The sequence below is a fragment of the Aureisphaera galaxeae genome (assembly GCF_028561275.1).
In the GTDB taxonomy this organism is placed as follows: domain Bacteria; phylum Bacteroidota; class Bacteroidia; order Flavobacteriales; family Flavobacteriaceae; genus Aureisphaera; species Aureisphaera galaxeae.
The window spans coordinates 343706-459048 of sequence record NZ_JAQQTF010000004.1 but is presented as its reverse complement, the minus strand read 5'-3'; the positions used below and the strand labels follow the sequence as shown (position 1 = coordinate 459048).

The following is a 115343-nucleotide window of genomic DNA, read 5'->3' as shown; positions in this document are numbered from 1 at the left end:
GAACTATATGAAAAACTAGAGATTAGTGAACAAATTCAGCAAGACTACCGTATGGTAGACGCACAGCCTGATTATATTTATAATTAATCCTAACCCTAGATAATTACATCGACCAACTTTTTGTTTGTTTAATTTTTATGGCAAGTTAATCGAGAGAGGATAGTACAACCCCAAGTACTATCCTTTTTTTACAGGCGCATAGTGCTTTTTGTACTGGAAATAGGACAGTATGCTAAGCGTAGTAAAAATCGTTAGGATGTAGTATACAAAATTCGGCGTAACCGGCACATCTCCACTCGCATAGGAATGTAATCCCGTAAGATAGAAATTCACCCCAAAATAGGTCATCATAATGGAGGCATAGGAGAAGATGGCCATGACGTTAAACCACCATCTGCCGCGTAGCCCAGGGATTAATCGCATGTGAATAACAAAGGCGTATATCATGATACTAATGAGTGCCCAGGTTTCCTTAGGGTCCCAACCCCAATAACGACCCCAGCTTTCGTTAGCCCATTGTCCTCCTAAGAAGTTTCCTATGGTAAGCATTACCAATCCAACAGTAAGGGCCATTTCGGTAATGATGGTAATCTCTTTAATACTGAGGTCCATCCTTTTCTTATTCTTGGAATTGGTAAGCAGCATGAGCAATAGTGCCACAGCTCCTAGAATCATTCCCAACGTAAACGGCCCGTAGCTTGCCACAATCACTGCTACGTGGATCATAAGCCAATAGCTATCCAATACAGGTTGCAGATTGGCTATGGCAGGATCTAACCAGCTCATGTGCGCTACCCAAAGTAACATGGAAGCGACAAATGCGGTTGCCGATATGGTCAAATCACTTTTACGGCCAAAGGCCAGTCCGAAGAAAAGGGTCGCCCAACTTACATACAAAATACTTTCGTATGCATCACTCCAAGGGGCATGGCCACTAATGTACCATCGCATAATGAGCCCTGCCGTCATAAGCAGGAATAAGATCCAAATACAGACTTTGAAGAGCAGAATAAATCCTCTAAGTACTTTATTGTTCCCAAAAATTTGGAATATGATGAAGATGAACATAAATACCCCAAACATCATAAAATAATGATATAGTCTATTGAAAAGATCTATCTTATTGTAAAGTACTTCGGTCTTAACTTTCTTTTCGGAAAGTAGCACTTCACTTCCATGCTTTTTCTGAAAATTGGTAATACTCTCCAAGTATTCATCGGCTTTGGAATAATCACCATCGAAACGGGCCTTCTGAAGACTCTCAAAGTACAACGGAAGAATATTACGGGCATACAACGAATCCATGCCTGTGAATCGATATTCCTGAAGCTCTGGATAGGAAACCCATTTGTTGTTATCATCGCCCGGTACCGGGAATACTTTTAAAATGGTGCCGCTAAGTGCCTGATTCAATAGAAAGTATTTCTCGTACAGTTTTATAAAATCTTTTTCGAACTGGTTCGGATTGTTCTTAGAACTGGCTTCTTCCAAATAAGGTCCCAATTTATTATTGCCGCGCTCATCCAAAAGATCCAATAAGGAAGCTTTAGAAGCTTCTTTGGGTACTCCCAGAATCGTCTTAATACTGTCGTTACGCCAATCCAGTTTCAATACCGGGGTTTCTACCCAAACCCTATTCAATTCGGTCATGGAAAGAAACACTTGGTTAGCGTCCAAACCATTGTATTCGTCCTTTCCGCTAATTTTTCGGATTAATTCGCTGGCAAAAGTGTTTAACGGCTTCATCCGTCCATTATCCTGAATCACCAAGTTCCCAAACTTGGCCGCGTGTTCTTTAGACACAACATTGGCTTGTATAATGGAATCGATCTGCGCTGCCGTGACCCTTTTGTCCATATGTCCATCTTGGGCACTCATGGTGAAAGCAGAGAACAAGAAGGCGATCATGGCCAAACTCTTTTTCTTCTCCTTTACCTTGTCCAACATTTTTTTCAAATCCCCAAAGCGGGTTTTTCGGTCAAATAGAATAACCATAAGTCCTAAATACAACAAGAAGTAGCCTATATAGGTAGTCCAGGTACCCCAGAAATCTTTGTTTACCGAAAGTACAGTTCCCTTTTCATCCGGGCTAAAGGAAGCCTGAAAAAAGCGATACCCTTTATGATCCAACACGTGGTTCATATAAATATCGTAGTCGAAGAAATCCTGTTCACTATTATTAACCGTTACCTTACTCTTAAAGGCGGAATATACCTTCTCCGTTCCTGGTTGTTTATCGGCAATAAAGTCATTCAGCGTAATACTAAAAGGCAGCTCGTGCTTTTTCGATCCGTACGTTAAATAAACCATAAGCCCCCCTACTTCAATACCTCTAGGGTCTGGTGCTTGGAATTGACCTCCCAACAGATCAATTTCCTTGCTTTCTCCATTGGAAGACACCTCTAATACCAAAGCATCTACTCCCGTTTCATCTTTGGCTTTAACAGCCTTATAAACTCCCTTGCTCACAGGCTCTGGGAATACAAAGGCCATATCGGCCATTTGGTATAAGGATCTCAAATTGAGGGGTTGTACACTATCGGCCACCACTTCTCCTTGAAACTGATCGGCCATACGCATATAACTTCCTTCAAAAGGGGTATCTATGGTGTAATCCCCTGTTTCAGAAATGAAAACATTAATGGCTCCAGGAGTCTCCTTATTTACGGCAAACAGCACATTGTGAATGTTCACTACCTCTCCTACTTTCACCCAATGATCGTGTCGATTTCCATCACCCGCTTCTACAATCTTCAAGTATTCCTCTCCATCTTCGGAAGGAACCAATCCCTCTTCGGCGTTCGAAATAAAGTCCTTGTATTTGATGGTTACCGGCTGCTGATTGTAATCCGTATCAATGCGGAAATCATTATCCAGTCGTTCGCTCAAACGCAATATCTTGGGTTCAATCTGCCTCCGTTGCGGAACGCCATTAATTTTATAATCCCCATCGATAAAGACATTGAGGTAGGTCTTCTCGGACAGGAACGTACTTTCCGTAGCTCCCTCACGAATGAGCATACTACCTTCATAACCAATATAGCGCGTAATACCAGCACCAACGATGATAAGGATAAAGGATAAATGCAAGAGCAACGTGGCCCATTTTTCTTTTCTGTGCAATCTAAATCGGAAGATGTTCCCTACGAAATTGATCACGAAAATGATCATGATCGCCTCAAACCACCATGCATTGAAAATCCATTCCCTAGCATAATTGGAGGGCGGACGTTCGTAAGATGCATCCATAAAAGTCCCCACAGCCATAGCGGCAGCGAAAACGATAAATAAGACAGCGGTAAGACGAGTTGAGAAAAGGAAGGCTGCAAGTTTCTTTTGCATCTGAAATTTTTGTGCAAATTTACGGATTTGAGTTTATAATAACTACTACCCTGAGTGTTAAGAAGTATTAAGATTGCAAATTACGCTTTGTTCTAGCTTCAAATATCTTCAGGTGGATAAAAGTTCCCATGTTTCGAGCCCGATTCTTGGCAATTTGCGCCGTTTCTCCTTCAAACAATTCATCTACCGTCTGAAACCAAAGGTTCAACCATACTCCAAAGTGCATTTCGCTTATGGAATCGTCATGGGCTGCATCTACCTCCACATGGCGCTGCATGGGGTTTCCCTTGTACTTCTTTTCAAAAAACAAATTGGTCTGCCAAAAATCCGTCAGGCGTTCGTAATGTTCTTCCCAATCTTCGATTACCGAATTGAAAATAGGGCCTAACAAATCGTCTTCCTGTACCTTTCCGTAAAAGGTTCGTACCAACATTGAAATATCTTCCCTCGAGGTTATTTCTTTCATCACACCACTAAATTAATCATTATTAATAGGCTATTCAGTAACAAACTGGTCATTAGCAGCCAAAAACCAAAGGTTCTATTGGCTTGGGCTAAAATCGCGGCGTTATACCCCATACAGAGTACGGTACATATAGTGAGTTCCAAGCCGGCAACCCAAGTAGTTCCCTGATACAGAATATACATGGCGGCTATGGATCCTAAGCAACTTTGCAAGATAATAGTGAGCGGAATGTACATATAATAGTTGTGACTGTATTCCTTTTCTAATTTCGAGATGAGCGAGACAATCTTCATGATTTGCGTATTTTTGTGCAAAGTAATCGCACAACCCTTCCTCGATTTTATGAGTGAAATCATAAACCCCATTATTTCGGAAGATATACTCTCAAGCTACGGAGCCCAACTCCATTCTTTTGGGGATAAAGACCTGATTTTTTCGAGCAACACCGAAGCCCGAAACTATTATCAAATACAGCACGGAAGTATACGTATGTTCAACCTGCACGAGAATGGGAAGGAGTTTGTGCAAGGGGAGTTTTACGATGGCGAAAGTTTTGCAGAACCCCCATTGTTTGGGGATTTTCCCTATCCAGCATCGGCTGTAGCCACCAAAAAGAGTTCGATTTTTGTGTTGCCCAAGGATCGATTTCTACAATTGCTGAAGGACCATTTTGAGTTACAATTGCAATTCATGGGGCTGTTGTCGCGACGACTTAGCTACAAAGCGATGATCCTGAAAGAAATTTCCATCCATTCCCCCGAACATAGAATTCTAACCTTAGTAGATTTCATGAAAGCAAAATATGGAAATGATAACACCTACGAAGTGGATCTTACCCGCCAGCAAATAGCCAATCTTACTGGACTCAGGGTAGAAACCGTGATTCGCGCTTTCAAACAATTGGAATCGCAAGGGGAAATCGAAATCATCAACCGAAAAATCTATCGTTAAATCCTATTAAAACGCTAACTTCGCTTTATGACCTCTGTAGTTATTATCGGTTTTGGAAATGTAGGGCAGCACCTGTTTCAGGCTTTCGAAGAAGTAAGTGGTGCCAGTGTGGTTCAGGTATATTCCAGAAAGGAACAGCTCGATCTTGACGATACACCCATAACAAATTCATTACAAGACCTTACCGAGGCCGATCTTTATATTTTGGCCGTCCCAGACGATATCATTTCCGACTTTTCGGAACAACTGCCATTTTCCAATCGGTTGGTGGTGCATACGTCGGGCAGTGTTTCCATGGAAATGCTTTCGGAAGAAAACCGCAAAGGGATCTTTTATCCACTGCAAACATTTTCGAAAGACCATGAAGTAAACTTCAAGGAAATTCCTATTTGTTGTGAAGCAGTGTATGAGGAAGATTTAGAGCTCATCATGTCCTTGGGAGAGCTCATTTCGGATAAAGTAGTACAGATCGATTCTGAAAAAAGGACCCGACTGCATTTGGCGGCCGTTTTTGTGAACAATTTCACCAATCATCTGTATCATCTTTCCGATAGTTATTTGAAGAAGAATGACATTGATTTCGATCTCTTAAAACCTCTGATTAAAGAAACTGCCATAAAGGTACAGACCCTCTCCCCTTTTGAAGCCCAAACGGGTCCCGCCAAAAGAAAGGATAGAAAGACCATTAACAAGCATTTGGAGTTAATGGAAGATAGGGAGTATCGAAAATTATACAGATCACTTACCAAATCCATTTCAAAAACACATGGAAAAAAGCTATAAAGAGTATTTACAACATATTACCACATTCATTTTCGATGTAGATGGCGTATTGACAGATGGTTCCATCATCATCAATACCGAAGGGGAACTCTTCCGTAGTATGAATGTAAAGGATGGGTTTGCGCTTAAAACCGCGACGGACCATGATTATAACATCTGTATTATTAGCGGTGGCACCAACGAAGGAGTACGCAAGCGATTGGAAGGATTGGGAATAACCGATATTCATTTGGGTGCCAAGCAAAAGATTGAGTTGCTTACCAACTACTTTTCCGAAAACGGCATTAAACCCGAGAACGTTATCTATATGGGCGATGATATCCCCGATTTGGGTGCAATGAAGATGGTAGGGCTTCCTTGTTGTCCACAAGATGCGGTTCCAGAGATTAAAGCCATTTCCAAATACATTTCCCATAAAAAAGGAGGCCAAGGAGCCGTTCGCGATATCGTGGAGCAAGTGCTTAAGGTACAAGGGAAATGGATAAGCAACGGTAATGCCAGTGCCAATTACGACTAGATAATTGCTACATGCTTCCTTATATAAAACTTCTTAGACCCGTCAATTTATTGCTCATTGTACTGGTGCAATGTCTCATTAAATTTGCGCTATTCGATACATGGGGGGTCGAAACCACGCTTAACAACCTTCAATTTGCACTCTTAGTCATTATTACCATTATTATTGCTGGTGCGGGTAATGTGGTCAATGATATTTTTGATGAAGCTGTAGACCGAATCAACAAGCCCGAGAAAATGATCGTATGGCGACTCATTTCCGAAAAAACCGCTTATAACTACTATATTATTTTGAATGTCATTGGCGTTGGATTGGGATTTTATCTGGCCAATACCATAGACCACGCAGGATTAACGGCAATTTTTATTATCATTTCTGCCCTGCTATATATTTACGCCACCCACATTAAATCGATGCTTTTGGTGGGAAATGTACTTGTTTCCATTCTCGTAGCAATGAGTTTAATTGTGCTAATCCTATTCGACATCTACCCGGCCATAACGGACTCCGTTTCACCATTACAGGTCAAGGCTTCCAAAGTCATCCTTTTCTATGCGGGCTTCGCTTTCTTCATTAACCTTATGCGAGAAATCGTAAAGGATCTTCAAGATATTGACGGGGATAAAAACGGTGGCAGGAATTCCCTACCGATCGTTTTGGGACGGGCCCGAACGGTAAATGCGGTGTTTGCTATGGGTGTACTTGCCATGGTAAGCATCCTTTGGTTTACCTATATCCGTTTGTACAATGATATGTGGTTGTCGTTCTATTTTGTTTTTCTCATTGCTGCGCCGCTTTTATTTTTCTGTATCAAAGCTTGGAATGCCGAAAACAAAAAGGACTTCTCATTGCTATCGCTATTACTTAAAATCATCATGTTATTAGGGGTATGTTCCCTTCCCCTATTTGCAAAATACCTCATGTCCCTATGATTTTCGATACTACCCAAACCTATACCCTTGAAAACGATCGGGTCCTCCTTAGACCGCTTGGAACAGACGATATAGCACTTTTACTGCCGTTTTCAACGCAGGAGCCCGAATTATGGAACTATTCTCTGGTGTCGGGCTCGGGAGAGGAAAACTTTCGGAGCTATATGGATTTCGCCTTCGAGAAGTGGAAGATGGGTGACTCCTACCCTTTTATTGTATTCGATAAGAAAACCCAGCGTTATGCTGGGAGTACCCGTTTTTATGACATTCAACCGTATCATAAGACCCTTCAATTGGGATATACTTGGTATGGAAAGGAGTTTCAGGGAACGGGACTCAACAAACACTGTAAATACCTGATGCTGGAATTCGCTTTTGAAACCTTGAATGCCGAACGGGTAGAATTCCGGGCCGATGCCAACAATGCACGAAGTATTGCGGCTATGAAAAGTATTGGTTGCACGGTAGAGGGTATCTTGAGGAACAACTGCACCGCACCGGAGGGACGTAGGAGCAGTATTGTATTGAGCATCCTCAAAGAAGAATGGTACAACAACATAAAACAAGAACTACAAAACAAATTAACCTAGGCATTTATGCTAAGAGAAAAGTTGAAAGCGTATAGCGTGGTTCTGGCTTCTGGATCTCCCAGACGGCAGAACTTTTTTAAATTATTGGATGTAGACTTTACCATAGACGTTCGGGAAGTGGATGAAGTGTATCCAGAAACCCTTAAGGCTAGTGAAATCACCGATTATTTGGCCCAACTGAAGGCTTCGATATTTCAGGATATTGGGGAAAGAGATATTCTGGTAACCAGCGATACCATTGTTTGGAAAGATAACATAGCCATTGGTAAACCCAAGGATAAGGCGGATGCCAAACGGATGTTACGAGGGCTTAGTGGAGCGCCCCATGAGGTATATACCTCTGTTTGTTTTACGGGAAAGCACTTTCAAAAGACTGTAAACGATCGTACACAGGTATGGTTTAAGGAACTCACCGATGCCGAAATCGAGTATTATCTAGAAACCTGTCAACCCTACGACAAAGCAGGAAGTTATGGCATTCAGGATTGGCTGGGTTATATTGGAATCGAAAAGCTTGACGGTTGTTTTTTCAATGTCATGGGACTGCCCACTCGCCTTGTTTACAAAACGTTAATGGAGATTGCCGATAACGGCATATAGCGTACCTTTAGGAAAATATTCCGTTATGAAAAGTGCCGCCAAAATTTCCGTACTATTTTTATCGACCCTCCTTCTTTTTTCTTGTGGAGACACCCAGAAAGAAGATAATACATTAGCATTATCGAGTGTGGTTTCCACTTCCGAAAGTACCTCGGTTACCCCCAGAAACTTATCCCAAGAATTTAAGGACTATTGGTATGCAGGAAATGCAGAGATCACCTCTTACAAACTTTCCCAGGAGCGTTATGGGGAATTACGGGAAGGTACTTCGGTAAATATATTTGTAACCGAAGATTTTTTGCCCGAAGTACAGGTGAAAGCAGATCGCCCATCGTCAAACAACATCCCTGTTCTAAAACTGAATAACACCAAAAAATACTTGACTGGAATTTATCCTTATTCCGTGATGACGAGTTCATTCACCCCAGTTTCCGAACAGCGACATGCCCTGAAAATTTCCCATTCCATGCAGGAGTGGTGTGGTCATGTGTATGTGCAGCTGAATAATCGCGATGGATACGAATTACAGGGACATTCCTACTTTGAAGGTGAAGCAGATCAGAATAGAAAATTACCCGAAGTTTGGTTGGAAAACGAAATTTGGAATCGAATCCGTATCAATCCAACAGAGCTTCCTACGGGAACTTTTGAAATGATTCCTAGTTTGGAGTTTGGGCGAATGAGCCACAAAACATTGGCCCCTGCAGAAGTAAGTGGAACGTTATCGGAAAGTGATGGAATTTCTACGTATACCCTCGCCTATCCCAAATTAAACCGAGAGCTTTCCATTCAATTCAAAAGTGCATTCCCTTACACCATCGAAGGTTGGGAAGAAACCCACCCGAATGGATTAACCACTACGGCAAAAAAACTAAAGCAAATTAAATCGGCCTATTGGGGACAAAATTCAAATAAGTATGAGTTCTTAAGGGATTCCTTAGGACTATAACCTAGAAATAACAACGTATCGCAGCATTCGTAGTAATCCCTAATGAGGTTTGACGAAACTGTTGTGCTTGATCCACTTCGTCTACTCGGTAATAACGGTTAATCTCGTTGTTCTTGTCCAATAAATTCCAAACGGAAACCCCAAATTGCCATCGGGTCTTTTCAAATTTGAGATCGTACATGACCGAGGCATCCCAACGTAGATAATCTTCCAGTCGCTCAGTATTGGAAGCGGCGTAATTAATAGCCTCATTAACCACTTCATTTCCCATTATAGGCTCCGTTGTGGGTTTTCCCGTCCTCCAATTTATTCCCGTAGAAATCTCAAAATCCCTATAGGTATAACTGGCACCGCCATTCACCGCATGGGTAATGTCCAAGTTACTGGGGAAGGAATCCGCCTGTAAGTTCTCGAAGGTATAGGTGTTATCCATATACGAATAGCTCATCCAGAAATTAGCGTTTTTCAACCGTTTCCGAAATAAGAAATCCAATCCCACTACTTCATAGCTCCCTGCCGATTTAATAAACTCATATTGGTCTTGAAACCCTTGGCTCTGTGTTGTAATTCCATCCACCTGTTTGTAATATCCTTCGGCACTCAATAGCCAGCCTTTTCTCGAAAAGTTGAAGCCTAAGGCAGCTTGTTTACTTTCTAACACGGGAATATCCTTGTCATTTGCCAATTGCCAACGACGCTTTTCCACCCCCAAAAAGTCATTCTGGAAGTTGATGATTTGGGAAGCTACCTGATGTTTCATCTCCCCTAACAATTCCACACTGAAATACTCGGCAAACTTCTGTGTAAGTGTAAATCGAGGTTCGTACACGCTCTTTTCAAACTTATCCAAATAATTGTACCGAAAACCAATTTGCAGTCGGGTATTCTCATCTTTAGAACTGTAATCCCCTTGTGCAAATCCGCTATGCGAGCGCACTACCTCGGCAACAAGGGAACGAAACAAAGGAAGATCTACATCATCCAAGTTGGTAACCTTGGTCTCAATGATCTGATACCCCAAATGTCCGGTCCAGCGGTCATTCAAGGTATAGGTTCCTTTTAATCGGGCTCCTGTTTCGGATACTTTGTTTTCCTGCAGAAAACGCTGGTTGAGTAATAAATTGGCATTGATGGCCTGGAGCTTATAATCACTTTCATAAATCTGAAAGGTGGTGGTAAAATCATCATTCCATTGACGTTCATAAAACAACCCGCCAGCAAAATTGTTCTGACTTACACTACTACGTCGCGTGGCATCGATCCCAGAAATCACGGCATTTTCATCGAACGCCAATTGATTATCCATGAGAATGAAATTAAGTCGTAATCGATCCTTGTCGCTAATGCGATACAACCATCGCAGGGAAACATCGTAAAAGTCGAAGGTCTGATCTGTATTCACAACCGATTCCGCATTGTTCGATACCTCGGTGTTTTGGGAGATACGATCAAAATAGGCCTCATAGGTTGGAGTTTTCCACAAGTCGCTTATCGATTTACGCCCCGCTATTTGAAGGGATGACTTATTCCCCAAAGGCATATCCAGAAAACCACTCACATCAATTAAATTGGCTCCTAGATTTCCTTTCCATCGGGGGTTTACTTCTTCCTCCGTCTGCATGGCTATGGTCCCTGAAACCCCATCGGAATAGGCCGCTGGCGTTCCATTTTTACGCAAGGCAACCTTCTGGGTAATTTGAGGATTGAAAGCGGAAATAAGCCCAAAGAAATGCCCTGTTTTATACATTTTAATATCATCCCACAGAATGAGGTTCTGGTCGTGGGTTCCTCCACGGATGTTGATATTGGACACTGTTTCGTTGATACTTTGAATCCCCGGAAAAGACTGTACGGCCTGTAATACATCGGGTTCTATAAGACCGGGTAGTAAGCCGAACTTTTCTACATCGATCTGAAAATCTCCTGTATTTAACTTATCGATCCCATTCACCAAATAGTTGGAAAGAATAACTTGGGATAGCTGTTCTGTTTTGGGAATGAGATAAATGGCATCGCATGTATTTGTCTTGAAGTATTTATAATTCCGTTCTAAGGTCCTATACCCCAAATAACGAACGGTGACAGAAACACCCGAATGGCGTACTTCTATCTTGAAATAGCCATTTCCATCGGTGATAGTAGAAGCGCCTTCTATTTGAATGGTAGCTCCTTCCAGAGGTTCTAAGGTATCCTTATCCAAAATATAACCGCAAAGGGAAAGTTCGGCGTTTCGTTTAATGGAAACGAAATTGTTCTCAAGGACTTCGAAAACAAAGCCTGTCTGGTCTGCCAAAGAAGACACTGCCTGTTCCAAGGAAAGTTCGGCACTGGGAATTTCTACAAAGACATCGGCTACAGTACGTTCAGCATAATTGAAGGTACAATTATAGCGGTTTTCCAGTTGCGTCAATGCCTGCACCAATGGCTTGGCCTCTTGGGTCCAACCCCAAAAACATCCTGCCCACAATAAGAAAATTAAAACTAAGCCTGACTTGTTACTGTTCACTTTTTTCCAGCCTCACGGTGTTATTCGATTCGATGCTGTAGGTTAATTCTAACGGTTGCGTAATGGATTTTAGCGCATTCTCTAAATTATCATGCACAAATCCGCCGGTAAATTCAGGATTAAAATTGGGAACAGATATGACAACGGTCACATTGTATTGTCTTTCCAATTCTTCAACAACCTCACTAAAAGGAACAGCTTTAAAGCTACTTACATTTTTAGTCCATTGTGGAAGTTGGTAGGTAGTTTCAAAGAAGGTAGGGCTACCATTCAACAATCGGAAAGAATCACCAGCTGTAAGTTCTTTCATGGTTTCGCCAGCGCTTACACGTACGATCCCTTCATAACACTTTACTTCAAAGTAGTCGTCCCGTTGTTTTACATTAAACTCTGTACCCACAACGGTTACCGTTCCATCTTCGGTAAGTACGTCGAATACTTTTCCCTTGGCTACCTTAAAATAGGCTTCACCATTCAAGGAAACTTCACGTTTACGATCCCAACGGTTTTCACTATAACTTAAGGAAGAAAGCGCGTTGAGTACCACTTCAGAATTATCGGGTAATTGGATCGTGGTCTTTTCAGATGCCAATGTGCTCACCGTATTCAGATTGTTGAAGAAGAACAGAAAATAAATCCCGAGTCCAACCACCAACATAGCGGCTATACGCATAAAAGGAGTCATGAAGCGTACTTTGCCACTGGATTTTTTTGAAGGCAATCTCTTTTTAAAGGTTTCATAATCCGCTGGTTCCGAAAAATGAGAAGCTTTAAAGTGTTTGGCATTTTCAACAATGGCCGTATTGAGATCGAAATCGTCTAACGCCTCGAACGCCTTGCGTTCTTCGGGCGTGAGATCGTCTCTCAGCCATTTTTCTATGATGTAGTCTTTGTCCATAAAAATGCTTTTATTACCTATATAACAACCAAGCTCCCAAAACTCCTGAACTATTTTAATTTTATTCCCTTTAACTCGCTTTTCAGTTTGTTGAAAGCACTGTAAATACGGTATTCCACCACTTTTTGGGTTACTCCTAAAAGTTCGGCTATTTCGCTGTGCTTTTTTCCTTCAATCTTGTTTAAGGTAAAAGCTACACGTTGATCTTCTGTCAATTTGGAAAGTGCTGTTTCGTATTGTGCGAGGAATTCTTTTTGCCTTAGTACGTGTTCCGGATCCTCGCTTGTAAATTCCTTGGGTTTTAACTGTCTATGTCGTAGCACCACTTTTTGATGCTTTATTTCATTCAACATCATATTATTGGCTACAGTAAATAAAAAGGACTTTGCCGACTCCCAAGTCACCTTCGCACAATTCTCCCATAGTTTAATGAACGCCTCCTGTGCCTTATCGCTAGGGTTAAGCTGTTCTCCATATTTATAATATAGGAAATCGTGGACGTCTCTGGAGTACTTCTCATATACTTTAGAGAAGACGCTTTCGCGGCAAATGTCTTCGTTTAGGTTCTTAGCCAAGGGTCGTCGTGGTTGTTAGTTTTTTATGGGTGAAAGTTAGTAAATAAAAAAATCAAAAAAATTTTCAGGAGTTTTTATTATTGAGTTGTTTTAGTAGTAAATCTAGCAAAAATGACAATCTATACTCAAGCTATGAAATCAATTTTAAAAAAATCCTCCCTGCTATTTCTTTGCGCAGCATTACTATTTTCTTGTAGAAGCGAAGAAACGCAATTCGTACAAGAGGACTCCAATCAAGTACTAGGTGCCAATGCCAATGTAAAAACATTAATTCAGAACACTGTTACCAATGACGGTTCCTACGATAATATTATCGACGGAGGGAGCTGTTTCGATATTCAACTTCCAGTGACCGTAATTGCGAACGGAATTGAAGTTATTATTACTACCGAAAATGATGTGGACCAAGTAGAAGCCATTTTCGATGAGTTTCCAGACGATGTAGATACGCTGGAAATTAATTTCCCCATTACCATTATAGACGAGAATTACGATCCTACCATAATTAATAGCCAAGCCGAACTCAATGCAGCTGCTCTGCAGTGCGGACCGGACAATTCTCCCGATGACGATATCGAGTGTATCGATTTCCAATACCCCATTACTGCAAATATCTTCGACCAAAACAACGAGCAAGTAGATACTGTTGTGTTCAACAACGATGAAGAATTGTTCGATTTTGTAGATGATATTGACGAGGACCTCATTATTGTATTTCAATTCCCAATAACCGTAATCTTTTCTGACGGAAGTACACAAGCCATCAATGATTTTGAAGAACTGGAAAATGTGATTGAAGAAGCTGCCGATGACTGTGATGAAGACGATGATAACGATCCCGATGATGACGACTGCGAAGATTGTACCGTAGACGAATTAGAAGATTTCATTACAGGATGTGACGAATGGACGGTTGATAAATTGGAAAGAAATGACGAAGATCTAGAAGATCAGTATGTAGGATACGACTTCACCTTCAATGAAGATGGAACGATCACCGTAGTAAGTGGAAGCGACAGCTTCTCAGGAACATGGGAGGCCGAAGAGTCTGCTGACGAAATCATATTAGAATTGAACATTCCAAACCTACCCGACTTTAACGATGCTTGGATACTGCACGAACTAGAGGTGTATGGTGATGAGCATAAATTCGACCTTCGATTGGGCGATGATCGACTAAGGTTCGAAAGTGACTGTAACGAAGTAGGTGATGGACCTGATGATGGTGCACTGGTAGACGCCCTCACTACTGGAGACTGGTATATCACCTACTACTTCGACGATGAAGATGAAACTGCCGATTTTGCCGATTACGTATTCAATTTCGATGAAGATGGAACGGCCACTGCAGACAATGGAATCGATGTGACCGATGGTATCTGGACCACGGCCGAAGGAGACGAAACCGACCTTGAACTTGGATTGAATTTCGGCGACGGAATTCCATTGGACGAACTGGCCGAAGACTGGGATGTACTGGAAGTAACCATGGATATCATCCGCTTAAAAGATGTAAGTGGTGATGGTACAGACGATTTCCTGACCTTCGAAAGAGATCCCTTCGATGGCGGAGGTGGTGATTCGGATCTTGCCGATATCCTTTCCGATGGAATCTGGGAAGTAGCCTTGTATACAGATGATGGAAGCGATGAAACGATAGACTATGAAGGATATGATATCACTTTCGATATTGATGGAACTGTGACTGCCGATAATGGATCGAACACTAACAACGGTACTTGGGAAGCCCTTAACGCGGACAACACCTTGCTGTTAGACTTTGGAGCCGATTTCCCTTTCGATGAGTTTAACGACGACTGGGATGTACTATCGGTAAGCGATACCATGGTCGAACTACAAGATGTTAGCGGCGGTGGCGGTGGAACCGATGTATTAATACTAGAAAAACAATAAAACCTAATCTTTAATAACTATAGAAAGCCTAATCTAATTACTATGAAAACAAGATGGAGCGCCATACTATTACTAGGAATCTTTGTGGGATTGGCAACCTCATGCTCAAAAGAAGATTCTGCAGACACCAATAATCAGAATAACAATAACAGTAGCAGTGTAGACCAAGTGAAAAGCATTGCCCAAAGCGGCGACTGGCAAGTCACCTACTTCTGGGATACCGATTCTGATGAGACCAGTGATTTTAGTGGATACACCTTCCGTTTCCATAACGACGGAACGTTGACCGCCACCAGAGGAACGACCACCATGAACGGAACTTGGTCTGTCGTTGACGATGACAGCAACTCCTCAAGCGGGGATAGCGATAGTGACGATAGCACGGACGATGATGACTTCAACATTCATTTTCCAGTTCCGGACACGAACGACTTCGAAGACCTTAACGATGATTGGGACATCATTTCCATTACCAACAATAAAATCGAGCTAATTGATGTAAGTGGCGGCAATGGAGGAACCGATTACTTAACCTTCGAAAAAATTTAACCTCGACTTCTTTCTGCCCTAATACGAGAGGTTAAGTCTGACCCGCCTTGGTTCGGTGAATGCCAAGGCGGTTTTTTTAATGTTAAAGAAAACTAAAGCAGACTTCAGGGGTGTCAAATTTCAATATCTTTGAGACACAACTAAACCTTGAAAACAGTGGCTCAAAAAAAACTACGATCCCTCGTTTTACTTACACTTTTAGCGTCTTTCCAGCTATATGCCCAGCGACCTGAAAAGCTCAACGCATCCGAAATTTATCATAACCTTCAGAAACTAAATTTCGTAGGTTCTGCGCTCTATGTCGCAGCACATCCAGATGATGAAAATACGCGACTCATTTCCTATCTGTCCAATGATGTAAAAGCCCGTACCGCTTACCTCTCCCTTACCCGGGGTGATGGAGGGCAAAACTTGGTGGGGCCAGAAATTAGGGAGCTTCTTGGAGTGATACGAACCCAAGAGTTGCTACAAGCCCGAGCTACCGACGGGGGAACTCAATTGTTTACACGTGCCAACGATTTTGGCTATTCTAAACATCCCGATGAAACGCTGGCCATTTGGAACCGTAAAGAAGTAACCAGCGATGTGGTAAGAGCCATTAGAAAATGGAAGCCGGACATCATCATTAACCGTTTTAATCATAGAAATCCGGGGACTACCCATGGACATCATACGGCTTCGGCCATGTTGAGTTTTGAAACCTTCGACGTGGTTGGAGATGCGAGCCAATATCCAGAATCGGCCGAAATGTATGGCGCTTGGCAACCCAAGCGTTTGCTATTCAACACCTCCTGGTGGTTCTATGGCAGTAGGGAAAAGTTTGCCGAAGCAGACAAGACAAACCTTTTGGAAGTAGAAACAGGTAGCTATTATGCGGATTTGGGACTGTCTAACGGGGAGATCGCTTCCTTGAGCCGAAGTATGCATAAATCACAAGGATTTGGAAGTACGGGAAGACGTGGTGGTCAAATTGAATATTTAGAGTTTCTGAAAGGGGATTTCCCAAAGGACAAAACCAATGTATTTGATGGTATCGATACTTCTTGGTCTCGATTGGAAGGTGGTAAGGCCATTGGCGATATTCTCTACCAAGTGGAAAAGGACTTCGATTTCCGAAATCCAGCAGCCAGTGTTCCTCAACTTATGGAAGCCCATGAGCTCATTAAGAATTTAAAGGATACTCATTGGCGGGATATTAAAACGGCAGAGATCAAAGCACTGATCGAGCAATGTTTAGGATTGTACCTAGAAGCAGTGGCCGACCAACAAACGGTAGCCCCAAAAGGGAATGTAAAAGTGACGGTAGAAGCTATTAACCGTTCCAATGTTCCTGTGAGCCTGAATAGTGTGAGCTCTTCGGTAATTTCATTTCCAAGTCAGTTAGTAGCCACTCCCCTAACCAACAATAAGGGAGAAACCATGGAGAGTGTGGAAGGCACGTTCAATGTTGTTGAAACCAGTGCCCCATATTGGTTGCAACAGCAAGGAACGTTAGGCATGTATCGGGTGGATGAAAAGGAATTGATTGGAACTCCAGAGCAGGATTCGAATTTCCCCGTAACCTTCAATCTTACCATTGCAGGTAAGCAACTTCAGATTACGAAAAACATTATATACAAATTCAACGATCCTGTGAAGGGCGAAGTGTACCGCCCGTTCGAAGTACTTCCTCCTGTCACCTCTTCCATTCCAGAAAAAGTTTTGATTTTTTCTTCAGAAGATACCCGTGAAATTCCTGTTGAACTAAAAGCGGGAAGGGAAAATATCTCTGGTACGGTCACCCTTCAGCATCCAAAAGGATGGATTGTAGAGCCTGCGTCTCAAGGATATTCCTTAGGAAACAAGGGGGCTACACAAACACTGATTTTTAAAGTAACCCCACCCAAGGACAGAAGTGAAGGATACATTAAGCCTTTGGTTCAGATTGGGGACACCTTTCACACCAAAGAACTTATTACCATAGACTATGATCATATCCCGTATCAAAGCGTATTGATTCCTTCGCAAGCGAAAGTTGCTAGAATTCCCATCGAAAAAAGGGGAGAAAATATTGGATATATTAAGGGGGCTGGAGATGCCATTCCCGAAAGCTTAGAGCAAATTGGATATAAAGTAACCACAGTAGATCCTGCCACCATTTCTGAAGAATCCCTAGCAGGGTTCGATGCCGTTGTAGTAGGAATACGTGCCTACAATACGGTACCTGAATTGGAATTTAAACAAGACATCATTCACAATTATGTAGCGAATGGCGGAACCTTACTTATTCAATACAATACCAGTCGTAGGCTAGTGACCGATAAGTTGGCTCCCTTTCATTTAAAATTGTCCCGTGACCGTGTTACCGACGAATATTCTGAAGTTTCCATTCTGGAGCCCAAGCACCCCGCATTTAATACTCCAAATAATATTACCGAGCTCGATTTTGAAGGTTGGGTACAGGAACGTGGCTTGTATTTCCCTAACGAATGGGGTGATGAGTTTACGCCGCTGTTAGGAATGAACGATGAAGGTTATCCTGAGACCAAAGGAGCTTTATTGGTGGCAAAACACGGAAAAGGACACTATATTTACACTGGATTAAGCTTCTTCAGGGAATTACCGGCAGGTGTTTCTGGAGCGTATCGATTGTTTGCAAACCTTTTATCCCTAGGACAATAATGGAGCAAGAAAGCAAAACACCTTTGCAATGGAAGAAAAGCTACACCATAGTGCTAGTAGCCAATCTGCTCTATTTTATCCTCTTTTACCTTATTACTCAAAGCTATAACTAATATATGAGCTTCATAGATTGGATCATTTTATTGGGTACCCTTGCCTTTATCGTAGGGTTTGGTATCTACAAAACCCGGGGGAATAAAAGCGTAGCCGATTATCTAAAAGGAGGAAATCAAGCCAATTGGTGGACGATAGGGTTAAGTGTTATGGCAACCCAAGCCAGTGCGATTACTTTCCTTTCCACACCAGGGCAGGCCTTTCATAGCGGAATGGGATTCGTGCAATTCTATTTTGGACTTCCCATTGCCATGGTCATTATCTGCCTAGTGTTTATTCCGCTTTACCACAAACTCAAAGTCTTTACGGCTTATGAATATCTAGAAAGTAGATTCGATCTTAAGACACGTACACTCACAGCTATATTTTTCTTGATCCAAAGAGGATTGGCTGCAGGAATTACCATTTTTGCTCCTTCCATCATCCTTTCTGCCGTATTGGGATGGAACCTCATTTATCTTAATGTCATCATTGGTATTTTGGTGGTCGTCTATACCGTGAGCGGCGGTACCAAGGCCGTGAGCATTACACAGAAACAACAAATGGCCGTGATTTTCGGTGGAATGTTCATTGCTTTTTTACTCATTCTCAACTTACTCCCTTTAGATGTTGGGTTTGGCAATGCGGTAGAAATTGCCGGGGTAAACGATAAAATGAAGGTATTGGACTTCTCTTTCGACCTGAATAACCGTTACACCGTCTGGACAGGTCTTATTGGTGGTACGTTCCTTATGCTATCCTATTTTGGTACCGATCAGAGTCAGGTACAACGTTATCTGTCTGGAAAATCGGTACGGGAAAGCCAGATGGGAATGATCATGAACGGACTGCTTAAGGTGCCCATGCAGTTTTTCATATTGTTCATCGGGATAATGGTATTTGTGTTCTATCAGTTCAGTAGCTCACCCTTAAACTTTAACCCTGCTGCCGAAGCGGATGTACTTAACAGTGAATTTGCCGCAGAATACTTGGATTTACAGGCAGAAAAGGAAATTCTCGAGAAGGACAAGGAGACGCTACACTTACAATTTATAGATGCAAACGAAGGTGCCAAGGAAGCTCTGGCCGTGCAACTCAGGGAATTGAACACCGAAGAAGTTGCCCTTCGCGATAGAGCCAAGGAGTTGATTCGTAGCGCCAATCCACAGGCCGAAACGAACGATAAGGATTATGTATTCATTCATTTTATACTGAACAATCTTCCCATTGGCCTTATTGGCCTGCTTTTGGCTGCCATATTAAGCGCCGCCATGTCCTCTACCGCTAGTGAATTGAATGCTTTGGGATCTACTACAGCCATTGATCTCTACAAAAGAAATAGACCGGGCAGGGATGATAAGCATTATCTTAATATGAGCAAGTGGTTCACCCTACTTTGGGGAATCATAGCCATTCTCGTGGCTTGTGTGGCGAATCTGTTCGAGAACCTTATAGAGCTGGTGAATATTATCGGTTCCATTTTCTACGGAAATATCCTTGGCGTGTTCCTATTGGCCTTTTTCATAAAATTTGTGAAGAGCCAGGCTACCTTCATCGCGGCCATCATTACTCAAATAATCGTTGTGGTAATTTGGTATCTGGATAAGATTGACTTCATCAACCTACCCTATTTATGGCTCAATGCCATAGGTTGTATATTGGTTATGGGAATCGCTGCTATATTGCAAAGCTCAACGTCCCACAGTAAGCAATAATTCCGATCGGGTTTATAGATTAACTAGCTGTAATTCCTGGGACTCCCCTATTTTAAAGGAGTTTCGAGTTTTACAAAAGTCTCAAAACGTCTTTCACAAATTACGACCTGCACCAAAATTTGGGCCTTTCTCTTATTTATAAAGGGAAGGCATCTCTTCTTTTTTTTCGAAAACACCTCGCATAACTTAGAGTTGAAATTCTGAAAACCAATCAGTTAACATTAAACTTTAAGTCATGAAAAAATCATTATTCTTTCCTTTATGTATGGCATTCTTTTTTGTCTGTACACTTCATGCCCAAACATGGACCAATTACACAAGCAATGACGGTTTAATTGATGGATACATTTCTTCCATCATCCAAGATTCGGACGGAACCTTTTGGTTCGGAGACTGGGTGTTCGACACCTCTGCCGGTATTGGCTCATTCGATGGGACTAACTGGAACTCCTTCAGCACGGATGATGGCGCTGTAAGTAATGCTATCTTTTCTATGTTACAAGATTCTCAAGGCACTTACTGGTTTGGATCTATAGACGCTGGCCTTTCGAAATTTGATGGTACGGACTGGACCACCTATACCATGATCGATGGCCTCTTTGGCGATAACATTTATCACATCTTAGAAGATAAAGACAATTACCTATGGTTCTGCCATTTTGGAGGCGTGACCAAATACGATGGTAATAACAACTGGGTTTCTTTAGACCCGACCCAGGGAATGCCAGCAGCGCAATATTTCACTCAGATTCAAGATCGGGAAGGAAATTTCTGGTTTGGAGGTGTTGGTGACGTTGGTGTTGTATTTTATGATACCTCCGTTTTTACCACCATCACCACGGCCGATGGTCTCTCTTCTAATGATGTTTATGTAATCTTCCAAGATAGCAACGATAACATTTGGTTTGGCAACTACGATAATGTAGGCCTGGATAGGTACAACGGTACCTCTATATCTACCTTTACCGTTGCCGATGGTCTTTCGGGAAACAGCGTACGGGCTATCGGTGAGGACAGTATCGGAAACCTTTATTTCGGCACCAATTTTGGACTTTCTGTGTATGACGGATCTCAATGGAGCATTCTTGATACGACAGACGGCCTCATAGAAAATCATGTTCGTGCCATTATTGAAGACGACGAAGGCAATATGTGGTTTGGTACATGGGGCGGTGTTAGTAAGTACAACCCAACCTTAGGTGTTTTCGAAACCTTGGAAGAATCATTCACAATATATCCCAATCCTGCCTCCTCCATTCTAAATATTAATGCTAAGGTATCTATTACCCTAATTCAGCTCTATTCCATGGATGGAAAGGAGCTCACCTCACTAAAGGGAGATCAGTTGAATAGCATAGACCTTTCGGCCTTTCCTTCGGGAAGTTACTTGCTAAAAGTGACCAGTGTCGATAACAAGGTAGGCTTTCAACGGGTTTTGTTGCGTTAAATTTTTACTGAGCAATTAGCAACATGGACCGGCTTCCTTGGGAGTCGGTTCACCTTTTTTGCTCGTTGTTTTAGGGGGTTTCGTAATATTCGTAGGTCTCTGCATCGAAAATAGTCCCATCATCCAGAGATCGGATTTTGGTTAGGGGTAAATTCTCGTCATTATAGGTGAATTCATACTCCCAAGAGAATACACTTCCGCTAAATTGATTGGTCCTTGTAATACGGGTTACATTGTATCTCATATTTCGCCTCAGATATGGCTCGAATAAGTTCAATGCATCGCGGTCCTGCCTAAATTTCAAAAAACCAAATACGAATGGATGGAAATTGCGAAAGGCATAGTGATAGGGGTTAATCTTATCGTCGTATTCAATTTCGTATATACTCCAAAGGGGTACGCCACCTACGATATTATTTGTTTTGTATTCTCTGCATTCCACTAAGAGAAACTCATCATCATATTCAAACTCAAAGTAATTATAAGGTTCACTGCTAATGTCTAAATCTAAATACTCCAATTTCGTTAAATAGGTAAAACTTTCATCTAAAAAGGTATACCTTACAATATGGGTGCCTTCAAAAAATTGGTGCTCAATAACATTCTCGTTTACTAAAATATCCCCGGGGATTATGGCTATTCCATCCGAACTAAGAAAAGAGCTAAATGCAAATGAATTCAACTGTCCATTTTCATAACCGAAACGTCTCGTTTCGGAAAAATCCCAACCATTTGATATGTTGATAATTACACTTTCAATTAATCGATCCTCGCTGTCATATACAAAATCGTAATTGGGGCCAGACATAGGTTTTCCCGCTTCGGTTAACTCCAAAAGCCAATCTACAGGTTCTCCAACAAATACATTTACCTGAGTGTTTTTTAGAGCTGGAGGTAAGACCTCTTCCATTCCCTCCTCACTAGTATTATCACCATTATCTGTAGAACAACCCAGTGCTACCAAAAGGGTAAACAGAAAGAAATAAAAGCGTCTTGTATTTCCCATAATGTTGGTTTTAATGAATTAAATTAATAAAAATTCCACATGCCTTATGGAAATACTACTCTTGGTTCATAAAAAAAGGACGGCTTTCGCCGTCCTCAATCAACAATAACAAAATTTGAATTAAAACTTCGAACCGGTTTTAACATTGTACAAGTGAGTTTCCCCATTGCTGGAAACAAACTTAAATTTGTAGTTGCCTTGTTCGGCATCCTGAAAATCGAATACCTTCCCTAAGCTAATGTCATTCCCTAAGGTCCCCTCGAACACCAAATCACCAGTATCACTGTAAATGTATAAGGTGTAGGATGTGCTTTGGGTATTTAGGATCGAGACTTGTACCGTCTTGTTTTCTTCAACAATTGTAATGGTAGCATCCTCTCCGTTAATAACCTTAGTGTCGTTGGCATAACCAGCCATAGCGCTCATGAATGCAATAGCAACAAAAATTCTTTTAACTGTTTTCATAACGTAAGTGTTTTAATGTTACAGTGCAAAGATGCGACCGCCCTACAAATCCTACATCCACTCCAAAGGCCAGTTTATATTCTATTTTAACACAAAACTTATCTAATAAACCCTATTTTGTTAAAATACCATATATTTTGGTTAATTTTGAATCAGTTGCCTGTTACAAGGGGTGTTAATTTTGCATATATGAAAGCCCTAAAAAATCCAATATTGGAATCCATCTCCCCGGAGTATGGTAGTTCCATTAAAATCCACGATTATAAAGAGGAGTGCAATGAATTTGCACCTAAGTGGCACTTCCATCCCGAAATGGAAATCGTTTATGTTAAGGGAGGGAATGGTAAGCGGCATATTGGGAACCATATCTCCTATTACAATAATGGTGACCTCATATTTATTGGCTCCAATCTCCCACACTTTGGCTTTACAAACCGACTTACGGGGAACGAAAGTGAAGTGGTCATCCACATAAAGGAAGATTTCTTGGGGAAGGACTTCTTTGAAGCTCCCGAAATGAATGACATAAAACAGCTGTTCTTACGAAGCCAACAAGGAATTGTATTTCACTCCGAAGTAAAAGATATGTTTGGTGAAAAAATAGAAGCTTTATTAGCGCTGGATCCCTTCGACCGGATGCTCTCCTTCTTAAAGCTACTGAAAGAAATGGCAGCTACAGAACACTATACACTATTGAATGTGGAAAACATTGCGATAGAATCCAAACCCCAAGATACCCAACGGTTGGATCTTATCTACAATTTGGTACGTAACGAATTTACCAGACCCATTCCCCTAACCGAAGCGGCCGATCTCATCAATATGAGTGAGCAGGCTTTCAGTCGTTATTTCAAAAACAAAACGGGTAAGACCTTCACTCAATTCGTAAATGAGTACCGTTTGGTACATGCTTGTAAATTACTATCGGAAGGACAGTTGAGTATTACCCTTATCTGTTATGAATGTGGTTTCAACAACTTTTCGCATTTCAATAAAAAATTCAAAGAGTATACAGGAAAGAGTCCTTCGCAATACCGAAACGAATTAAAATCCATTGTAAAATAAAAAAGCCCTTCAAAAATGAAGGGCTTTTCAATGTTGTAGTAAATGATTTACTTCTCTGCCGATGCACGACCTTCCCAAACTTCTAGGGACTTGGTGTTAAGGGCAACGTAATCATCATTTCCAGCTTCCTTAGCCAATGCAAGGGATCTCTGAGCTGCTTTGATAGCGGCTTTCTTCTCTCCTGCTTTCGCATAGATTAGAGATTGCTGTCTGTGATACCAGAAAGCGGGCTTCTCGCGCATTTCGATAGCCTTCTCAATCCACATCTTAGCTTTGCCAATGTCCTTACCTGCTTCTAGGTAGTATACTGCAGCTTGATAGTAATCACGATCGGAAGGACCGTTCATTACGCTTTCAATACTGGCCGTTACCGCCTTATCTGTATGGAACTTAATCGGTACAGAAACATAGGTATTTTCCCAGATCATTCCCAAGTTGGCAGAATCGTTCTTGATATCGTCAAAACTAATTGTGAAGGTCTCAACGCTCATTGGCAAAGGGAATACTTGTGCGTTTACTTTAGCCGCTACTTTGCTGTCATCCCATTTTTGAGGAGTCCCCCAATTGTTGGCATCGCTATAGAAGATCACTTCCCAACTCTTTACGTTTGGCTTCGAAAAGATGGCGTAGGTCCCTGCCTTTACATCCTTACCACCAATCATTACATCATCGCTAAAAGTAATAGAGGTATTCTTGTTGGCACCGGTTCTCCAAAGTTTTCCGTAAGGCACCAATCCACCATAAATGGTTCTCCCTTTCATAGAAGGTCTAGAGTATTCCAGGGTAACGTCGGTGAGACCAACGGTTTGTACAATCTTCTGAGGAGTACTAGGAGCTGGGGTCTTAACTTGTGCTGAGGCTGTAAAAGCCAGTAGGCCAGCACATACGAAAAGGACTAATTTTTTCATTGTAGTGTTATTAATGGTTATATTGATTTTTCACGAAGGTACGATATGGCAAATCTTTAATAGTTAACAAAAACATAAAATAGAATTCCCACAGAATCTTACTTTTGCAGTGTGAAAACCAAACAATACATTGCCGAAGCCATTGGCACTTTTGCCCTTGTTTTTTGTGGTACAGGAGCCATAGTCATTAACGAATTTACAGGAGGAACCGTAACCCATGTAGGAATCGCCATCACCTTTGGACTCATTGTCATGGGAATGATCTATGCCTTTGGGGAAATTAGTGGTGCACACATTAACCCAGCCGTGACCATCGCATTTGCGTATGCCAAGAAATTTCCTTGGAAAGAGGTTCCCGCTTACTGCATTGCTCAGATCGTAGGAGCTTTTGCTGCCAGTGGATTATTATTGTTTTTGTTCCCTGAGAATGAATTATTGGGAAGTACGCTTCCACAAATCGATGTATTACGGGTTTTCGTTTTTGAAATAGTCCTCACTTTCTTTTTAATGTTGGTCATTATCAATGTATCTACAGGCTCCAAAGAAATTGGAGTCATGGCCGGAATTGCCATTGGAGGTGTGGTACTTTTGGAAGCTCTTTTTGCCGGTCCCATTACCGGCGCCTCGATGAATCCAGCCCGATCTTTGGCTCCTGCAGTCGTAAGTGGACACCTACAACATTTGTGGATTTATCTCCTAGCTCCGATAATCGGTGCGATTTTGGCGGTGATCAGCTGCAAATTGGTCAAAGATGACCACTGTTGTGACGATAACTGTTAAATCTCTGTAAATCTTATGTTTACCATTGATTTGAAGAAATTTCCTTCGTATATTTACGAAAAAAGGCAATGTTACGTTACTTTAAAAATATCTTCAAATTCAGAAAAAGAAAAAAGACAGGAATCAATGTTGAACTGTATCGTTTGTTCCAAATGAACAAACATGTCACCACACTTCGCAAATAGCTGTTAATTTTTGTTTAACTTTTTTGAATAAACAATAAACAAAGCGTACTTTTACAAAAGAATTGTACGTTTTGAAAATTTTTACACTCCATTCCAAACAGAATTTACCCATCTCTATGACAGAGGCTTGGGACTTCCTTTCCGATCCTAGGAACCTGAAAACCATTACACCCGACTATATGGGCTTCGAAATTCTATCGGGTGCCGATAGGCCCATGTATGCAGGCCAGATCATTCAGTATATTGTAACCCCGGTTTTGGGAATTAAGACCAAATGGGTTACTGAAATCACCCATGTTAAAGAAGGCATCTATTTTGTAGACGAACAACGCTTTGGCCCCTACTCCCTTTGGCACCACAAACATTTTCTGAAAGAGATTGATGGTGGTGTTGAGATGGAAGATATCGTCGACTACAAAATCCCCTTCGGAATTATTGGCCGTTGGATGCACCCTATATTGGTTCGCCCAAAACTGAAGGAGATTTTCGAATACAGAACAAACAAGCTCATTGAGCTATTTGGTGAAATGAAATAATGGCCACTGCAATAAACATCTTTTGGTTCCGTCGGGATCTAAGGCTCGATGACAATCTCGGCTTCTATAACGCTTTACGCGGGAAAAATCCAGTGCTCCCCATTTTCATTTTCGATACGGAAATCTTGGAATCCCTTCCCAAAGACGATGCTCGCGTTACTTTTATCCATGACATCCTAACGGATATGAATGCGCAACTAAAGGAACAAGGAAGTGGTCTCGCCATATATTATGGTACGCCGTTAGAAGTCTTTGCACAGCTTTCGGAACGTTTCGACATTGGACATGTCATCACCAATCATGATTATGAACCCTATGCCGAAGAACGGGATCAGCGTATTGCAAATTACTTAAAGGAAAAGGGCATCGGTTTTCACACTTACCAGGATCAAGTGATTTTTGAAAAGGATCAAATCGTAAAGGACAATGGAGATCCTTACGTGGTGTACACACCCTACATGAAAAAATGGAAATACCAATTCCGGAACCATTATACCCTGAAGCACTACGAGCCTGCTCCCTTATTTGATAACCTTTGGACGCCTTCCGACCTTCCATTTCTCTCTTTGGAAGAAATAGGGTTTAGGAGATCTTCCATATCAGTTCCTCCTGCCATCACCTCCCCTAGCCTCATCCAACAGTACGAAGCACGTCGTAACTTTCCGGCTGTAGACGGTACCTCCAGATTGGGGCCGCATCTGCGGTTTGGCACCGTGAGCGTTCGGAAAATGGTCGCCAAGGCCATTGCCGAAAAAAATGAAATCTTCTGGCAGGAACTTATCTGGCGCGAATTCTTCATGCAAATCCTGTGGCATTTTCCACATACAGTACACAAAGCTTTTAAGCCAGCCTATGATAGGATAGCGTGGAATAACGATCCGGAAGATTTCGAAAAGTGGAAAAAGGGTGAAACTGGATATTCTTTGGTGGATGCTGGAATGCGAGAACTGAATAGCACTGGGTATATGCATAATAGGGTACGTATGTTGGTAGCGAGCTTTTTGTGCAAGCATTTGCTTATCGATTGGCGATGGGGCGAAGCGTATTTTGCCGAAAAATTATTGGACTACGAAATGGCCAGTAATGTTGGTAATTGGCAATGGGCAGCAGGTAGTGGTGTAGACGCGGCTCCCTACTTCCGAATTTTTAATCCCATGACCCAGGCCGAAAAATTCGATAAGGAACAGAAGTACATCCGAAAATGGGTGAAAGAATTCGGAACCAACGATTATCCAACACCCATGGTCGATCATAAATGGGCCCGAGAACGCTGTCTATCAACCTATAAGGAAGCGTTGAACTGATTTTGTGCGATTTTTCCGAAAAAGTGCGTTTTATCGATAATTTACATACATTTATCGATGTTTTTATAGTATATTTACACAAAGCCCCTAATCTAATACTCATGAGCAACGAAGAAAACACCTTTCGCAATCGTGACATACTAGTAACCTACGAACCAAAAAAATGTATACATGCTGGATCCTGTTGCGCAGGTCTTTCAGAAGTCTTTAGAACCTCTGTGATTCCTTGGATCGATTTGGAAGGTGCCCCCTCAGAAAAAATCATTGAACAAATCCACAAGTGCCCATCTGGAGCGCTTAGTTACCAACGAATTGGCGAATTGGAAACCGTTAAGTAACATTTAACAGAAGTTACGCATTACAAGCACAATTTTTCTCCCTTTTTGTGGTTACTTTTGTCGTAACAAACCACCCTTACATCTATGAAATTCTATACACAATTATTACGTATTGCATTGTGCCTTTGCTTTGTCCCCACATTAGCACAGGAAGCACAGAACACGCTAGCAGATCAATTTACCGATGTCTTCGATAAATCGAACCGTTATGAAGATTATAAGGTCATTAAGATCTTCAAACTAAACAACCTTAGAAAAAGCGTTAACGACAGTATCGCCCTTATCGAGAAAAACCTTTCGGACGCGCAAGGGACCATCGATCAGCAAGCGGGTGAGATAAGTACGCTTACGGCAAATGTCACCAACCTTCAAACCGAATTGGCTACTTCTAAAAGCAAGGAAGATGGAATTCAGTTCTTTGGTTCCCTCATGAAAAAATCGACCTATAAGACCATTATGTGGTCGGTTATTGGGTTCTTACTATTACTGGCATTATTTTTCTTCACCCGATTCAGGAATAGTAACGCCATTACCAAGGTGTCCAATTTGAGACTTTCTGAAATAGAAGCGGAATTCGAAGCACACAGACAGCGTACCCTAGAGCGGGAACAGCAACTAAGAAGAAAACTTCAAGACGAAATCAACAAAAACAAAAAGGCGCCGTAAAGCGCCTTTTTTATTTCTCTGTAATTCCTTTTCAGATTAATCGATACGGGTAATCTTTGCCCCTATAGCTCTTAGGCGCTCGTCTATATTCTCGTACCCACGATCGATCTGTTCTATATTGTGAATGGTACTGGTTCCTTTGGCGGATAAAGCAGCAATCAATAACGAAATACCTGCACGGATATCCGGAGACACCATGGTAGTCGCTTTTAATTGCGATTCGAAATTGTGCCCCATCACCGTAGCCCTATGCGGATCGCAAAGGATGATTCGAGCACCCATGTCGATCAATTTATCCACAAAGAACAAACGACTTTCGAACATTTTTTGGTGGATGAGCACATTCCCTTTGGCTTGTGTACAAACAACCAGTACGATGCTTAAAAGGTCTGGGGTGAACCCAGGCCAAGGGGCATCGGCTACCGTTAAGGTAGAGCCGTCTATATACCCTTGAATTTCGTAACTATCTTGAGCAGGGATGTAGATATCATCCCCTTTCTTCTCTAATGCGATTCCCAGTTTACGGAAGGTATCAGGTATTAATCCCAAATTTTCCCAACTCACATTCTTGATGGTGATTTCACTTCGGGTCATGGCAGCAAGTCCAATCCAACTTCCAATTTCAATCATATCGGGGAGAACACGGTGATTACAACCGCCCAAACTTTCTACCCCTTCAATGGTCAATAAGTTAGACCCTACTCCAGATATCTTGGCTCCCATGGAGTTCAGCATTTTACACAATTGCTGAAGGTAAGGCTCACAAGCTGCATTATAAATGGTTGTAGTTCCCTTGGCTAATACGGCAGCCATTACAATATTGGCTGTTCCAGTTACCGAGGCTTGATCCAAAAGCATGTAGGTACCCGCTAGTCCATCGGGAGCATCTACACCATAAAAGCGCTCTTCCTTATTATAACGGAAGGTTGCCCCCAGTTTTATAAACCCTTCAAAATGGGTATCGAGACGTCTACGACCAATCTTATCACCTCCGGGTCGAGGTATGTATCCTTTTCCAAAACGCGCTAATAAGGGCCCAACAATCATAATGGAACCTCGTAACGAACTACCTTCCTGTTTAAACAGTTCGGATTCTAGATAACCTAGATTGATATCGTCACTCTTGAAAGCATATTTTCCTTTGCCTAGTTTTTGAATTTTTACCCCAAGATTACCCAATATGGTAATGAGTTTGTTCACATCCCGTATGTCCGGAATGTTTTCAATAACAACTTCATCTGGAGTTAATAAAACAGCACAAAGAATTTGTAGGGCTTCGTTTTTGGCCCCCTGGGGATGGATTTCACCTTTTAGGGAATGTCCACCTTCAATTTGAAATGTTCCCATATGTTATGTAGCGCAGATTAGGTTTAGAAGCGTTTGCGGCCTCTGTTTTTGTTTTTCCCTTTGTTGCTTGGTTTGTTGAAGCGTTTCTTGTTTTTCAACAACTGAAGTGAATCCGAAAGATCCTCTTCGCTTCCGTGCAAGTTGATCTTCCCATCCGATAATTCAACCAGATGCTCAAAGATCACACTATCTTCAACGGTGTCCTTGTTCCAATTAAGGAAGCATTTCTTCATATGGTTAGCAATGGTCATTACCAAAGCATCCTTTAAATCCCCATCTTCCCAACCATTGGCTACATCGATCATCCTTTTAATATTGTTACCATAGAAACGGTATTTAGGATGGTTTTGAGGATAGTTTAAAGGTTCCGGGCGTTCGGCCAATTCCTCTCGGGAAGGTTTTGGATATGGGGAGTCCACATCCAATTTAAAATCGGAAATAATGAACAATTGATCCCACAGCTTGTGCTGAAAATCGGGAACATCGCGTAAGTGTGGGTTAAGATTCCCCATGACCGCAATGATACTCTTGGCACATTTGTTTCTGGCCTCTTTATCTTCCATGGAAATGGCATGATCTACCATTTTTTGGATGTGACGTCCATATTCAGGAATAATTAAATGCGGACGTTCTGTATTGTATTCTAAATTTTCAACCAAAATGAAATAAGTTTAAAAGGAAGTGTCTTCGTTGAAGTATAACGATTGCAAAATACTAAAATTATAAGGAAATGACACCTTCTACCTTGGAAACTTCCAAATATTTTTCGATCACCGCATCTGGTGATTCCATGGTCACTTTAATGGAAACACTCGTGTAAGTCCCCTTGGAAGAATCCCTCGTACTTATTTCTGCATTCGTACCGTTAAAAACCGCCTCTATTTCGGCAATCTTCTCAATACTGGCAGGCACAATAAACTTAAACATATAGGGAGAAGGCCATTCGGTATCCAATTGTAGTTGCTCCCGTAACCGATCGTAAAATTCTGTTGATTTTTCGTTGCTTTTCATAGCCAAATATCCTAAAAAACGATTGCAAAGATACACTTTTAAGTATCAATAAATTGTTCCGATATTTGTACGATTAATACACTGGATAGATTGAATACAAAAAGAATCGTAATTACAGGAGGACCTGCCACTGGAAAAACATCCTTGATCGATGCATTGGTAGCTATGGGATATGAATGTTATCCTGAAATCATCAGGGAATTTACCGCAGAGGAGGTAGAAAACAAATCGGAAGAAGACATACAATCCAACCCCATCGTTTTTGCCGATGACTCCTTATTGTTCAATAAAAAATTATTACACGGTCGCCAACAACAATTCGAAGCTTCCCTTGCTTCCAATGGCAATTATATATTCTTCGATCGCGGGGTGGGCGATGTATTGGCCTATATGGACTTTTTCGATCAGGAGTACAGCACACACTTTACCGATATCTGTAAAGAAGTAGCCTACGATGCCGTCTTCATCCTTCCGCCATGGAAGGAGATTTTCGGGGTAGATGAAGGACGTTTCGAGGATTTTGAAGAAGCTATAAAATTGTATGATCACTTGAGAGAATCCTATTCCCATTTTGGTCACGATCCCATCACCGTTCCCAAGGATACCGTACCAAACAGAATCGAATTCATACTTTCCCAACTTTAGGTCCTATTTTGAAAGAGCCGATAGACATATTACGAAAGTACTGGAGGCACGACACCTTCCGACCGCAGCAGGAAGCTATTATACATAACATTCTTAGGGGCAAGGATACTGTGGCGCTCTTACCGACAGGTGGAGGAAAATCGATTTGCTTTCAGATCCCTTCCCTACTTTTGGAAGGAATCTGTATTGTGATTTCCCCTCTGGTTGCCCTTATGGCCGATCAGGTGAAAAGCTTAAACGAGAAAGGTATTAAGGCACTGCAAATTCCTGGCGGCATTCCTTTCTCCGAGCTCTCTACCCTACTAGACAATGCTTGCTATGGAGATTACAAGTTCCTGTACCTCTCTCCAGAGCGATTACAACAGGAAGTGGTACAGAACGCCTTACAACGCATGACAGTAAATCTCGTGGCCGTGGATGAAGCGCATTGTATCTCACAATGGGGAAATGATTTCCGTCCTGCCTACCACAACATTAAGGTCATACGGGAAATTCACCCTAAGGTTCCTTTTGCGGCCTTGACGGCTACCGCTACCCAGAAGGTACTTGAGGATACTATGGTTCAACTCCAATTGGAAGAGCCCAAGGTTTTTAGGAATTCGTTTGTTCGTGAGAACCTTTCCTTTCACGTTTGGTCCGTGGCCGATAAGGAATATAGAATCCAGCAATTGCTGGAGGGACAAGAGGAATCGTCGATTATTTATGTGCGGAGTCGATCCCTTTCCGAAAAAATGGCAGCCCGCTTGCATCATTTGGGCATTCCCAGCACCTTTTTCCACGGAGGCCTTTCTACCGAAGAAAAAAACAAGCGTTTGGCCTCTTGGAAAAGAGGAACCGTTTCTACCATGGTGGCGACCAACGCCTTCGGTATGGGTATAGATCACGGTGCCGTAAGGCATGTTATTCATGTACAGTTACCCGAAAGCCTGGAAAGTTATTTTCAAGAAGCCGGTAGAGCCGGAAGGGATGGAAACCCTTCACAAGCAATCCTGCTTTATACCGAAGAAGACAAAGGCCTTGCCAAAAGACAATTCGTGGACTCCCAACCTACTTTTGAAGACGTAAAGAAGTTATATAGAACGCTGAATAACTACTTTCAGATCCCATACGGGGAAGGCGGTTTTTCGGTGCATGAATTCAATTTCACACAATTTTGCCATACCTATAAATTACATCCCACTACTACCTTTCATGGCATGAACCTACTGGATCGATTGGGGATACTGCGATTACAGAAGGAATTTGGTCGTAAGTCCATTGTCAAATTCCTGGTTTCTTCGGAAGTGCTTTTGAATGAATTCGAAAACCAGGTGTCCTTTGCCATTGTTGGTAAAACCATCTTGCGGATGTACGGAGGGGTATTCAACACCCCTACTCCCCTGAACATAAATTTGGTAGCCAAAAAGCTGTCCATGCCCAAGGCGAATGTGATTGCTGTGCTTCAGGAAATGGCGGAAAAGGATCTTCTGGAACTTCAACTTTTTGAAACGGACGCGTCCATTACATTTTTGGTCCCAAGGGAAGATGACAGAACCCTGAATCCTTTAAAAAAGGAAATCGAGGCGCAGAAAGACCGCAAAGCCAGTCAATTGGAAACTGTGTTGAAATATGTGGAAAATAACAGCGAATGCCTTCAGTTGCAAATGACTGCGTATTTCGGAGAAGTAGCTAGCGAACCTTGTGGTCATTGTTCGGTTTGCCTAGAGAATACCACCAAGAATTCCGATTCCCTAGCGTACATCGCTTCCGAGATTTTAGCACTTATAAAAGAAACCCCGCACGATTCTAGAAGCCTGATTAAAAACCTTAATTTTGCCGAGAAGGACATATTGGAAACCCTATCTATGTTATTGGATGCAGGGAAAATTCAATTGAATGCAGTCAGCCAATATTTCTGCAAATAAAAATTACTTAAAATATACCATCTTTGAGAGCACTTCGAATCGTATTTATGGGGACTCCCCATTTTGCCGTGGGCGTTTTACAAACCATTATTGAAAACGGACATAAGGTCGTAGGCATTATCACTGCTCCCGATAAGCCTGCGGGCCGTGGACGTAAATTGCGGCAATCTGCAGTAAAGGAATATGCCCTATCGCAAGGACTTCCTGTATTACAGCCCACCAACCTAAAGGCACCGGAGTTTTTGGATGAATTGAAAGCTTTGGAGGCCAATCTTCAAGTGGTGGTTGCTTTTCGCATGCTTCCAAAAGTGGTTTGGGACCTTCCAGAGTTTGGAACGTTCAACCTACATGCATCCCTCCTTCCAGAATACCGAGGAGCTGCTCCCATTAATTGGGCGGTGATCAACGCGGAGCAAGAAACCGGGGTTACCACTTTCTTTATCGATGAGAAAATAGATACGGGAGCAATCATTGCTTCGGAAAAAGTAGCCATAGATCCTAGGGAAACAGCGGGCAGTCTTCATGATAAACTCATGGAAACTGGAAGCCAACTTGTAGTGCATACTTTGGATATGATTGCCAATGATAAGGCGACTCCGCAACCACAGGATAAAAACTTGGAATTTAAAGAGGCACCCAAGCTCACTTCCGAAAATACTCAAATCGATTGGTCACTTTCGTTAGAAAGCATTGATGCCTTTATAAGGGGATTATCTCCATACCCATCGGCATGGGCTGTCCTTATTAATAAGGATAAGGAAATGAAGGTTAAGATCTATGGATCTGAAATAGAACCCGAATCGCATTCGCATACGCTAGGAAGTATATTTACGGAAAAAAGGAAATTAAAAGTTGCCGTTGAGGGCGGCTACCTCCATATCACCGAAATGCAAATTCCTGGGAAGCGTAAAATGGACATCGGTGACCTTTTAAATGGTTTTGAAGTAGAAAAAGGGGCATATTTCTCGTGAGGCCTTGTTATTACTGATTTAAGCAAAATCTTGTCAAAAACGCCCATCTTTATTAACAAAGCTTTTAAGTTATCAACAAAAACGGCGATTTAGCCCGCCATTACTTGCGTGAACGGATAATCCGATTAAATTTGTAGGGCAATTATTAAAAAGTTTAACCAACAATTAATTTAAAAAGTAAACTATGAACAAATCAAATTTAATCGACGCAATGGCAGAGGATGCCGGAATCACTAAAGCAGCTGCAAAAAAAGCGTTGGAGTCTTTCTTAGGAAATGTTGAAGGATCGCTTAAAAGTGGAAACAGAGTTTCTTTAGTAGGATTTGGATCTTGGTCAGTATCTAAGAGAGCTGCTAGAGAAGGAAGAAACCCACAAACAGGAAAAACTATCAAAATCGCTGCTAAAAACGTTGTAAAATTTAAAGCAGGTTCAGATTTATCGGATAGTGTAAACTAATCACATTATATCTTATAATGCTAAAACCCCACCAAGAAGGTGGGGTTTTTTAGTACCCAAAAAGGAAGAATAGACAAAACTATTGGATATTACTAAATTATTACTTAGCTTTAATTGACCAAACCATTTAAAATGATTGGCCTTAAACCAACCAAGGGAGTGTTGCTCGTGGCCGAACCCTCTATCATCGGTGATGTGTCCTTTAACAGATCGGTGGTTCTTTTGGCAGAGCACAATGAGAATGGGTCTGTAGGATTCATCCTCAATAAACCTCTGGAATATTGTCTGCGGGACTTCATACCCGAAATAGACTCAGAATTAAAGGTTTACAACGGCGGTCCAGTGGAACAAGACAATCTCTATTTTATTCATCGTGTTCCAGAATTGATCCCAAACAGTATCGAAATTTCCAATGGAATTTACTGGGGAGGGGACTTCAATACCATCCTAGGAATGCTTCAAAATGACGAATTAAAGGAGGATCAAATCCAATTTTTCCTCGGATATTCGGGTTGGTCCAGTGAGCAATTGGAGGACGAATTAGAGGTAAATAGCTGGGTAATTACCAAAAATGAAGCAAAAAATGACATCATTGGAGGTTGTTGCGAGAACTTTTGGAAGGAAAAAATGCTAGAATTCGGAGGTGACTACGTTCTTTGGTCCAATGCTCCAGAAAATCCCAATCTCAACTAACCCAATCGGGCTTTCGCATTCAACTTGCCCAATAAGTCCTTAGCGACTGCATTTCCATATTCCTTTTTCCTGTATTTAGAAATCGGCTGTATCCCTACAATGGTATTGGTAATGAACATTTCGTCCGCTTTCTGCAATTCGAAAGGCGAAACAGAGGCTTCTTCCAAAATATAATCGGGTAATTGTCCTAAAATCGCAATGAGCTGCTTTCGCAATATTCCATTTAAACAACCATCGGCAAGCGGAGGTGTTTTTATTTTGTAACCATTTACCAAGAATAAATTACCATTAAGGGCTTCAATGACTTGCTTTTTGTCATTCAGCAACAGACAATTTTCATATCCGTTTTCTTGGGCGAATACACTTCCCAAAATATTCACCGAACGGTTATTGGTTTTTAAGGTAGAAAGTAAGCCTGCATTTACGTAGTGATCTTTGAACAACTCAACTTCATAGGGTTTTTCAGCCAGCACATAAAACGGGGTTTCTATAGGTTCTGGTTGAATGAGATAGGATACCTCCTTGGAGGTTGGAGTATACTTTCCTCCCCAGCTTCTCCATACCAAAAGTTTCACACGGTATGCAGCGTTCCCTTCAGATTGTGCTGCTAGAGTCTTCTGAATTTCTTCTTCCAAAAACTCCAATGTAAAATTCATTGGGATTTCCATACGCATAATTCGCATGGAAGCCATGAGACGGAAGTAGTGATCTTCCCAAAAGAAAATTTTACCTGCAGAAACTTTGATGGTTTCGAAAACTGCATCCCCATAATGCAAGCCTCTATTGGTGAAGGACATAGAGGGAGTTTCTTCTGAAAGTAGGGTACCGTTATAATTCAGCATAAAAAAACCGCCTTTATAAATAAGACGGCGCAAAGATACTGTATTCTTGGGTTTCCATTAGGTAGAACCCAAGATATGTTTTAGGTTGGAGACCATATTATCCCACAACATTTTTCCCTCTTCCACCTCATCCTCTTCGGCAAAGTCGGTCACCATTAAGGATACGTCTTTCGTTATATCGTCCACCTGAATACGCAATTCGAAATAATAATCGGTATCCTCATCATCTTCCCAACGGAATTTGATACGTTCGCCGCTTTTCTTTCCGAGCAATTGAGCGCGTTCTTCGCTTCCCTCCCAAATGAAGGTGAAAAACTCACCACGGGAGTTCACGTTGTCGGCATACCATTCGCTCATGCCAGAAGGGGTAGATATATACTGATATAGAAGGGATGGAGAAGCCAGAATTGGAAACTCCATTTCGTACTTTATTTTTTCGTCCATGTGGTAGATTTCAGTTAGCTAATGCCCAATATAGATATTAATTTGAAACTTAAAAAGAAAGGGATTGAAATTTTTTCGAGTCATCGGTAAACAACAAAAAACACCTCCCTTCTGCATTTTCTGATTTAAAAATTAGAGGGCGAAATGGAAAAAATGTTACCAAATGCACATAACTTTTTTCTTTCCGAAATCCAGTGAAAGAAAAATACCCTAAAACATTTGTCCTTTTGTTTAGGTAGCGGGTGGATAATTTAGTCCTGTTAGAATTCATCCTCGCTCATCTGTAAAACATGACGCCGGTCATAGTAAAATGATCGGGGCATGCCTAGATTTGAATCAAAACTACAGCCATGAAACGTATATTACTACCCACAGACTTTTCGGATAATTCAAAAAACGCTATTGATTATGCCTTACAATTCTTTAAAGGGCATCCTTGCCATTTCATATTCTTGAATGTGCAAAAACCCTCGGAGTTCTTATTGGATGATTTTTATACGGCTCCAGCCACAGCTACGATCAATGAAACAGTCCTTAAAGACAACAAAAAGGAATTGGAGCTACTGCTTATAGACTGCAGGGAGAAATATCCTTCCAGACTTTTTTCTTTCGATAGCATTACCGATTATGACACCCTTACCGATTCGATTTCCCAAGTGGTGAAAGCCGAGCATATCGATCTTATCATTATGGGATCCAACGGAGCTACCGGCGCTAACGAAGTAATATTTGGGAGTAATACGCTTAAAGTGATTCACAAGGTAGATTGTCCTGTACTCGTAATCCCTGAAGGGTATTCGTATATACCTATAAAAACGTTACTCTTCTCAACACATAATCAAGAGTTCTATCCCGACGGGATGCAAACCCTAAAGAGTATCATCGATTTGAAAAAACCGAAGGTAACCGTGCTCGATATTCAGGATGGCAACAAGGAATACGATCCAGACGATGAACTCGCTTCTTTGGAATTATTTTTAGAACGGAAACTGGATGACTACTACATATTGGAACATATCCCTGTCGCGATAGCAATAGACGCCTTTACCCAATTGCATCCGGTTCAGCTTCACGCTCTGTTTGTAGAACGCAAAAGCTTCCTGAGTCGTTTCATTTTTGGATCTACCACTTCAGAAATAAGTTACGAAAGCAGAGTTCCCCTACTCGTGTTGCATTCTTAAAAGGTTAAAAAAACGAACTGGGCTTCTCGATACAGTTTTTCGTTGAAAAACCACTCGAAGTCCTTCCTTCTAGGAAAGGTCGCCGAGTGATTTTGACGTAGTCAAAATTGTATCGGGGTGCTCTTGTAGCAACAACTACTTACGCTCAAAAATATCAACGCTGCTTGCGGGACCAAACAAAAAGAAAGATCAAGGCGATGATGATCATGGCTGCCAATGCTGCACCCAAGAAGTAATCTTCCCGCATAGAATCATCCTGAAATAAAAGGATCGGTATGTGTATCGCATTATTCATTTGTAGATAGGTTTAAGAGGTTACCAATTCGCAAGCGGCCACTTTGCCAGCTTCCCAGGCATCTAAGTTTTTTATGGTTCTTTGGGCTATGTTTTTTAAGGCTTCACGCGTGGCAAAAGCCTGATGCGGTGTAAGAAGTACTTTGGGATGATTCAACAACCGCAACAATTGGGGATCTTCCAAATAGGGACCATCGGAGTGATCATAGAAGAAAATCCCGCTTTCCTTTTCATAAACATCGGTGACATAACCCGATACCTGTCCTTCGTCCAAAGCCCTAAGTATATCCTTTGTTTTTACAATGGCCCCGCGTGCAATGTTTACAATGAGTGGACGGTGTTCCAGCGAATTCAAAAAAGATTCATCGATGAGATGATATGTCTCCGTAGTCAATGGAAGGCACACAAAAAGAATATCTACCGTACGGCACAAGGCTTCTTTTGAAATATAATCCACATCATATTGTGACTGCAAGGTTTCATCTATGACGGTATCATTGGCATATAGGGAACAGCCAAAGCCGTACATAATTTTGGTAAGCACGCTCCCAATTCTACCCGTACCCATAACACCCACCTTCTTATTGTGGATGTCCATGCCTACTAACTGATCCAAAGAAAAGTTGTTTCTACGAATCTGTTGCTGCGACTTTACGATTCTTCGGTTAAAGGACTGTAGAAGGGCCACACCATGTTCGGCTATGGCATGGGGAGAATAATCGGGTGCATTGGCGACCTTAAACTTCAGTTTCCTCGCCATGGCAACATTGATATTATCATGTCCGGCCGATCGTAAGGTGATGTACTTAACACCAAAATCCTTCAGCTTTTCCAATACAATGGGGGAAGCATCATCTGCGGAGAAAATGGAAATGGCCTTATGACCCAACGCCTTCATGGCCGTTTCGCTGGTAAGTCGGTCCGCTACATAGGTGAGATTATGAATGCCATTATTGGCCTTATCCAAAAACGGTCGTTCAAACTCTTTGGCACTGTAGACCAGTACTTTCATAAGTTTACGATTAAAAGTTGGCGATCCTCTAAGGAACGTACCAGGGTTTTCACATAGTCTCTTATACTTCGGTCCCTATTGAGGCCTTCTACGATGTCGATATTCCCGCTCCATAGTAGTTCCCGTTCCTTTTCTGGACAGATACAATAGAGGCTCGTCTGTGCATGGTAAAGTGTATAGGCTTGATATTCGTTATGGAATTGGGACGCATCTTGAGATTGATAATAATCCTCCCGAAAGGAGTTAAAGGAATTATCGAAGTTTCTGAGTGCCTGCATGAGGGTTACTTTATCCTCCGAACCAATGATTTTAGAGAATAGAATGGCATCGAACCCAGCTTCTAATAGTTGTTGTTCTATTTCATTGAGCTCAGCTTCCGACTTTCGTTCGTCGGCAAAGGAGGATTCGAAAAAATCGATACTCCGTACTGCAATTACATTTTCCTTTTTCAATTGGTCGGCCAACTGTTCCTCAAACTGCATTCTAAGTTCTTTGTCTTCGGCCAAACCGATGACAAGTACTTTATTGGCTTCAAAATTAACGGCTTCCTCACTTTTCCATTCGTTTACCAATTTGCTGGAGGAACAACCCAAAAATAGAAAAGCGATCAGGGTGGTGAATAATAAGGGTTTCATAATAAAAGGTTTTGGGTTACTATTAAATTGCGATGGTTAGCCGGAAATCTGTTTCCTTTTTTTCTTTTTCATGATTTGTTGAATGAGAAGAAAGATCTTTCTCTTCGTCTCTTTATAGTTGTTCAGGTAGCTTAGCACTTCCATTTTGAGAAAATAATGGGCTTCCTTGAATTGTTTCTCTTCCTGAATCTGGTCCACACCATCTACCAGGATTTCCAATCGATTGCTGTGTTTAAGTACATCATCAAATAATCCATCGACCTCTTTTTCCTCTTTGTACAGTTCGCTAATAAGTTCTTGGCTTTCTTTTCTTATTTCTTTTGAAATGAGCTCTAGGGTGTGATTTGCAATAAGCTGATTAAGGAACCTCTGCTCTACTTTGATGAATTCCAATTCGGATTTCCATTCCAAAGTGGCTTCATGAAGCTCGTCCGGGCTGCTCCATTCTACAAATCGATAGGCTTGTTTTGCTTTTTTCATGATTTTGGCATTAAAAAATGGCGGAAGACATCTCCTCAGCGCCGTTCCGCCATGTAAGGTCAAACTATCTCGATTACTTTTTTGGATGGTGATTGAAGTTCTTCGTTTTTCAGAAGATGCAACTTTAGGATTCCATCTTTATAGGTAGCTTGTACCTCCTTGTCTCGGTTCACCGAACTGGGGAGTCTCATTCTTCTATCGAATTCTTGATAACTGAATTCTTTGCGGGTATACCCCTCGTCTCCTTCTTCGGTTTCCTCACTTTTCTTTTTTGCACATACATGCAGGAATTCATTTTCCATGGTCACCTCGATATCCTCTTTTGAAAAACCGGGAACAGCAAGCTCGATCTCGAAACTATCGCTGTTCTCCTTCACATTCATTGCCGGTACGTTTCTATCACGAATGAAAAAATCGTCAGCAAAAAAATCGTCGGTATCAAACCAAGGGGAAAGTCCTTCAGATAACCATGGGAACCTTCTTTTGTTGAATTTAATTAGTGACATAATACGAAGCGATTTATGATTATTAATATGCAGATTAAAGGTACGCTTCGGCGCACATGACCGAAATGATAATTATCAGCTTTACAGTTTTTTAAGGGCTACATTTTGCAGTTCCAATCAAACTAGGATCTTAACTATGTCGTACAGCTGTGGCATCGTGGTTCGCCATCCATGAATATCCTGGATTTTCGATCTAAGTACATCTCTTGCTGTGGCTTCTCCATGAATAAGAAACACTTCTTCCGGGATGTTTTTAATATCCCCTATCCAATATAAAATACCCTCTTGATCTGCATGCGAAGAAAGCCCCTCTATATGATGTACTTTCGCTTGTACGGGCATGTACTTTCCAAAGAATTTTACCTCGTGAGCGCCTTCCAAAAGTTGTCGGCCCCGAGTACCTTCCGATTGGTATCCTACCAACAAGACGGTGGTAGAGGGTTCATCTATGAGTTGCTTCAAATACGTCAATACCCGACCCCCCGTAATCATTCCGCTACCTGCTATGACCACCTTAGGCCGAGGATCGTCTATCGTTTCCCACGTCTCTTTGTAGGAGGAAACCGTAGTCATTCTGCGATCCATATTGCGTAGATCTGAAGGCGAAAGTTTATGCCAACTTGGAAATCGCTGAAACACATCGAATACATTATCTCCCATGGGGCTGTCTATAAAAACAGGGATGTTGGGAATGTTGTTTTTTCGGTATAAGGACCAAAACAAGAACATAAGCGTCTGCAAACGTTCCACGGCAAAGGATGGAATAATGAGCGCTCCTCGGTTGTGAAGGGTCTCCATAACCAAGTCGGACAACTTTTCGAAGACATCCTCCTTGGGATGTAATTTGTTGCCATAGGTACTTTCTAAAAAGAGATAATCGGCCCATTGGGGTTTCTCTGGGGCTCGTAATAGAAAATCGTCATTCCGACCAATGTCGCCAGAAAAGACGAATATTTTCCCATAAATGTCGATTTCGATAAAGGTGGAGCCTATGATATGTCCATTATAGCGAAATCGAACCTTGATTTCATCGAAAAGATAAAGCCACTCATCTTTTTCAATGGCCTTGAAATACCCCAGGGTTGTTTCAGCCTCCATTTTTGCGTAAAAAGGAAGGGCTGGGTAGTGTTTGGAATAGCCTTCGGTATTGGCTTTTTCGGCTTCTTCTTCGTGGATTTTAGCACTGTCTTTTATAATGATCTCGGCAATAGACAAGGTAGGAGCCGTTCCCCAAATCTCGCCCCTAAAACCCTGCCTTACAAGTCTTGGCAAGTATCCTACATGATCCAAATGCCCATGCGTCAATAAAACATAATCGATATTGGGAACAGGATATGAAAGATCCTTCCAGTTCTGTTCGCGTAGTTCCTTTAAGCCCTGAAATAGACCACAATCGACCAAGATAGTACCTTTGGGGGTTTCCAATAAAAATTTGGAACCTGTTACAGTACCCGAAGCTCCCAGAAAATGCACTTTTACCGTTCTCATATTAATGTATTGTACATAACAGCTTTACTTCATCGAGGATTCGTTGCTTCCTACTTTCCGAAATCCCCAAATGATCCAAGTAAAAATGATCGTTGATCAATTGACGGCACAATACAACATCACGGCTTAGTAGAAATTGTTTCTCCCTTTTAGTGAGTAAGGTAGAAACGGTAATAGGATACAATCCCAGTCGATCGATGCGATCCTTTAAACCGTCATTCTCTGGATAATCCCAACTTATGAGTTGAAGACCCGCACAATTGCCATACGTCCGCGCATCCTTGGTAAAACGTGTATTGGTAACGACCCAGCATTCTGAAGGAGCCTTGTCCTCTCCATGGCCCTTAAAGCTTAACAAAATGTCTTGGTAGCGGGAATTTATGTATAAGGGAACCTTGACGTCTGACTTGTTCCCCGGATCTCCATGGAACTTACATTCTACCAAAGTCGTTTGTCCATTTTTCTTGGCTACGATATCTACTTCATGCGTAACACACTTTCCCGGCACAAATATGTTTACTGAAGTATCATATCCCGAATAATAAAGAATAGCAGCCACAAAGCGCTCGAATGGAAAGCCCGTAGGGCCTAATTCATAAATGGCCCGCTTCAATTTATAGCGGGAAGCGTAACTGGATTTTTTCTTTTTGAGTAGTGAAAAGGCCCGATGATAAATTTCCTTGGTGGAAATGCCTTGATAAAGTTCGTCCCTAACCACGTCAATAATCCCTTCTACAGTTTCATGGTCGGCGCCACTTCGTTGAAGGGATTTCCTTAGCTTCTCGAAAGAGAATTGCCCCTTCTCTCCAGAAGACTTAATAATTTCTATATCATGAGGTTCCATAACACGATTTATGGAATGGCATTTTTGCCTTCGAAATAGTCACGAACCCAAGCTTTCATTTGATTTTCGGTCATACTATCGGCCTTGCACAATGCTTTTACCTTGGCAGCAATCCCTTTATGGGAATGTTCTAGTTCCTTGATGAATTTCTGTCCCGTTTCGGCGGGGCCAAATACAACGATCGCATCTGCCTCATGCAAATATTCGCAAATACGATCAAAGTACATCTTCATTTGGTGCTTTTCACGCTCTAGGTATTTACTATCCTGAACAACATCCTGCGGCCCGCCTTTAAATCGGGTACCCGATCCTCCATGAGGACGAAAACTTTCAATCTCAGAATCTATTCTTTTCACTTTTTGTTCCCGCTCGCCTTCCTGTGAAATGATGTAAGCTTCTTTCTTATCGAGCCATATTCCTACCTGTTTCATGATCGTGGTATTTTAGTTTCGTAAGTCGTGCATGGCCAATATGGGGATTTCGGAATCGACACCGATCTTTTTCACCATGGGCTGGTTGAATACCGTATTGAAAAATGTGTGCTTCTTATTTATAAAGGCAATCATTTCGCTTTCTCTACTCTGTACAAAAAGACGTAAGGCTACATGAATGCTTGTATTTTCCAGAGTGTGGAAGGAGTACTCCAAGCCTTCGAAATACTCTTCTAACAGGGCCTTATAGTTTTTCTGTTCCTCGTCCAATTCTAATTCCTGACGTACATGTAATACACGAATAGGTGCATTGGTAATGCGAGCAATTTCAATTAGGTATTGCAACTCCCTTCTTTTAAAATGGGTACGGAAGCTTGTTGGGAACACAATTTCATTCGGTTCTGAAAACAGAATCCCTGGGGGAATAGCCATTACAGGACAATTCCGGATTTTCTCCATCGCCATAACGGCATTGCTTCCAAAAGCAACATTGAGGCTATCTGTTTTCCCTTTGGTACCCATGACCACCAAATCGATATCCTTCCTCTCAATCACATCTTTCATGGCCGGAATCAAGTTTTTTTCACTGGAAAGATAGTAGTACACGTGTTCTGGCGATTCGTCCCGGAACGAAATGCGTTGAGAGATTTTCTTCAACTCATTTTCCGATTTTTCTAGAAGAGCCTGTCGATGTTTACTTTTTGAGAATGGAGAGGAAGCCAATTCTTCTGCCGTGTATTGGTCTAGATCGTAACAATTGAGAATATAAATGTCACACTCCTCATTTTTGAAAAGTTCCAACGCATAGCAAATAGCGCCCCAAGCATTCCTTGAGAAATCTGTCGGGATTAATATCTTTTTTTTCATGGCAAATTCGTTTATCGTTCACAGGGTAAATGTATCTTCCTTCTTCATTAAAAACCATGATATTGGTCACTTGGAAGCAGGAATCATAAAAAAGGGAATGCTAGGGTGTAGTCCTACTTTTTTCACAATGGATTCCCGGAAAAGACTCTTCAGGAATCCGTGTTTGTAGTAGATCATAACCAATACGTCTATATTATTATCGTAAACATGGTCTGTAATCACTTCCGTTTTACTGAAACCCCGCCGTAACCAATACACATCATGTGTAACCGAGTCCAACTGATGGCGAAGCTTGGACAAATGTTCCTTTTGATCCAGTTCCAGTTTGTCCTCCATCATAACATGAAGAATCTGCAATGCTCCTTCGTCCAGAGCAACCAATTGCAATAAAGGAGCAAGTTCTTTCTCGGTATATGGGAACTTAAAACCCGTAGCAAAAGCAATGTGCTTTAACGGTCTGTAATCCATGTGTTCCGGAATGACCATAAGCGGAGCGCCTTTTATTTTTTTAATAATACGCACTGTGTTGCTACCCAAGAGCACCTCTTTCGCTCCGGTTTGTCCTTTGGTTCCCATAATGACAAAGTCGATGTCCATTCCCTTTATCAGATAGTTCACCTCCTTTGGAAGTCTTTTGGAGGAAGCAATCGTTTCGAATTCATGTCCTTTTCCTTCGGCATCCATCGTAATGGAATGCTTTAACTCTGTCAACTTCGTTTCTGCACTGGCAAAAAGTTCGTCGATCACTTCTTCGGACTTTCCAATGTCTACCCTACTAGTTAGGCGGGACACCTCACTCTCGAAAGAATGAAGTAGGTAGAACTTACAGGGCTCCTTACCAAATAACTGTGTGGCGTATAACAATGCATTGTACGCATTATTTGAAAAATCGGTGGGTATCAATATATTTTTCATGGCTGAAAAGTTTATGAATGAATCCGCTCTTCGGAAGGAATTACCATGAACGGAACTTTGGTATGGTACACAAGCTCATTGATAACGGGTTTGAACAGCAAGTTTTCGAAGAAGGAATGCTTGTTATGAACCATGACCAGAAAATTGATCTTATGCTTTACCTGAAACTCTTCTACAGCTTCAACAACATCTACCCCCTCGGCAGTATGGAAAACATGAGCCACATTCCTGAAGTACGCGTCTAGAAAGCTTTTCTTATCCTCCTGACTGTTATCCAAAGGTGTTCCGTGGTAGGCATTAAGAATATTGGTTCTAGACACATGCATCTCTGAAATGTCCTTCAGCAACGAAAGAAATCGGTTTTCCCGATCGAACTTGAAATCGGTAGCAAACAAGATCTCCTTAGGCACTTCATAATGAAAACTCGCAGGTACAGCGATTACAGGACACTCCACCCGCTTTATGGTATGCATGGTCTGAGTCCCTAAAAACACTTCTTTGGCCCCAGTGGCTCCAGTGGTTCCCATAACCACCAAATCGATATTATGATTTGCAACAAGTTCATTGATCTCAGCAGCTAACATATTGAAAGCCGAAAGTTTCACATAGATATGTTCGGGATCCACAAACTCACTTTTTATTCGTTCCTCAACTTCATCCAACCCCTGTCGTGAATTGGCCGACGCCATTTTTTCCAATTCCAAGGCCGAATAGCTGTTGATCATATTCACCCCTACATAATAAGAGGCAGGCGTATAGGTATTGAGTAGGTAAAAGGTGCAGGGAGATCCCTTAAAGAGCTGAACAGCATAACGAATGGCGTTGTAGGCATTCTCGGAGAAATCGGTGGGTAAAATGACTCTTTTCATGATTTTCTGATTTTTTTGAGGTTATCTGGGTAAGTTTTGCAAGATGAGGAAGGGTATTTTCACATTAAGTCCCATAGCATCTATGGTTGAATCTTGTAAAAGACTTTCCATATAGGAATGTCGTGAATTCACCATGACCAGAAGATTAATGGTATCATCCTCTATAGTGCGGTTAATCGTTTCCGTAAGATTTGTCCCTACCATATAGGCATGGGACACCTTGTTGGGCTCCAGGCAACAATCTAAAAAGCGTTTATTGTCCTCCTGACGATGCGATAGCACTTTGGATCTAGACAGGTAAAGGAACTGTACCTGAGCTGCGAAATTGGCCGTAAGTGTGTTCAGTAATTTTAACTCCCTACGCTTATAGGGCACTATATAATCGGTTGGGAACAGCACATTTTGGGGAGGGTTTTTATGATAGGCCACCGGCACCATTAATACAGGACATTTCACATATTTGGCTACCTGCAGCGCCTGACTTCCAAACGTTATGTCCCTATTATCCGTCTTTCCTTTGGTCCCCATAATAATCAAATCCAAATCTTCCTTATTGGCCATATCATTACAGGTATCTACCAAAGAGGCAAATACTGCTTTGTAGTTGTATTCATGTCTTGGATTGGGTGAAATCTCCAACATTTCTGCGATGACTTTCTGAAGGGATCGATCTATGGCTTCCTTGGTTTTCTCCTTGTAGAGGTCGAAAAATTCCCTAGACATCTCCATCGTATTGGCATACACCTCATCGGCAAAACAATGCACCACTAGAAACTCACTTTTTTGATATTTAAGCAGCTCCATGGCATACCGAATGGCGTTAAAGGCATTTTCTGAAAAGTCGGTTGGAATAAGTACCCGTATCATTTTTCGATGTTTAGGTTATACTCCAAAAGTATGAGTGGTAAAGCTGATAAAAAATGATATTCCTCAGGTGGAATGAGTTGAAATAAAGGGACTATTCGTGCAACACCAAAAATGGAATCTTGGTGTGATAGCTTATTTTTTCGGCCGAAGATCGAAATAAAAGGCGTTGGAAAAAATTGATGTTTTTAGCCACCATGGCAATTAATTGCACGTTGCTATCCTCAACGAAATTGGCCAATCCATCCTCTATGGGTCCGTTGGGCCGAAAGTGGAATTGATGGGGTCTGCCTTCCAAAAAATCCATCAAGAAATTCATGTGCTCCAATTGTTCGTCACTCAGTGCTTTTTCTTCATCGGTGAGATGAAGGATATGCAAGGTAGGTTGGTGTTGTTCCAAGATTTCTGCTAGGGTTAACAGTATCTTGTTTTTATAATAACTATGAAAATCTGTGGGAAGCGCTATATCCTTAAGACCAGCAAACTCTGCACGTTCGGGAACAATGAGTATGGGACATTTCACTCGGGCAATGACCTCCCCGGTTCGGCTCCCCACGGTTACTTCTTTTAATCCACTGGCCCCTTTAGTCCCCATAAGGATAAAGTCGATGCCCTTATCAGTCACTTCTTGTTTTATTCCTTCAATAAAAAACGAATGCCTAAGAAGGGTATGGAAATGATGTCGTGTTTTGGGAAATGTTTCATGTATCCTTTCCAAAGTACTGGCCAACCGGTCACCGCTGGTAATAGCACTGGTAGGTGCTAAAAAAATACCGTTGGCTACGGTATCCTTGTGTTCCCTATTGAACAAATCTATATGCAGTAAATAAAAGTTAGCCGGTTCTTCCGCAAAAAACTGAATGCCATAGCGAATAGCATTCCATGCGTTCTCAGAAAAATCGGTAGGAACTAATACATTAATCATTTCTATGTTTTATAGAAACAAATGTATTTTGAAGCGTGCCTTGAAAATATGACAAATATCAGTTAACCGATACGGCGCAGTTCTTCTAGTTCTATGATTCGGATATTTCGTCCTTCAATTTCAATAAGGCCCTCTTTCTTGAAACTGGAAAGGGTTCTTATCAAACTTTCGGTTGCTATCCCAGCAACACTGGCAAGGTCATGACGGGATATTTTGATATTTTCTGTGGGCTTTTTGTGCAATACCTCCGCAAATTGAATGATGGTTTGGGCCGTTTTTCTCCTTACAGAACTGTAGGCCATCTGCAAGAGCTGCTCTTTGATTTCCGAAAGATTATTTGTCAAAAGGTTTATAAGTTCTAAAGAAACAGAATTGCTCTGTGCTAAAATATCCTTGATCTCCATCTTGGACATCCCCGCCAGTTCCACATCCTCTAACGCACTAGCCGATTCTTGATAAGGAACATTATCCACGAAAGAAGTAAACCCAAGGAAATCATCGGCCTCATGCAGTGCGGTAATGAGCTCCTTTCCACTTTCGTCCATTCTATGGGTCTTTACGACCCCCTTTAAAATGAGGTATACATAATTGGAATGCTCCCCTTCTTTATAAATATCCTCTCCTCTTTTATATTCGGAAATGGTTCCGTTATCGTCAAAGAAGTTCTTTAGTTCATTTAAGTTTCGGAGTGCATCTTCACTATGCGTTGGTTGTATTTGTTGACCTTCCGCCCGATGTTTGGCAAGGATTTCGGCTTTGGCCAATCGGCTTTCTAAAGCACTTAGTAATTCTTCCTCTTCAAAAGGTTTGGTGAGGTAATCGTCTGCGCCCAAATCCATTCCCTTTCTAATTTCTTTATGCTCCGTTTTGGCAGAAAGAAAAACAAAAGGAGTATACATCGTATCGGCACTGCCGGAAAGGGATTCCAATACTTGGTAGCCGTCCACTTCGGGCATCATGATATCGCAAACTACTATATCGGGGGATTCTGTTTTGGCTTTTTCTATACCCACTCTTCCGTTGGGTGCGGTAACCACCGAATAACCGGAAATCTCTAAAAGCTCTGCGGTATTTTCGCGAAGGGCAGTATCATCTTCAATGATTAGGACTTTCTTCATTTAGGCTTGCTTAGGGGGTTGGAATGGTGATGGTAAAAATACTTCCTTTACCTTCTTCACTGCTAAAGGTAATACTCCCTCCTAGATTCTGCAAGTGACTCTTTACGATATTGAGGCCTATACCCGTTCCTTGGTTGGTCAACACATTAGCAGCGCGGAAATAACGGTTAAAAATGAACTTCTGTTCTTCATTCGGAATCCCAATACCTTGATCTATCACAGCAATATCCAATTCCTTATCCCTAGGAATTACCTTTACTGCTACTTCGGTATGTTCGGGTGAGTACTTAACGGCATTATTTACCAAGTTGGTCAATACCAAAACCAAGATCTTCTCGTCAAAATCTATTTCGATAGCATCAATCTGTTCGGGATATAGGATCTTCTGTCCTTCCTTTAGATGGGTGTTGGCATCGTAAATCACTTCATTGATCACCTTACTCAATGGAAAACTACTGAATTTGTAATTCACCTTTCCACTTTCCAATCGCTCTATGGAAAGGAAGTCATTGATGATATTGTTAAGATACTTTACCTTATTCTGAATGGTCCGTAAGTGCTTTTCTCGTTTCTGCTGTTGCACGGTCTCGGTGTACTTCCCGATTAGGGTGGCCGATGTTAGAATTCCGCTTAACGGGGTTTTGAATTCATGGGAAACCAGGGAAAGGAATTTTGTTTTCAGTTCATTCAGGTCCTTTTCCTTTTCCAAGGCTTCGGTCAACTGACTGGTACGTTCCCTAACGGTACGTTCCAGATTCTCCGTATAGTTTTTACGATCCGTTATATCAGTAACAATGGCCATGACATATCTCCTGCCTTCTACCATGAAAGGGTTAAGTCCTGCTTCAACCGGAAAACTGGTTCCGTCTTTACGAGCACCGTATAGGTCTCGTCCCTTGCCCATTTTTCGTTTATCACTATGCTCCATAAATTTGGAGACATGTCCTTTGTGCTGTTTTCTATAATCTTTCGGAATAAGTGTATCCAAAGGTAGGCCCACCAACTCATTATGCTCATATCCAAACATTTCGGCAGCGGCCCCATTTACCGTCGCAATCTTTTGGTTGGTGTTCACCACTATGATTCCTTCGGAAACCGATTCGAAAATGGTTTCAAAAACTTCAGAAAACTTATCCTTGAAAAATTCCATTACCCAAAAGTACGTATTCCCTATAGATTTCGGAAGCTGATAAATGTCATAGTATTCATTTGTTACGGTAAGTACCTTGCCTCCGAAAAATGAAAGAATCATGACTACGGAAGAACTTCAATTATCGTTTTATCAGGAAATCGGACAACTATTCTACGCAGTAGCTGCAGCGGATAAAGTAGTGCGAAAATCGGAATACGATGCCCTTCGCAAGATCGTGAAGGACGAATGGATGTCTCTAGATTACTATAAGGATAGTTTTGGAGCGGATGCCGCTTTCCAAATAGAGGTAGTGTTCGATTGGTTCGACTACGAACAAATGAATGCCAACGAATGCTTTAAAAGTTTCCGTGAGTTTTATAAGGACTATAAAGAACTATTTACGCCAGAGAGAAAACAACTTATTATAAAAACGGCTCACGCTATTGCCGGAGCATTTGCTGGAAAGAATAAATCGGAACTCATTTTACTTACAAAACTTACCCTTTTGTTTAAGGAAAAGTGAGCCCTAACCTACTTAAGGGGTGACTTTTGTTTGGATGTAGTTTTCAAACTTCGGAAAAGGTGCGTTTCATGATGAACGCACCTTTCCTATTTGTACTGATGGATGTCATTTTTTAAGGAAACCGCCCAAGGTACCTTTATAAAATAAAATCACACATCATGAAAACCCTAGTCACACTATCCCTACTTATCCTGTTCATTGGTTGCAAAATCGACCGTGAAGAATCCTTTCCCGATACCTTGGAAAGATCTACCGAAATTGTAGAAGAACCTACCAACGACAGCGTACCTATGGTGCGCCAAGAGCTGGATTTACCGCGAGAGGAATCTATTCAATTAAAACAACAATCCTTAATAAACTTGGAGGATGAAAAAGAGGAGTTACAGGAACTGATCATTGAGAAAGTCTATGTAAACGAACAGGATCTTTTTACCATCGATTTCCACTATCCCCTTTTAAATGAAAGCCTAAAACCATCGTATGTAAACTTCAATGAGTACATCAACGATTATTATGTGGATATCGTCGGTACCGAAGCTGGCATTTTGGAAGACAAAGAACTCCTTTGCGATACCCTTCGCACGAACCGCTTCCGTGAAAAGCGATTGATCGATTACAAAATTTACAATGTAAATGATCAATTGGTGAGTATTCTTTTTTACAAAGAAAACTTCTATTCGGGAACGCTGCACCCTACCTATTCCTTCGACTGCATGAATTTCGATCTTGACCGATCCGTATTTATGAATTATGACGATTTCTTTATAGAAGGATCTGAAGAAGAAATGCGGAAAATACTGAACGATGTCATTACAAGCAAAATTAACGAGGGGGAAATGTACTACGATTGTTGGACCATTTCTGAAGATGACTTCTTCGAATACAAGGACAATTTTGTATTGGATGATTATTGCGTAGAATACTACTTTGACGATTGTGTGGTCTGTCCTTCGTATACGGGAAGCTACTCTGTGAGAATTCCTTTAGAAGAATTGCTACCCGTCTTACGACGGTACGATATAAATCCATTAGTATTTTAACTTCAACTATATGAAATTCGTAGGTACATTATATGCCTTGGCTTACCTCTTCATGCTGGTGATCATGTTTTTGCTCCCTAAATTTTCATTTTCGGAATACTCTATGATCCAAAATTCGTTGAGTGAATTGGGAGCTCAGAATACCCCGGCCAGTTGGGTCATGAATATGGTCTTCTTCATGCTGGCGTTCGTAGTGATACTGCTCGCCACTAAGAAATTACGCCGATTCTGGCTTCCCTTATACCTACTGTATCTTTTTGCCCTTTGTCTGTTTTTCACAGGCATTTACCGGCACGCACCTATTGTGGATATCGACTTTTCTATGCCAGAGCATATCACCCATTCGGTATTTTCTTCCCTTACCGGGATTGTATTTTGCATGTACTGTGCTACCATCGTGGTATTCGTAAAACGGCGTATGGAAAAAGCGACCGCTATCTTTATGTGTGCCTTGGCATTGGGATTGTCCCTACTTATGTTTCAATTCTCTGAATACAAAGGCGTTTTCCAGCGTATACTTTTTATCCTAGCCTTTGGGTGGTTATTGTATTCTTTGGTAACTTTTACATTCGAAAAACCAAAAGCAATTAGACGTGAAAAGTAACTTCCATTCCATTATCGATTCCGAAATCCCTGTGTTGGTAGATTTCTTTGCCACTTGGTGCGGTCCCTGCAAGGTCCTAGCTCCTATTTTAAAAGAGGTAAAGGACGAATTGGGCGATCGCATTAAGATCATAAAAATAGATGTGGACAAGAACGCTCAACTATCGGATAAATATCAAGTCCGCGGAGTGCCTACCCTACTCTTATTTAAAGATGGAAAGCAAGTATGGAGACAAAGTGGTGTCTTGCAAAAACACGAATTAATTGCCATTATTAATGATAAAGCGGCATGAAAGAACTGAATCAATACATTGACCACACATTTCTAAATCCACTGGCCAAACCAGAGGATATTGTTCGTTTGTGCGATGAAGCCAAGAAATACAATTTCTACGCCGTTTGTGTAAACAGCAGTTATGTGTATTTGGCAGCGAAGGAATTAAAGGATTCACCCGTTAAGGTGGCGGCTACGGTCGGTTTTCCCTTAGGAGCCTCTTCTACCCAAGCGAAAGTAACCGAAGCCAAAAGAGCGGTTAAGGATGGAGCCGATGAAATAGATATGGTCATCAATTTAGGCTGGCTTCGTTCCGAACTAACCAAATCGGTACGGGAAGAAATTACTGCCGTAAAAAAAGCGATTGGCCGAAGGGTGCTTAAAGTAATCATTGAAACCTGTTATTTGAGCAATCATGAAAAGAAATTGGCCTGTGAAATCGTAAAGAAAGCTGGTGCAGATTTTATTAAAACCTCAACGGGTTTTGGAGACGATGGGGCCGAAATAAATGACGTTCTCCTTATAAAGGCCTGTGCAGGCGACACTACCCAAGTAAAGGCTTCGGGTGGCATTAAAACCGAAGAACAAGCGTGTGCCTTCATAAGGGCAGGTGCAGATCGTCTTGGGACTTCTTCGGGTGTACAGATCGTTCTTTCCTCTAAAGAAAAAGCATTATGAGTATCCATTTAGAAGCCAAACCAGGCGAAATAGCAGATGCCGTCCTCTTACCTGGGGATCCCATGCGTGCCAAATGGATCGCAGAAACCTTTCTCGAAGATCCTTTTTGTTACAATGATGTGCGGGCTATGTTGGGTTATACAGGTATGTATAAAGGAAAACGAATTTCAGTACAAGGCACGGGAATGGGTATTCCCTCCGCATTGATCTATTGCAATGAACTCATCAAGGACTACGGGGTGAAGAATTTGATTCGGGTGGGAAGTGCAGGTTCTTATCAGCCCGATATTGGCCTTAGGGATATCGTTATCGCCATGGCCGCGTCTTCTACTTCTGGCATTAATAATTCCCGTTTTATCAATGCGGATTATTCCCCTACAGCCAATTTCGATTTGTTCATGAAGGCAGCGACCTACGCCAAGGACAATGAAATTCCGATCAAGGCCGGAAATGTGCTTTCCAGCGATGAATTTTACGAAGACGATCCAGATTCATTTAAAAAGTGGGCAGAATTCGGGGTGTTGTGTGTAGAAATGGAAGCTGCTGGATTGTATACCATTGCTGCCAAATACAATGTAAAAGCCCTAGCCATTCTTACCATTTCCGATTCATTGGTAACCAAAGCCCAGACTACGGCAGACGAGCGGGAAACTACCTTCTCCCAAATGATAGAAATTGCCCTTCACACCTTGCTCTAGAAAAAGGAAAAAGGGAAACATCCGAAGATCTTTCCCCATTTCAAGTTACAACGACAGCAATTATATTTTGAATGTAACCACAGGAGTTTTGGCGTGGTTTACTAATTCTTCACCCAGACTTCCTGCAAAGAAGTGCATCAATCCTTTTCTCCCATGTGTGGGTACGGCGATCACATCGGCACCATAGGCATTGCTATAGGTAAATATGCCATCTTCTATGGTATTATCGCAGTAATAGCTTATACCATTGTAGAGCTCTTTATCTTCATCATTGGCGGCAAGCAAAAAGTCATAGGCTTTTTCTTCCAGTACACTGGTTCTGTGAAACCTTTCTGGAGTGTTTACGTATAGCATTTGGAACTTGGCCCCAAAGGTTTTTGCGAAATCCCTTGCTTTTTGGAAAGCAGGCACGTAATCTTTTGAAAAATCACAAACAAAGACCATACTGTCCAAATTAAAGTTCATGATTCGGTTTTTAATAACCAGTACAGGAACACTTGAGGTTCTTACCACTTTTTCGGTATTGGAACCCACAAAGATTTCACGCATTCCGCTGCTTCCATGGGAGCCCATTACGATTAAATCCGCATTTTGCTCCTTCGCCACACTATCGAGCTCCTTGAATTCTTTGTAATTCTGAACGATTGTCTGCACATTCACATCTTGCAAATAATCCTTCTCCAAGAAATCCTCGAACCGTCTTTCGGTAAGTTTCATATAGTACATGGCTTCGAATACCTCCTGAGATTCATCTTTGGTTAGAAAAGAAGGCTCCAAGCCCATCATATGGACCATGATTAATTGGCTATCGTATTTTTTAGCCAATTGGGCAGCTACTTCTAAAGCGTATTCAGAATGTTCGGAGAAATCTACGGGTACAATGATTTTTTTCATGGTGTTGTCTTTTTTTAAATTAGGAATAAGGGGCAAATGTCGATTTGCGTTTTTTAAGTTGTTTTTCGAGATCGGAAAGGGTTTCTTTTACAGCCATTTCAAAATTTTTCTCTTTGGAAGTGGCAAAAATTCTTGGCCCAGGAGCGCTCAATTCGATCTCACATATCTTATCGATCCCTGCGGGATCTTTATCCTTTTTAAAGTGAACAGTAGCCTTAATAAGCCACTCGTATTTTTTAGCTAATTTTTGAAGTTTCCCAATAGTGTATTCCGTCATGGTTTCACTATGGGGCATCTTTACGTATTGAATCGAAATAGTCATAACAATTGGTTTATATGATGACTCAAAGCTACGTGCACCCTTGTAGAAAAAATATGACTTTGGTCAGTTGTGAAGGCGACGTTTGTCTTTGAGCGCCCAATAGATTCCCTTTACACCCTCGACCCATTGGGGATACATGAAAATAAGGGTGATCTCCTCTATGGTTTCCAAAACCCCAATTATCAGCATGATATAAAAGAGTGCGTACTGTGGCCCAAAGAAAAGTAGCCAGAGGATAAAGGTCGCCTGTACAATGGCCGAAAGTTTTGCTAAGTAGGTATGGAAGGCGGTCGCTTTTCCGTACTTGAAAAAAGCAATGATCATTTGAAGAATGTATGGGATAAAGACAATTAATAACAACAATAGATGTTTCAAAAGAAAAGTACTTTCAAAACGGAATAGGCCCACAATAGCAACAATTAGGGTAATCTGATCGCCCAAGGAATCCAATTGGGATCCACGAGCACTGGTAATTTTGAACTTTCGGGCTAGAAAGCCATCAATGGCATCGGTAAGAAAGCTTATTAAAAGCAACCAAGTGAATACTGTTTTGTAATCCAAGAATATCAATGCAATGAGAAAGGGTGCTGCGAGAATTCGATAAAAAGAAAACCAGTCGGCAATATTGAAGTTCTTAAAGGTAAGCATGGTCATGATTTCGAGGTCTAAGCTTCTTGAAACAAATCTATGTTTGGTAAGTGAAGTGAAAAATGATTTTCCTCAATGTTAATGGGGACTGACCAATGTCATTCCTTTCCCCAGGTTCGTGCTATATCTTTGTGCTTATAAAAATCAAGGATGAAAACCGAAGTACACATACAGAACCTAAAATGCACGGGTTGCGAACAGACCATTATGAATGCCTTACGGAAAATTGAAGGTGTGGACGATGTGTCGGTACATGTTGAGAATGCTTCTGTAACCTTTAAATACCTTTCCGAAGATCTACTGAACGAGATACATGCAGTCCTTTCCAAATTGGGATATCCTGTGGTAGGTGATAAAAACCCGTGGACCAAACAGGCGAAGTCGTATGTGAGTTGCGCAATTGGGAAGATGGGTGCTAGTTGATAGACTTTAGTCGATGGTTCATAGACTATGGTCGATAGTCGATAGATGCTATGCTACAGGGATTATATGTGAAAGGCTAGATTATTACCTATACCCTTTACAAACACATCATCCTCTCTTATCTTTTTCGTAAAACTTCAATCCGAATATCCATTTCTAACAGCATATACCGCCAACCCCACCCTGGTTTTAATATTAAGCTTGTCGAAGAGGCTGTCTCGATAATTCTCTACCGTTCTTGGACTGCAAAACATCTTTTCAGATATTTCTTTATATGTCATTTCGGAAGCAGTATGCTTTAAAAATTCTATTTCCCTGTCCGTAAGTCCAGATTTAGGGCTAATATCTATAGTATTTTCACCAATACTCGTAAATACCTTTTTAGTAGCCCAATCGGGGAAGAAATACCCATTCTCTATTAATCGACCCAATGCCTTTTCCAATTCCCTAGGGTGAATGTTTTTCAATACATATCCTTTTGCGCCATTGCGTATCATTTTTATAAGACTTTGCTCATCTTCCTGCATGCTCAATGCCATAATTAAAATAGTAGGATAGGTTTCCTTTAACCATAGGGCCGTTTCGAAACCATCCATAATAGGCATATTTACATCTAACAATACAATATCTGGAGGTGACTTTCCTTTTAGCTTATTCTGCAGGTCCATTCCACTTTCGCAAACATATAACACTTCAAATGGCTCAAAATTCGCAATAATCCCACTTAGGGCGTTGGCTATGAGAATATGATCATCTACTATGGCAATGGTATGTTTCATTTATACGGGAATTTCGACCTTTAGTTTGGTCCCTTTATTGGTTAAACTTTTCAAATAAAGACTCCCCCCCAATAACTGTGTCCTGCGCTCTATATTCCTTAGGCCAATACCTTTGGTCTTTAGATTTTCAATATCGAAGCCTTTTCCATCATCTCGCAATTCCAAAAGTAGTTTTCCCGCACTTTTTGAAAGGGATACATAGATGTGCTTGCATTTAGAATGTTTAATACTGTTTTGCAGAAACTCTTGCGCAATACGAAATAATATACTTTTTATGGGATAGGAGTTTACTTTCACATCGGCATTATTTACAAAACTCACTTTGCATTCCTTTAAATTGTTGACACGACCGCACTCCTGTTCCAATAGATCCACTAGTGAGTTGTTCTCTACGGTATCACTTGTCAACGATTTAGATAATTGCCTTAGTTCGTCCAAGGAATGGTTAATAATCTCCCCTATTTCATGAACTTCCTTGGATATGGAAGGGGCCCTTTTTTCGTGGACCAACTGTTGGGCGTACAGACTTGCTAATGTGAGCTTCTGTCCAATATTATCATGAATCTCACGCCCAATATGCTTCATGGTTTGCGATTGTATTTCCATTTGTGTTTCCAATAGCTCCCGCTTATGCGCTTCGTCCATGTCTTTTATTTGTTGTAGATATATTTTCCTTCTAGCCCGATATTGAAGGGCAAATACGAAAGTACCTATGACAAAAACAAAGATGACAACATAGAAAAGAATTAATGATATGGTTATTTCTGTTTCCCCCATATAAAAGATGCTGTAAATGATAAATACATGAAACACATAGCAATTAGAAAATAGACATAATATCCATTCAGAAATTGAGGAAGGTTTTCTTCAAAGTATTCATACAATGTTTGGAAAGGAAAGGATCCCACATAGAATGGTAGTACTCCCACATTAATATAAAACATCTTGTTCTTCCAAAATTGCAGGATGTCTTCATTTCTTATTTGTTGTAGGAACTCCAGTATGACAAGGATAAACAATAGCGTTGTCCCAATACTAATATTTATGGAATATAAAGTGTCGGTTTCTTCAAAAAATAACGCCATTGGTAGATTCGCCAAATAGATGAGACTGAACAGAAAAAAAAGATTCCTTTTTTTCAATGATTTTAACGCATATAACCAATAGAAGAAAAGGTATTGAACAGGAATTCCGAAATATGCGAAATAATAGCTTCGATGCAATCCCAAAAAGGTAAATCGGCCACTCCAAAAAACTTCTTGAAGCACCATAAAAACTAAGTAGACGGAAAACCACTTCCAATGGCTGTTCCGTAATTTGGGAAGATAGATAAGCCCGACCAGGGCGGCCAAAATTTCCAACCCCAGTCGAAGACTATCCAAAATAGGATGCGGTTCTAACATATTGCAGTTCTATCTTATGGTTACAGCTGCGGAAAAGTTACTCCTTCTCCCCCAGGTGGATCTGGTGGAAAGAGACTTCCATGATTTTGAGAGGTTGTTCTATCACCAAATAATACCATTATAGGTTTACTATTTCTTTCTAAATGATCATAAACCTGATCTAGTGTATGCTCGTACGTGTCTATATTTCGGGGATCAAAATCATATACCTTTCCTCCCCTTTCAATAGTGGGAATAAAAATTAGGCTGTGTCTTTTTTCGTATTCCCGTGGTACAATATCGTCAGTACCATCCATTAGATCCGGATCATAATCATCCCAATCATCTTCTATAGGATAACTCGCATAATAAGAACGTATGCCCAACCGAGTAATGGGCACGTCATTTTGAACCGTGGCGTGATATTCAATATAATACAGAAATCGTTTCAATGTTTTCAAATCGAGCCACATTGTCCTCGCATCCACATCCGAATCATTCATCCTTCCAGAATTCTGAATAGCTTTAAGTTGATGCTCTATATAATCCTTTGTCATCCTATTGATTAAATCCAATCTTAATGTAGGTGCACTTATTTCGGGCTGCCCCATACAAATGGTCTCAGCATCAACTTGGCCTTTAGCAGGTTGCACATCTCCTTTTTTGGTGTCTGTCTGTGGGGGATACTTCCAAATATACAATACAAAGGCCACTACTATTACGATAAGTAATACAATTAAATAGTTGTTTTTCATGACGATACAATTTAAAGTTAATTTTCTTTTCAACAAAGGAACGACCGTCTCATCTATAGTTGCAAGGTGTTGAAACCCAAATCGGTAGGGTTTTACCACCCTTATAAAAACCGTTAACCATACATCTCATTCTAGGTTAATCAGCTAAATACTGCAAATCAATTACTTACGAATTTTATCCTGTTCGAACACAGGGAAGCCGAAAACTGTGCAATAGAGTAGGTATCATTTAAATTTTTCTAAAATGGCAACTATTTCAAAACTGAAATTGGACATTAAAAAAGGAAGTAGCGTGAGCGATGTTATGGTGAGCTATGACATTTGCTTTAATCATTGCGAGCGTTTGGCCGAAAGTGTGTTCATTGAAAAAGTGACCTTATGGGGAGAGGATTTTGGACCCGATGACCGCCTCATCACCTTATCACATAATTGTGTAAAGGCATCGAAACCATGCGTTTCGCGTAAGATCGCAAGAAAGGTTCCGAACAAGATACTGGACGAAGACGACACTTTCTTCAACAGAAAGGATGAAGTGTACGCTCGTGTGAGCCTTACACCTTTTACCCCTGCTGGTAAAGTGGCAGATTCGAACATTATCAGTTCGCGTTTTTAACCCCCAATGGAAGCCACTTGGAGTTATTTCTAAGTGGCTTCATTCTCAAAACCATTAAACAATAAACATTTTTAATCCTAAAAAACAGAAATCATGAAAAATCATATTTTAATTTATTCAGTCATTGCCATAACCCTATCATTGGCCCTATTGAGCTTTAAAAAGCCAGCAAATAAAGGAATTGATGGAGAAACACTAAGTACCTCTACCATTGATGAAGAAATGCCCTGGAATTTACCAGCTAAGAATATTAATGCGCTTCGCTTTCTTAAGAATGGGGAAATCCATTTTACATTGTTCAATGAAGGAAACAGTGGGGCAGAATTCAGATGTTCATCTGCAAGAAGAGGGCAATGGTTCGTTATTACTCCATGTGATCCCAATGACAATAATTGTAGGGCCGCGGTCGAAAAGATGGGCAATATGCTGTTGTCCGCAAAATTAGCAGGCAAGAAAGTACATGTGCAAAGATCTGCATGTGAATGTACAGAAATAGCTTTAAAACCAAACTAAAATTAGATCACAATGAAAATAAGAACATTTAGTTTACTGTTGTTCCTTATTATATTTCTATGCTCTCAAAAAGCCTCTTCCGACTATGTGAAACCCGATAATGTCATTAAGTCTTCCATGAGCGAAAACTGGTTGCAGGATGCCGTAAGCACGGGAATAGAAGCAGGAGTGAAAACAGTAACAAAAGAAATATTGACGAATGTAGGAAAAGCGCTCTTGGCAAGTTACTCTCCAATCATTTCCGATTTGCTCTTTGGAGGTGACAGTGAACTTGAAGTCGCTACAGAAAGAATCATTGATGAAGTTCAACGTTCGCATTCGGACATTTCCGAGCGACTACGCAACTTAAACGATGAGTTACTGGATCAATTTCAAGCAGAAGAATTCGCCGAATTTGAAACCGCAGCGGTATTCATTGATGAGTGGCTGCATCTCGAATTAGTGGAGAAAATGCAAACCGAGAATATTAATTTGCTGGGCGATAGTTGGAGAAGCATAGAGAAAACAAGCAATAAGATTCGTCTCTATATTGATACTGAAGCCGATGCTAGAAGGCAGTTTAGACGTTTAAGTGAGCTAATACCACTACACATCACAGCTTCTCAATTGGCTGCTACAGTAGGTCAATATTACCATAATATGATCACTCTAAAAACGGCCTTCACCGAAAGCGAATTTGGCGGCAACTTTAATCGGTTTGCGAATTGGGTAGAGAGTTTGACTCCAGATGGGATTCAGAACATTCAGGATAGCGACTTACGCTATATACGTTACAGAAATGAAGTGTATCAAGAAGTAATAGACTTCTACAACTCCCTGTCGACCCGGGGATATGTAAGGGAATATCTGGATGACATTTGTACGCCCATGGTGTCGCACATGGTTAGCTATCAGGGAAGCACATCATTTTATGACAACTCGGCAATCATTAACGATAGAAGCAACTGGAGCGTTGATGGGACAAGTACCGCATATGCTATTTTGGATGGCACCCGCTTCTATTACTACATTAATATACCCGAAGCTTCCTGTTTGGATGGATACGCCTATGACAACCTAATTGCACCCACATATGTCCCTTGGGCAGAAGATGTCGAAAACAAAGCCTTTAGTGATTGCAATCGCTTCTGGGTAGTAGACCTTGATCTAAACAGCTCGGGTTGGCCCAATACGTATTTATCCAGTTTTGATGGGTATAGCGTATGGTTTCGGGATACCGATCAACTATTAGAGCTTCATAAGGAAATATTGCTAGGGGATTTATTAATCCCAATATATGGCCCTGTTTCCCTAATTATGGACAGAATGTATGAGGAAATGCATGATGGGTTGAAAAGGCCACGAAACAATTGGGATAACATCTTCTCTGCCTATGACGAAAAAACAACGCTCTTGGGTATTACAGATTCTTATACCGATGGTATTTCCTACGACGACCTTTTGGAAGCACAGCAGTATTTAAAAGCGCTGGGGGCCAATGCAAGCACCGTAGGGATTGGACAGTGGTTTTCTATGATAAAAAGATACATAGAAAATGAAGAAAATACGATCAAGACTCTTGAAGCCATCCGGGACCTTCGTAATGAACTGGATTGGATGTATAGTTCAAAGCCAGAGTTAACACCTTCGGACCTTATTTGGAGCTTGCTAGGAGATGAAAGTGTATTTAATCGTTACAGGGAATTGACAAAGGAGGAATTAATGCGGCAACTCACTCCTATAATTTCCTGTGATTCCTCCGCAAAGTTTGTGTCCATATTATAACCCAATTTGTAATAGGCATAAAGTACATCCTATACTTAATACAAGTTACATGCATAATTGGGCAAAATCCAGACCTCGATATTTAGGTATCGGGGTCTTATGTTTTTATTACGATAATCTCATCATCCATAGGATAACAAATATGCCGTATCCTAAGAAGTAACTTCCAATGAATGGAAGCTCCCGCTTGGGTGGGAGTTTTTTATGATGCCCTTGTTGTTTAAAACCCAAAAAGTGAAACCATTATAACATAATTTCAAGATTATTGGTTTCTTCTTGTTGTACAATCGCATTAATTTTTTAACATTGTAAGAGAAATCAACGTATGAAACGAAGGGTCTTTATAAAGAAAACCGGACAAACTTTATTATTAAGTTCTGTGGCCACCATTGTTGGTGTGTCTGTCATCTCCTGTAGTTCCGATTCCGATAATGAGGAAATGGAAGAAATGAATCACAATGACGGGTACTACGATGGATATTATGAAGACGGTTATTACGATGATGGATACTATGATGACGGGTATTACGACGATGGATACTACGATGACGGATATTATGACGACGGATACTACGACGGAGGGTATTAAAGCATTTCCTGTACCCATATTTTTCCAATAAATATTAAAAACCGAAACATGGAGTTGGACACGGCAACCCACAAAAAGAATATACTGGTATACAAGAGTTATGGCGGATTGGGAGATATTTTTTTTACGGTTCCCTCTTTGTACATGCTCAAGGATAAGTTTCAAGTCACCTTCGCCACCCAACCAAGATTGGTATCCCTTTTCGAAAACCATCTGGAAAATATTACGGTGGTAGATGAAAACAAGATCAACTCGGAGGATTACGATGAAGTGATAGAACTAGGAAATTATCCTTGGTTTCAGAATGATCTTGAAAAGATTCCGCAATTGCGATACCTTACCCATAAAAAGGTAAAACAACACGCAATAGAACATTACAAGGATGGGATTATTAATGTATTTCCAGATCTGGAGAAATCCCAAGCTCCCTTTCCTTTCTTCGTAAGAAAAGAAACCTCTGAAAGTTACTATACCGTTCACCCGGGAGCAGGATTCTTATTGAAGGCTTGGCCCCTATCCTACTATGAGGAGCTCATGTCCATCATTCATAACTATTTCCCTGAATTGACACCTAAGGTGATCGTTGGGCCGGAAGATCCAAATCCGGAGAAGTTTTTAAAGACTCAGGGAATTCCCCATGTTTTGGTAACCGGGAATATTGATGAAGTTGCCGATGAAGTTGCCGGGGCGCTTTTCCATGTTGGAAATGATTCCGGAATTACCCATTTGGCAGGGGCTTTCAATACCCCAATTCTCACTATATACGGACCGACAGGACCTGGATGCTGGGGAGCATTTGCCGAAAATGTAGAACTCATCTGGGGAAAGAAAGGTCATTGTGCTACCCGATGCAATTATGAAGTGATCATTAATTGTGAGGATCGCGTGTGCCTTTCCAACACCAAACCAGACAAGATGTTTTTTCATCTATTAAAGCTTTTAAACCGTTTGTACCCCGATGCTTCTGGTCAGTACTACAAGAACCGGGATTTCCAGGCTACTCTGGAAGACGAAAGTATTGTATTCCAAGGAAAAGAAAACGAATATCTCTTGGAGATTCACGATGAAGAAAGTAGGGACTTCATGCTCACCCATTTTGACCAAGAAGCCCTTAGTATAGGTGATATCCCAGAGCAATTGGGAGAAACTTTCAATGCCTTACTTCAGTTACATATATACAGGAAGATTCCACTCGTAAAAAAGTCCCTTTCCATATCACTGACCTAATAATGAATACTACGAATCAGGACCCAATGTTCAATACAATCACCTTTCTTGTATGTTGCAATTAGATAATGTGACCTTATTGGGCTTGGATTGTATCGATATTGATCGTCTTATTTTCGCAGCCGAGATTTCCCAAAAAAAGATTCGCTTTAAGGAGGTTAAATTACTCACCAGCTTGACTTCCGATTACAAGGATGTGGTTAACATCCCTCCGGTTACCTCCATTGAGGAATATAGCCAGTTCATGATCAAAGAGCTATACAAGTATGTGGATACGGATTATGTCCTGGTCATTCAACACGATGGTTTTGTACTGAATCCTGAAAGCTGGACCGATGATTTTTTGAATTATGACTATATAGGCACCCTTTCCATTTGGGGAATGGGAAATGGGGGCTTTAGTTTACGATCGAAAAAACTACTGAATGTTTTGGCGACGGAACCCGAGATTAACGATTGCCATCCCGAAGATGTTCAGATATGCAGAACGTATAGATCCTTTCTAGAAAGCAAGGGCATTCAGTTCGCCACTCGGGAAATTGCTGAAAAGTTCGGTGTAGAACGTATGACCTGGACACATGAGTTCGGTTTTCACAATGCCAATATTTCATTATGGGATATAGATGCATATGCGGATCCTGAAAAGCACGCCAAACAGATCGCCGAATTCAATACCACGAGGAATACCAATGGGATTGAGTTAACTTACGTAGTGCACTTCTTCCGCGATAATGATCAAGTAGATCCACTCAACGAATTGATCAAGGTGTATAGTTCCTATAGTGAACATATATTGAAACGGATCCACTTTGTTTTTGTGGACGATCATTCTAAGGTGGCTCCTGTAATTCCTGAAAACATCCCCCTCAATTATACGTTGGCTCGGGTTACGGATGATATTGTTTGGAATCAAGGAGGTGCTAGGAACTTAGGGGTTTCCCTTGCAAAATCGGAAAAGCTTATCCTATGCGACCTTGATGTACTTTTCCCTGAAAACTTATTGGATAGCATTCTTCATTTTGCCATCCCCGACAACATTGCCTTTAAATTTGTAACCCTTTCTGGAATGCAGCGCGCGGAGAATCATTTTAATGTATTCTTTTTAACGAAGAACACCTACAATAAAACCCAGGGCATAGACGAAGAGTTTTGTGGTAAGTATGGGTATGAAGACGTGTTTTTCTTCTTCCTGCAAAGAGAAGTGGGCACCCGTTTTTACGAATATAAATACTCCAATATTGTTCATAAGGAGCACAAGCATAAAGCCCACACACAACACCATAGTTTAATACGGGACTTGGATGACAACAAAGTCCTTTTCGAATCGAAAATGGAAAAGATGCGAGCGGCCGAAGATCCCATGCAAGCCAGAAGTGATCTCTACTTGAATTTTGAATGGGAGGTGGTACAGGAATGTATTGCCAAAGGGATTAAAAGTTAGGTCCTAATTCAATGCCTTTAAAGTATAATAGCGAGAATTGCTCATCAACCTCTATCGGTTATACTTCTAAGTGAACGCACATATTACATGTAAAAGCTTTGGTAATATTTCTGGAAATAAAACCCCAATATAGATATTGCAGACATACCATCACATTTGCACCATCACCATAACGATGATTTATAAATAAAATTTAATGTTCAGAGTAACCGATGAAATCCTGAATAAGGTTGCATACTTTTAGATTGGTTTAAAGTAATTTTCTGATTAATTTAGATATCAATTTTTTGTTCAATTGGGTTAATCACTCAAAACTTAAACTAATATATTTTGGAGGATGGCAAAAAAAAAGAAATGGTACAAGAAAATTTGGCTTAAAATACTCGCCTTTTTGGGGTTTCTTGCTATTCTATTTGGATCATTAGCCGATGGGGTTTCTGTTTTTGATAGATTCTCCAACAAAACCAAAACGGAACTTGAGCAACCTCACCAAACAATTTCCATTACCGACAATTCAAATAAGGAGGTAATCAATGTAGAAAACATCAATATTATTACACCAAACGAATCTGAGGAGTATATAGATATTAGTTTCAAAGAAATAAAGGAAGATTATTCATATACCACCAACTTCAAAAGTAAAGACGGAGTCATTAATTATTCTATGACATGTCAAATGCCGATTATAAAAAGTAATTCTGGTTTTGATTTATCAAAATTAGAAACAATAATTGGGAAAGATTTTTTTGGAGAATCATTCAGGAATAATCTATCCTTGAATGAAAACATGGATTTAGTTGGAAATAAATTTATATCAGAAGAGAAAAGGTTTGTTAACAAGGAAAATTTAAAAGAAGTATTCGGTAATGGTTTAAAAAGTACTAAAAATCGAAAAATGAAAATACTCTTTAATGATAAAAATATACTGTCTTACAAAATTGAGGGGCAATATTATCAGACTGGAATGGCACACGATCAGTTTTATCATTTATATTATATATACAATCTAGAGTCCATGAGGGAACTCTATTTTACAGATGTTTTTCTCGGTAATGCGCGAAAAGGGCTAACAAAAAAGATAATCGAAAGACTAAAAGTATTGAATGGACTTGAGTACTATGAGAAACTAAATGACAATGGATATTGGGAACAAAAAATTCAAGTCCCAGAAAAGTTTTATATTAATGAAGTAGGTATTTGTTTTGTATTTTCTGAATATGAAATTATTTCTTTTGCAGCTGGCAGACAAAATGTTTGTTTTGAATTTGAAGAGTTAAAACTGTTTTTAAACGAATCTTTTCCTTTCAACAAATTTTTCTAATATCACATTCAATTATGACTTTGCAAATTGGCAATCCCTTTGAAAACAAAAAAACCTGATACAAACGTATCAGGTTTATCTTTTGTAGCGAGAGCGAGACTTGAACTCGCGACCTCCGGGTTATGAATCCGACGCTCTAACCAGCTGAGCTACCTCGCCAAATTGCGGATGCAAAGATAACAACAAAATCATCTGTTGCAAATAACTTGACTATCTTTTTTCAAGATTGGACAAAGGATATTCCGCTATAAAGAAAATCAATTTGCTAACAGCAGTTATACCCTCATTTTAAAGGGATCATTTCGAACGCCCTATAGTCCCGCCAATAACCAATGCAGCCGAAATGATCATTACGTTTTTAATGATATACTGCCCTTCCATAGTAGGTAAATACACCGCCCATGGTTTTTGATAAACCACTTCTGGCAAAAACACCATTGGCATAAAAGTTCCCAACATTTGCAGCAATAACAGAAGAATAGCTATCCGCGTGGTTCTTTGAAATAAAAAGAGGATACCAATAAGCACTTCCCACCATCCAATCACATGAAGCCAAGTATCCGGCGATCCAAATGGAAGCCACGCCACGGTAGCTTTCAATAAAGGTTCTGCGGCCGATAGACCAAAGGGTTTTAGAATTCCGAACCAAATAAAGATGATGGCAAACGAAATACGTAGGGCTGGTACGCCCATCTTTTTCATTCGGGCCGATATCCCTTTATCCAGATTCTCGAATTCGGTCATAGTAGATTATTGCAGGGCTTCAGAAAGTTGATCTAGGCCAAGGGATTCTTGCTCCCCCGTCCCCATATTCTTAAGTGTGTAGGTTTCTGCCTCAATTTCTTTGTCACCTGCTAAAACCACAAAGGGAATGCCCCTACGATCCGCATAGGTCATTTGTTTTTTGAATTTGGCAGCATCGGGATACAGTTCAGCCGAGACGCCTTCTGCACGAAGTGCCTTTATCGCTTTCATAGCATACATCCCTTCCTGCTCTCCAAAATTGAGGAACAATACCTTCGTAGTGGCTGATACCGTATCCGGAAAAAGGCCTAATTCTTCCAACACCAAATAAATACGGTCCAATCCGAAGGAAATCCCTACCCCACTTACATCTTTCAGTCCAAATATTCCGGTAAGGTCATCGTAACGACCGCCACCACCTATACTGCCCATTTTAACGCCTTCTGGAGCCGCTACTTCGAAGATGGCTCCGGTATAATAGTTTAGTCCACGTGCCAAGGTAACGTCGATCTCAAGACTAGTAGAACCTAGACCTAAGTCGTCCACAGAGTTAACGATGAACTCGAGATCGGTGATCCCTTCCAATCCTATTTCGGAGGTAGCCAAAAGTCCTTTCAACATACCTAGCTTATCGGAAGCTGTTCCAGATGCTTCGAACAAAGGCTGCACCTTTTCAATAGCTGCATCGCTAATCCCTTTAGAACACATCTCCTCCTTTACTTTCTCCTCTCCTATCTTATCTAACTTGTCCAGGGCAACGGTAAAGTCGATCAACTTATCGGCTTCGCCAATTACTTCAGCAATTCCGCTCAGGATTTTTCGGTTGTTCATTTTAATGGTGGTTCCCTTCAATCCCAATTGGGTAAAGACAGCATCATATAATTGTACCAACTCCACTTCCTGCCATAAGGACTTGCTCCCTACCACATCGGCATCGCACTGATAAAACTCACGGAAACGTCCTTTCTGCGGATTATCTGCTCTCCATACTGGCTGCATCTGATAGCGCTTGAAAGGAAAGACAATATCATTTTGATGTTGCACCACATACCTTGCAAAAGGAACTGTAAGGTCGTAACGCAGCGCTTTTTCAGAAATGATCTTCGCGATTTCATTACTATTTCTTTCTTGGTAAAGCTCGTCACTTATAAATTTCTTCTTAGAGTTTAAGTAATCCCCACTATTCAAAATCTTAAAAATAAGCCGGTCCCCTTCTTCCCCATACTTTCCCATCAAGGTTTCACTGTTCTCAAAACTCGGGGTTTCTATGGGCTGAAATCCATATGTTGTAAAGCACTCCTTTATCGTATTCATAATATACTGGCGCTTCACCACTTCTGAAGGTGAAAAATCACGGGTTCCTTTGGGTATGGATGGTTTCTTGGACAAAATATATTCCTTAATTAAGTTACCGAATTTGGTGGCCGAGTGATTCGCAAAGCGAATTGTATCGAGGTCACGAATTTTAAGACCCTGCAAATATCTTAAAATAATAGCTAAGTTGTAACTTTATAACACCACAATAGTCTAACTCATAAAATTGGCCACTCCATGTTCGGGTTGTTTCGTGAAAACGTGCGTATTGCTTTGAGATCTATCCGAAGCCAATTGCTAAAAACCATCCTAACGATCTTCATCATTAGTTTTGGGATTTTGGCCCTGGTAGGCACGTTGAGTGGTGTGGATGCCATGGAAGCTGTTTTTGGTAACGATTTCGATACCATGGGGTCCAATACCTTTAATATACAGCGGTACGAATTCAGTATCCAAAGGCGTGGTGGCGGAAGACGCGAAAAAATCAATCCAGTTATATCCTACAACGATGTACGTGGATTTTTAGACACCTACGACTATCCCTTCTCACAAACATCGGTTTCCTTTCGTGGTACTTCTACCGCAGAAGTAAAATATGAAAGCAAAAAGACGGACCCCGAAGTGCAAGTATATGGGGCCAACGAACATTACCTGTCGAATACCGGTAGCATTGTGGAATTGGGACGTGGATTAAACGTCACCGATGTTCAGAACAACTCCAAGGTGGCTGTCATAGGTTCCGATTTTTTAAAAAACCTATTCACGGTCGAAAACCCCATAGGTAAGACCATTAGTGTACGGGGCGCCAAATTTAAAGTGATCGGGGTGCTGGAATCCAAGGGATCCTCCTTTGGAAACAATCAAGATCTAAAAGTGGTCATTCCCATACAAGTGGCCAGAGGTATTTATACCACTCCTAATATTAACTACACCATTAGTGTGAAGGTGGACGAGAATTCTATGTTACCCAGCGCACAGGAGGAAGCTGTGAAAGTGTTTCGCAATGTCCGCCGATTGGAGCCATTGGAGAAAAACAATTTTGGAATTCAGCGAAGCGAGGATCTTATCAATATTGTAGCAGAAGTTTCTAGTGTACTTCGCATATCCGCTTGGATCATAAGTGTGATTACCATACTGGGATCATCCATAGCGCTTATGAACATTATGTTGGTTACCGTTTCGCAAAGAACCCGGGAGATTGGGATTAGAAAGGCGGTTGGTGCCAAACGATCCACGATTTCGACCCAGTTTTTTATTGAATCGATCGTTATCGGTCAGTTTGGTTGCCTTTTGGGCGTGATTTTGGGTGTGGCGGTAGGCTACCTTATTGCCATGCTATTCGACGTGGAATTCATCATCCCATGGGGGGCCATGTTCTGGGCTGTCGTACTAAGTTTCTTGGTTGCCCTTATTTCTGGGATTTATCCGGCACAAAAAGCGGCAAAATTGGATCCCATAGAAAGTTTACGATACGAATAGAAAATATTTAAAACTCATCATATTTGAATAGAAACTACCATTTATCGTATTGCAAAATCTGCAAGCATAAAAAAAAGGACTTGAACAAAGGCCTCCTCTGTGCTTTAACTGATCAATTGGCCGATTTCCAAGAGTCCTGCTCAACATTTGAACGGAACCCTCAGGAACTGGAAAAGTACAGGAGGCAGTTTCAAAAAGAGGTGGATGAAAAATATGCTACCTACGATTGGGAAGAAGTATTCTTGAGCTCCAAATTCAGAAAACCCGAGAAGTCCCATTATCCAAAATACAAATCGGCTAGGCGAACGCATCGGTTAAATTTCAAAAACAGTGCAAAAAATGATAAAGTAGGACTTGTGGGCATGTCTGCCTGTCTAATCTACCTAATCGCAGCTAACTACAAGGATTTCTTGAATTCAACCCTAGAAAAGGGTGTTTTAGTTGGGATGGTAGTCCTTTTCCTCGTCATAGGAACATTTACCTATAGATCTTTTTTCATGAAATTGGAAACCAAGATCTCGATCCGAAGACATGGAATTGAATACTTCGGCAATCATGTGAACTGGCAAGATATTGTGGATTTTGGTGTTGTGAACGAAGGCAAGAGTGGTTTTGTAATGGTGCTTGGAACCATTACGAAAGGAATAGTAGAAATTCGCTTGACTTCCCTTAATCTAAGCCCTCAGGATTTCACAGATATCATCCTTTTGAACGCCAAATATGCCAAGGAAAAGTACTCTTAGGCCCCCATTATTCCTATATTGATTTCACTTAATGTAACGTAATCATATGCCTTGTCGACAAATAGGTAAGCCCATTTAGTTTTGAGCATTTTTAATATAAATTCTTACCATATGATTATTTCAACTACGGAAACTGTTCCCAATAAAGAGATTGCTGAAACCTTAGGAATTGCGAGAGGAAGTACGGTACGGGCCCGTAATATTGGCCGTGATATCTTTGCTGGTCTTAAAAACATTGTAGGAGGAGAAATTGAAGAATATACCAAACTGCAGGCCCATGCAAGAGAGCAAGCCATACAGCGAATGATGGCAGATGCCAACCGTCTGGGTGCGGATGCGGTTGTCAATGTTCGATTAACCACCAGCATGATCATGCAGGGTGCTTCTGAAATCTTAGCTTACGGAACCGCAGTAAAACTTAAGTAAATGGATATAGGATTATTTTTATACGGCCTTATTTATGTAGCCATATTCTTTATTTTGGTCTACCTTGTTATACGGCGGATCAAAATAAAGCAAGGAGAGGATTTTGAGGATCGGGATAATTAATTCCCAATAAACTTTGAAAAAGCTTCGTACAAGGTTCCATCTACGATGGAAGCCCCTTGCTGAATAAGACCGAAAACATCTTTGTTTCTGTCTTCTCCATAAGGCTTAGAAGCTGTAAACAACTCTACCCCGTCTTTTTGAATGTTGTTTTGAAGCCAATCCATTCCTTCCTGAGTGGTAATATCCACATCCTGAACATGGACTTTTACCATGATAAGATGCATTTGTGCAGTTGTTAACTTAAAAAGGAATAGTTGCTTGGCAGATGCATTTTGAAGGTACTCTGCTTTGTTGAGCACGCCTTCCCAAATGAGATCGCTAAAAACATCGATCTCTTCTTCGGCGACTTGAGGTTGTTCCTTTTTGATTTTCTTCCACTCTTCTCCCGTAATAGATTGGGTTGCCAAGAAATTGATGAATTCTTGGTGAAGTTCTTCCAACTGCTCCTTCGTAAGTCTGGTGTATTTCATGGTAATAAAAAACCGCCCAAAATTTGAGCGGTTTATAATGTATTCTGTTGCTATTCTTATTTAGCTTCTGCGACTACGTCGAACGCGAAATCTACAATCACGTCCCTGTGGAAACGGATCTTAGCATCGTAATTTCCGGTACGCTTCACAGTTCCTCCAGCGATGGAGATAAATTTCTTCTCGATGGTAACGCCTTCTTTCTCTAAAGCTGCGGCCAAATCTGCATTGGTAACAGAACCAAACAACTTGTCTGCTTCTCCTGCCTTAGCAGCGATCTTGATTTCAAGACCGTTTAATTTATCCGCTTCTTTCTGAGCGTCTTCTACGATTTTCTTTTCTTTAAATGCACGTTGCTTCAACGTCTCTGCCAATACTTTCTTAGCAGATGGAGTTGCTAACACCGCGTATCCTTGAGGGATTAGGTAGTTTCTACCGTATCCGTTCTTAACCTTTACTACGTCATCTGCGAAGCCAAGGTTCTCTACGTCTTTCTTTAATATTAGTTCCATATCTCTATCTGCTTTTTATTTCAACAAATCGGTTACGTATGGCATAAGTGCCAAGTGACGCGCTCTTTTAATAGCAACGGCTACTTTACGTTGGTACTTAAGGGAAGTTCCTGTTAGACGACGAGGTAAGATTTTACCTTGTTCGTTAACGAACTTCATAAGGAAATCAGGATCCTTATAGTCAATATACTTTATACCGGATTTTTTGAAGCGACAATACTTCTTGGCTTTGGTAGTCTCAATGTTTAAAGGCGTAAGATATCTAATCTCTCCGTCTTTCTTTCCTTTTGCTTGTTGTTCTATAGATGCCATACCTTATGCTTTTTGTTTGTTACGGTTTCTTCTCTTTTCGGCCCAAGCAACAGCGTACTTGTCCAAAGCTACAGTAAGGTAACGCATGATGCGCTCGTCCCTTCTGAATTCAACCTCTAATTCGTTGATAGCATCACCACCTACGGTGTACTCAAACAAATGGTAAAAACCACTTTTCTTGTGTTGGATCGGGTAAGCCAATTTTTTAAGGCCCCAGTCCTCTTTTGATACCATCTTGGCACCTCTAGAAACGAGAAGATCTTCGTACTTCTTTACTGTTTCCTTTATCTGCTCTTCAGATAAAACGGGATTCAAAATGAAAACAGTTTCGTAATGTTTCATGTAAATGAATTTAATTAATGATTCTCAGCACTTTGCCAAGAGCGTGCAAAAGTACTACAATAAATCCAATAATCAAACCTACGGTATAACATTTCAGCTTTTCTTACAAGTAAGGATAAAACGTTCATTTTATTCGTTAAAAGTTAAAAAATGTTGCATTTCGTCGATTTTTTTTATTAATATTGTGATGAGCTAAACCTTACTACCGTGGATAAACCTATACTAAAATGTGCTATAGTAGATGACTCTACCCTGCAACGGCTTTCCATTGTAAAGCTTATAGAGAACCACCCTTCTCTGGATCTAGTTGCTGAGTATAACAACGCTATCGAAGCCAAGATGGGGTTGGCTACTACAGAGATAGATTTGATTTTCCTAGACATCGAAATGCCGATTCTTTCAGGTTTCGACCTGTTAGACGATCTTACGCACAAGCCGCAGATTATTTTCGTTACTGGAAAAACCAAATATGCCTTTAAAGCATTCGATTACGACGCTGTAGACTACTTGCGTAAGCCTATTTCCAAAGAACGTTTCCTAAATGCTGTTCACAAAGCCATTGTTAACTACAAAATGCGTAACGAAGACGGATTCGATGATGAAGACTTCATCTTTGTGAAGAGTAACCTTAAGAAGCGTAAAGTATTCTTAAACGAATTGCGCTATATCGAAGCACTGGGAGACTATGTGAAATTGGTAACCGAGCATGATGCCTTGGTAGTTTTATCTACCATGAAGGCGTTCGAGGCATTGTTACCAAAAGAGCGTTTCCTACGAATTCACAAGTCATATATCGTAAACTTGGACAAAGTAGAGCGTTACAATAGCAAGGTGATCGAGTTGGAAAATGAGCAGTTACCATTAAGTCGTAACCGTAAAGCCGATTTGGTCGAAGCCCTTGCTGCTTCCATGCGCAACTAATAATTATCTACATCCATAATTACCTTTACCCGAGAGAACTCCTTTTGGGCATTAAACCGTTGTTGCACCTTTTGTATAAATGTTTTTGTTTTCTGAAGGGATTGCTGCTTGGGTATTTTTACCAGAATATTAGAAATGAACTCGTTCCGAATCCTTGAAATAGCGGGACTTTCGGGACCCAACACCTGTTCTTTCAATTGAAGGCGTAGGACTTCGCCAAACCATACAGAAGCCTTTTGCATAGTTCCAAAATTTCGGTGTTTGAAGGTAATACGAATGGTTCTGTAATGCGGCGGATATTTATACTGATATCGTTCTTCCGATTGTTCCTTGTACATGCCTTCATAATCATTCACACTTACTTGTTGCAAAATCTGATGCAGCGGATTATAACTCTGAATGATCACTTTTCCCCGTTTCTCAGTACGCCCTGCCCTACCCGAAACTTGTTGCAGTAACTGATAACTCCTTTCATGCGCCCGGAAATCTGGAAAATTCAACAAATTATCGGCATTCATGACCCCTACCAAGCTTACATTTCTAAAATCCAATCCCTTGGCAAGCATCTGCGTTCCCACCAGAATATCGATCTCTCCATTTTCCATACGTTCGATCAATTTCTCATAGGCGTGCTTTCCTTTGGTGGTATCCTGATCCATTCGGGCAATACGCTGATTGGGAAATAGCGCTCTCAACTCCTCCTCTATTTGTTCGGTTCCGAAGCCTTTAGGGTCCAAGGTATCGCTTCCGCAAGCCATACAGGAAACCAACATGGCCATCTGATAGCCGCAATAATGGCATCGCAATTCGTTACGATGCTGATGGTAGGTCAGACTCACATCGCAATTGGGACATTGAGGCGCTACCCCACAAGTCGTGCATTCTACCACTGGTGAAAAACCACGTCGGTTCTGAAACAAAATGATTTGTTCCTTCTCTTCCAAAGCCTCTTCCATAGCTTCCAATAAGCGATCACTAAAATGGCCCTTCATCCGCTTTCTCTTCAGCTTATCGCGTATGTCCACCAATTCAATGTCCGGCATCAATACATTGCCATAGCGTTCCTTGAGCAGTACCAGGCCAAATTTATCTTCTTGGGCATTGTAATAGGATTCCAAAGAAGGCGTGGCAGACCCTAACAGTACTTTTGCCCCGTGCATTTGCGCCAAAACCATAGCGGTATCCCGTGCATGATATCTAGGGGCAGGACTGTATTGCTTAAAAGAAGGTTCATGCTCTTCATCTATAATGACCATTCCCAAATTCTGAAAGGGCAAAAACAAAGACGATCTCGCCCCTATAACAATCTGTGCTTTGGATCTTTGTGCCAATACATTCTTCCACACCTCCACCCGTTCATTCAAGGAATATTTAGAATGGTATACGGAGACCTTCTCCCCAAAATAATGCTGCAGTCTAGTTATAAGCTGCGCAGTAAGGGCTATCTCGGGAAGCATGTACAAAATCTGTTTCCCTGTGGAAAGCAGGCTATCAATCAATTGCACGTACACTTCTGTCTTTCCACTAGAGGTAACACCATGCAATAATGTGATTTCTTTTTCCTGAAACGAAGCTTCAATCTGTTCCAATGCCTTTTCCTGCGCCGGACTTAGCTTTTTCACTTCCGAGGGAGCCTCGCCTTTATATTCTACTCGATCTTTCTGAAGGTAATACTCTTCCAATATCCCTTTGTCAATCAAGGTTCGAAGTACCGGGGCATTACTGTCCGATTTCTTCTGAAGTTGAGTAGATTCTACATGTTCTTCAGTAGCAGATAGCATGAAAAGTGTCATAAGTACCTGTCGTTGCTTAGGAGCTCGGGACATGGAATCCAACAACTCCCGAAGGGAATCCTCTTCAGAAAAAGGGCTGGATAAACGTAGGTAACGTTTCAATCTGGGCTTATACTGTTCGAATACTTCCTCCTGCACGGAGATCAGTCCCTTTTCCAAAAGGGTTTGAATTACCTTCACCACGTTCTTCCGATCCAGTAAGCTTCGAATGTCATTTATATGCAATGAAGACTGATGGGTTAACGCTTCATGTACCATAAATTCATCGTCGGTCAATTCGGAATCATCTAAAGGTTCCTTGGCCGTTCGGGTAATGATGGTTTCACTTTCCAAAAGGAAGGCACTTGGTAGCGCTGCCCTGATCACTTCCCCTAGGGTACACATGTAATACTTGGCAATCCATTCCCAATGTTTCAGCTGTGTAGGCGTAACCAAAGGAGTTTCATCCAGTATCTGATCGATGCTTTTGGTTTCATAAGTAGGAGGTTCATTTTGATGTACTCCATATACCAAGGCCGTGTAGACTTTAGATTTACCAAAAGGAACAGACACGCGCATTCCAGGCTTCAAGAAATAGGCCTCATCCTTATTCACACTATAGGTAAAGTGCTGCTTTAAGGGAATGGGAAGAATGACATCGATAAAATACAAAGGAAGTATATTGCTATTCGCGTTTAAAATTAAAAAAGGCTGTTCAAAATACGAACAGCCTTGGTACTATTTTATGAACAATGCTTATTCTACGCGATACCAGTATTGGGTTCTTCCCAAAAGGGAAAATCCGATGTAGCCACGTACCTTGAGCGTTTTATCATCCTCTAGGGTGATATAGCATTTGTACAATTTTCCATTTTCAGGATCCAGTATCTTTCCACCATTGTACTCATCGCCATCCTTCTCCAGTCCTCTAATAATGGTCATTCCCATTATGGGTTTTCCTTTGTCCTCTCCTTTGCATTGATCGCATACGGCATCTTGACGGTCTTTTTTAATGATCTCGACTACTTTTCCGTATACCTTTCCATCTTCTTCATAGATCTCGAGGATGGATTTGGCTTCTCCGGAAACATCGTCAACAGTCTTCCATTTGCCCATAACATCTTGTGCGGTTATGGTAAAGGTGAGTAGTAAGGCAGATAATAGGGCGATTTTTGTTTTCATAGGTGGTGGTTTTACTTTCCTAGCATACCGTCTTTCAGGTTGTCATCGGCAGGATCTTCTCCCAACCAAATACCGAAAAGGGCTTTTTTGAATTTCATACCGGGAATAACTCCCAATTCTTTTCCGTTTTTATAGATAACGGCTCCACGGCCGCTTTGGTACGTAATATCGAAGATATTTCCTTTCACGATCTCCTCGCTAAAGAAACCTATAAACTTCTCTATTTCAGAAGATAAGGAAGACGTGTCACCATTCATGGCAGCATCGAAACCGTCATTCACTGCGCTTTTCATACGGTCGCTGGAAACCAATTTGGACGTAATCTCCATTTTAATGGCCATGGTCTCATCGGCATTAATGATGCTACTGGCATCTCCAGATTTCGATTTTAAATATAGTCCGGCAGAATATAATTTAAAGAAGGCTTTCTTACGTATACCGCCACCGTTCAGCACCAACTCTTCTCCATTAAAGCTTGTAGAATTGGGGAGGGTAACGCTTCCAATCTTGGTTTGCGCACTTGCCAAATTCATGGTAAGTAATGCTACGAAAAGTAAGAGTCCTTTTTTGATAGTTTGTTGTTTCATCTTCATTGTTGATTTGTATTGTGTATTGATTTTTCCTTAAGTCGCTGCAATGAAATATTCAATTCAAAGCCTAATAATAATAGGTTCGCATTGATCCAAATATAAAACATCATAATCAATAGTGCCCCAATGGAACCGTATAATTCATTGTAGTTGCTAAAATTGTTAATGTAAACTCCAAAGAAATAAGTAGTTACCAAAAACAAGAGGGTCGTTACCAATGCTCCTATCGAAAAGAAGCGGGTTTGCCTTCCCTCCTTCACCCCAAAATGATATAGGGTAGAGATTGCAACATATAACATGATAATAAAGATCGTGTACTGCAGGAAATTAATCCATGCATAGTTGTCCTCAATCAAGGAATTTGCCTTTAATTGATTAATGAGATATTCCCCATAAAGGATCGACCCCACAGTGATTAACAACAACAATGCCAAAAAGATAGAAACCATTAGCGCTATGAGGTACTGCCTAAAGAAGTTACGGTTTATGGTTACATGTACCGAATACTCGAAAGCACTGAAAATGGAATTCACCCCATTGGCCACCAAAAACAGGGTTAAGAAGAAAGTAAAGGACAGCAAGCTATTTCTTGGATGAAGTGCAATATCTGTAATCACTGGCATGAAGAAATCCTGCGTTTGCGGGGGTAAAATCCGCTGAATAAGGTCTAAAAACTGACTCTGAAAATTCTGGATACGAACTACCGGAATGAGATTGAGCATAAACAGTATAAACGGGAAAATGGCAATAAAAAAGCTATAAGCCACCGAACTGGCCCTAGAAGAGAAAGTTCCCTTTACGATACCAATACTATATATTTCGAGTAAATCGTATAAAGAAAGCCCCTTAAAGCCTGGAAGAACAATAAGCTTTAAGAGTTTTACCAGTGTACGGACCACTGGCACCCTATTCAGCTTTTCTTCAATTTCGGTACTCATTAAACGGCTTTTAGGCTCAAATCCATATTGTACACCGAATGGGTCAATGCACCGCTAGAGATATAATCGACACCACACTCTGCATATTTACGAACTGTTTCTAGGGTAATTCCACCACTAGACTCAGTAAGGCAGGTATCGCCAATCATTTGCACTGCTTTGCGGGTATCTTCGTAGTTGAAATTATCGATGAGGATTCTGTATACGCCATCACTTTTCAAGATTTCTTCGATTTCTTCCAAGTTTCTTGCCTCCACGATAATCTTTAAATCCAAATTTCGACTTTTAAGATAGTCTTTGGTTTGGGCAATGGCCTTAGTAATGCCTCCACAGAAATCGATGTGATTATCTTTGAGCATAATCATATCATACAGGGCAAAACGGTGATTTTCGCCGCCACCAATCTTCACGGCCCACTTTTCCAACGCACGGATTCCAGGAGTAGTCTTACGGGTATCCAATATCTTGGTACCTGTCCCCTTCAATAGCTTTACATATTCGTTGGTCTTGGTAGCTATCGCGCTCATACGTTGCATGGCATTCAATACCAGACGCTCTGCTTTCAAAATAGATTGCGAAAGCCCCGTTACATAAAAACAGATGTCTCCATGTTTTACATAGGTACCGTCTTCTATCTGTACATCCAATGAAAGTCCGGGATCGACAAATTCGAATACACGTCGGGCAAACTCTACTCCAGCAATAATCCCTTCATCTTTTACCAATAGCTTTGCCTTACCCGTCGCTTCCTCCGGAATACAGGCCAATGAGCTATGATCACCAGCACCGACATCCTCACGAATGGCATTGGCAATTATGATATCTATTTCTTTATCGAATTTCTTCTGGGAAATCATGGGCGGCTATTTTTAGCTAATTTAAAAAAACCCACGAAGCCTTTTGCATTCGTGGGTCATTTTTTGAATTCAATAGTGATTATTCAACGATAATCTTTTGGGTTACTTTCCCTTGATCTGAAGCCAAGGTCACAAAATAAATACCGGGTGGTAGTTGTTCAATATTGATTGTATCTCCATCAACCACCAGCCTTTCTGAAAGGAATTGACCGGTAACAGTATGTAATTGCAACTTACTGGGCCCTTCAATCCCTCTAATTTCAAAGGAATCATTCGCAGGGTTTGGAGCCAGTACTATAGTCTGCGATTTGAAATTATCTTCGATGGAAAGTACCAAACTGGCATCTGTCCGGGCCGCTAATAAACGTATGTAAGATGCTTGGTAATAAATGGCAGGCTCGGTGATCTCCCATGAGTTATTCGGGAAACCATCGTTAAAATCGAGATAGCTCTTTTGTTGGGGTTGTCCATAAGGCGGCACTAAACTGGTTACCGAAAATTGTGCATTTGGACCGCCACTTACAAAGCCAGGTGCAGGGCCAATAGGCGAAGTGATTGCATTATCGTATACCGTTCCGTCGGCAAACCATGTATGGTAAATTTCGTTAGCACTTCGATCTGCTCCTACACTGTACATATTGGATAGATATACCATTCCTTGGGGATTCACCCCGTGGAAATAGTGTAAGATTTCATCAATTTGTTTATCAAATTCGTCATTGGAAGCAGGGAAAAAGTTCGATTTTTTAGCCAACAGATTAATCACACCATAACCAGATTTTGCCTGATTAGAACCCCAATGATAGGACCAATCTGGCATCTGTGCCCTGTAAAGGTCATTTTCAGAAAAGCCAAAGAAATCGTTCCAGTCATTATTTACCGTGGCCAGCCAGGAGGTAACGATTGTATTGATGGTGGCAGAATCGGCTCCGGGCAGTAAGGTGTAATAAATAAGCGCATCGTTTACTTCCGTGAAATAGGGGCCCCAGAAGTCGGTATCTATCTGCTCCAAGCTAGACACATTCGCCATGACGTAGTCATTGTATTCCGAAGCTCCCGTAATATCGAATAAATGCACCGAAGCAGTAAAAAAGAAAGCCAATTGGGTAGCAACTGGCTGATCCGCATCCCCAGCTACGATGCTTCCATCGTCACAATCGGTCTCCAAAGTTCCTGCGTCTACAAAGGTCTTAGCATAATTATAAGTGGAAATGGCGGTTTGCTCCAATGTGGTGGCATAAGCCTGAAATTCAGGAAACTGCCCAAATACCTTAGCTGCATGCGCCATGACACTAGCTATCGTTATTGAAGCCGAACTACAGGTCGGACCATAAAACCTAGGATCGGTATTGGCACTAGGTGGAGAGGCACTATTTTCGGCAAAGTTCTGACTCCCCATTTTAATGTGCACGCTACCATCGCTGTTTACCATTTTCAGTAACCAATCCAATTCCCATTTAATTTCATCAATAAGGTCGGGGATTCCGTTTCCAGATTCGGGAATGTTCCAATTGTCATCGAAAGCATCGGGATGCTCTTCGTAAGCCCACAATAAATTGTGCAAGGTAGAATGGGTAAAAGTAACATACTTGTTATAATCGCCCGCATCGAACCATCCTCCCGAAAGATCCTTTTCCAAACTGGCATTGCCCGGGTCGTAAATGTAACGGCAATTAAAGTCCTGAAGCGCATTATTGAAGTTATCCCCATCATCCCATCCTTGGGCATAGGGTTCGTCTTTAGGAGCATTACAGCGATTGTAGTAAAATGCGCGTCCAGCGGTTTTTAAAACTTCAGTATAACGTGCATCCGAAATATAAAAGGTACCCGATCTCTCGTCGTTCGTAGGATCGTACACATAATAGTTCCCTTCTCCGGTTACCGAAGAGAAATCGAACCACCATCCGCTGTCGCCCGATTGGCCATGCACAGCACCTCCATTCCAAGCACTCACTGCTGAAGCGTATATCAAGTTGTCATTAGACGCGTCCCGTAACTGAATTTCGGAACCGGGCGTGTAGCTTTCAGAATTGTTATAGCCCACTTCGGGGTTGGATAGCACGGCTACTTTCGTCGCATTAGGGGCATAACCAAACTGATCTACATGAATAAAGGGGCTTATATCTTGGGAAAAAATAGGTAATGCGAGCGCCATGAGCACTCCGTTGATGATTAGCTTTTTCATGATTGGGGTGTTTTTTATGAAAATTAATGAAAATAGCCTTTACACCCTATTGAAGGTCAGTATTTTAACAGTTTTGTTTAAGCTGAAGGTTTTAGCTTTCGGTATTGCTTTTACAATAGTTGCTTCGCAGTATGGCTGTTTGCATTGACCTTATCGTTTCATAGAAAGTGCTACTAGGCTTGTATTTCCTACTTTTGCAGTATGAAGATCACCCTACTTGCCATTGGAAAAACGGATGATAAAAATCTACAGACGCTTATAGACACTTATGAAAAGCGTCTTAAACATTATGTAACGTTTTCTATGGAGATCATTCCTGATATTAAAAACTCCAAGAACCTTTCGGAAGCACAACAGAAGGAACTGGAAGGGCAGGAAATCCTAAAACGGGTTACTACTTCGGATGCATTGGTATTGTTGGACGAAAATGGAAAGACCTTCTCTTCGGTTGGGTTTTCGGAATACCTTCAAAAAAAAATGAACAGCGGACTTAAAAACCTAGTTTTTGTCATTGGAGGTCCGTATGGGTTTAGCCAAGCGGTCTATCAAAAAGCGCAGGGCAAAGTATCCCTTTCTTCCATGACCTTTTCCCACCAAATGGTCCGTTTGTTCTTTGTAGAGCAATTGTACCGAGCCTTTACGATATTAAGAAACGAACCCTATCATCATAGGTAGTTTTCGAGTTCAACAGTTCTGTGTTCAAGGTTGATTTGTTGAATCGTTTAACCGTTTAATTGTTGAGTAGATAGATGTCCAACTAAATAACCTTGAACCCGAAACTCGAAAACCCGCTAACTCAAAACCCGAAACCTACTTATTCCGAATCTTCTTATAACTGGAATTCTTGGCGAAAAGGTAACGATAACCGTTCATCCCTTTGAAGTTGGGCGGTATGGTCACTTCGATAATCTGAGGGCCCTTTTTGTACACTTTAATGATGCTTCCGTTATCAATGGTAGAATTGGTAAGCTTGTACTTAAGATTAGCCATTTGCTCGTTAAAGTTCTTGTACATGGCTTTATTCTTGAAAAGCACTTCAATACCTCGGGCTTTAACGCGCTCCGAATAGTGGAAAAACAATAGGTAGTCTGCAGAATCCCCTAATTTAAAATTGGGACGATCATACACAAACTTAGCATTTCCCAATTTGTTCTGGGTTTCCCCCTTGGCCTCATAAAATGTCCAATTATTAGCCGTAAGATACTCCTCTACTTCCCCAGGACTTTTATCACAGATCAATGTGAACTGTGTTGGGGAAAGATTTTGTGAAATACCCTGAATGGCCATCAGCCAACAAACCAGAATAAAGAATATTCGTTTCATAATGCGGGGAACAAACTTAGAAATATGCTTCTACATACCTATTTATTTGACAATAATACTAAAAATAAGCGTACGCATATACAGGATTTTCCCCTATTCCACTACCAATTTATGGCTATATGTACCCTGTGAATCGGTAAGGGTTAAGATGTAAAGACCTGAAGATAGGCCATGATTTACTCGAATTTCACCTGAAACATCAATTAACCCAGTGTTGTAAACCTGTTGTCCGGCCATATTGAAAATAGCCATTTCCAATGAACTCGTTTGTACAGAAGGATCTACTGCAATTCGAAGTGTATTGCCTATTGGGTTTTCGGAAAGTATATATTTTGAAATTCCTGCAACATCATTAACACCCAAAATACCCCCGGTTATCTCGAAAATGGCAAAGGCAGCTCCCTCGGGCGTAACAGTTACATGATCTTCGTTTACATTAGGAATATGCGTATTAACGAATGGAGAAGCCGATAAATCTGGATTCGCATACCAATCATCTTCATCGATATCTAGGGCACTAAGTGTAGGAACAAAACAATAAGCATCCTGATCTAAAGCCTCTATAAACTGTACAATCACAGGGTTCGTGCCATCTCCCAAAGCCGTGGAAATATTAGCCGTACCTCCCGGTGCACTGTCTACTCCATCGCTAAAAGCAAAGGATTCTCCGTCGGCAGAAAAGGATCCTACCTGAACCGGCCCCAAGAAGGTTTTCCAATCGGTAATAGTAATGGCCTGACCGGCTTCTGGCATAAAATGCAAACTTACTTCGGCAGTTGTACCGGCAATAATATCCAAGGTCGTATCAATTACTTGCATCCCAGGTGTTCCAGTCGTGGTTCCAATACCGCTTCCATTGATCATCGCTACATTGCGTACATTTTGAGCAAAGCCCATAGCATCCAATTCGGCCTGAAAGACATCCCTAAAACCTGGAGCTCCTTCTGGCAGTAGTTTTGTCGGATCCTGATCGGTATCCGAACCATCGGCCAAGTGAGCGGCCAAATGATCTACCAGCATTTCCTTGGCAGCTGGAGAGTTAAGTACTCCAGCAACAATTGCTTGCGCTTCCGGATTATTGAATTCGAATGCCAAATAATTGATTAGGTATTGTAAACTGATCGGAACATTAGCTCCTCTATGAGGCGAATCGAAGGAAATGAACAAGCGCGTTTCATGTGGTAGGCTGTTCTGCTCCATATAGGCTAATGCATAACGTCCTACCAAACCTCCCATACTCGGGCCTAGCACTACCAATTCCTCATCTCCCACTTTCTGATCGTTGATAATGGAAATAAGTTCGGCCAACACAAAGGCGTTCCGCTGGATGTAATCGGCACCGCCATCTATATCTTTTCCTCCCGTAGTGTACAAGGGATTATTAAAAATGATAATATCATACCCTTGATCGCGCAGGATATCGGCCATATTCTGACCATCGAAAATCAAGCTGTTGTACAATGCCGTTATATCTCGGGCATCTCCCGGATCGAATCCATCCAATACGATAATAGGATTGTCTAAAACCCCATCCACGTTATCGATAAAGATTTCGTATTCCCCTTCCCCAAAATAGGCTTGGGTTTCGTCATACCCTTGATAGGATATGGTAGCGATCACTGTTTCTACCACACTTCGATTGGCAATGGGCTTGGTTGAAGACTCTGGCAAAAAACGACTTTGCCCTATGGTTGTAATGGAAATAAGGGAACAAAGGAAAAAGTATACATATTTCATAGCAAGAAGGGGTTTATAGAAATTTTTTGCGGTAAGATAAGGATTAATTTGGGTTATTAAATTTAATCTAAGGTTAATAATCCTATTCCTTTTAATTCGAATACTGTAAATGCTGAATCAAAGCATAAAAACATGAAAGATCTTGGCAATGATGGTAAGCAGCATGATGAGAAGCGCAGGAAGAATGATGGGCCAAATAGTGTTGGTATTTAGTTTTTCTGCATGCTGAGCCTTAAGCTCTTCGAAAGTAATGTTTTCTTTCTTTAATTGCTTGTCCTCCAATCCAGTTTCCAACTTCTTTGCTAGTTCCTCGTCGTCAAGGATATGATAGAGCACTGTTTCATACTTGAACTTGGTTTTCCGATAGGCTTTTTCAAATCGAAGGATGCGTTGGCCCACAATCCTAAAATAGTACACCCCAATTCCTATAACGACGAACAGATAGCGCATAACGGTATCTCTATTTTCGCTCGCTTTTAGATCAGCTTCCATGACCAGATCTATATTCAAAAGGCCTATGATAGCAATGATACCCCCGATAAGGTATTTGTTGGAATAACTATTGGCTTCGGCCGAAACAAATTCCATGCGTTGTTGTAGATGGTCGAGATGGGCAAGTTTGGTTTCTTTCTCCGACATAGTTCTAAATTTTTCTTTGGAAAAATTATGAGTTTATGAATAGGCTTGACTTACTATCTTAGTATTACTAAATACTGCTTTTCAATGCATTAGTAAAGATAGAAAAGCTAATGATATCATGAAAAAGTGTTCTATGAATTTCCGAAAATCAACTTCAAATTACGCCATGGGATGATCTGGAATCATTTTATATGATTTCCAATTTTTCCTAAAATCGGGAAGAATCTCATCATTAATAGTCTTCATTACCTTTTTCACGACCTTCTCCTCATTATCTGGATGGAACGAGGTAGGAAATGCTGGTATTTCCAAATGACGTTCTATGGCAACCACAATTCCCGGAAGTGCTCCCTGTATTCCCCAGTCTATGGAATTTCCATAATCGGTAATGTCCTTTTCCAGAGATGAAATCATGGCAGAATACATCCAATTAAAACGAATCTCGTTATGCGGATGATGCCGTTCATTGTATTCCAATAAACTTTTCATAATGGGGAAATGCCCATTGTATTCATCCCAAAAATGAACCATTAAACCTAGCGAATAGGTAAGCAGGCGCATATAGATGTTAAGGGGAAGCTTAAGTCCTTTCTGAGGAAATATTTTGCAATTACCACGCACAAAATCGATAATACTCCAATAGACGGCATGCTCATCGGCATCGATTTCCATAGCTTGTCGTTCGTTAATGATAAGCATCCCTTCGTCCACTCCTTTTCGAATGATTTCCCCAAGATATTGTCCTTCCCCATTTTCGCCTAAAGCCAATTCCCCTTGGGCTTGTCCATTTAAATACGCCGTATGCCCAGTAAGGATATGAGCCAACTCGTGATACACAATATATTGGAGCATCATGTACCAACATGCATAGCTTAAATGGCTTCGTACGGTCCCGGAAGGAATCCTATGATAAATCTGCGCAACTTCGGGCAGGGTTTTGTTCAGAATGGCGGTGGCGGGTATTTTTTTCTCGGAAGCATTGGGGTCCACACCTTCAATTTCATTAAACAAATCGGTGCTCGCGATAAAAGACTCCATCATTGCGAACAAGCGTTGGTATAATCCAATACTTATCCCAATAAAGTGAAGGGATCCGTCTTTGGTAGATTTGGCACTGGCATCAAAATCGATATTATTGAGGAAGTCGAAGTGAATCTTCATACCTCTTTCCTTAAGGCCTTCACCGGCACATAATTCATCCAAATATTCCTGTACATTGGCCCTAAAAAGCCTTGCTGCTTCTCGATCCTCAGGATGAAAGGAACTTAGGTAGTAGAGCCCTCCCCTATTTATAAAAGCTTTGTCGAATTCTATTTGTGCTTCAGATTCCCATTCGTGCATGGTACTGTTTTTATGAGGTTATATTCAATTAACGATTCCAAACAGGGCCATAATAAAGCCAACTAACATACATGTCGCACTTAGCCACAAGAAAATCCTTTTATGTCGCAAAGCCTTCTTCTTGTGTGCTTTTATAGCACTTGGAGATTTTAAAATGACCTTTTTCTCATAGGGAAGAAACCCAAAAAGTGAGATGATGAGAGCAACCAAAAATGCTATGACCACAGGTTTCTTCATATCTGACGACATTACCTGCCGGTCTGCAAATACCAAAACAATAGTTAGTATGGCCGTGTTGGTGGTGAGCAATTGTTTCAACACTGAATTTGCCAGTGCAATTCCGTTTTTCAGGGATTCCCTTCCCCACTCAAGGTAAAAGAGTTCTTCATCTGTGGTGGGCTTGCCTTCTGGGAATTCCGCTTTAGCTTCTTCTGGCATATATTATGGCTTTAGTGTGTTACTGGCTCCACAGTTAGGACATTTCTCCACGATTTCTTCTACATCCGTTTTCATCTCCATAACAAGTTCTCCTTCGATGTCCTTTTTAATATCTTGTATAGTTTTGCAATTATAGCATCTGTATTTCATTCTACCATGGGAGTTTTGAATACATAAATGTACTTAAAATGGATATAAGAATTTTATAGGATTTTTCCTGTATTTCTATGATAAATCATAGGAGATCAGCAAAATAAAACGGTATACGCCTTTATCAATATAAGGCTTGTCTTTAAGGAGAAGAGCTTAATTGAATCCAAAGCGTAAAATCGGCCCCTTTACTTTTCGAATCGAACTTTACGAATGCCGTGATCTGTGTCCCACTCCTTAACTATAGCAAATCCAAATTTTTCATACAGTTTTCTCGCTGGGCCATTATCGGCTCCAGTTTCTACTGTGAACAATTCGGAATGATATGCATTGAATACATATTCGAGCATTTTACCGGCAATGCCCAGCCGGAAGAACTTTGGATGCACCACCAAACTCTGAATATGGGTTGCGCTTCCTTCGGTGGCTATTTCCGTAACCCCCGCTAGCTCCCCATCTTTATGAAAGCCATAGAAAACATTAGGACAATCTACAAATGCTTCCAAAGGTCTTTTAAGGGGAGGGAAATCGATAGCATTTAATAGTTCCGCTTCCACAGCATATGAATCCTGAAAGACAGATCGGATTTCTTGCGCTATAGCGGTTTCAGAGTGTTTGAGTTTTTTGATCAAAATCGAAAGTTGGGTTTTACGCCTACGGAATATTTATTACCGAGTTATCATCACTTGAAAAACCTACTTATTCTTTCTTTAAAAGTTAAGGGCGAAAAAGAAAAATCGAGGTCGAAGTTATCCAAAACCTCCCTAGCCTTTTCTTTTATTTCTGGACTGCCTTCTATGGCAAATTCTTTTATCCGTGCTACCCAAACTTCTCCATCATGAACATCATCGTCTTCATCATAGTCAGTTAAGTACCAATCCAATAATTCCAAAAGCTGGAAATTAAATTTTCCATTTCCGGTAAGACTCAGATTTCCAACTAGGAAATCGATAATCTGAACGTAGATTTCTTCTGTTTTAGAGTAAATATCTTCTGTCTCAATATCTTCCAATACCTCTAGGTATTCGGGATCTATCCTTCCGTTTTTTGCCAATAAAACTACTCGTTGGATTTCATCGAAAAGAAATTGATTCCAACTCACGGAGTATTCAGACAAGGCTTCATAAACCAAACTTAGACTGGAAAATTCGTCGGGAATGGTCGAACTACAGTAATGTTTCAACTCATCCGGGTGCTGCTCTCCGTACTTTACAATTCCCTTCAAAAATCTCTTCTGCTCTTTTTCTTTGGTGTCGTACCATTCATCCAATTGATTAGTTTCATGATACCTTAGTTCTTCAATAATATTCAATAGAAAAGCGTATTAATTATACAATGGTTTGTTTATGAGTGACAATAAAGTTCAATTTGTTACTATACTTAGTCTACATTACGTACGCCAGACACATGGGACAACACTGCTTTCCAAATTCCATCCCGATAGATAAGCACATTACTGGATTCGTAGTCGGTTTTATCACCTCCATTCACCATATGGCCTGTACCCGCGATGATGGCCGTTCCATTTTCGAATACTTCCAATCGTTTGATCTCATATCGGAAGAAATCATGGTTCATGGCGTTGTTTTTAATCCATTCCAACTCCTTTTCCTTATTGGACCATTCCCCATCATTCCGAACCATTTGAAAGTCGTTGCCCAAGATGCGATCTAACAAAACCGTATCCTGCTCTCGGTAGGCTTTGGGCCATTCTACCTCCTTAAGGAACCGAAGTTTTTCCATTTCCGTTTCCATATCCCATTCCGTTTCGATTTGGGTTGTCGTTTCTTCCGATGCTACAATAACTTCTGGTTTCTTTTCTTTGCAGGACGAAAGTATTATAATGATAAGTAGTGGTAATAGATGCTTCATATAGGTTCTATTAGATGCTGTTAGTTAGGACGCTACGCTAATTTAGCAAACAAGGGGTTTTACGGAGAGGATATAACAAAACTTTATGTCATTGAAGATTGATAATTGAATATTCATTATTGAGCATTGAGAAACGAGAAGTAATCTCAACGATTAAACAGTTAAACGATTCAACGCATCAACGGCAAACCGACTCCTCGATACAACACTCCTTCCAGTCGAACCACTCGGAGTCCATCGATTCATCACCTCAACAACTCAATAGTAAAGACATCAACAAATCAACCCAAAACTCGGAACGAGTAAACCTGGAACCAGAATGACTCCTCGATACATTTCTCGTTTCCCTCGAAACACTCGGAGTCCGATTCATCAACCTTGAACTCGAAACCCGTAAACCTTAAACCCGAAACCCTTCTACATCTGCGTATCGTATATCACCGGGAACTGATCTGGAATTTCTTCATCGGTTTCTCCGAGGTTTTGGCGTAAATCGATTTCAATACCTCTCGCGATGGTCGAAATAGGTACGTCATTGGCCGATCCTTCGAATGGGTTTTCCCCAGTTCGTCCTATACGTTCCATGGTATGGAATACCCAAGCCACTATAATGTAAAAGGGAATGGATAGCCAGATAAAGTATTTTCCGATCATGGGCATTTTTTCTGCTATTTCACTACCGATTTCAGCAAACTGAGGTACGATGGCCAACGGTAATAGTAGGACAAAAACCCACATGAAATAATGATTCAAGGAAGCGAAATGACGCGGATATGGGAAGTTTTTAATTCGTTCGGATTTACCCTGTAATGTGAACAATTCTTCCAGAACGCCTTCTAATTCTAAAAAAGAAAACTCCCAGATGGTGCCCTTTTCTTTTAACCTTCTAAGATGGTGGGACTGCAAGTACAACAAGGCCGTTTGCTTATTCCCCTTGCTCAATACATATTTCATGTCCTCTTCGGAAAGATAAGGCTTAAGATCATCCTCTAAGGTGGATTTCCTTTCTGGCGGTTGCAGGATTTTGGTCCACTCCTGATTGGTTTTCTCGTTCAATACCGTTTCCCAAGTTCGGGGTGCTCGCATGGCGTGCCGTAGGGCTGTCATCCAAGCAATATGGCGATAGGTCAGGGTTTTTACCTCACCGTGCAATTCCTTATCCGAAAGTTTTTCGGAGGCATGCTCATTGGTCACCATATCTTGAACGAACATCCCAAAGGTTCTTGACGTATTTACAATACCACCCCAGATTTTACGGGCTTCCCAAATTCTTCCATAAGCTGAGTTATTCTGAAAACCAATAACAAAGGCAACAGCAGTACCTATTAAAGCCAGTGGTGTCCACGGAATTTTGAGCCAATGTAGATCTAATACATGATAGAGTCCAACAACGGAAGCGCTGATAATAAAAAACAAGAGGGTCGAGAATCGAGTCCATCTTGCCATGTCTTTTAACTTGAAAACTTTTCTGGTGTACATACGTTACGATCGTATAGGGTTAGTAAGGCAAATACTTTTAGGAATTTGCTTTTGGAAATTTAGGGAAAATATGGAAAAAGAAAAACCACCTAAAAAGTGGTTCTAAAATAGCTATTGGTCCTCTGGTAATGCTTCGAATTCCTTGCGCCTCGCTTCATACCATTCTTCCATAGCTCCGGGTTTCTGGGCATATTCACGCATGGCTTTCATAGCGTTAAGGTGCGCTTCGTCCCCTTTTTGAAACATTTCCATGCCGTGTTGCTTACTAAGTTCGGCCATTTGCTCGAAGGTTTCGGCTTTAAATTCTACATCACAAGGGCCTCCTAATTGTTTGCAAGTCATTGTTTTCATGAGTTATTCATTTACATTTTCAACCAAATTTAATGGAATTTCAGTTTTAATGAGTTTCTGTTCTTCTTCGGTCAAGTCGCTCATCACCTTTCCAAACCGCTTCTGTGCTTCCTCGTCCCTTAGAAAATTGTAAGCGGCTACCACTTCATTTTGCACCGCTATATAGAAGGTATAGGGCACAAGTCTATCATTGGCAATACTAACAACAGACTTCAATGGAGCTTGTTTAATGTGAGCGATCACTTTGCTGCGCAATTTGGAAAGCGCTATGTCCTCATCCCCTATAAATAATTCTTCATTTTCGGTAACACGTATCTCCAATGCATCATTCGGGTCGTAATCAGGTTCCTTAGTCTTAGGCGGAAGTCTTCGAGTGATACCAGAATCATCTACATAAGAAATGGTTTCGACCATAAAGAAGACTACCATTTTGTAATAATCCAATTCAAAGTCTTTCTCATCCAATATGGACAGGACACTTTTAGCCATGGCGTCCGTATCTGAAACATTGTTATCCATTGCTATGTTCAATAACTTTTGCAGTTTAGAATCCTCGGAGGATAGGCTATCCATATCCATAATACGGGATTGACATAGCTCTATGGAATCCATATTGGGAGCACCAATTCCCCTAACTAGCTTGGTAAACGACAGATTCGTGCCAAAACCCAAATCTTCTCCAGCGGCCATCTTTTGGTAAACACTTCTATACCCTTTTCCCGTTCCATCTGGAATTATTTGTTCCTGAATAAGTTCCGCTTCAAAATCCTTCATGGCTTGCTTAAATTCGGCTCCATTGTCTTCATAAGCTGCATACATACATTCCATCATTCGGTCTTCTACGCGTTCTTGTGAATGGGATTTATCGCAAGAACTAAGTATCATAACTAGTACTGTTCCAAAGAAAAATAATCGCTTCATTTTTTGTTTAAATCAATATTCAAAATAAAATTCTTTCTTACCATAGTAAGTCTTTATCAGTTGGGCAGCCTCGGTATTGGGGATGGCTAAATGATCGATAACCGCTGTCCCCGTTTCCTTTTTACCCTTACTATCTCTTCCCACATTCTCATATAAGAAATAAGCTTCTCCTGCATTCTCCAAATAAAAGATGGATATACGCCCATAGCGTGTGGAATGACCCCTACCCAAATTCTTTACTTTTTCGGTAAGTGTATTGCCTTCTTTTTCAAAAAACATATCCGCGTCCGCGAGGCTTTGGTATTCGTCGTGAAGTTTGTACTTAATGAACCATTTATTAAACCGCTGACTAAAGGGAGCAATCTCATAAGCTCGTAAGACATGAAAGGTCATATAAAGCACCATGATGAGTTCGCCTATCCAAATCAACCCTAGAAATATTCCATTTACTACGGCCCCTCCGAAAAGACTCCAAGAGCCATAGGTGTAAAGGTCACCTATACTTCCAAATACCCAGACCGGAGACAATAGTAGTCCCAAGGAAGGGAAATAATACTCCAATTCTCCAGAAAGCATCAATAAATAAGCTCCCCAGGAAAAATACATCCCCAACAGCATAATGGCTAGACCAGAGATGATAACGAATTTTGAATCTCGAACCTTCGCGATTTTTGAAATTACCCGGTACAGTATTCCGAAAATAAAGCCAAAGCCAATGGTTATGACAAAGCTTAGATAAATTACGGGATTGATAGAAATAACAATACCATGAACATAAGCCAAAAGGAATATGATAACGATCCCAAGGAGAATACATAAAAGCTTATTAGATAAAGGAGTTTCTGGGTCGTGGGCATAGTAACGTTGCTGCAAATTGAACGGTTTGAATGGTTGATCGCATCCAAATTAGAACATTTCAAGAAATCATCACTCGGAATTCATGAATATTGTCCTATCCTACCTTCTTGTAGTTAAATTTCACTTCTTCCACCTTTCCTTCCCCTTCGTTAATGACTACATACAAATTCACTTCGTCATCGCTTACACGTTCAAAAGTGAATCCCTCGAAATACACGCGATCCTCTGTCACTTTTACCAATTTGAAATCGACCGTTTCATCCTTTTCTTCCCATCCCTTTAAATTGGAATGGAAGTGCTTGAGCCGAAGCATTAGAGTGCCTTCTTCTTCTGTAATCGTTACGATTTCATAGAAGTTCACTTCGTTATTTACGACCAATTTGAAGGTACACATCATGGAGCCTCCTAAAGGTGGCGTCCATACCTCTTCGGTAATTCCACCAAAAGCCTCCCCTTTCCAATGTCCGGCCATCCAAGCAATGGAACCTAAATCAGCCTTTGGAGATTCCTGTTTATCCTTTAATGTCAACGTGTTTTGAGCCAACGCTCCATAACTGATGCAAATGGCGAAAATGAATATTTTGAATGGTTTCATGATTTCTAATGGTTGGTTAGCTTATTTCTTCTTCCGCTTCTTACTAGCTTTTGCCAAGGGATTGAAGTCCAAACACTTTTGAAGGTAATACTCCATATCTTCCTCACTATCGTATCCATCCGGTGTTACAAACACATAACCTTTCATGGGTCGCCCAGTAAAGTCCATAGGATGGCATCCTTCCTTCTGCATAGCCTCTTCGGCGGCATCTTCCCCAATACGGGCCATCAGTAGATCGGTTTGTTTCTTCTTATCGTAATGAATACCACAGAACATCTTTTCATCGACCATGAACAATAATCCTCCCATCATCGATTTGGCATAGTAGTCTACCTTTCGGGTTTCTAGAAAGTTTTTGATTCGGTCTGCGGTGTACTGATCGTAAGCCATTTTTCAAGTTTTAAGTGCTTAGTGTTAGATTTTAAGTTTTCAGTGTTGGGTTTTAAGTGCTGAGTGTTGGGTGTTGGGTTTTTAAGTGTTGGGTTGTTGAATCGTTTAGGTGTTGAATTGAAGCATTGACAATAATTTTTGCAGGTGTAACTATTTTTATCATTGGTTGTTTGCTGGAAACTGAGACTGTCAACTGTTTAAACCTTGAACTTGAAACCCGCAAACCTTGGACCCTGAACCCCTAACATCCTTCGACGTTTCGACTCCTTGACACAACCATCCTTCGACAGGCTCAGGATGACAAGCTGCATACTGCCAAGTGAAAACTGAGAACTGTCACTGCCAACTGAAAACTAAAAAACTACATCTCCAAAAGAGCCTCCTTCTTCCGCTCCAGGTATTTTCGTTCGGCATCGTTTTGAACGGCCAATAAGGCCAACTCCATACAAGATACCGCTTTTTTCCGCTCTCCCTGTAACTGATAGTACTCTGCATAGGTACCATAATACAAATAGGAACGCTGTTCTAAATCTGCCGGTTCAATTTGCTGAAGCCGTTCCTTGGCATCTTCAAAATTACCCCGTTGTATCTGTGTCATTACCATATTTAAAGCTACACTCGGACTAGGCTGTATGGCATACAACGCCTCATACCATTTAAAAATAGCCTCCCAATTGGTCTCCTCGAAAGAACGTGCCTTGATATGCTCTGCAGCAATCGCAGCTTCATAATGGTAATGCGAATACACATCATCCTCTACCGCTCGAACCATCGCATGATTTCCTAATTTCACAAGTGGAAAATGCCATTTAGATCGGTCCTGATGCCTTAAATCTATGATCTCATTAGCATCGTTTATCTTACTGTCTAATCGTGCCGCATGAAAACACATGAGCGCCAATAATGCATAGCCTTCTGGAGATCGAGTGGCTTCCCTTTTCAAAATCAATTGACATAAACGCAGTGCCTCGCCACACAAATCCTTTCGTACTAGCATGTCCTTTCTGTTAGAATGAAATCCTTCATTGAATATGAGGTATACCACTTCCAGCACACTATCATTACGTTCTGGCAATTCCTTTCCTTGAGGAATCGCAAAACGGATGTCTTTCTTCTTAATGGCCTTTCGTGCCCGTTGAATCCGCTTCTTAATACTATCCTCCTTGGTTAATAAGGCAGAGGCGATCTCCTTGATACTGAATCCAGAAACCGTCTTCAAGGCAAACGCGATACGGTCCCTAGGATCCAATTGTGGGTGACAGGCTGTGAAGATCATCCGTAATTGACTGTCTTCAATCTCCGTATCCAAAAACAAATCACTGAGGGCTATGGCACTGGGCCCAGTAGACAATTGAGGCACATGCTTCTTGTGCGTCTTTAGCTTCCTGAAAATATCCAGTACCCGATTCTTCGCAGCTTGGGTAAGCCATGCTTCCGGATTGTCGGGCATAGTATGCGTCCATGAAACCGTCGCTTTCACGAAAGCATCTTGCACAGCATCCTCGATGGTCTCTATATGGGCGAGACCAAAAATTCGCGTTAACACAGAGACCATCTTCCCATAATGATGACGGAAAAGATGGTCTATGAGTTTGGGTTCCATTACTGATCGAACACCATGATTTCACGAATCTCCACGGTACCTCCCAAATCGTAATCGGGAAAGTCCTGTGCTATCTGTTCTACCTCGTCAAAGTCTTTTGCCTGTATCACATAATACCCACCTACCAATTCTTTGATTTCGGCAGAAGGCACATCGGTAACTGTTCGATCTTTTCCCGTAACACGACGTACCTGAGCGGTTAGGGCATTTCCTTCTTTAACAATGCCTTGCTCGGTCATTTTTTCGTGCCAAGTAAACCACTTGCCCATTCTACCTTGCATCTCTTCTGGGGAAAGCCCCAAATCCCCGTAATCGGGACCGATGAAAATCATCATAAAATCTTTCATAATTGTTCGTTTTTTAAAGTTTCTATAGCTAAGACGCGATAGGTATCCATAAAAGGGACACTTTTTTTATTTTTTTCTAAAATTTAAAGAATTGTTTGATCCACCATAGTTTTCTGGGCGTATGTGGATAGTACTTCAGTGGCAATTCGAACAGGGTTGTTTTCTCTATAATACTTTTGTAGTGAGAAAAAGCACGAAAACCATCTTCCCCATGATAACTACCCATTCCACTGGTACCCACGCCTCCAAACGGCAAGTTGGGATTAGCAATATGCACGACATTCTCATTCACGCCGCCACCGCCAAAGAGAATTTCATTCAACACCTTGTTCTTAGCTTTTTTACTATTGGTAAACACATAGCAAGACAACGGCTTGGGCAAATCGATTACCTTGTTTACCGCTTCATCTAAGGAGTCATAGGCGATTACTGGCATAATTGGCCCAAATATTTCCTCTTGCATCACAGCATCACCGAAAGTGACATTGTGCATGACGGTAGGTGAAATGATACGTTCTTCCTCATCTACTTCTCCGCCATGATATACTTTTTCCGGATCAATCATTTTTTGCAATCGTTCCACATTTCGATCGTTAATGATCTGAACGTAATTTCCGTTCTCTACACTATAATGCTCCTTTTCAATCTCTGCCTTGGTGAGTTCTAAGAAGCGCTGTTCAATGGAACGATGTACGAGGATATAATCGGGAGAGATACAGGTTTGTCCTCCATTCAGGAATTTACCCCAAACAAGACGTTTTACGGCCATCTTCAAATTACAATCTTCCGTAACAAAGGCCGGGCTTTTTCCACCGAGTTCCAATGTCACTGGGGTAAGATGCTCCGCAGCAGCTTTGTAAATTATCTTGCCTACAAAGGTGCTGCCGGTGAAGAAGATCTTATCGAATTTCTGTTTCAACAATTCCGTAGTCTCCGGAACTCCTCCTTCCACTACAGCGAAGTATTCTTCAGAAAAGTGTTCAGAAATGACCTTTTTCATGGTGGCAGAGGTCCCAGAAGGAATTTCACTGGGCTTCAATACGATTGTACAACCAGCGGCCATGGCAGCCACTACAGGTGCTAGGGATAATTGATAGGGATAGTTCCAAGCCCCAATGACCAATGCCACGCCCAAAGGTTGTGGTATCACGTAACTCTTAGCAGGAAAGTTTACCAGATTGGTTTTTACTTTCTTTTTTCTCGACCATTTGTGCAGGTTCTTAACAGCATCATCAATATCATGATAAACCAGTGCCAATTCGGTCGCATAGGTATCGAATTCCGACTTCTTGAAATCGGCATAAATAGCATCATAAAGGAGTTGTTCGTTTGCTTTCAAAGCACGTTTCAACGTCCTCAATTGTTGCAAACGGAAGCGTATATCTTTGGTTGTATGGGTATTAAAAAACCATCGTTGGTTGTCTATGAGTTCCTTCAAAATCGTAGGTGTATTTGGATACAGAAAGGTATGAAATTTTGAAGGATTTAATTCTACGATTGCATCCAAAGACAGTCAATGCTATCCGCTATGATATGCAATACCAGCCCCAGTCCTATGACTCTTGTTTTTCTGAAGAATAGTAGCAACACATAAATGGCAAGCGCCCAATACGTATGCAGTGGGTGGAAATTAATACTGCAGCGATTTGGATCGAAAATAGGGGAAGCCATAAGATGATCCAGATCGATCACCATGGTCAGTACCATAAGTAACCAAGCCCTCTTCCAGTGTTTTCTGAAAAACACATACGCCAACACTCCCGGCACCCATAAATGCAGGGAATAATGTACAATCGACTGTAACATGGATTATCCTTTACCCTTGTCCCGTGCAAGAACGCGATACTGCTCGTAGCAGTCGCTAATGGCGTCCAATATCTGAAGGTCATTGGCCGTCTGTATAAAGCCTTTGGAATAGTTGCAATTGCTCAGGATCTCATCGATATCATTTTCTTCCAATTGAAGGACCGCCATGAGGGTTTCCCTATCGAATTTGGACTGCAGTATATTCCGAATATGGTCGTCTTCCTTCATCTTCCGGAGTTTCCGCATCTGTTTCGGTCGTTTGCCAAAGACATTGTAGAGGAAATCCGCAGGGTTAAATATAGAACTCAATACTTTAGAAACGGCTCCAGGTTGCGACTGGCCTCCTTCATAACCGCCTCCCAATCCAGCAATACGGTAACGATAGTCGTCGTAAATAGGAATCAACTTCGCATCTACTTCAACATAACCCGTAAGCTCTACCGGACGCACTACTACCTCTTCTAAAGCGATACCCAACTCAGTCATTTTCACCTTTACCTCACCAAACTTCATCCAGTCATTGGTTACACGAACCCGAATGGATTTAAAACCTAGATATGAAAAATAAAGGGTATCGTTTACAGCGGCTCGTAAGGCAAACTTCCCATCTTTATCGGAAGTCGTCCCGATTACCTGATTCAGGTTTACGATGTTCACGTTCTCCAAAGCAGCATCTGTGGCATCATTTAATACCACTCCATTGATAACGTCTCCGTCTTGGGCCAAAACGGTCATGGGTAGCAATGCCAACAATAGTAGGTAAAATGCTTTCTTCATAGCGACTAATTGGGCTTAAAAGTAATCATTTAGACGCGAAATCCTTGCCAAAGTTTCGTTAAGCACGAAATTTTGTCTTTAGAAACGAAAGAATAAGGCAGAATTAAGTAACTTCGAATATAAACTTTCTAGCATGATTTTCATTAAGCACGAACATCTTCGCTTTTTGCTTTTTTTAATTCTATCACTCATATTCTCAAACATAACTGCTCAAGTAGGGTTTAATCAATATGCAATCGTAGATGATCTTTATTCAACCAATGGAGTAAATCAGGTAAAACTATTTGATCTAGATTCGGATGGAGATTTGGATGCATTAGGCAGGGGTAATTCTATTAAGGTAGTTTGGTTTCGTAATAAAAATGGCACTGGAAATTTCAGTAATGCACTAACTGCGGCCGAAGATACATTTCTTCAAAATGCATCGCATGCGGCAGATTTAAATGGAGATGGACACCTAGACATAATACACTGTGGTGGTGGGTTGTTTGATGATTTTAAAATCGCATGGCATGAAAATTTGGACGGACAAGGTAACTTCGGTACTGAAAATGTCATTTCAACCGATATTAGAGGTGCAACAGTAATACATGCGGAAGATCTTGATGGGGATACCGATATTGATATAATTATTGGTGTCAATAGTAATTTCGGAAATTTAATTTGGTATGAAAACCTAGATGGCAATGGAACATTTGGGCCAGCAAATGTAATCCTCAACGACTCGCGCGCTGGTACAATTTCCACTGGAGATATAGACGGAGATGGTGATTTGGATGTCGTGTATACAAGAGATTTCAATTTAGGAAAATTATATTGGATCGCGAACATTGACGGTAATGGTAATTTTGGGGAAGCACAAGTATTGGACTCTTACAGTTCAGATGGGTTTTCTTCTGCATGCCTAGCTGATTTAGATGATGACGGTGATTTAGATATTGCCTACACCTATAACAATAATGTATCTTGGATAGAAAATTTAGATGGAAATGGAAATTTTGGAGATGAACTTACTATTAGCGAATTATCAATTCAAACAACATTTTGTTCTGTTGGGGACTTCAATGGTGACTCAAAATTAGATATTGTAGCATCTTCTTACATAGATGATAAAATAGCATGGTATGAGAACTTAGGCGATGGTATTTTTGGGCCGCAAAACATAATTACCAATGTAGCCAACGACACTCGAATGATTGCAGTTGGAGATATTGACAACGATGGAGACTTAGATGTCGCTTCTGCATCATCCCAAGACGACAAAATAGTATGGTATAGAAACAGAGATGGTAATGGAGATTTTGGACTCCCTATTAGTATCTTAAAAAATGGAGATGTTTTTTCTTCTGTCGATTTTGCTGACCTCAATGGAGATGGTGAAATGGATATAGTCGCATCTTCATTTCTCGATAACGAAATTGCCTGGTATCCTAATCAAAATGGAGCTTTCAATTTTCAAACCCAACACATTATCAACAATTATGTGGGTAACCCCACGCACGTTTATACCCTAGATTTTGACCATGATGGTGATCCGGATATTGTCACTTTCAGCAATTTCCAACAAGAAACTATTTGGCTCGAAAATCTAAATGGTCATGGTAATTTTGGCCTTCCGCAAATTCTAATCGATACCGAATTCAATATCGAAGATTTCCTTATGGAAGATTTGAATGGAGATGGCAACTTAGACTTCATTTATCGCAATATTATTAATGAAGTGTTTTGGTTTGAAAATATTGATGGAAGTGGAGCTATTGGACCAAAAAGATTAATAGCTGAAGTTGACACATCCAGTTTTGGTAATTTACATATTCTTGATATCGATGAAGACGGCGATCTCGATACCGTAGTTTCATTAGCAGGAGGTTTGATAGATGCTTACTATAATTTGGATGGTAATGGGAACTTTGGATCTAGAAATCAATTAACTTCTGAGTCTGATTATGGAGATCTAAATTTAAGCCTAGGGGATATAAATGGAGATGGTTTTTCCGATTTGATCTACGGTACATTCGACGGTGATGAAGTTGGATGGTTCGAAAGGCTCGAAGACGGTTCGTTTGGTGAAATTCATATTGTACATGACTTAGTCAATGTCCATCATATACCTATAGCAGTGGATATTGATAGTGATGGCGACTTAGATTTAGTTCATAGTGGGCCTGGCGGAATCGTTTGGTCAGAAAACACAGATGGGGTCGGCACGTTCGAGCTTAGAGGTGTTCTTATTGATAATTTAGGAGGAGGTGTAGGTGTTTTTTTAGGAGGCTTGGACCTGACTGGAAATGACGAAATAGATATAATAGCAGCCGATGCATATAGACTAAAAATTAGCGAGAACTCCGGAAATTTGTCGGTGAATCAGAACAAAATAGGCATTTTCAATCTTTATCCTAATCCTGCCAGTACAATAGTTAATATTGACTCTAAAGACACTATCTTATCCATCGAATTAATGAATAACATTGGTCAAGAAATCTTAAAACTTGAAAACAAAAACTCATTAAATATTTCAAAATACCCAAGCGGTATGTATTTCTTGAAAATAAAAAATGCCTCAGGGGAGTTTGAAGTTAAAAGACTTATAAAGAAATAGGGCTTAATTCATGCAATTAAGTCAAATTATCTTCTACTAAGTCAAATTATCTTCTACGCCTTCTTCCTCCTGTTCCCTTTTCTTTTGGGCGATCGTTCTTTCTACGACTCTTCCCTTTAAATTTTCCGCCACGGTCATCACCTCCTTTTCCACGGAACTTTCCACCGCGATCATCGCCTCTTTTTCCTTTGCCCTTAAAGCCTTTTCCACGACCTTCTTTCTTTCTTCCTCGTCCTCCGCTTCTGCCTTTGGTAGAAATCTCGATATCGATCTTTCGGTTATTGAACTGAACATCTTTAAAGGCTTCCATTACCTTGTCAATATGCGCAGTTTCCGTATTGAAAAAGGAGAAACTGTTCATGGTATCCACATGGAATACATCGTCCTTTCCTAATTGCGTAATCTCACGGATAAGATCTTTCAAATCCATCCATTCCAAACCATCCTTTCTACCTAAATTGATGAAGTAACGCGCACTGTCCTTAGGAGATCTATCGGCTCCACTGCCTCCACTACCCTCAGCAACATTAAGGTCCTTGGCTTTACGATAGTAATTGTAAAAACGAGAGAACTCTACCGAAAATACCTTCCTTATCAATTCTTCCTTGGTGAATTCTTCCAATACCTCACTAATCTTCGGCAAATACACATCGATTTCATGGTTTACATCGGTATTCTTCACCTTATTGGCCAAGTGGAACAATTGGATTTCGCAAATTTCCATTCCGTTAGGAACATCTTTCTTTACGAATTCCTTATTTATGATCTTCTCAATGCGTTTGATCTTTCGTTGCTCACTTTTGGAAACGATCACCATAGAAATCCCTGTCTTACCGGCACGTCCTGTTCTTCCACTTCGGTGGGTATAGGTTTCTATTTCATCGGGCAACTGATAGTTGATTACGTGGGTAATATCATCTACATCAATTCCACGAGCAGCCACATCGGTCGCCACCAACATGCGTATCTGGCGAGTACGGAAGGATTTCATCACCAAATCCCGTTGGTTCTGACTCAAATCCCCATGCAAAGCCGCAGCACTATAGCCATCTTCGATCAACATTTCGGCCACTTTTTGGGTATCGCGCTTGGTTCTACAGAACACCACGGAGAAAATCTCGGGATTGATATCTGCTAAACGTTTCAATGCCTGATAACGATCCCGTGCATTTACTAAATAGTATTCGTGGGAAACGTTTGCCGATCCTGTATTCCTAGTTCCTACCGTGATTTCGATAGGTTTATGCATGAACTTCTTGGCAATCACTGCCACTTCTTTTGGCATGGTGGCACTAAATAGCCAAGTGCTTTTATCTTCTGGAGAATGCGAAAGAATGTCGGTTATATCCTCATAGAATCCCATATTTAGCATCTCATCCGCTTCGTCGAGTACGCAGTATTCAATTTTTGAAATATCGATCATACGTCGACCGATCATATCCTTCATCCTTCCTGGTGTAGCCACAATGATCTGTGCTCCTTTCTTAATTTTTGAAGCCTGATCCGTAATGCTTGCCCCTCCATAAACGGCCACGACATTCAATCCTTGAACGTACTTACCATAGTTCTTCAATTCCGACGTAATCTGAAGACAAAGTTCCCGTGTAGGCGAAAGGATAAGACCTTGTGTGGTTCTACTCTCGGGATTGATTTTTTGAAGCATGGGGAATCCGAAAGCGGCTGTTTTTCCGGTTCCGGTTTGCGCTAAGGAAACGATATCGGTTTCCTGATCTAATAAAATGGGAATGGTTTTTTCCTGAACTTCGGAAGGGGTCTCAAAGCCCATATCCGAAATGGCTTGCAGAAGGTTCTCTTGCAAGCCCAATTGCTGAAATGCAGACATTTACTGTGTTTAATTGTTAGTGTGTTGATTGGAGGTAGACGACAATTAAACCCAAATGCCCCGCTTCAACACTTCCTCACCCTGAGGAATTTGCGGGCAAAGATAGGTTTTTTAGTTTAGAGTTGATTTGTTGCGTTGTTTTGGGTTGATTTATTGATGTCTTTACTATTGAGTTCTTGAGGCGTTTAACGGTTGAGTAAATTGACTCCTCGATACAACCCTCCTTTCTGTCGGCCCACTCGGAGTCCAGTATGTCAACTTTGAATCCAGAACTTTGAAACCGATCAACCTAGCACTTAACACTTAGCACTTAAAACTTAGCACTTAACACTTAGCACTTAGCACTTAGCACTTAAAACTTAGCACTTAGCACTTAAAACCTAAAACTTAAAACTTAAAACTTAATTAGTCAAACGCATTCTCCCGAATCCGATTCACCTCTTCAAAAGAAAAAACACCCTCGTTCAACAAATCGACAAACTGATCGGTAAGGGTGGCATCGAACAGTAGGAGATCATCGGTGTTTACGGTAATGTTAATCCCATGATCGAACAAGGTTCGCATAGGATGCTCCTTCAGGCTTTTGGTAGCGCCCAAAGCGACATTACTATGAGGACAGATATTAAGCCGAATTTTATGCTCCAAAATGAGATCCATGGTCTTTTCTGAATCGACCGCGCGTATGCCGTGCTGAATCTCATCCGGGCTCAATAGTAAAATCGTTTCTTCTATGGTTTGATGATCCGAAAATTCACCAATATGCACCTTCGTTTTTAGTTCATGCTTCCTGGCTTCCTGAAACAACTCATTAAAAGGGGTTAAATCCTTGCCATTTTCTTTACCGTAAATATCCACTCCATGAAAGAGTCCGCTAGAAATACATCGCACCCCGTCTGAATATACCTTCTCCAATGCAAGGTCCTTATTCACTCCAACATCGGGACGAAAGTCGATCTGGTCTTTATACTTTTCCTGTAATCGAACCACTTCCGCAAGTACGCGGTCGATAGAATGATCGAAAAAGCGTGCTAAACCAATATCCACACTGGCCCTTAAAAGGGTGACGTTATCCGCTATGGCACTTTCCAACGCCATTTCCATAAAGAATACAACATCTTCCGTAGTACACATCACCTCATTTAAGGTTCCGTAAATGAAATCGATCATGCCTTCTAGACCGTTAAAGGCATCAGGAACGGTTATATTAGCTTGCGGGTACTGAGTATTCAGGCGTTGCATGGTACCTCCCAAATGAAAATGGTTGTGCACATCGGCTTTAGGAAGTTGGTGAATGGTATCCCTCATAAATATGATCGGTGGTTAGGCGTAGGAAACAAAGTACATGGTCATCTCCCCTTTTCCTTTGACCTCGACTTCTCCACGGGCTTCAAAAACAAAAGCGGGGTTGTCTTTTATACACTGATAGGTATCTTCAGAAATATTCACTTTGCCAATATCTCCGCCACTCTCCATTCGGGATGCGGTATTTACGGTATCTCCCCAGATGTCGTATTGAAATTTCTTCACTCCTACAATACCAGCTACTACAGGGCCTGTATGAATCCCAAGGCGCATTTCGAAAGGGATTTCATTTTTCGCCTTTCTTTCTAACACACGATGGGCCATAAAGGCTTGCATTTCTAAAGCCGCCAACACTGTATTTTTTACCGAAACATCTGAAGGTATAGGGATTCCCCCAGCCGCCATATAGGCATCGCCAATGGTTTTTATTTTTTCGATACCATATTTATCACAAAGAATATCGAAAGTTTTAAAACAGTGATTTATTTCTTCGATCAGTTCCTTGGCCGATAGTTTTTCTGAAGCCTCCGTAAAGCCTACGAAGTCGGTAAAGAGGATGGATACATTCTCAAAATCCCGAGTATCAGCACTTCCCTTGGTTTTAAGTTCTTCGGCAATTTCTGAAGGTAAAATATTCAGCAACAAGTTTTCCGATCGGTCTTTTTCCTCTTCAATAACGGCCTTCGATTTCTTCACATAGCGCCATCGACTATACAGTCCTGCCGAAAGCAAAATGAAAAATAGCCCCACGCCCATCGCAATGTTCTTGTTCCTATCTTTTCTATTCGTCTCCTCCTGAAACACCATTTCTCGTTTCATGGCTTTCTCCACCTGCAACAAGCTGTCTTCCTTAACTTTTCTATTGAACTCGATCCGCTGCAGTTCTTGAATGGTTTCTTCCTTCTGAAGGCTATCTGTTAAAGCAATCATTTGCTCGTGGTACTCCAAGGCCTTTGCACTATTGTTGGTAGCTTTATTAATGTTGAAAAGGCATTCGCAACCTTCTTTCTGTTCCCAAATGGCTCCAATGGTTTGAGCTAGCTTCAAGCCCCGCTTACAGTACGTGGTGGCGCTTTGATATTGTTTTTGTTTAAAATAGGTGAATCCAATACTGTTCAACGAACTGGCCGATCCATCTTTATCCCCAATCTCATCACGAAGGGCTAAACTTCTTTTATGATTATCCAGCGCATCACTAAAATTGCCTTGTTCATATTTTACATCGCCCATATTTTCAAGGATCTGAGACATGGAGCGCTTGTCGGACATGCTTTCTGCCATTTCGAGGGCTCGTCCGTAATAATCGAGCGCACTTGTCTGATCGCCCTGTTGGGAGTAAATCTGTCCTATGTTCACCAAGGAAACGGCTATCCCTCGTTGATCGCCAATCTCTTCTTTTATCGCCATACTCCTCTTGTAACAATCCAAAGCCTTATCATAGGCCTCCTGATTGTTATAGATGCTCCCAATATTATTCAGTGTAACAGAAATACCACGCTTATCGCCTATTTCTTCCTTAATCTTAAGGCTTTGCATATAATGATTCAACGCCTTGGTATAATTATTACGTTCTACATAAATGAGTCCGATATTGTTCAATGAGCTCGCTATCCCACGCTTGTCGCCAATTTCTTTTCTAATTTTCAAACTCCTTTGATGATGCGACAAGGCTTTAATGTAGTCCCCTTGCATAAAATGTGTAAAGCCCTGCATGTTTAATACAGATGCGATTCCTTTTTTATACCCGGAGGCCATCGAAAACTCATACAAACTATCTGAAAGGACCAAAGCACTGTCGGGTTTGGAATACAGATAACCGTCCCAAATGTAATCGCGATAAGCGTAAATACGAACGGAATCGGGCCGAGCAGTGTCTTCCCAAACGGTTAGGAGTGAGTCCAGAGGGGTCTGTGCTCCCACGAGGTTCCATAGGAGAAGGAACCCTACTAAAAGAGAGTATTTTTTCATGGCGGTTAGTTAGCTTTTATCGAATCCAACCCTTCACAAAAAAATCCAAATGTTCTTTACTCCACCTTCAGAACATTTCTTGTTCTTGAAACAAAATGTAGGGGTTTTCTTCAATAAAATTCTTTGAAAATATACGGATAAATATTTTTTAGGGGCTATACCGAAGTATTTAGGTAGTCTAAAAGCAGTGCAATGGCCCTACCGCGATGGCTTATTTTCCCCTTTTCCTCTTGTTCCATTTCCGCAAAGGTTTTGTCATATCCCTGGGGAAGAAATATGGGGTCATAACCAAATCCCTGATCTCCTTTGCGCTCGTGAATGATTTCTCCTTTGCAAATTCCGGGAAACAGTTCTTCCTTTCCTTGCATGGAAAGGGCAATTACCGTTTTAAATTGAGCCGAACGATCCTGAGCCCCTTCTAGGTTCTCCAGTAGTAAATCCATATTGGCTTCGGCGCTCTTTTCGGCACCAGCATATCGTGCACTATAAACACCTGGAGCTCCATTGAGGGCAGTCACCTCCAATCCCGTATCATCGGCAAAGCAAGGTAGACTATAATGATCGCGTACATAGTCGGCCTTCAATTTGGCATTGCCCTCTATCGTTTCGGCTGTTTCCGGAATATCATCAAAACACCCAATATCGGTAAGGTTTACCAATTCAATATGGCTAGGCATCAATGCCTTTACTTCTCTAAATTTATGCTGATTATGGGTTGCGAATACAAGTTTCAAGGTGTTATGTATTTATCGGTTATCATAGTTTACCTCTCCTTCCAATCTTCCTAATTCGTCATAGACCTTCCAGACGCCTACCTTTCGGCCATCTACCAATTTCCCCTCTGTCTTAATGAACATGGCTGCTATTCCCTGTCCATACTTCAATTCTTTATCCCATTTTGTGACGGATACCGGAGTTCGGGTCAAAAAATACAGGGAAGGATCCTCAATGGCCAAATCGATTTCTAGGGTTTTCGATTTCCACCAAGTGGTCCCATCTCGATTATAAAAAATGGAGGTAAGCGGATTTCCGAATCGGTCGTAGGTGACTTCACTTTTCAAAATACCATCTTTATAATAGGTTTTATAAAGACCATATTTCCTGAAATAGGTGTATTCGGGCATTTTGTAGGCCAAGTTTTTTCCCTCTTCCTTAATCACTCCATTCTTGTAGTGCCGCTGCACCAAAGAGGTATCCGAAGGTTGTATGCTTTGAGTCCGTTCCAGAAAATGAGGCGTATGCTGAGAAAATGACAAATTGCAGAACAACAGGGCGAAACAGAGAAAAAGATAGCGCATGGTGAAGTCAATTTAATTTAAAAATCATAACGTTCAACTTCAACCCTCATTATAATCTCCGTGAAAATAATTGTTTCTATCACACCATCCCATTGTCATGGGCCATCGTATCAGGAACTTTCTGAATGGCATCCCAGTGCTCAACAATCTTTCCATTTTCTTCGAAACGAAAGAAATCCATGGTGACATATTCTTCATTACCCGGCCATTTCTGATGGGTATGCAAAGCTACCAAATCCTCTTGGGCAATGCATCGTAAAAACTCGATCGACTTCTCGGGATATTCGGCCTGCATTCTTTCAAAATATTCAATAAATCCTTGTGGACCATCGGCTACATCGGGATTGTGCTGTATGTACCTATCCCCCACATATTTTGCTACCGCTTCTGCGGGGTTTCCTTCGTAGGCCATTTTGTAGAAGGCAACGGCATTGGCCTTGTTCTTTTCTAAATCCATTGTGCTATTGATCACTTGTGTTTTCTAATTGAATAAGCGTTACCTGAGCCGCTGCACACAGTTTCTCTTGTCCTTCAGAAACCGCATAAACATCGCATCTGCAAACCGTGAGGGTTCTTCCGCTCTTCAGGACATTTGCTTTGGCTACCAGTGCCTCTCCTTTTCCCGGAGCCAATAAGTTGAGTTTAAACTCGACCGTAAGGACCGAAGCGTTCTCCTGCATCAATGAATAACCTGCATATCCCGCGGTATTATCGGCCAAAGTTCCGACAACCCCTGCATGAAAAAAGCCGTGTTGCTGTGTTAGATCCTCCCGAAAGGGCAATCTAATTTCACAATAACCGGCATCTACAGCAACAAGTTCGGCGCCAATCAATTCCATGAATTTTTGACGCCGAAAACTATCTTTTACTTTCTGTTTAAAATTGGGATCTTTAGGTGTAAAGTTCATACTCGCTATGCATTAGAATGCAAGGCGACACGATTGCCTTCACTATCTTCGAAAACACCCATATAGCCATGATCTTCAGAAATCTGGGTCTTAGGATGTAAAATCTTTCCTCCTGCGTCTTCCACGCGATCCAATTCGTTTTGAAGGTTCTCTGAGTAAAAATACACCAAGGGGCCTTCTTGACTTGGGATATAACTTTCCTGTTGAATCAGGGTTCCGGTCGCTCCAGGAGCATCGCCTGCATTGGGAAACCATCCCATCTTTAATCCTCCAAAATCGACCAACTGAATCTTAAACTCGAACACCTTTTCATAAAACGCCACTGCTCGTGCCATGTCGTTTACGGGTATTTCGATCCAAACAAACGGATTATGTTTCATAGATGTTATTTTTCAAGTACACCCTTAAGATCGGCCAAGCCTTCATCAAAATCCTTTCCAACGGCCTTGTCCATATTAAAGAACATCATCATAATGTTCATAGGCATTTTGTGCTTCCCGTGGAACCCCCAAATAACTTTGGTACCATCACCATCGGGCTCGGTAGCGATATAGGCATCACTTTGCGATTTAAAGGGTTTTAGGAAACGTAATTCGGTCACTATCTTTTCGTTTTCAACAATATTCATAATCTCTTGCTCTCCCCATCCAACATTCTTATGGTCACTTTCCCATCGGGATACAAATCCCACGGTTCCGTCTTCGCCCGTAAAAATCTGTTTCATGCCGGGATCCCGTTTCTTCCAAGGAGACCATTCGTCTTGGTTCTTAACACTCTTTAGGTACGTAAACACTTCCCCTATAGGTCGATTTATCGATATGCTTCTGTGTACATGATATTTTTTGGGAGCTAACAGGGCCAACAAAATGATAAGACCCACAATACCGGCTAGGATGTAAAGAAAAATCATAACTAATTTATTTTGGTTACTAAGGTTAAAAGATAGGTATAAAAATCAATTTTCCCTGTAATAGCGGGCCACAATTTTGTCTGCGCTTTTTATGCTTCTGCGGGTCCATTGCATCTTCAGTTCCAAGATTTCCTCTTCGGAAAGCTGCCACGGAACATTGGCGGTCCGCATACGGGTTACCACATCTTGAAGAATGATGGCCGCCGATACCGAAATGTTGAGACTTTCTGTAAATCCGAACATGGGAATCTTTAAAAACTGATCGGCATTTTCCAAAACAATATTGCTCACTCCTTCCTTTTCAGTACCAAAGAAAAAGGCACTCTTTTGGGTTACATCGAATTCCTGAAGCATGCACGAATCGTCATGCGGTGTGGTCGCCACAATCTGATACCCTTGGGCACGTAGGAATTGAATACAATCTTCCACCTTTTGATGCCGGTGTACATCGACCCATTTTTGGGCCCCCATGGCAATCTCACGATCCATTTTTTTGCCGAAACGCTCTTCAACAACATGCAACTCCTGAATGCCAAACACATCGCAGCTACGCATAACGGCACTGGCATTGTGCATTTGGTACACATCCTCGGTGACCACCGTAAAATGTCGTGTGCGTTCCCGAAGAACGAAATCGAACAAATGACGGCGTCTTTCGGTGAGATAGGATTGCAGGTATTCGAACAGTTGTAAATCCAATGGAAAAGACTAATTTTAAACGAAGATAAAAAATACGCTATATATGAAAATTGCAGTGCTCACAGGAGCTGGAATCAGTGCCGAAAGTGGACTTAAAACTTTTAGGGATAGTAACGGCCTTTGGGAAGGTCATGATGTGATGGAAGTAGCTTCCCCAGAGGGCTTTGCAAGAAATCCAGAATTGGTGTTAGAATTCTACAACCAACGTAGGCGCCAATTATTGGAAGTTGGCCCCAATGCCGCTCATCTCGCATTGGCCGAAATGGAAAAGGAGCACGAAGTGGTGATCATTACCCAAAATGTGGACGATTTGCACGAACGGGCTGGGAGCTCTCGCATTGTTCACTTGCATGGCGAACTTCTTAAAGTGAGAAGTACTTTCGATGAAACCTTGGTCATGGATTGGAAGGAAGATCTCAATTTGGGCGATATGTGTGAGAATAACCATCAGTTACGTCCACATATCGTATGGTTTGGAGAAGCGGTACCCATGATCGAAGTTGCGGTAGAATTGGTGGCTGCGGCCGACTGCGTTATGATCGTTGGGACTTCGATGCAAGTATATCCGGCTGCCGGACTTATTCAATATACAACTCCGGGGGCACAAGTGCATTTTATAGATCCTAATCCGTCCATTTCTTCCTCCCATCGTATTTCCGTATACGCCGAAAAAGCAACCACAGGAGTACCTAAAGCAATCCAAGCTATAAATTCATTTTCCTAATGGATTCAGGATTACTTGAACAAATAAGCTATGAGAAGGCGTACCGAGAAAATCGGATGAATGGTGCCTTATGGGTACTGGATCATCCGGAAACTTTTAGGGAACTGTTGGACTATGTTTTTAATGACAAACAGGACGAGCTTTCTCATAAAGCCGCTTGGGTAATGGAATTCGTGTTTTTGAAACAACCTCCCATCCTCTTTCCCCATTTGGATTATTTCTTTGAAAGCATTCCGAAAGTGAAGAAAGATCAGTCCGTTCGCCCCTTGGCCAATCTCTGTGAAAAGCTGTGTTTGGACTATTACAAAAAACGAAATCCCGAATTGCGAAAGCTCCTCACCGAAGAACATAAATTACAGATGACCGAATTCTGCTTCGATTGGATGATTACCGATCAGAAAGTGGCCTGCCAGGCCCGTGCAATGATCTGTTTGTACTACCTAGGCACGGAATACGATTGGATTCATCCCGAACTGGAACAGATTATTGAACGGAATATCCATACAGGTAGCGCCGGATACAAGAACCGGGGTGGGAAGATTTTGGCGAAAATCAGACGCAGTTAGCTGTATGCAGTGGCAGTTGACGGATTTGATGGTTTCGGGTTCAAGGTTTCCTAGTTGGACTCCGAGTGTTCTACGAAGCTGAGAGCATGGAAGCGAAGTAGAATGTATCGAGGAGTCATTTAAGAGTTCTCGGTTGAGATGTTGAAACGTTTAATGGTTTAATTGAAAAATGAGAGATATCGCAGGTGCTATTTTCTTTTTCATTATTGGATCAGCCTTTGTACTCGCTGGCCTATATATCATTAAAAGTAATAGGAGAATTGCAAACAAGGGCGTAAAAACCGAAGCCGAAATTATCGAATATGTTAAAGAAAAAAAGAAAGAAAACTATTTCTACTTTCCTGTATATCGATTTCGATTAACCGACGGTACCATCATTACGCAAAAAGGTGATCTCGGAACGGGCAGAAAACCCAACAAGACTAAGGAAAACATCTATTATCATATTGAAGACAAGGAAATTTTGATAGTGTCCGAATCGGAGCTAAAAAAATCTGCATTCCCCAAGTTTGCTATAATATTTGGGTTGTTTTTTGTGATTATCGCCTTGGCTAGTGGATTTAAAACTTATTTCTTCAACTAATTTAAGTCCTAATAAAATAGGGTATCACTCGATCAAACGATTCAACGGCTAAACAATTCAACCTTCCGTCAAAAAACCCAAAAACCCAGAACCCAAAACCAAGATGTTCCGTATCTTTGCGCTTTCAAAATTTGCGCCTATGTCCAACCACGCATTACAAGCCATTTCTCCCATCGACGGTCGCTACGCTTCAAAAACTTCTGGATTGATTCCTTTCTTTTCTGAAGAGGCTCTTATAAAGTACCGTATTCAGGTTGAAATTGAATATTTCATCGCATTGGTAGAAATCCCATTGCCACAATTATCCGATTTCGATACTTCCCTGTTCCCAGAACTTAGAAAGTTGTATCAGGAATTTTCTACCGAGGATGCCCAACACATTAAAAACACCGAAAAGGTGACTAATCACGATGTAAAGGCTGTAGAGTACTTTATTAAGGAGAAATTCGATGCACTTGGACTAGAAAAATATAAGGAGTTCATTCACTTTGGGCTCACCTCTCAGGACATCAATAACACGGCTATTCCACTTTCCCTTAAGGAAGCCATGAATGAGGTGTATGTTCCCCAATTACTTTCGGTAAAGGACAAACTGAAAGAACTGGTTGAAGAATGGAAAGACGTACCTATGTTGGCTCGTACCCACGGACAACCGGCTTCCCCTACTCGACTGGGCAAGGAAATTCAAGTGTTCGTAACCCGAATCGAAGAACAATTCGATTTATTGAACGACATAAAAAGTGCCGCCAAATTTGGAGGTGCCACGGGAAATTTCAATGCGCATAAGGTAGCCTATCCCGATATCGATTGGAAAGCATTCGGAACCCAATTCGTTCAGGAGCGACTGTACTTGCATCACTCCTTCCCTACGACCCAGATAGAGCATTACGATCATATGGCGGCCCTATTCGACTGCCTTAAGCGAATCAATACTATCTTAATTGATTTGGATCGTGATATTTGGACGTATGTATCGATGGACTACTTCAAACAGAAAATCAAAAAAGGGGAAATAGGAAGTAGTGCTATGCCGCACAAAGTAAATCCTATCGATTTTGAGAACAGTGAAGGGAATTTGGGAATCGCCAATGCGGTGTTTGAGCATCTGTCGGCCAAATTACCCATTAGTAGACTTCAAAGAGATCTTACCGATAGTACCGTATTGCGCAATATTGGTGTGCCTATGGGGCATACCGTTATCGGATTGCAATCGACCCTTAAAGGACTGAACAAATTATTATTGAACGAAGCCAAGTTTGCTGAAGACCTGGAAAACAACTGGGCCGTGGTAGCAGAGGCCATTCAGACCATTCTACGACGTGAAGGGTATCCTAACCCCTATGAAGCCTTAAAAGGGCTTACACGGACCAATGAGACCGTTACGCAACAATCCATTGCAGATTTTATTGAAACCTTGGAGGTTTCGGAAGCGATAAAGGCGGAAATGCGGGTGATTACCCCAGGAAATTATACAGGTATCTAAAAGTAAAAAGGCTCCCCGCAGGGAGCCTGTCTTTTTATTTCACCACCTATCCCTTTTAAATTAGGGGTCTCTGGACCGGAAATAAAGGTTGCGTAGTTCGGGGGCTTTGCAACCACAATAGGCTAAGTTCAAACTGTATACCAATGTGCCAAACCTAATACCTTTAAAAAGTAGTTTTCGGTATACAGCCGATATTTTTAGATAAATTCAATTTTTCAAAGAAAAAGGCCCCGAATCCCCACCCGGAGCCTTCAACATTTCTTCACCTATCCCTTTCAACCGTAGGGGTCTCTGGACCGGAAATGTTTGTTGTCCTCTAAAACACCATCACTCTACATTAAGCTAACAATACGAATGTAGGCATGATTTCCTACAAACACCTCCTACAAAAATTGGTTTTCGCTCAAAGGCATTCACAATTCTATGAACGACATGAAAATTTCAAAAAAAGCTGAAAATTGGGCACAAAAAAAAGCCTCTAACATAGAGGCTTTCAGATACTTATAGTTTATTTTCTTTTCTACATAGCATCGAATACTTCGCTGAATCCGGACAGTTTCGATACGTCTATATCGCCACTATCTATAGAATTCATAAGTTGCAATACCTGTGCGGGTTTCATATCGTCACAAAGCAATCGGAATACCCCGAATCCTTTTTCTTCATTACTCGCAAACACGATCACTTCGTCTATGGCATCTTCTTCACCCAAATACTTTAAGGTAATGTGGGTGTCTTTCGATTTCATCTTGGAAAGTGTTTTATACTTCTCCTGATCTATGATTTCGCGCACTTTGCTCTTCTCGGCGTTATACTCGGCTTCATTTCCACTCTTGAGCGGATAGGCTACCATGTTCACTTTTTTAATAGTGTTCAGGATTTCCTGCTGCTCTTCGGTAAAGGTGGCTTCATCACTTTGCAGCAAACTGGTGGCAAGATCTACTTTCAAATATCGATCGTCCTCTTGCTTATCGACCAAATAACGCTGCAAAGATTTGTCATTTGTACAGCTCGCCATAGTAAGGAGAGCAATGGTTAGGGCGGTTAGAATTTTTACAAGTTGCATGACTTATCCTTTGTTTTTTACGTTCTCTAATTCATCACTTCCTGGAACATTAAGGTCCTTGGTCAACTTGGAGATTTGCTTCAGGTCGATATCCCCGGTGATACTCATGATCACGGTTCCTTCCTTACCATCCATTTCCCCTTCCAAGAACATCAACAGTTCGCTTACATGGTTCTCGTCCTTTCCTTGTTTGGAGTAGAACTTCACATTCTTTCCATCGTCCCTAACTCGCATTAACTCTTCCAATCCTTTGGAAGCAGATACGTATTTCTGAACGTCGGCCTTCATACGGGAGCCTATGCCATCATCTTCGGTAATAAACACCTTGATATTGTTTAGGCTGTTCACCATCTCCATATACTCCTGCACCTCTGGATCGTTGGAATCTACCTCGATCTTGCTCAATAATTTGAACATATTCTTGGTTACTACCACCGAAGTCACTTCACTCTCTTCTTCATAAGAATCGAACACACTTTGTGCAGTCACTAACATCGGGGTGATTAGTAAGGCCATTAAAATTGCTATCTTCTTCATCGTTTCTATTTTTAAATTTTGGGTTTTACTTTAGGATTAATTTTTTAGATTCATTGAATTGATCGATTACCGACATATTGGCAATCCCATTGTTAAATTCGTTTAAATGGAGCATCGCATCCGTTCCTTGATTGAAGTTTGCCGAAAGTAGCATCATGGTCTCCCTGGCCTTATTGTATTCGGCCAAAGCTAGTTCTTCTTCGTCGGTGAGCCCACCTCC

At 41.2% G+C, this 115343-nt stretch carries 131 protein-coding genes and 1 tRNA gene (2 of these 132 running past the window's edge); 50 read left to right on the top strand and 82 right to left on the bottom strand.

All coding sequences use genetic code 11. The annotated features are described in order from the left end of the window. On the top strand, window positions 1–87 hold the 3' end of the coding sequence (locus tag POV27_RS07160; protein ID WP_272862063.1) for a 7TM diverse intracellular signaling domain-containing protein. Its footprint begins 1221 nt before the window's first position; only the last 87 of its 1308 coding nucleotides appear in the window; its start codon lies off the left edge, out of view; the stop codon is at window positions 85–87. Window positions 88–177: 90 nt separating this feature from the next. Here the strand turns inward: POV27_RS07160 and POV27_RS07155 are convergent, their stop codons facing one another. The 3 genes from POV27_RS07155 to POV27_RS07145 all read right to left on the bottom strand — a co-directional run bounded on the left by POV27_RS07155 (window position 178) and on the right by POV27_RS07145 (window position 4101). Beyond that, window positions 178–3342, bottom strand: a complete 3165-nt coding sequence (locus tag POV27_RS07155; RefSeq protein WP_272862062.1) for a cytochrome c biogenesis protein CcsA — start codon at window positions 3340–3342, stop codon at window positions 178–180. A gap of 67 nt (window positions 3343–3409) precedes the next feature. Next, the gene (locus POV27_RS07150) at window positions 3410–3808 is read right to left on the bottom strand and encodes a group III truncated hemoglobin (protein WP_272862061.1); all 399 of its coding nucleotides are present in this window, start codon (window positions 3806–3808) and stop codon (window positions 3410–3412) included. Continuing rightward, window positions 3808–4101: a hypothetical protein gene (locus POV27_RS07145; protein ID WP_272862060.1), complete on the bottom strand. Its 294-nt coding sequence runs from the start codon at window positions 4099–4101 to the stop codon at window positions 3808–3810. Before POV27_RS07145 ends, POV27_RS07150 begins: the two co-directional genes overlap by 1 nt. 49 nt (window positions 4102–4150) lie before the next feature. Between POV27_RS07145 and POV27_RS07140 the strand changes: the two genes are divergently transcribed. Genes POV27_RS07140 through POV27_RS07110 form a run of 7 tightly spaced genes read left to right on the top strand, consistent with a single transcriptional unit; the run spans window position 4151 to window position 9130 of the window. After that, on the top strand, window positions 4151–4759 hold the full coding sequence (locus tag POV27_RS07140) for a Crp/Fnr family transcriptional regulator (protein WP_272862059.1): 609 nt from the start codon (window positions 4151–4153) through the stop codon (window positions 4757–4759). A gap of 27 nt (window positions 4760–4786) precedes the next feature. After that, the gene (locus tag POV27_RS07135; RefSeq protein WP_272862058.1) at window positions 4787–5542 is read left to right on the top strand and encodes a Rossmann-like and DUF2520 domain-containing protein; all 756 of its coding nucleotides are present in this window, start codon (window positions 4787–4789) and stop codon (window positions 5540–5542) included. Next, window positions 5526–6059, top strand: a complete 534-nt coding sequence (locus POV27_RS07130; protein ID WP_272862057.1) for a KdsC family phosphatase — start codon at window positions 5526–5528, stop codon at window positions 6057–6059. The genes POV27_RS07135 and POV27_RS07130 overlap by 17 nt, the downstream gene beginning before the upstream one ends. Window positions 6060–6070: 11 nt before the next feature. Continuing rightward, window positions 6071–6991 (top strand): geranylgeranylglycerol-phosphate geranylgeranyltransferase, encoded by a 921-nt coding sequence (locus POV27_RS07125; protein ID WP_272862056.1) that lies wholly within the window; start codon window positions 6071–6073, stop codon window positions 6989–6991. Beyond that, window positions 6988–7581, top strand: a complete 594-nt coding sequence (locus POV27_RS07120) for a GNAT family N-acetyltransferase (protein WP_272862055.1) — start codon at window positions 6988–6990, stop codon at window positions 7579–7581. The genes POV27_RS07125 and POV27_RS07120 overlap by 4 nt, the downstream gene beginning before the upstream one ends. A 6-nt stretch (window positions 7582–7587) precedes the next feature. Next, a complete protein-coding gene (locus POV27_RS07115; protein WP_272862054.1) occupies window positions 7588–8181 on the top strand; it encodes a Maf family nucleotide pyrophosphatase in 594 nt (197 codons plus the stop codon). Window positions 8182–8206: 25 nt separating this feature from the next. After that, window positions 8207–9130 (top strand): septum formation inhibitor Maf, encoded by a 924-nt coding sequence (locus POV27_RS07110; protein WP_272862053.1) that lies wholly within the window; start codon window positions 8207–8209, stop codon window positions 9128–9130. 1 nt (window position 9131) lies between these two features. Here POV27_RS07110 and POV27_RS07105 read toward each other — a convergent pair whose 3' ends face one another. The 3 genes from POV27_RS07105 to POV27_RS07095 are packed head-to-tail and all read right to left on the bottom strand — an operon-like array spanning window position 9132 to window position 13109. Then, window positions 9132–11636, bottom strand: coding sequence for a TonB-dependent receptor (locus POV27_RS07105; protein WP_272862052.1), 2505 nt, complete (start codon window positions 11634–11636; stop codon window positions 9132–9134). Continuing rightward, window positions 11626–12534, bottom strand: a complete 909-nt coding sequence (locus tag POV27_RS07100) for a FecR family protein (RefSeq protein WP_272862051.1) — start codon at window positions 12532–12534, stop codon at window positions 11626–11628. The genes POV27_RS07105 and POV27_RS07100 overlap by 11 nt, the downstream gene beginning before the upstream one ends. Window positions 12535–12584: 50 nt before the next feature. Further along, on the bottom strand, window positions 12585–13109 hold the full coding sequence (locus POV27_RS07095) for an RNA polymerase sigma factor (protein WP_272862050.1): 525 nt from the start codon (window positions 13107–13109) through the stop codon (window positions 12585–12587). 132 nt (window positions 13110–13241) lie between these two features. Between POV27_RS07095 and POV27_RS07090 the strand changes: the two genes are divergently transcribed. The 5 genes from POV27_RS07090 (at window position 13242) to POV27_RS07070 (ending at window position 21488) form a co-directional block, all read left to right on the top strand. Continuing rightward, entirely contained in the window at window positions 13242–15023 is a 1782-nt protein-coding gene (locus POV27_RS07090) for a hypothetical protein (RefSeq protein ID WP_272862049.1), read from the top strand. Between the two features lie 42 nt (window positions 15024–15065). Then, window positions 15066–15572 (top strand): hypothetical protein, encoded by a 507-nt coding sequence (locus tag POV27_RS07085; RefSeq protein ID WP_272862048.1) that lies wholly within the window; start codon window positions 15066–15068, stop codon window positions 15570–15572. A gap of 156 nt (window positions 15573–15728) precedes the next feature. Continuing rightward, window positions 15729–18233, top strand: coding sequence for a PIG-L family deacetylase (locus POV27_RS07080; protein ID WP_272862047.1), 2505 nt, complete (start codon window positions 15729–15731; stop codon window positions 18231–18233). Between the two features lie 116 nt (window positions 18234–18349). Beyond that, on the top strand, window positions 18350–20041 hold the full coding sequence (locus tag POV27_RS07075) for a sodium:solute symporter family protein (RefSeq protein WP_272862046.1): 1692 nt from the start codon (window positions 18350–18352) through the stop codon (window positions 20039–20041). A 235-nt stretch (window positions 20042–20276) separates the two neighbouring features. Continuing rightward, a complete protein-coding gene (locus POV27_RS07070) occupies window positions 20277–21488 on the top strand; it encodes a Periplasmic ligand-binding sensor domain-containing protein (protein WP_272862045.1) in 1212 nt (403 codons plus the stop codon). A 70-nt stretch (window positions 21489–21558) separates the two neighbouring features. Here the strand turns inward: POV27_RS07070 and POV27_RS07065 are convergent, their stop codons facing one another. Together POV27_RS07065 and POV27_RS07060 are read right to left on the bottom strand one after the other, a co-directional pair. Then, window positions 21559–22494 (bottom strand): hypothetical protein, encoded by a 936-nt coding sequence (locus POV27_RS07065; protein WP_272862044.1) that lies wholly within the window; start codon window positions 22492–22494, stop codon window positions 21559–21561. Between the two features lie 120 nt (window positions 22495–22614). Further along, entirely contained in the window at window positions 22615–22959 is a 345-nt protein-coding gene (locus tag POV27_RS07060; protein ID WP_272862043.1) for a hypothetical protein, read from the bottom strand. Between the two features lie 189 nt (window positions 22960–23148). Here POV27_RS07060 and POV27_RS07055 point away from each other — a divergent pair, with 189 nt between their 5' ends. After that, entirely contained in the window at window positions 23149–24024 is an 876-nt protein-coding gene (locus POV27_RS07055; RefSeq protein WP_272862042.1) for a helix-turn-helix domain-containing protein, read from the top strand. Between the two features lie 47 nt (window positions 24025–24071). On the opposite strand, the gene POV27_RS07050 is transcribed toward POV27_RS07055, so the two are convergent. Next, the gene (locus tag POV27_RS07050) at window positions 24072–24932 is read right to left on the bottom strand and encodes a DUF2911 domain-containing protein (RefSeq protein ID WP_272862041.1); all 861 of its coding nucleotides are present in this window, start codon (window positions 24930–24932) and stop codon (window positions 24072–24074) included. A 111-nt stretch (window positions 24933–25043) separates the two neighbouring features. Here POV27_RS07050 and POV27_RS07045 point away from each other — a divergent pair, with 111 nt between their 5' ends. The 5 genes from POV27_RS07045 (at window position 25044) to POV27_RS07025 (ending at window position 28741) form a co-directional block, all read left to right on the top strand. Continuing rightward, window positions 25044–25712 (top strand): MIP/aquaporin family protein, encoded by a 669-nt coding sequence (locus tag POV27_RS07045; RefSeq protein WP_272862040.1) that lies wholly within the window; start codon window positions 25044–25046, stop codon window positions 25710–25712. Between the two features lie 256 nt (window positions 25713–25968). Further along, window positions 25969–26433: an SRPBCC family protein gene (locus tag POV27_RS07040; RefSeq protein ID WP_272862039.1), complete on the top strand. Its 465-nt coding sequence runs from the start codon at window positions 25969–25971 to the stop codon at window positions 26431–26433. Beyond that, complete coding sequence (locus tag POV27_RS07035; protein WP_272862038.1) at window positions 26433–27737, top strand: cryptochrome/photolyase family protein; 1305 nt, start codon at window positions 26433–26435, stop codon at window positions 27735–27737. Before POV27_RS07040 ends, POV27_RS07035 begins: the two co-directional genes overlap by 1 nt. A 101-nt stretch (window positions 27738–27838) precedes the next feature. Next, window positions 27839–28075, top strand: coding sequence for a (4Fe-4S)-binding protein (locus POV27_RS07030; protein ID WP_272862037.1), 237 nt, complete (start codon window positions 27839–27841; stop codon window positions 28073–28075). Window positions 28076–28159: 84 nt separating this feature from the next. Beyond that, complete coding sequence (locus tag POV27_RS07025; protein WP_272862036.1) at window positions 28160–28741, top strand: tRNA (guanine-N1)-methyltransferase; 582 nt, start codon at window positions 28160–28162, stop codon at window positions 28739–28741. A gap of 36 nt (window positions 28742–28777) precedes the next feature. Here POV27_RS07025 and murA read toward each other — a convergent pair whose 3' ends face one another. From murA to POV27_RS07010, 3 genes are all read right to left on the bottom strand, one after another. Beyond that, window positions 28778–30088, bottom strand: coding sequence for a UDP-N-acetylglucosamine 1-carboxyvinyltransferase (murA, locus tag POV27_RS07020; RefSeq protein ID WP_272862035.1), 1311 nt, complete (start codon window positions 30086–30088; stop codon window positions 28778–28780). Between the two features lie 23 nt (window positions 30089–30111). Further along, window positions 30112–30747, bottom strand: coding sequence for a DUF4290 domain-containing protein (locus POV27_RS07015; protein WP_272862034.1), 636 nt, complete (start codon window positions 30745–30747; stop codon window positions 30112–30114). Window positions 30748–30808: 61 nt separating this feature from the next. Continuing rightward, window positions 30809–31099: a DUF493 family protein gene (locus POV27_RS07010; protein WP_272862033.1), complete on the bottom strand. Its 291-nt coding sequence runs from the start codon at window positions 31097–31099 to the stop codon at window positions 30809–30811. Window positions 31100–31189: 90 nt separating this feature from the next. Between POV27_RS07010 and POV27_RS07005 the strand changes: the two genes are divergently transcribed. From POV27_RS07005 to POV27_RS06985, 5 genes are all read left to right on the top strand, one after another. Continuing rightward, window positions 31190–31744, top strand: coding sequence for an AAA family ATPase (locus tag POV27_RS07005; RefSeq protein WP_272862032.1), 555 nt, complete (start codon window positions 31190–31192; stop codon window positions 31742–31744). An 8-nt stretch (window positions 31745–31752) separates the two neighbouring features. Continuing rightward, complete coding sequence (locus tag POV27_RS07000) at window positions 31753–33648, top strand: RecQ family ATP-dependent DNA helicase (RefSeq protein WP_272862031.1); 1896 nt, start codon at window positions 31753–31755, stop codon at window positions 33646–33648. Between the two features lie 23 nt (window positions 33649–33671). After that, window positions 33672–34619 carry a methionyl-tRNA formyltransferase gene (gene fmt, locus POV27_RS06995; protein WP_272862030.1) on the top strand — a complete coding sequence of 316 codons (948 nt, stop codon included), beginning with the start codon at window positions 33672–33674 and terminating at the stop codon, window positions 34617–34619. A 184-nt stretch (window positions 34620–34803) separates the two neighbouring features. Then, window positions 34804–35076: an HU family DNA-binding protein gene (locus tag POV27_RS06990; protein WP_272862029.1), complete on the top strand. Its 273-nt coding sequence runs from the start codon at window positions 34804–34806 to the stop codon at window positions 35074–35076. Window positions 35077–35208: 132 nt separating this feature from the next. Beyond that, window positions 35209–35769, top strand: a complete 561-nt coding sequence (locus POV27_RS06985) for a YqgE/AlgH family protein (RefSeq protein ID WP_272862028.1) — start codon at window positions 35209–35211, stop codon at window positions 35767–35769. Here POV27_RS06985 and POV27_RS06980 read toward each other — a convergent pair. Continuing rightward, window positions 35766–36611, bottom strand: coding sequence for an aminotransferase class IV (locus POV27_RS06980; protein ID WP_272862027.1), 846 nt, complete (start codon window positions 36609–36611; stop codon window positions 35766–35768). The genes POV27_RS06985 and POV27_RS06980 overlap by 4 nt on opposite strands. 57 nt (window positions 36612–36668) lie before the next feature. After that, window positions 36669–37055: an START-like domain-containing protein gene (locus POV27_RS06975; protein WP_272862026.1), complete on the bottom strand. Its 387-nt coding sequence runs from the start codon at window positions 37053–37055 to the stop codon at window positions 36669–36671. A 350-nt stretch (window positions 37056–37405) separates the two neighbouring features. Here POV27_RS06975 and POV27_RS06970 point away from each other — a divergent pair, with 350 nt between their 5' ends. Continuing rightward, complete coding sequence (locus POV27_RS06970) at window positions 37406–38236, top strand: universal stress protein (protein WP_272862025.1); 831 nt, start codon at window positions 37406–37408, stop codon at window positions 38234–38236. Between the two features lie 154 nt (window positions 38237–38390). On the opposite strand, the gene POV27_RS06965 is transcribed toward POV27_RS06970, so the two are convergent. The 15 genes from POV27_RS06965 to POV27_RS06895 form a co-directional block, all read right to left on the bottom strand. Then, window positions 38391–38531 carry a hypothetical protein gene (locus tag POV27_RS06965; RefSeq protein WP_272862024.1) on the bottom strand — a complete coding sequence of 47 codons (141 nt, stop codon included), beginning with the start codon at window positions 38529–38531 and terminating at the stop codon, window positions 38391–38393. 12 nt (window positions 38532–38543) lie between these two features. Next, on the bottom strand, window positions 38544–39542 hold the full coding sequence (locus tag POV27_RS06960; RefSeq protein ID WP_272862023.1) for an NAD(P)-dependent oxidoreductase: 999 nt from the start codon (window positions 39540–39542) through the stop codon (window positions 38544–38546). Continuing rightward, window positions 39539–40177: a hypothetical protein gene (locus POV27_RS06955; RefSeq protein ID WP_272862022.1), complete on the bottom strand. Its 639-nt coding sequence runs from the start codon at window positions 40175–40177 to the stop codon at window positions 39539–39541. The genes POV27_RS06960 and POV27_RS06955 overlap by 4 nt, the downstream gene beginning before the upstream one ends. A 36-nt stretch (window positions 40178–40213) precedes the next feature. Continuing rightward, the gene (locus tag POV27_RS06950; RefSeq protein ID WP_272862021.1) at window positions 40214–40657 is read right to left on the bottom strand and encodes a hypothetical protein; all 444 of its coding nucleotides are present in this window, start codon (window positions 40655–40657) and stop codon (window positions 40214–40216) included. 59 nt (window positions 40658–40716) lie between these two features. After that, on the bottom strand, window positions 40717–41163 hold the full coding sequence (locus POV27_RS06945; protein ID WP_272862020.1) for an Hsp20/alpha crystallin family protein: 447 nt from the start codon (window positions 41161–41163) through the stop codon (window positions 40717–40719). Between the two features lie 117 nt (window positions 41164–41280). After that, on the bottom strand, window positions 41281–42651 hold the full coding sequence (locus POV27_RS06940) for an MBL fold metallo-hydrolase RNA specificity domain-containing protein (RefSeq protein ID WP_272862019.1): 1371 nt from the start codon (window positions 42649–42651) through the stop codon (window positions 41281–41283). 1 nt (window position 42652) lies between these two features. Beyond that, window positions 42653–43495 (bottom strand): restriction endonuclease, encoded by an 843-nt coding sequence (locus POV27_RS06935; RefSeq protein WP_272862018.1) that lies wholly within the window; start codon window positions 43493–43495, stop codon window positions 42653–42655. Window positions 43496–43503: 8 nt separating this feature from the next. Further along, window positions 43504–43926, bottom strand: coding sequence for a hypothetical protein (locus POV27_RS06930; protein ID WP_272862017.1), 423 nt, complete (start codon window positions 43924–43926; stop codon window positions 43504–43506). A gap of 12 nt (window positions 43927–43938) precedes the next feature. Further along, on the bottom strand, window positions 43939–44793 hold the full coding sequence (locus tag POV27_RS06925; RefSeq protein WP_272862016.1) for a universal stress protein: 855 nt from the start codon (window positions 44791–44793) through the stop codon (window positions 43939–43941). 66 nt (window positions 44794–44859) lie between these two features. After that, window positions 44860–45708, bottom strand: coding sequence for a universal stress protein (locus tag POV27_RS06920; protein WP_272862015.1), 849 nt, complete (start codon window positions 45706–45708; stop codon window positions 44860–44862). An 11-nt stretch (window positions 45709–45719) separates the two neighbouring features. Further along, window positions 45720–46577 (bottom strand): universal stress protein, encoded by an 858-nt coding sequence (locus POV27_RS06915; protein WP_272862014.1) that lies wholly within the window; start codon window positions 46575–46577, stop codon window positions 45720–45722. 21 nt (window positions 46578–46598) lie between these two features. Continuing rightward, complete coding sequence (locus tag POV27_RS06910; protein ID WP_272862013.1) at window positions 46599–47444, bottom strand: universal stress protein; 846 nt, start codon at window positions 47442–47444, stop codon at window positions 46599–46601. Window positions 47445–47535: 91 nt separating this feature from the next. Continuing rightward, on the bottom strand, window positions 47536–48366 hold the full coding sequence (locus POV27_RS06905; protein ID WP_272862012.1) for a universal stress protein: 831 nt from the start codon (window positions 48364–48366) through the stop codon (window positions 47536–47538). Window positions 48367–48428: 62 nt separating this feature from the next. Then, window positions 48429–49484 (bottom strand): response regulator, encoded by a 1056-nt coding sequence (locus POV27_RS06900; protein WP_272862011.1) that lies wholly within the window; start codon window positions 49482–49484, stop codon window positions 48429–48431. Between the two features lie 10 nt (window positions 49485–49494). Further along, window positions 49495–50736 carry a PAS domain-containing sensor histidine kinase gene (locus POV27_RS06895; protein WP_336375831.1) on the bottom strand — a complete coding sequence of 414 codons (1242 nt, stop codon included), beginning with the start codon at window positions 50734–50736 and terminating at the stop codon, window positions 49495–49497. On the opposite strand from POV27_RS06895, the gene POV27_RS06890 reads away from it, so the two are divergent. From POV27_RS06890 to deoD, 6 genes are all read left to right on the top strand, one after another. Beyond that, window positions 50735–51139 (top strand): hypothetical protein, encoded by a 405-nt coding sequence (locus POV27_RS06890; protein WP_272862010.1) that lies wholly within the window; start codon window positions 50735–50737, stop codon window positions 51137–51139. The two genes, POV27_RS06895 and POV27_RS06890, sit on opposite strands and share 2 nt — an antisense overlap. Window positions 51140–51297: 158 nt before the next feature. Beyond that, the gene (locus POV27_RS06885; RefSeq protein ID WP_272862009.1) at window positions 51298–52179 is read left to right on the top strand and encodes a DUF3298 domain-containing protein; all 882 of its coding nucleotides are present in this window, start codon (window positions 51298–51300) and stop codon (window positions 52177–52179) included. Window positions 52180–52189: 10 nt separating this feature from the next. Continuing rightward, window positions 52190–52783 (top strand): DUF998 domain-containing protein, encoded by a 594-nt coding sequence (locus tag POV27_RS06880; protein ID WP_272862008.1) that lies wholly within the window; start codon window positions 52190–52192, stop codon window positions 52781–52783. Continuing rightward, window positions 52773–53075, top strand: a complete 303-nt coding sequence (gene trxA, locus POV27_RS06875; protein ID WP_272862007.1) for a thioredoxin — start codon at window positions 52773–52775, stop codon at window positions 53073–53075. The genes POV27_RS06880 and trxA overlap by 11 nt, the downstream gene beginning before the upstream one ends. Next, window positions 53072–53734: a deoxyribose-phosphate aldolase gene (deoC, locus tag POV27_RS06870; RefSeq protein ID WP_272862006.1), complete on the top strand. Its 663-nt coding sequence runs from the start codon at window positions 53072–53074 to the stop codon at window positions 53732–53734. The genes trxA and deoC overlap by 4 nt, the downstream gene beginning before the upstream one ends. After that, window positions 53731–54432, top strand: coding sequence for a purine-nucleoside phosphorylase (deoD, locus tag POV27_RS06865; protein ID WP_272862005.1), 702 nt, complete (start codon window positions 53731–53733; stop codon window positions 54430–54432). Before deoC ends, deoD begins: the two co-directional genes overlap by 4 nt. 60 nt (window positions 54433–54492) lie before the next feature. Here deoD and POV27_RS06860 read toward each other — a convergent pair whose 3' ends face one another. The 3 genes from POV27_RS06860 to POV27_RS06850 all read right to left on the bottom strand — a co-directional run bounded on the left by POV27_RS06860 (window position 54493) and on the right by POV27_RS06850 (window position 56302). Beyond that, the gene (locus tag POV27_RS06860) at window positions 54493–55326 is read right to left on the bottom strand and encodes a universal stress protein (RefSeq protein WP_272862004.1); all 834 of its coding nucleotides are present in this window, start codon (window positions 55324–55326) and stop codon (window positions 54493–54495) included. 19 nt (window positions 55327–55345) lie between these two features. Continuing rightward, entirely contained in the window at window positions 55346–55648 is a 303-nt protein-coding gene (locus POV27_RS06855; protein ID WP_272862003.1) for an HPF/RaiA family ribosome-associated protein, read from the bottom strand. Window positions 55649–55711: 63 nt separating this feature from the next. Then, window positions 55712–56302 carry a CDP-alcohol phosphatidyltransferase family protein gene (locus POV27_RS06850; RefSeq protein ID WP_272862002.1) on the bottom strand — a complete coding sequence of 197 codons (591 nt, stop codon included), beginning with the start codon at window positions 56300–56302 and terminating at the stop codon, window positions 55712–55714. A gap of 144 nt (window positions 56303–56446) precedes the next feature. On the opposite strand from POV27_RS06850, the gene POV27_RS06845 reads away from it, so the two are divergent. Continuing rightward, a complete protein-coding gene (locus POV27_RS06845; protein WP_272862001.1) occupies window positions 56447–56719 on the top strand; it encodes a heavy-metal-associated domain-containing protein in 273 nt (90 codons plus the stop codon). A 137-nt stretch (window positions 56720–56856) separates the two neighbouring features. Here POV27_RS06845 and POV27_RS06840 read toward each other — a convergent pair whose 3' ends face one another. The 4 genes from POV27_RS06840 to POV27_RS06825 all read right to left on the bottom strand — a co-directional run bounded on the left by POV27_RS06840 (window position 56857) and on the right by POV27_RS06825 (window position 59635). After that, complete coding sequence (locus POV27_RS06840) at window positions 56857–57498, bottom strand: response regulator transcription factor (protein WP_272862000.1); 642 nt, start codon at window positions 57496–57498, stop codon at window positions 56857–56859. Then, a complete protein-coding gene (locus POV27_RS06835; protein ID WP_272861999.1) occupies window positions 57499–58143 on the bottom strand; it encodes a sensor histidine kinase in 645 nt (214 codons plus the stop codon). A 113-nt stretch (window positions 58144–58256) separates the two neighbouring features. Then, window positions 58257–58901, bottom strand: a complete 645-nt coding sequence (locus tag POV27_RS06830; RefSeq protein WP_272861998.1) for a hypothetical protein — start codon at window positions 58899–58901, stop codon at window positions 58257–58259. 20 nt (window positions 58902–58921) lie between these two features. Further along, on the bottom strand, window positions 58922–59635 hold the full coding sequence (locus POV27_RS06825; protein WP_272861997.1) for a hypothetical protein: 714 nt from the start codon (window positions 59633–59635) through the stop codon (window positions 58922–58924). 244 nt (window positions 59636–59879) lie between these two features. Here POV27_RS06825 and POV27_RS06820 point away from each other — a divergent pair, with 244 nt between their 5' ends. The 7 genes from POV27_RS06820 to POV27_RS06790 all read left to right on the top strand — a co-directional run bounded on the left by POV27_RS06820 (window position 59880) and on the right by POV27_RS06790 (window position 67103). Then, window positions 59880–60248, top strand: a complete 369-nt coding sequence (locus POV27_RS06820; protein ID WP_272861996.1) for a hypothetical protein — start codon at window positions 59880–59882, stop codon at window positions 60246–60248. A 93-nt stretch (window positions 60249–60341) separates the two neighbouring features. Next, on the top strand, window positions 60342–60761 hold the full coding sequence (locus tag POV27_RS06815; RefSeq protein ID WP_272861995.1) for a hypothetical protein: 420 nt from the start codon (window positions 60342–60344) through the stop codon (window positions 60759–60761). A 12-nt stretch (window positions 60762–60773) separates the two neighbouring features. After that, window positions 60774–62525, top strand: coding sequence for a hypothetical protein (locus POV27_RS06810; RefSeq protein ID WP_272861994.1), 1752 nt, complete (start codon window positions 60774–60776; stop codon window positions 62523–62525). 325 nt (window positions 62526–62850) lie between these two features. After that, window positions 62851–63114 carry a hypothetical protein gene (locus tag POV27_RS06805; RefSeq protein ID WP_272861993.1) on the top strand — a complete coding sequence of 88 codons (264 nt, stop codon included), beginning with the start codon at window positions 62851–62853 and terminating at the stop codon, window positions 63112–63114. A gap of 48 nt (window positions 63115–63162) precedes the next feature. Then, complete coding sequence (locus POV27_RS06800; RefSeq protein WP_272861992.1) at window positions 63163–64341, top strand: glycosyltransferase family 9 protein; 1179 nt, start codon at window positions 63163–63165, stop codon at window positions 64339–64341. Window positions 64342–64393: 52 nt separating this feature from the next. Next, window positions 64394–65782, top strand: a complete 1389-nt coding sequence (locus tag POV27_RS06795) for a DUF5672 family protein (RefSeq protein WP_272861991.1) — start codon at window positions 64394–64396, stop codon at window positions 65780–65782. Window positions 65783–66119: 337 nt separating this feature from the next. Beyond that, on the top strand, window positions 66120–67103 hold the full coding sequence (locus POV27_RS06790) for an RsiV family protein (RefSeq protein WP_272861990.1): 984 nt from the start codon (window positions 66120–66122) through the stop codon (window positions 67101–67103). Between the two features lie 85 nt (window positions 67104–67188). Here POV27_RS06790 and POV27_RS06785 read toward each other — a convergent pair. From POV27_RS06785 to hisS, 3 genes are all read right to left on the bottom strand, one after another. Further along, a tRNA-Met gene (locus POV27_RS06785) sits at window positions 67189–67262 on the bottom strand. Window positions 67263–67400: 138 nt separating this feature from the next. Next, complete coding sequence (locus POV27_RS06780) at window positions 67401–67847, bottom strand: DoxX family membrane protein (protein ID WP_272861989.1); 447 nt, start codon at window positions 67845–67847, stop codon at window positions 67401–67403. Window positions 67848–67853: 6 nt separating this feature from the next. After that, entirely contained in the window at window positions 67854–69236 is a 1383-nt protein-coding gene (hisS, locus tag POV27_RS06775; RefSeq protein WP_272861988.1) for a histidine--tRNA ligase, read from the bottom strand. Between the two features lie 162 nt (window positions 69237–69398). Here hisS and POV27_RS06770 point away from each other — a divergent pair, with 162 nt between their 5' ends. From POV27_RS06770 to POV27_RS06755, 4 genes are all read left to right on the top strand, one after another. Next, window positions 69399–70640, top strand: coding sequence for an ABC transporter permease (locus tag POV27_RS06770; RefSeq protein WP_272861987.1), 1242 nt, complete (start codon window positions 69399–69401; stop codon window positions 70638–70640). An 80-nt stretch (window positions 70641–70720) separates the two neighbouring features. Then, the gene (locus POV27_RS06765; protein ID WP_272861986.1) at window positions 70721–71383 is read left to right on the top strand and encodes a hypothetical protein; all 663 of its coding nucleotides are present in this window, start codon (window positions 70721–70723) and stop codon (window positions 71381–71383) included. Between the two features lie 111 nt (window positions 71384–71494). Beyond that, window positions 71495–71809 carry a YbjQ family protein gene (locus tag POV27_RS06760; RefSeq protein ID WP_272861985.1) on the top strand — a complete coding sequence of 105 codons (315 nt, stop codon included), beginning with the start codon at window positions 71495–71497 and terminating at the stop codon, window positions 71807–71809. Further along, window positions 71810–71932, top strand: coding sequence for a hypothetical protein (locus POV27_RS06755; RefSeq protein WP_272861984.1), 123 nt, complete (start codon window positions 71810–71812; stop codon window positions 71930–71932). It begins immediately after the preceding gene. Here POV27_RS06755 and POV27_RS06750 read toward each other — a convergent pair. The 4 genes from POV27_RS06750 to rpsF are packed head-to-tail and all read right to left on the bottom strand — an operon-like array spanning window position 71929 to window position 73565. Further along, entirely contained in the window at window positions 71929–72402 is a 474-nt protein-coding gene (locus POV27_RS06750) for a DUF6495 family protein (RefSeq protein ID WP_272861983.1), read from the bottom strand. The two genes, POV27_RS06755 and POV27_RS06750, sit on opposite strands and share 4 nt — an antisense overlap. A gap of 56 nt (window positions 72403–72458) precedes the next feature. Further along, complete coding sequence (rplI, locus tag POV27_RS06745; RefSeq protein ID WP_272861982.1) at window positions 72459–72911, bottom strand: 50S ribosomal protein L9; 453 nt, start codon at window positions 72909–72911, stop codon at window positions 72459–72461. A 15-nt stretch (window positions 72912–72926) separates the two neighbouring features. Continuing rightward, window positions 72927–73223 (bottom strand): 30S ribosomal protein S18, encoded by a 297-nt coding sequence (gene rpsR, locus POV27_RS06740; RefSeq protein ID WP_272861981.1) that lies wholly within the window; start codon window positions 73221–73223, stop codon window positions 72927–72929. A gap of 3 nt (window positions 73224–73226) precedes the next feature. Next, window positions 73227–73565, bottom strand: coding sequence for a 30S ribosomal protein S6 (gene rpsF, locus POV27_RS06735; protein ID WP_272861980.1), 339 nt, complete (start codon window positions 73563–73565; stop codon window positions 73227–73229). Between the two features lie 207 nt (window positions 73566–73772). Here rpsF and POV27_RS06730 point away from each other — a divergent pair, with 207 nt between their 5' ends. Next, a complete protein-coding gene (locus POV27_RS06730) occupies window positions 73773–74486 on the top strand; it encodes a LytR/AlgR family response regulator transcription factor (RefSeq protein ID WP_272861979.1) in 714 nt (237 codons plus the stop codon). On the opposite strand, the gene priA is transcribed toward POV27_RS06730, so the two are convergent. From priA to POV27_RS06700, 6 genes are all read right to left on the bottom strand, one after another. Then, entirely contained in the window at window positions 74483–76930 is a 2448-nt protein-coding gene (gene priA, locus POV27_RS06725; RefSeq protein ID WP_272861978.1) for a replication restart helicase PriA, read from the bottom strand. The genes POV27_RS06730 and priA overlap by 4 nt on opposite strands. 84 nt (window positions 76931–77014) lie before the next feature. Continuing rightward, window positions 77015–77440, bottom strand: a complete 426-nt coding sequence (locus POV27_RS06720; protein WP_272861977.1) for a DUF2147 domain-containing protein — start codon at window positions 77438–77440, stop codon at window positions 77015–77017. 11 nt (window positions 77441–77451) lie between these two features. After that, window positions 77452–78027 (bottom strand): chalcone isomerase family protein, encoded by a 576-nt coding sequence (locus POV27_RS06715; protein WP_272861976.1) that lies wholly within the window; start codon window positions 78025–78027, stop codon window positions 77452–77454. Window positions 78028–78029: 2 nt separating this feature from the next. Then, a complete protein-coding gene (locus tag POV27_RS06710; protein WP_272861975.1) occupies window positions 78030–78968 on the bottom strand; it encodes a YihY/virulence factor BrkB family protein in 939 nt (312 codons plus the stop codon). Beyond that, the gene (gene nadC, locus POV27_RS06705; protein ID WP_272861974.1) at window positions 78968–79825 is read right to left on the bottom strand and encodes a carboxylating nicotinate-nucleotide diphosphorylase; all 858 of its coding nucleotides are present in this window, start codon (window positions 79823–79825) and stop codon (window positions 78968–78970) included. The genes POV27_RS06710 and nadC overlap by 1 nt, the downstream gene beginning before the upstream one ends. Window positions 79826–79904: 79 nt before the next feature. Next, on the bottom strand, window positions 79905–82010 hold the full coding sequence (locus POV27_RS06700) for a glycoside hydrolase family 9 protein (protein ID WP_272861973.1): 2106 nt from the start codon (window positions 82008–82010) through the stop codon (window positions 79905–79907). Window positions 82011–82211: 201 nt separating this feature from the next. Here POV27_RS06700 and rlmH point away from each other — a divergent pair, with 201 nt between their 5' ends. Next, complete coding sequence (gene rlmH / locus POV27_RS06695) at window positions 82212–82685, top strand: 23S rRNA (pseudouridine(1915)-N(3))-methyltransferase RlmH (protein ID WP_272861972.1); 474 nt, start codon at window positions 82212–82214, stop codon at window positions 82683–82685. A 135-nt stretch (window positions 82686–82820) separates the two neighbouring features. On the opposite strand, the gene POV27_RS06690 is transcribed toward rlmH, so the two are convergent. The 20 genes from POV27_RS06690 to POV27_RS06595 form a co-directional block, all read right to left on the bottom strand. Continuing rightward, window positions 82821–83333: a hypothetical protein gene (locus POV27_RS06690; RefSeq protein WP_272861971.1), complete on the bottom strand. Its 513-nt coding sequence runs from the start codon at window positions 83331–83333 to the stop codon at window positions 82821–82823. A 93-nt stretch (window positions 83334–83426) separates the two neighbouring features. After that, complete coding sequence (locus POV27_RS06685; protein WP_272861970.1) at window positions 83427–85070, bottom strand: T9SS type A sorting domain-containing protein; 1644 nt, start codon at window positions 85068–85070, stop codon at window positions 83427–83429. A 117-nt stretch (window positions 85071–85187) separates the two neighbouring features. Then, on the bottom strand, window positions 85188–85709 hold the full coding sequence (locus POV27_RS06680; protein ID WP_272861969.1) for a hypothetical protein: 522 nt from the start codon (window positions 85707–85709) through the stop codon (window positions 85188–85190). 159 nt (window positions 85710–85868) lie between these two features. After that, window positions 85869–87050 (bottom strand): hypothetical protein, encoded by a 1182-nt coding sequence (locus POV27_RS06675; RefSeq protein ID WP_272861968.1) that lies wholly within the window; start codon window positions 87048–87050, stop codon window positions 85869–85871. A 24-nt stretch (window positions 87051–87074) separates the two neighbouring features. Continuing rightward, a complete protein-coding gene (locus POV27_RS06670) occupies window positions 87075–87488 on the bottom strand; it encodes a hypothetical protein (protein WP_272861967.1) in 414 nt (137 codons plus the stop codon). 3 nt (window positions 87489–87491) lie between these two features. Next, the gene (locus POV27_RS06665; RefSeq protein ID WP_272861966.1) at window positions 87492–87638 is read right to left on the bottom strand and encodes a hypothetical protein; all 147 of its coding nucleotides are present in this window, start codon (window positions 87636–87638) and stop codon (window positions 87492–87494) included. Window positions 87639–87826: 188 nt separating this feature from the next. Continuing rightward, entirely contained in the window at window positions 87827–88270 is a 444-nt protein-coding gene (locus POV27_RS06660; RefSeq protein ID WP_272861965.1) for a GNAT family N-acetyltransferase, read from the bottom strand. Window positions 88271–88320: 50 nt separating this feature from the next. Further along, entirely contained in the window at window positions 88321–88950 is a 630-nt protein-coding gene (locus tag POV27_RS06655) for a hypothetical protein (protein WP_272861964.1), read from the bottom strand. Window positions 88951–89018: 68 nt separating this feature from the next. Then, complete coding sequence (locus POV27_RS06650; protein ID WP_272861963.1) at window positions 89019–89510, bottom strand: nuclear transport factor 2 family protein; 492 nt, start codon at window positions 89508–89510, stop codon at window positions 89019–89021. Window positions 89511–89927: 417 nt separating this feature from the next. Beyond that, window positions 89928–90956 (bottom strand): bestrophin family protein, encoded by a 1029-nt coding sequence (locus tag POV27_RS06645; protein ID WP_272861962.1) that lies wholly within the window; start codon window positions 90954–90956, stop codon window positions 89928–89930. Window positions 90957–91100: 144 nt separating this feature from the next. Beyond that, window positions 91101–91340: a DUF1059 domain-containing protein gene (locus POV27_RS06640; RefSeq protein ID WP_272861961.1), complete on the bottom strand. Its 240-nt coding sequence runs from the start codon at window positions 91338–91340 to the stop codon at window positions 91101–91103. Window positions 91341–91343: 3 nt separating this feature from the next. Next, complete coding sequence (locus tag POV27_RS06635; RefSeq protein WP_272861960.1) at window positions 91344–92261, bottom strand: ExbD/TolR family protein; 918 nt, start codon at window positions 92259–92261, stop codon at window positions 91344–91346. Between the two features lie 12 nt (window positions 92262–92273). Further along, window positions 92274–93134 carry a hypothetical protein gene (locus tag POV27_RS06630; RefSeq protein ID WP_272861959.1) on the bottom strand — a complete coding sequence of 287 codons (861 nt, stop codon included), beginning with the start codon at window positions 93132–93134 and terminating at the stop codon, window positions 92274–92276. 79 nt (window positions 93135–93213) lie between these two features. Next, window positions 93214–93714: a DUF6265 family protein gene (locus POV27_RS06625; protein WP_272861958.1), complete on the bottom strand. Its 501-nt coding sequence runs from the start codon at window positions 93712–93714 to the stop codon at window positions 93214–93216. A gap of 21 nt (window positions 93715–93735) precedes the next feature. Beyond that, on the bottom strand, window positions 93736–94104 hold the full coding sequence (locus tag POV27_RS06620; protein ID WP_272861957.1) for a TfoX/Sxy family protein: 369 nt from the start codon (window positions 94102–94104) through the stop codon (window positions 93736–93738). A 361-nt stretch (window positions 94105–94465) separates the two neighbouring features. Then, window positions 94466–95707, bottom strand: coding sequence for an RNA polymerase sigma factor (locus POV27_RS06615; protein ID WP_272861956.1), 1242 nt, complete (start codon window positions 95705–95707; stop codon window positions 94466–94468). Further along, window positions 95707–96054: a YciI family protein gene (locus POV27_RS06610; protein WP_272861955.1), complete on the bottom strand. Its 348-nt coding sequence runs from the start codon at window positions 96052–96054 to the stop codon at window positions 95707–95709. The genes POV27_RS06615 and POV27_RS06610 overlap by 1 nt, the downstream gene beginning before the upstream one ends. 76 nt (window positions 96055–96130) lie before the next feature. Beyond that, window positions 96131–97492: an aldehyde dehydrogenase gene (locus tag POV27_RS06605; protein WP_272861954.1), complete on the bottom strand. Its 1362-nt coding sequence runs from the start codon at window positions 97490–97492 to the stop codon at window positions 96131–96133. 53 nt (window positions 97493–97545) lie between these two features. Next, window positions 97546–97860, bottom strand: coding sequence for a DUF6122 family protein (locus POV27_RS06600; protein WP_272861953.1), 315 nt, complete (start codon window positions 97858–97860; stop codon window positions 97546–97548). 3 nt (window positions 97861–97863) lie between these two features. Beyond that, window positions 97864–98637 (bottom strand): carboxypeptidase-like regulatory domain-containing protein, encoded by a 774-nt coding sequence (locus POV27_RS06595; protein ID WP_272861952.1) that lies wholly within the window; start codon window positions 98635–98637, stop codon window positions 97864–97866. A gap of 133 nt (window positions 98638–98770) precedes the next feature. Between POV27_RS06595 and POV27_RS06590 the strand changes: the two genes are divergently transcribed. Then, complete coding sequence (locus POV27_RS06590; protein ID WP_272861951.1) at window positions 98771–101236, top strand: T9SS type A sorting domain-containing protein; 2466 nt, start codon at window positions 98771–98773, stop codon at window positions 101234–101236. Window positions 101237–101282: 46 nt separating this feature from the next. Here POV27_RS06590 and POV27_RS06585 read toward each other — a convergent pair whose 3' ends face one another. From POV27_RS06585 to POV27_RS06540, 10 genes are all read right to left on the bottom strand, one after another. Beyond that, the gene (locus POV27_RS06585) at window positions 101283–103079 is read right to left on the bottom strand and encodes a DEAD/DEAH box helicase (RefSeq protein WP_272861950.1); all 1797 of its coding nucleotides are present in this window, start codon (window positions 103077–103079) and stop codon (window positions 101283–101285) included. 405 nt (window positions 103080–103484) lie between these two features. After that, window positions 103485–104384, bottom strand: a complete 900-nt coding sequence (locus POV27_RS06580) for an amidohydrolase family protein (protein ID WP_272861949.1) — start codon at window positions 104382–104384, stop codon at window positions 103485–103487. Between the two features lie 15 nt (window positions 104385–104399). Further along, a complete protein-coding gene (locus tag POV27_RS06575) occupies window positions 104400–106349 on the bottom strand; it encodes an adenylate/guanylate cyclase domain-containing protein (protein ID WP_272861948.1) in 1950 nt (649 codons plus the stop codon). A 155-nt stretch (window positions 106350–106504) separates the two neighbouring features. Further along, on the bottom strand, window positions 106505–107083 hold the full coding sequence (locus POV27_RS06570) for a non-canonical purine NTP diphosphatase (protein WP_272861947.1): 579 nt from the start codon (window positions 107081–107083) through the stop codon (window positions 106505–106507). A gap of 12 nt (window positions 107084–107095) precedes the next feature. Next, window positions 107096–107647: a toxin-antitoxin system YwqK family antitoxin gene (locus POV27_RS06565; protein WP_272861946.1), complete on the bottom strand. Its 552-nt coding sequence runs from the start codon at window positions 107645–107647 to the stop codon at window positions 107096–107098. A 79-nt stretch (window positions 107648–107726) separates the two neighbouring features. Further along, the gene (locus POV27_RS06560) at window positions 107727–108104 is read right to left on the bottom strand and encodes a nuclear transport factor 2 family protein (protein ID WP_272861945.1); all 378 of its coding nucleotides are present in this window, start codon (window positions 108102–108104) and stop codon (window positions 107727–107729) included. Between the two features lie 4 nt (window positions 108105–108108). Further along, a complete protein-coding gene (locus POV27_RS06555; protein ID WP_272861944.1) occupies window positions 108109–108486 on the bottom strand; it encodes a PaaI family thioesterase in 378 nt (125 codons plus the stop codon). A 74-nt stretch (window positions 108487–108560) separates the two neighbouring features. Continuing rightward, window positions 108561–108935, bottom strand: a complete 375-nt coding sequence (locus POV27_RS06550; protein WP_272861943.1) for a VOC family protein — start codon at window positions 108933–108935, stop codon at window positions 108561–108563. 5 nt (window positions 108936–108940) lie between these two features. Next, window positions 108941–109465, bottom strand: coding sequence for an SRPBCC family protein (locus tag POV27_RS06545; RefSeq protein WP_272861942.1), 525 nt, complete (start codon window positions 109463–109465; stop codon window positions 108941–108943). Between the two features lie 45 nt (window positions 109466–109510). Beyond that, complete coding sequence (locus tag POV27_RS06540; protein ID WP_272861941.1) at window positions 109511–110164, bottom strand: TrmH family RNA methyltransferase; 654 nt, start codon at window positions 110162–110164, stop codon at window positions 109511–109513. A gap of 43 nt (window positions 110165–110207) precedes the next feature. On the opposite strand from POV27_RS06540, the gene POV27_RS06535 reads away from it, so the two are divergent. From POV27_RS06535 to purB, 4 genes are all read left to right on the top strand, one after another. Beyond that, on the top strand, window positions 110208–110888 hold the full coding sequence (locus POV27_RS06535) for an SIR2 family NAD-dependent protein deacylase (RefSeq protein WP_272861940.1): 681 nt from the start codon (window positions 110208–110210) through the stop codon (window positions 110886–110888). Then, window positions 110888–111454, top strand: a complete 567-nt coding sequence (locus POV27_RS06530; RefSeq protein ID WP_272861939.1) for an adenylosuccinate lyase — start codon at window positions 110888–110890, stop codon at window positions 111452–111454. Before POV27_RS06535 ends, POV27_RS06530 begins: the two co-directional genes overlap by 1 nt. Window positions 111455–111623: 169 nt before the next feature. Further along, the gene (locus POV27_RS06525) at window positions 111624–112037 is read left to right on the top strand and encodes a DUF3592 domain-containing protein (protein ID WP_272861938.1); all 414 of its coding nucleotides are present in this window, start codon (window positions 111624–111626) and stop codon (window positions 112035–112037) included. A gap of 139 nt (window positions 112038–112176) precedes the next feature. Further along, window positions 112177–113520, top strand: coding sequence for an adenylosuccinate lyase (gene purB, locus POV27_RS06520; protein ID WP_272861937.1), 1344 nt, complete (start codon window positions 112177–112179; stop codon window positions 113518–113520). A gap of 520 nt (window positions 113521–114040) precedes the next feature. Here the strand turns inward: purB and POV27_RS06515 are convergent. The 3 genes in view from POV27_RS06515 to POV27_RS06505 are tightly spaced (at most 25 nt apart) and all read right to left on the bottom strand, a layout consistent with a single transcriptional unit that may run on beyond the window. Further along, window positions 114041–114586: a DUF4252 domain-containing protein gene (locus POV27_RS06515; RefSeq protein ID WP_272861936.1), complete on the bottom strand. Its 546-nt coding sequence runs from the start codon at window positions 114584–114586 to the stop codon at window positions 114041–114043. A 3-nt stretch (window positions 114587–114589) separates the two neighbouring features. Next, window positions 114590–115123 (bottom strand): DUF4252 domain-containing protein, encoded by a 534-nt coding sequence (locus POV27_RS06510; protein ID WP_272861935.1) that lies wholly within the window; start codon window positions 115121–115123, stop codon window positions 114590–114592. A gap of 25 nt (window positions 115124–115148) precedes the next feature. After that, window positions 115149–115343, bottom strand: the 3' portion of a protein-coding gene (locus tag POV27_RS06505) for a hypothetical protein (protein WP_272861934.1). 279 nt of this gene lie beyond the right edge of the window; the window shows 195 of its 474 coding nt (coding positions 280–474); its start codon lies off the right edge, out of view — the gene reads right to left on this strand; it ends in the stop codon at window positions 115149–115151.

Bases quoted from the DNA above. Each gene is read 5' to 3' on its own strand.
- POV27_RS06780 (WP_272861989.1), bottom strand. From the start codon at position 67,847: ATGACCGAATTCGAGAATCTGGATAAAGGGATATCGGCCCGAATGAAA.
- POV27_RS06610 (WP_272861955.1), bottom strand. From the start codon at position 96,054: ATGAAAGATTTTATGATGATTTTCATCGGTCCCGATTACGGGGATTTG.
- POV27_RS06800 (WP_272861992.1), top strand. From the start codon at position 63,163: ATGGAGTTGGACACGGCAACCCACAAAAAGAATATACTGGTATACAAG.
- POV27_RS06625 (WP_272861958.1), bottom strand. From the start codon at position 93,714: ATGAAACCATTCAAAATATTCATTTTCGCCATTTGCATCAGTTATGGA.
- POV27_RS07085 (WP_272862048.1), top strand. From the start codon at position 15,066: ATGAAAACAAGATGGAGCGCCATACTATTACTAGGAATCTTTGTGGGA.
- POV27_RS06960 (WP_272862023.1), bottom strand. From the start codon at position 39,542: ATGAAAGTACTGGTCTACAGTGCCAAAGAGTTTGAACGACCGTTTTTG.
- POV27_RS06840 (WP_272862000.1), bottom strand. From the start codon at position 57,498: ATGAAACATACCATTGCCATAGTAGATGATCATATTCTCATAGCCAAC.
- POV27_RS06830 (WP_272861998.1), bottom strand. From the start codon at position 58,901: ATGTTAGAACCGCATCCTATTTTGGATAGTCTTCGACTGGGGTTGGAA.
- POV27_RS06850 (WP_272862002.1), bottom strand. From the start codon at position 56,302: ATGACCATGCTTACCTTTAAGAACTTCAATATTGCCGACTGGTTTTCT.
- POV27_RS06600 (WP_272861953.1), bottom strand. From the start codon at position 97,860: ATGTTACAGTCGATTGTACATTATTCCCTGCATTTATGGGTGCCGGGA.
- POV27_RS06620 (WP_272861957.1), bottom strand. From the start codon at position 94,104: ATGGCTTACGATCAGTACACCGCAGACCGAATCAAAAACTTTCTAGAA.
- POV27_RS06700 (WP_272861973.1), bottom strand. From the start codon at position 82,010: ATGAAAAAGCTAATCATCAACGGAGTGCTCATGGCGCTCGCATTACCT.
- POV27_RS06915 (WP_272862014.1), bottom strand. From the start codon at position 46,577: ATGAAAAGAGTCATTTTACCCACCGATTTCTCCGAGAATGCCTACAAC.
- POV27_RS06985 (WP_272862028.1), top strand. From the start codon at position 35,209: ATGATTGGCCTTAAACCAACCAAGGGAGTGTTGCTCGTGGCCGAACCC.
- rplI (WP_272861982.1), bottom strand. From the start codon at position 72,911: ATGGAACTAATATTAAAGAAAGACGTAGAGAACCTTGGCTTCGCAGAT.
- deoD (WP_272862005.1), top strand. From the start codon at position 53,731: ATGAGTATCCATTTAGAAGCCAAACCAGGCGAAATAGCAGATGCCGTC.
- POV27_RS06845 (WP_272862001.1), top strand. From the start codon at position 56,447: ATGAAAACCGAAGTACACATACAGAACCTAAAATGCACGGGTTGCGAA.
- POV27_RS07135 (WP_272862058.1), top strand. From the start codon at position 4,787: ATGACCTCTGTAGTTATTATCGGTTTTGGAAATGTAGGGCAGCACCTG.
- POV27_RS06560 (WP_272861945.1), bottom strand. From the start codon at position 108,104: ATGGATTTAGAAAAGAACAAGGCCAATGCCGTTGCCTTCTACAAAATG.
- POV27_RS07075 (WP_272862046.1), top strand. From the start codon at position 18,350: ATGAGCTTCATAGATTGGATCATTTTATTGGGTACCCTTGCCTTTATC.
- POV27_RS06665 (WP_272861966.1), bottom strand. From the start codon at position 87,638: ATGAAATACAGATGCTATAATTGCAAAACTATACAAGATATTAAAAAG.
- POV27_RS06990 (WP_272862029.1), top strand. From the start codon at position 34,804: ATGAACAAATCAAATTTAATCGACGCAATGGCAGAGGATGCCGGAATC.
- POV27_RS07100 (WP_272862051.1), bottom strand. From the start codon at position 12,534: ATGGACAAAGACTACATCATAGAAAAATGGCTGAGAGACGATCTCACG.
- POV27_RS06975 (WP_272862026.1), bottom strand. From the start codon at position 37,055: ATGGACGAAAAAATAAAGTACGAAATGGAGTTTCCAATTCTGGCTTCT.
- POV27_RS06525 (WP_272861938.1), top strand. From the start codon at position 111,624: ATGAGAGATATCGCAGGTGCTATTTTCTTTTTCATTATTGGATCAGCC.
- POV27_RS07025 (WP_272862036.1), top strand. From the start codon at position 28,160: ATGAAATTCTATACACAATTATTACGTATTGCATTGTGCCTTTGCTTT.
- POV27_RS06760 (WP_272861985.1), top strand. From the start codon at position 71,495: ATGATTATTTCAACTACGGAAACTGTTCCCAATAAAGAGATTGCTGAA.
- POV27_RS06555 (WP_272861944.1), bottom strand. From the start codon at position 108,486: ATGGAATTGATTGGCGCCGAACTTGTTGCTGTAGATGCCGGTTATTGT.
- POV27_RS06635 (WP_272861960.1), bottom strand. From the start codon at position 92,261: ATGAAGCGATTATTTTTCTTTGGAACAGTACTAGTTATGATACTTAGT.
- POV27_RS06810 (WP_272861994.1), top strand. From the start codon at position 60,774: ATGAAAATAAGAACATTTAGTTTACTGTTGTTCCTTATTATATTTCTA.
- POV27_RS06790 (WP_272861990.1), top strand. From the start codon at position 66,120: ATGGCAAAAAAAAAGAAATGGTACAAGAAAATTTGGCTTAAAATACTC.
- POV27_RS06805 (WP_272861993.1), top strand. From the start codon at position 62,851: ATGAAACGAAGGGTCTTTATAAAGAAAACCGGACAAACTTTATTATTA.
- POV27_RS06820 (WP_272861996.1), top strand. From the start codon at position 59,880: ATGGCAACTATTTCAAAACTGAAATTGGACATTAAAAAAGGAAGTAGC.
- POV27_RS06710 (WP_272861975.1), bottom strand. From the start codon at position 78,968: ATGAGTACCGAAATTGAAGAAAAGCTGAATAGGGTGCCAGTGGTCCGT.
- rpsR (WP_272861981.1), bottom strand. From the start codon at position 73,223: ATGGCATCTATAGAACAACAAGCAAAAGGAAAGAAAGACGGAGAGATT.
- POV27_RS06825 (WP_272861997.1), bottom strand. From the start codon at position 59,635: ATGAAAAACAACTATTTAATTGTATTACTTATCGTAATAGTAGTGGCC.
- POV27_RS06580 (WP_272861949.1), bottom strand. From the start codon at position 104,384: ATGAGGGATACCATTCACCAACTTCCTAAAGCCGATGTGCACAACCAT.
- POV27_RS06950 (WP_272862021.1), bottom strand. From the start codon at position 40,657: ATGAAAAAAGCAAAACAAGCCTATCGATTTGTAGAATGGAGCAGCCCG.
- POV27_RS06750 (WP_272861983.1), bottom strand. From the start codon at position 72,402: ATGAAATACACCAGACTTACGAAGGAGCAGTTGGAAGAACTTCACCAA.
- POV27_RS06715 (WP_272861976.1), bottom strand. From the start codon at position 78,027: ATGAAACAACAAACTATCAAAAAAGGACTCTTACTTTTCGTAGCATTA.
- purB (WP_272861937.1), top strand. From the start codon at position 112,177: ATGTCCAACCACGCATTACAAGCCATTTCTCCCATCGACGGTCGCTAC.
- POV27_RS06835 (WP_272861999.1), bottom strand. From the start codon at position 58,143: ATGGACGAAGCGCATAAGCGGGAGCTATTGGAAACACAAATGGAAATA.
- POV27_RS06755 (WP_272861984.1), top strand. From the start codon at position 71,810: ATGGATATAGGATTATTTTTATACGGCCTTATTTATGTAGCCATATTC.
- POV27_RS06945 (WP_272862020.1), bottom strand. From the start codon at position 41,163: ATGTCACTAATTAAATTCAACAAAAGAAGGTTCCCATGGTTATCTGAA.
- POV27_RS06585 (WP_272861950.1), bottom strand. From the start codon at position 103,079: ATGTCTGCATTTCAGCAATTGGGCTTGCAAGAGAACCTTCTGCAAGCC.
- POV27_RS06650 (WP_272861963.1), bottom strand. From the start codon at position 89,510: ATGAAGCATCTATTACCACTACTTATCATTATAATACTTTCGTCCTGC.
- POV27_RS06535 (WP_272861940.1), top strand. From the start codon at position 110,208: ATGAAAATTGCAGTGCTCACAGGAGCTGGAATCAGTGCCGAAAGTGGA.
- POV27_RS06885 (WP_272862009.1), top strand. From the start codon at position 51,298: ATGAAAACCCTAGTCACACTATCCCTACTTATCCTGTTCATTGGTTGC.
- POV27_RS06670 (WP_272861967.1), bottom strand. From the start codon at position 87,488: ATGCCAGAAGAAGCTAAAGCGGAATTCCCAGAAGGCAAGCCCACCACA.
- POV27_RS07065 (WP_272862044.1), bottom strand. From the start codon at position 22,494: ATGGGAAATACAAGACGCTTTTATTTCTTTCTGTTTACCCTTTTGGTA.
- POV27_RS06955 (WP_272862022.1), bottom strand. From the start codon at position 40,177: ATGAAACCCTTATTATTCACCACCCTGATCGCTTTTCTATTTTTGGGT.
- POV27_RS07140 (WP_272862059.1), top strand. From the start codon at position 4,151: ATGAGTGAAATCATAAACCCCATTATTTCGGAAGATATACTCTCAAGC.
- POV27_RS07090 (WP_272862049.1), top strand. From the start codon at position 13,242: ATGAAATCAATTTTAAAAAAATCCTCCCTGCTATTTCTTTGCGCAGCA.
- POV27_RS06940 (WP_272862019.1), bottom strand. From the start codon at position 42,651: ATGAGAACGGTAAAAGTGCATTTTCTGGGAGCTTCGGGTACTGTAACA.
- POV27_RS06895 (WP_336375831.1), bottom strand. From the start codon at position 50,736: ATGATTCTTTCATTTTTCGGAGGCAAGGTACTTACCGTAACAAATGAA.
- POV27_RS06770 (WP_272861987.1), top strand. From the start codon at position 69,399: ATGTTCGGGTTGTTTCGTGAAAACGTGCGTATTGCTTTGAGATCTATC.
- POV27_RS06860 (WP_272862004.1), bottom strand. From the start codon at position 55,326: ATGAAAAAAATCATTGTACCCGTAGATTTCTCCGAACATTCTGAATAC.
- POV27_RS06685 (WP_272861970.1), bottom strand. From the start codon at position 85,070: ATGAAATATGTATACTTTTTCCTTTGTTCCCTTATTTCCATTACAACC.
- POV27_RS07150 (WP_272862061.1), bottom strand. From the start codon at position 3,808: ATGAAAGAAATAACCTCGAGGGAAGATATTTCAATGTTGGTACGAACC.
- POV27_RS07130 (WP_272862057.1), top strand. From the start codon at position 5,526: ATGGAAAAAAGCTATAAAGAGTATTTACAACATATTACCACATTCATT.
- POV27_RS07120 (WP_272862055.1), top strand. From the start codon at position 6,988: ATGATTTTCGATACTACCCAAACCTATACCCTTGAAAACGATCGGGTC.
- POV27_RS06905 (WP_272862012.1), bottom strand. From the start codon at position 48,366: ATGATTAATGTATTAGTTCCTACCGATTTTTCTGAGAACGCATGGAAT.
- POV27_RS06920 (WP_272862015.1), bottom strand. From the start codon at position 45,708: ATGAAAAATATATTGATACCCACCGATTTTTCAAATAATGCGTACAAT.
- POV27_RS06795 (WP_272861991.1), top strand. From the start codon at position 64,394: ATGTTGCAATTAGATAATGTGACCTTATTGGGCTTGGATTGTATCGAT.
- POV27_RS06910 (WP_272862013.1), bottom strand. From the start codon at position 47,444: ATGATACGGGTACTTATTCCAACCGACTTTTCAGAAAATGCCTTTAAC.
- POV27_RS06595 (WP_272861952.1), bottom strand. From the start codon at position 98,637: ATGAAGAAAGCATTTTACCTACTATTGTTGGCATTGCTACCCATGACC.
- POV27_RS07035 (WP_272862038.1), top strand. From the start codon at position 26,433: ATGGCCACTGCAATAAACATCTTTTGGTTCCGTCGGGATCTAAGGCTC.
- POV27_RS06970 (WP_272862025.1), top strand. From the start codon at position 37,406: ATGAAACGTATATTACTACCCACAGACTTTTCGGATAATTCAAAAAAC.
- POV27_RS06590 (WP_272861951.1), top strand. From the start codon at position 98,771: ATGATTTTCATTAAGCACGAACATCTTCGCTTTTTGCTTTTTTTAATT.
- POV27_RS06965 (WP_272862024.1), bottom strand. From the start codon at position 38,531: ATGAATAATGCGATACACATACCGATCCTTTTATTTCAGGATGATTCT.
- POV27_RS06930 (WP_272862017.1), bottom strand. From the start codon at position 43,926: ATGAAACAGGTAGGAATATGGCTCGATAAGAAAGAAGCTTACATCATT.
- POV27_RS07115 (WP_272862054.1), top strand. From the start codon at position 7,588: ATGCTAAGAGAAAAGTTGAAAGCGTATAGCGTGGTTCTGGCTTCTGGA.
- POV27_RS06935 (WP_272862018.1), bottom strand. From the start codon at position 43,495: ATGGAACCTCATGATATAGAAATTATTAAGTCTTCTGGAGAGAAGGGG.
- rlmH (WP_272861972.1), top strand. From the start codon at position 82,212: ATGAAGATCACCCTACTTGCCATTGGAAAAACGGATGATAAAAATCTA.
- murA (WP_272862035.1), bottom strand. From the start codon at position 30,088: ATGGGAACATTTCAAATTGAAGGTGGACATTCCCTAAAAGGTGAAATC.
- POV27_RS06900 (WP_272862011.1), bottom strand. From the start codon at position 49,484: ATGAAGAAAGTCCTAATCATTGAAGATGATACTGCCCTTCGCGAAAAT.
- POV27_RS06690 (WP_272861971.1), bottom strand. From the start codon at position 83,333: ATGAAACGAATATTCTTTATTCTGGTTTGTTGGCTGATGGCCATTCAG.
- POV27_RS07055 (WP_272862042.1), top strand. From the start codon at position 23,149: ATGAAAGCCCTAAAAAATCCAATATTGGAATCCATCTCCCCGGAGTAT.
- POV27_RS06980 (WP_272862027.1), bottom strand. From the start codon at position 36,611: ATGCTGAATTATAACGGTACCCTACTTTCAGAAGAAACTCCCTCTATG.
- POV27_RS06680 (WP_272861969.1), bottom strand. From the start codon at position 85,709: ATGTCGGAGAAAGAAACCAAACTTGCCCATCTCGACCATCTACAACAA.
- POV27_RS07060 (WP_272862043.1), bottom strand. From the start codon at position 22,959: ATGAAAACAGTTAAAAGAATTTTTGTTGCTATTGCATTCATGAGCGCT.
- POV27_RS06720 (WP_272861977.1), bottom strand. From the start codon at position 77,440: ATGAAAACAAAAATCGCCCTATTATCTGCCTTACTACTCACCTTTACC.
- POV27_RS06675 (WP_272861968.1), bottom strand. From the start codon at position 87,050: ATGCACGAATGGGAATCTGAAGCACAAATAGAATTCGACAAAGCTTTT.
- POV27_RS07125 (WP_272862056.1), top strand. From the start codon at position 6,071: ATGCTTCCTTATATAAAACTTCTTAGACCCGTCAATTTATTGCTCATT.
- POV27_RS06575 (WP_272861948.1), bottom strand. From the start codon at position 106,349: ATGAAAAAATACTCTCTTTTAGTAGGGTTCCTTCTCCTATGGAACCTC.
- POV27_RS07010 (WP_272862033.1), bottom strand. From the start codon at position 31,099: ATGAAAAGCAACGAAAAATCAACAGAATTTTACGATCGGTTACGGGAG.
- POV27_RS07070 (WP_272862045.1), top strand. From the start codon at position 20,277: ATGAAAAAATCATTATTCTTTCCTTTATGTATGGCATTCTTTTTTGTC.
- POV27_RS07050 (WP_272862041.1), bottom strand. From the start codon at position 24,932: ATGAAAAAATTAGTCCTTTTCGTATGTGCTGGCCTACTGGCTTTTACA.
- POV27_RS07030 (WP_272862037.1), top strand. From the start codon at position 27,839: ATGAGCAACGAAGAAAACACCTTTCGCAATCGTGACATACTAGTAACC.
- POV27_RS06565 (WP_272861946.1), bottom strand. From the start codon at position 107,647: ATGCGCTATCTTTTTCTCTGTTTCGCCCTGTTGTTCTGCAATTTGTCA.
- POV27_RS06510 (WP_272861935.1), bottom strand. From the start codon at position 115,123: ATGAAGAAGATAGCAATTTTAATGGCCTTACTAATCACCCCGATGTTA.
- POV27_RS06615 (WP_272861956.1), bottom strand. From the start codon at position 95,707: ATGGAACCCAAACTCATAGACCATCTTTTCCGTCATCATTATGGGAAG.
- nadC (WP_272861974.1), bottom strand. From the start codon at position 79,825: ATGATTTCCCAGAAGAAATTCGATAAAGAAATAGATATCATAATTGCC.
- POV27_RS06515 (WP_272861936.1), bottom strand. From the start codon at position 114,586: ATGCAACTTGTAAAAATTCTAACCGCCCTAACCATTGCTCTCCTTACT.
- POV27_RS06530 (WP_272861939.1), top strand. From the start codon at position 110,888: ATGGATTCAGGATTACTTGAACAAATAAGCTATGAGAAGGCGTACCGA.
- POV27_RS07110 (WP_272862053.1), top strand. From the start codon at position 8,207: ATGAAAAGTGCCGCCAAAATTTCCGTACTATTTTTATCGACCCTCCTT.
- deoC (WP_272862006.1), top strand. From the start codon at position 53,072: ATGAAAGAACTGAATCAATACATTGACCACACATTTCTAAATCCACTG.
- POV27_RS06545 (WP_272861942.1), bottom strand. From the start codon at position 109,465: ATGATTTTTCTTTACATCCTAGCCGGTATTGTGGGTCTTATCATTTTG.
- POV27_RS07145 (WP_272862060.1), bottom strand. From the start codon at position 4,101: ATGAAGATTGTCTCGCTCATCTCGAAATTAGAAAAGGAATACAGTCAC.
- POV27_RS06640 (WP_272861961.1), bottom strand. From the start codon at position 91,340: ATGAAAACAATGACTTGCAAACAATTAGGAGGCCCTTGTGATGTAGAA.
- rpsF (WP_272861980.1), bottom strand. From the start codon at position 73,565: ATGAAACATTACGAAACTGTTTTCATTTTGAATCCCGTTTTATCTGAA.
- POV27_RS06550 (WP_272861943.1), bottom strand. From the start codon at position 108,935: ATGAAACATAATCCGTTTGTTTGGATCGAAATACCCGTAAACGACATG.
- POV27_RS06645 (WP_272861962.1), bottom strand. From the start codon at position 90,956: ATGGCAAGATGGACTCGATTCTCGACCCTCTTGTTTTTTATTATCAGC.
- POV27_RS07155 (WP_272862062.1), bottom strand. From the start codon at position 3,342: ATGCAAAAGAAACTTGCAGCCTTCCTTTTCTCAACTCGTCTTACCGCT.
- POV27_RS06880 (WP_272862008.1), top strand. From the start codon at position 52,190: ATGAAATTCGTAGGTACATTATATGCCTTGGCTTACCTCTTCATGCTG.
- POV27_RS06890 (WP_272862010.1), top strand. From the start codon at position 50,735: ATGACTACGGAAGAACTTCAATTATCGTTTTATCAGGAAATCGGACAA.
- POV27_RS06815 (WP_272861995.1), top strand. From the start codon at position 60,342: ATGAAAAATCATATTTTAATTTATTCAGTCATTGCCATAACCCTATCA.
- POV27_RS06855 (WP_272862003.1), bottom strand. From the start codon at position 55,648: ATGACTATTTCGATTCAATACGTAAAGATGCCCCATAGTGAAACCATG.
- POV27_RS06925 (WP_272862016.1), bottom strand. From the start codon at position 44,793: ATGAAAAAAAAGATATTAATCCCGACAGATTTCTCAAGGAATGCTTGG.